This window comes from Bradyrhizobium sp. SZCCHNR1017 (assembly GCF_032381375.1).
In the GTDB taxonomy this organism is placed as follows: domain Bacteria; phylum Pseudomonadota; class Alphaproteobacteria; order Rhizobiales; family Xanthobacteraceae; genus Bradyrhizobium.
In genome coordinates this window covers 513,349-623,885 of record NZ_JAUHIR010000002.1, presented here as the reverse complement: position 1 = coordinate 623,885, position 110,537 = coordinate 513,349, and the positions used below count along the sequence as shown (strand labels likewise).

General features: G+C 65.8%; 117 protein-coding genes and 1 tRNA gene (2 of these 118 only partly in view). 34 read left to right on the top strand and 84 right to left on the bottom strand.

What is annotated here, in order from left to right:
- Nucleotides 1–768 carry the end of a multidrug efflux RND transporter permease subunit gene (locus tag QW863_RS08465; protein WP_315714475.1) on the top strand. 2,373 nt of this gene lie to the left of the window's left edge, so the window shows 768 of its 3,141 coding nt (coding positions 2,374–3,141); its start codon lies off the left edge, out of view; the stop codon is at nucleotides 766–768.
- Nucleotides 769–786: 18 nt separating this feature from the next.
- Here QW863_RS08465 and QW863_RS08460 read toward each other — a convergent pair whose 3' ends face one another.
- Nucleotides 787–3,066 (bottom strand): arylsulfatase, encoded by a 2,280-nt coding sequence (locus QW863_RS08460; RefSeq protein WP_315714477.1) that lies wholly within the window; start codon nucleotides 3,064–3,066, stop codon nucleotides 787–789.
- A 167-nt stretch (nucleotides 3,067–3,233) separates the two neighbouring features.
- Between QW863_RS08460 and QW863_RS08455 the strand changes: the two genes are divergently transcribed.
- The 3 genes from QW863_RS08455 (at nucleotide 3,234) to QW863_RS08445 (ending at nucleotide 6,654) form a co-directional block, all read left to right on the top strand.
- Nucleotides 3,234–3,941 (top strand): TetR/AcrR family transcriptional regulator, encoded by a 708-nt coding sequence (locus tag QW863_RS08455; RefSeq protein ID WP_315714478.1) that lies wholly within the window; start codon nucleotides 3,234–3,236, stop codon nucleotides 3,939–3,941.
- A 181-nt stretch (nucleotides 3,942–4,122) separates the two neighbouring features.
- Nucleotides 4,123–4,196, top strand: a tRNA-Gln gene (locus QW863_RS08450).
- A gap of 229 nt (nucleotides 4,197–4,425) precedes the next feature.
- On the top strand, nucleotides 4,426–6,654 hold the full coding sequence (locus QW863_RS08445) for a tetratricopeptide repeat protein (RefSeq protein ID WP_315714479.1): 2,229 nt from the start codon (nucleotides 4,426–4,428) through the stop codon (nucleotides 6,652–6,654).
- Here QW863_RS08445 and QW863_RS08440 read toward each other — a convergent pair.
- A complete protein-coding gene (locus QW863_RS08440; RefSeq protein ID WP_315714480.1) occupies nucleotides 6,559–6,999 on the bottom strand; it encodes a hypothetical protein in 441 nt (146 codons plus the stop codon). The genes QW863_RS08445 and QW863_RS08440 overlap by 96 nt on opposite strands.
- 112 nt (nucleotides 7,000–7,111) lie before the next feature.
- On the opposite strand from QW863_RS08440, the gene QW863_RS08435 reads away from it, so the two are divergent.
- Nucleotides 7,112–7,270, top strand: coding sequence for a hypothetical protein (locus tag QW863_RS08435; RefSeq protein WP_315714481.1), 159 nt, complete (start codon nucleotides 7,112–7,114; stop codon nucleotides 7,268–7,270).
- A 72-nt stretch (nucleotides 7,271–7,342) separates the two neighbouring features.
- Here the strand turns inward: QW863_RS08435 and QW863_RS08430 are convergent, their stop codons facing one another.
- The 3 genes from QW863_RS08430 to QW863_RS08420 form a co-directional block, all read right to left on the bottom strand.
- On the bottom strand, nucleotides 7,343–7,861 hold the full coding sequence (locus tag QW863_RS08430) for a hypothetical protein (RefSeq protein ID WP_315714482.1): 519 nt from the start codon (nucleotides 7,859–7,861) through the stop codon (nucleotides 7,343–7,345).
- A gap of 182 nt (nucleotides 7,862–8,043) precedes the next feature.
- A complete protein-coding gene (hpaD, locus tag QW863_RS08425; RefSeq protein ID WP_315714484.1) occupies nucleotides 8,044–8,961 on the bottom strand; it encodes a 3,4-dihydroxyphenylacetate 2,3-dioxygenase in 918 nt (305 codons plus the stop codon).
- 169 nt (nucleotides 8,962–9,130) lie between these two features.
- Nucleotides 9,131–9,652, bottom strand: a complete 522-nt coding sequence (locus tag QW863_RS08420; RefSeq protein ID WP_315714485.1) for an Hsp20/alpha crystallin family protein — start codon at nucleotides 9,650–9,652, stop codon at nucleotides 9,131–9,133.
- Nucleotides 9,653–10,131: 479 nt separating this feature from the next.
- On the opposite strand from QW863_RS08420, the gene QW863_RS08415 reads away from it, so the two are divergent.
- Entirely contained in the window at nucleotides 10,132–11,886 is a 1,755-nt protein-coding gene (locus tag QW863_RS08415; protein WP_315767553.1) for an ATP-binding protein, read from the top strand.
- 159 nt (nucleotides 11,887–12,045) lie between these two features.
- Nucleotides 12,046–12,630, top strand: a complete 585-nt coding sequence (locus tag QW863_RS08410; protein ID WP_315714487.1) for a peroxidase-related enzyme — start codon at nucleotides 12,046–12,048, stop codon at nucleotides 12,628–12,630.
- A gap of 5 nt (nucleotides 12,631–12,635) precedes the next feature.
- Here the strand turns inward: QW863_RS08410 and QW863_RS08405 are convergent, their stop codons facing one another.
- Nucleotides 12,636–13,262 (bottom strand): ParB-like protein, encoded by a 627-nt coding sequence (locus QW863_RS08405; protein WP_315714488.1) that lies wholly within the window; start codon nucleotides 13,260–13,262, stop codon nucleotides 12,636–12,638.
- A 237-nt stretch (nucleotides 13,263–13,499) separates the two neighbouring features.
- Between QW863_RS08405 and QW863_RS08400 the strand changes: the two genes are divergently transcribed.
- From QW863_RS08400 to QW863_RS08370, 7 genes are all read left to right on the top strand, one after another.
- Nucleotides 13,500–13,850, top strand: a complete 351-nt coding sequence (locus QW863_RS08400) for a hypothetical protein (RefSeq protein WP_315714489.1) — start codon at nucleotides 13,500–13,502, stop codon at nucleotides 13,848–13,850.
- A gap of 217 nt (nucleotides 13,851–14,067) precedes the next feature.
- Nucleotides 14,068–14,349, top strand: coding sequence for an acyl carrier protein (locus QW863_RS08395; RefSeq protein WP_006609130.1), 282 nt, complete (start codon nucleotides 14,068–14,070; stop codon nucleotides 14,347–14,349).
- 9 nt (nucleotides 14,350–14,358) lie between these two features.
- Nucleotides 14,359–14,829, top strand: a complete 471-nt coding sequence (locus QW863_RS08390; RefSeq protein WP_315714490.1) for a 3-hydroxyacyl-ACP dehydratase FabZ family protein — start codon at nucleotides 14,359–14,361, stop codon at nucleotides 14,827–14,829.
- On the top strand, nucleotides 14,826–16,031 hold the full coding sequence (locus tag QW863_RS08385; RefSeq protein ID WP_315714491.1) for a beta-ketoacyl-ACP synthase: 1,206 nt from the start codon (nucleotides 14,826–14,828) through the stop codon (nucleotides 16,029–16,031). The genes QW863_RS08390 and QW863_RS08385 overlap by 4 nt, the downstream gene beginning before the upstream one ends.
- 38 nt (nucleotides 16,032–16,069) lie before the next feature.
- The gene (locus QW863_RS08380; protein ID WP_409977896.1) at nucleotides 16,070–17,344 is read left to right on the top strand and encodes a beta-ketoacyl-ACP synthase; all 1,275 of its coding nucleotides are present in this window, start codon (nucleotides 16,070–16,072) and stop codon (nucleotides 17,342–17,344) included.
- A 16-nt stretch (nucleotides 17,345–17,360) separates the two neighbouring features.
- Nucleotides 17,361–18,293 carry a lipid A biosynthesis lauroyl acyltransferase gene (locus QW863_RS08375; RefSeq protein WP_315714492.1) on the top strand — a complete coding sequence of 311 codons (933 nt, stop codon included), beginning with the start codon at nucleotides 17,361–17,363 and terminating at the stop codon, nucleotides 18,291–18,293.
- 159 nt (nucleotides 18,294–18,452) lie between these two features.
- Nucleotides 18,453–18,830, top strand: a complete 378-nt coding sequence (locus tag QW863_RS08370; RefSeq protein ID WP_315714493.1) for a VOC family protein — start codon at nucleotides 18,453–18,455, stop codon at nucleotides 18,828–18,830.
- Between the two features lie 134 nt (nucleotides 18,831–18,964).
- On the opposite strand, the gene QW863_RS08365 is transcribed toward QW863_RS08370, so the two are convergent.
- The 13 genes from QW863_RS08365 to QW863_RS08305 all read right to left on the bottom strand — a co-directional run bounded on the left by QW863_RS08365 (nucleotide 18,965) and on the right by QW863_RS08305 (nucleotide 35,195).
- On the bottom strand, nucleotides 18,965–20,071 hold the full coding sequence (locus QW863_RS08365; protein ID WP_315714494.1) for a polyamine ABC transporter substrate-binding protein: 1,107 nt from the start codon (nucleotides 20,069–20,071) through the stop codon (nucleotides 18,965–18,967).
- 10 nt (nucleotides 20,072–20,081) lie between these two features.
- Nucleotides 20,082–21,245, bottom strand: a complete 1,164-nt coding sequence (locus QW863_RS08360) for an aminotransferase (protein ID WP_315714495.1) — start codon at nucleotides 21,243–21,245, stop codon at nucleotides 20,082–20,084.
- A gap of 9 nt (nucleotides 21,246–21,254) precedes the next feature.
- Nucleotides 21,255–21,584 (bottom strand): rhodanese-like domain-containing protein, encoded by a 330-nt coding sequence (locus tag QW863_RS08355; protein ID WP_315714496.1) that lies wholly within the window; start codon nucleotides 21,582–21,584, stop codon nucleotides 21,255–21,257.
- Between the two features lie 108 nt (nucleotides 21,585–21,692).
- Complete coding sequence (locus tag QW863_RS08350; protein WP_315714497.1) at nucleotides 21,693–23,615, bottom strand: potassium transporter Kup; 1,923 nt, start codon at nucleotides 23,613–23,615, stop codon at nucleotides 21,693–21,695.
- 151 nt (nucleotides 23,616–23,766) lie between these two features.
- A complete protein-coding gene (locus QW863_RS08345; protein ID WP_315714964.1) occupies nucleotides 23,767–25,665 on the bottom strand; it encodes a potassium transporter Kup in 1,899 nt (632 codons plus the stop codon).
- A 279-nt stretch (nucleotides 25,666–25,944) separates the two neighbouring features.
- A complete protein-coding gene (locus QW863_RS08340) occupies nucleotides 25,945–26,775 on the bottom strand; it encodes a flagellar motor protein MotB (RefSeq protein ID WP_315714498.1) in 831 nt (276 codons plus the stop codon).
- Nucleotides 26,776–26,811: 36 nt separating this feature from the next.
- Nucleotides 26,812–27,585 (bottom strand): motility protein A, encoded by a 774-nt coding sequence (locus QW863_RS08335; RefSeq protein WP_315714499.1) that lies wholly within the window; start codon nucleotides 27,583–27,585, stop codon nucleotides 26,812–26,814.
- Nucleotides 27,586–27,750: 165 nt separating this feature from the next.
- Nucleotides 27,751–28,113 carry an Hpt domain-containing protein gene (locus QW863_RS08330; RefSeq protein WP_315714500.1) on the bottom strand — a complete coding sequence of 121 codons (363 nt, stop codon included), beginning with the start codon at nucleotides 28,111–28,113 and terminating at the stop codon, nucleotides 27,751–27,753.
- Nucleotides 28,110–30,299, bottom strand: coding sequence for a hybrid sensor histidine kinase/response regulator (locus tag QW863_RS08325; protein WP_315714501.1), 2,190 nt, complete (start codon nucleotides 30,297–30,299; stop codon nucleotides 28,110–28,112). The genes QW863_RS08330 and QW863_RS08325 overlap by 4 nt, the downstream gene beginning before the upstream one ends.
- Nucleotides 30,300–30,588: 289 nt before the next feature.
- Nucleotides 30,589–31,308, bottom strand: coding sequence for an RraA family protein (locus QW863_RS08320; protein ID WP_315714502.1), 720 nt, complete (start codon nucleotides 31,306–31,308; stop codon nucleotides 30,589–30,591).
- 109 nt (nucleotides 31,309–31,417) lie between these two features.
- Nucleotides 31,418–32,308 carry a phosphatidylcholine/phosphatidylserine synthase gene (locus tag QW863_RS08315; protein ID WP_315714503.1) on the bottom strand — a complete coding sequence of 297 codons (891 nt, stop codon included), beginning with the start codon at nucleotides 32,306–32,308 and terminating at the stop codon, nucleotides 31,418–31,420.
- Nucleotides 32,309–32,396: 88 nt separating this feature from the next.
- Nucleotides 32,397–33,131, bottom strand: a complete 735-nt coding sequence (locus tag QW863_RS08310) for a phosphatidylserine decarboxylase (RefSeq protein ID WP_315714965.1) — start codon at nucleotides 33,129–33,131, stop codon at nucleotides 32,397–32,399.
- 93 nt (nucleotides 33,132–33,224) lie between these two features.
- On the bottom strand, nucleotides 33,225–35,195 hold the full coding sequence (locus tag QW863_RS08305) for an ABC transporter ATP-binding protein/permease (RefSeq protein ID WP_315714504.1): 1,971 nt from the start codon (nucleotides 35,193–35,195) through the stop codon (nucleotides 33,225–33,227).
- Nucleotides 35,196–35,439: 244 nt separating this feature from the next.
- On the opposite strand from QW863_RS08305, the gene QW863_RS08300 reads away from it, so the two are divergent.
- Nucleotides 35,440–36,042, top strand: a complete 603-nt coding sequence (locus QW863_RS08300; RefSeq protein WP_315714505.1) for a TIGR00730 family Rossman fold protein — start codon at nucleotides 35,440–35,442, stop codon at nucleotides 36,040–36,042.
- 4 nt (nucleotides 36,043–36,046) lie between these two features.
- Here QW863_RS08300 and QW863_RS08295 read toward each other — a convergent pair whose 3' ends face one another.
- From QW863_RS08295 to QW863_RS08275, 5 genes are all read right to left on the bottom strand, one after another.
- A complete protein-coding gene (locus QW863_RS08295; protein ID WP_315714506.1) occupies nucleotides 36,047–36,424 on the bottom strand; it encodes a VOC family protein in 378 nt (125 codons plus the stop codon).
- Between the two features lie 115 nt (nucleotides 36,425–36,539).
- The gene (cimA, locus tag QW863_RS08290; RefSeq protein ID WP_315714507.1) at nucleotides 36,540–38,153 is read right to left on the bottom strand and encodes a citramalate synthase; all 1,614 of its coding nucleotides are present in this window, start codon (nucleotides 38,151–38,153) and stop codon (nucleotides 36,540–36,542) included.
- Nucleotides 38,150–38,653 (bottom strand): GNAT family N-acetyltransferase, encoded by a 504-nt coding sequence (locus QW863_RS08285; protein ID WP_315714508.1) that lies wholly within the window; start codon nucleotides 38,651–38,653, stop codon nucleotides 38,150–38,152. Before QW863_RS08285 ends, cimA begins: the two co-directional genes overlap by 4 nt.
- Before the next feature lie 113 nt (nucleotides 38,654–38,766).
- The gene (gene cysS / locus QW863_RS08280; protein ID WP_315714509.1) at nucleotides 38,767–40,176 is read right to left on the bottom strand and encodes a cysteine--tRNA ligase; all 1,410 of its coding nucleotides are present in this window, start codon (nucleotides 40,174–40,176) and stop codon (nucleotides 38,767–38,769) included.
- A gap of 72 nt (nucleotides 40,177–40,248) precedes the next feature.
- Nucleotides 40,249–40,536: a hypothetical protein gene (locus tag QW863_RS08275; RefSeq protein ID WP_315714510.1), complete on the bottom strand. Its 288-nt coding sequence runs from the start codon at nucleotides 40,534–40,536 to the stop codon at nucleotides 40,249–40,251.
- A 29-nt stretch (nucleotides 40,537–40,565) separates the two neighbouring features.
- Between QW863_RS08275 and QW863_RS08270 the strand changes: the two genes are divergently transcribed.
- Nucleotides 40,566–40,874 carry a hypothetical protein gene (locus tag QW863_RS08270; RefSeq protein ID WP_315714511.1) on the top strand — a complete coding sequence of 103 codons (309 nt, stop codon included), beginning with the start codon at nucleotides 40,566–40,568 and terminating at the stop codon, nucleotides 40,872–40,874.
- Nucleotides 40,875–41,027: 153 nt separating this feature from the next.
- Entirely contained in the window at nucleotides 41,028–42,191 is a 1,164-nt protein-coding gene (locus QW863_RS08265; protein WP_315714512.1) for a DUF2865 domain-containing protein, read from the top strand.
- Between the two features lie 22 nt (nucleotides 42,192–42,213).
- Here QW863_RS08265 and QW863_RS08260 read toward each other — a convergent pair whose 3' ends face one another.
- The 3 genes from QW863_RS08260 to QW863_RS08250 are packed head-to-tail and all read right to left on the bottom strand — an operon-like array spanning nucleotide 42,214 to nucleotide 45,356.
- Entirely contained in the window at nucleotides 42,214–43,602 is a 1,389-nt protein-coding gene (locus tag QW863_RS08260) for a nitrilase-related carbon-nitrogen hydrolase (protein WP_315714513.1), read from the bottom strand.
- Between the two features lie 12 nt (nucleotides 43,603–43,614).
- The gene (locus QW863_RS08255) at nucleotides 43,615–43,968 is read right to left on the bottom strand and encodes a diacylglycerol kinase (RefSeq protein WP_315714514.1); all 354 of its coding nucleotides are present in this window, start codon (nucleotides 43,966–43,968) and stop codon (nucleotides 43,615–43,617) included.
- Nucleotides 43,968–45,356, bottom strand: coding sequence for a class II 3-deoxy-7-phosphoheptulonate synthase (locus QW863_RS08250; RefSeq protein WP_315714515.1), 1,389 nt, complete (start codon nucleotides 45,354–45,356; stop codon nucleotides 43,968–43,970). The genes QW863_RS08255 and QW863_RS08250 overlap by 1 nt, the downstream gene beginning before the upstream one ends.
- Nucleotides 45,357–45,530: 174 nt before the next feature.
- Between QW863_RS08250 and QW863_RS08245 the strand changes: the two genes are divergently transcribed.
- The 3 genes from QW863_RS08245 to QW863_RS08235 all read left to right on the top strand — a co-directional run bounded on the left by QW863_RS08245 (nucleotide 45,531) and on the right by QW863_RS08235 (nucleotide 49,263).
- Nucleotides 45,531–46,403, top strand: a complete 873-nt coding sequence (locus QW863_RS08245; protein WP_315714516.1) for an alpha/beta fold hydrolase — start codon at nucleotides 45,531–45,533, stop codon at nucleotides 46,401–46,403.
- Nucleotides 46,404–47,130: 727 nt separating this feature from the next.
- Nucleotides 47,131–48,183 (top strand): alpha/beta hydrolase, encoded by a 1,053-nt coding sequence (locus QW863_RS08240; protein WP_315714966.1) that lies wholly within the window; start codon nucleotides 47,131–47,133, stop codon nucleotides 48,181–48,183.
- Nucleotides 48,184–48,285: 102 nt separating this feature from the next.
- On the top strand, nucleotides 48,286–49,263 hold the full coding sequence (locus tag QW863_RS08235) for a sensor histidine kinase (RefSeq protein WP_315714517.1): 978 nt from the start codon (nucleotides 48,286–48,288) through the stop codon (nucleotides 49,261–49,263).
- Nucleotides 49,264–49,340: 77 nt separating this feature from the next.
- Here the strand turns inward: QW863_RS08235 and QW863_RS08230 are convergent, their stop codons facing one another.
- The 3 genes from QW863_RS08230 to QW863_RS08220 form a co-directional block, all read right to left on the bottom strand.
- The gene (locus tag QW863_RS08230) at nucleotides 49,341–49,844 is read right to left on the bottom strand and encodes a DUF4262 domain-containing protein (RefSeq protein ID WP_315714518.1); all 504 of its coding nucleotides are present in this window, start codon (nucleotides 49,842–49,844) and stop codon (nucleotides 49,341–49,343) included.
- 152 nt (nucleotides 49,845–49,996) lie between these two features.
- Nucleotides 49,997–53,488 carry an indolepyruvate ferredoxin oxidoreductase family protein gene (locus QW863_RS08225; protein ID WP_315714519.1) on the bottom strand — a complete coding sequence of 1,164 codons (3,492 nt, stop codon included), beginning with the start codon at nucleotides 53,486–53,488 and terminating at the stop codon, nucleotides 49,997–49,999.
- A 315-nt stretch (nucleotides 53,489–53,803) separates the two neighbouring features.
- Nucleotides 53,804–54,448, bottom strand: coding sequence for a trimeric intracellular cation channel family protein (locus QW863_RS08220; protein ID WP_315714520.1), 645 nt, complete (start codon nucleotides 54,446–54,448; stop codon nucleotides 53,804–53,806).
- Nucleotides 54,449–54,598: 150 nt separating this feature from the next.
- Here QW863_RS08220 and QW863_RS08215 point away from each other — a divergent pair, with 150 nt between their 5' ends.
- Nucleotides 54,599–55,003, top strand: a complete 405-nt coding sequence (locus QW863_RS08215) for a hypothetical protein (protein WP_315714521.1) — start codon at nucleotides 54,599–54,601, stop codon at nucleotides 55,001–55,003.
- Between the two features lie 170 nt (nucleotides 55,004–55,173).
- On the top strand, nucleotides 55,174–55,491 hold the full coding sequence (locus QW863_RS08210) for a hypothetical protein (protein WP_315714522.1): 318 nt from the start codon (nucleotides 55,174–55,176) through the stop codon (nucleotides 55,489–55,491).
- A gap of 102 nt (nucleotides 55,492–55,593) precedes the next feature.
- Here the strand turns inward: QW863_RS08210 and QW863_RS08205 are convergent, their stop codons facing one another.
- Both QW863_RS08205 and QW863_RS08200 read right to left on the bottom strand, forming a co-directional pair.
- The gene (locus tag QW863_RS08205; protein WP_315714523.1) at nucleotides 55,594–56,412 is read right to left on the bottom strand and encodes an isocitrate lyase/phosphoenolpyruvate mutase family protein; all 819 of its coding nucleotides are present in this window, start codon (nucleotides 56,410–56,412) and stop codon (nucleotides 55,594–55,596) included.
- A gap of 46 nt (nucleotides 56,413–56,458) precedes the next feature.
- Entirely contained in the window at nucleotides 56,459–56,773 is a 315-nt protein-coding gene (locus tag QW863_RS08200) for an NIPSNAP family protein (protein WP_315714524.1), read from the bottom strand.
- A 75-nt stretch (nucleotides 56,774–56,848) separates the two neighbouring features.
- Between QW863_RS08200 and QW863_RS08195 the strand changes: the two genes are divergently transcribed.
- Nucleotides 56,849–57,547, top strand: a complete 699-nt coding sequence (locus QW863_RS08195; RefSeq protein ID WP_315714525.1) for a winged helix-turn-helix domain-containing protein — start codon at nucleotides 56,849–56,851, stop codon at nucleotides 57,545–57,547.
- Nucleotides 57,548–57,658: 111 nt separating this feature from the next.
- On the top strand, nucleotides 57,659–58,663 hold the full coding sequence (locus QW863_RS08190; RefSeq protein ID WP_315714526.1) for an alpha/beta hydrolase: 1,005 nt from the start codon (nucleotides 57,659–57,661) through the stop codon (nucleotides 58,661–58,663).
- 98 nt (nucleotides 58,664–58,761) lie between these two features.
- Here the strand turns inward: QW863_RS08190 and QW863_RS08185 are convergent, their stop codons facing one another.
- The 5 genes from QW863_RS08185 to QW863_RS08165 form a co-directional block, all read right to left on the bottom strand.
- Nucleotides 58,762–59,121, bottom strand: a complete 360-nt coding sequence (locus QW863_RS08185; protein WP_315714527.1) for a twin-arginine translocation signal domain-containing protein — start codon at nucleotides 59,119–59,121, stop codon at nucleotides 58,762–58,764.
- Between the two features lie 140 nt (nucleotides 59,122–59,261).
- Nucleotides 59,262–59,576 carry a hypothetical protein gene (locus tag QW863_RS08180; RefSeq protein WP_315714528.1) on the bottom strand — a complete coding sequence of 105 codons (315 nt, stop codon included), beginning with the start codon at nucleotides 59,574–59,576 and terminating at the stop codon, nucleotides 59,262–59,264.
- A 56-nt stretch (nucleotides 59,577–59,632) separates the two neighbouring features.
- Nucleotides 59,633–60,352 carry an alpha/beta hydrolase gene (locus tag QW863_RS08175; protein ID WP_315714529.1) on the bottom strand — a complete coding sequence of 240 codons (720 nt, stop codon included), beginning with the start codon at nucleotides 60,350–60,352 and terminating at the stop codon, nucleotides 59,633–59,635.
- A gap of 176 nt (nucleotides 60,353–60,528) precedes the next feature.
- Nucleotides 60,529–60,996: a hypothetical protein gene (locus QW863_RS08170; protein WP_315714530.1), complete on the bottom strand. Its 468-nt coding sequence runs from the start codon at nucleotides 60,994–60,996 to the stop codon at nucleotides 60,529–60,531.
- 230 nt (nucleotides 60,997–61,226) lie between these two features.
- Entirely contained in the window at nucleotides 61,227–62,759 is a 1,533-nt protein-coding gene (locus QW863_RS08165; RefSeq protein ID WP_009027335.1) for an acyl-CoA carboxylase subunit beta, read from the bottom strand.
- 125 nt (nucleotides 62,760–62,884) lie between these two features.
- Between QW863_RS08165 and QW863_RS08160 the strand changes: the two genes are divergently transcribed.
- Nucleotides 62,885–63,388, top strand: a complete 504-nt coding sequence (locus QW863_RS08160) for a DUF4260 domain-containing protein (RefSeq protein WP_315714531.1) — start codon at nucleotides 62,885–62,887, stop codon at nucleotides 63,386–63,388.
- On the opposite strand, the gene QW863_RS08155 is transcribed toward QW863_RS08160, so the two are convergent.
- Together QW863_RS08155 and QW863_RS08150 are read right to left on the bottom strand one after the other, a co-directional pair.
- Complete coding sequence (locus QW863_RS08155; protein WP_315714532.1) at nucleotides 63,327–66,467, bottom strand: efflux RND transporter permease subunit; 3,141 nt, start codon at nucleotides 66,465–66,467, stop codon at nucleotides 63,327–63,329. The two genes, QW863_RS08160 and QW863_RS08155, sit on opposite strands and share 62 nt — an antisense overlap.
- A 24-nt stretch (nucleotides 66,468–66,491) precedes the next feature.
- Entirely contained in the window at nucleotides 66,492–67,673 is a 1,182-nt protein-coding gene (locus QW863_RS08150) for an efflux RND transporter periplasmic adaptor subunit (RefSeq protein WP_315714533.1), read from the bottom strand.
- Nucleotides 67,674–68,411: 738 nt separating this feature from the next.
- Here QW863_RS08150 and QW863_RS08145 point away from each other — a divergent pair.
- Complete coding sequence (locus QW863_RS08145) at nucleotides 68,412–69,383, top strand: dienelactone hydrolase family protein (protein ID WP_315714967.1); 972 nt, start codon at nucleotides 68,412–68,414, stop codon at nucleotides 69,381–69,383.
- Nucleotides 69,384–69,483: 100 nt separating this feature from the next.
- Nucleotides 69,484–69,969: a hypothetical protein gene (locus tag QW863_RS08140; protein WP_315714534.1), complete on the top strand. Its 486-nt coding sequence runs from the start codon at nucleotides 69,484–69,486 to the stop codon at nucleotides 69,967–69,969.
- Nucleotides 69,970–70,166: 197 nt separating this feature from the next.
- On the opposite strand, the gene blaOXA is transcribed toward QW863_RS08140, so the two are convergent.
- The 4 genes from blaOXA to QW863_RS08120 form a co-directional block, all read right to left on the bottom strand.
- Nucleotides 70,167–70,985 (bottom strand): OXA-1091 family oxacillin-hydrolyzing class D beta-lactamase, encoded by an 819-nt coding sequence (gene blaOXA, locus QW863_RS08135; RefSeq protein ID WP_315714535.1) that lies wholly within the window; start codon nucleotides 70,983–70,985, stop codon nucleotides 70,167–70,169.
- An 85-nt stretch (nucleotides 70,986–71,070) separates the two neighbouring features.
- Nucleotides 71,071–71,352: an EscU/YscU/HrcU family type III secretion system export apparatus switch protein gene (locus QW863_RS08130; protein WP_315714536.1), complete on the bottom strand. Its 282-nt coding sequence runs from the start codon at nucleotides 71,350–71,352 to the stop codon at nucleotides 71,071–71,073.
- Nucleotides 71,349–72,998, bottom strand: a complete 1,650-nt coding sequence (locus QW863_RS08125) for a flagellar hook-length control protein FliK (RefSeq protein WP_315714537.1) — start codon at nucleotides 72,996–72,998, stop codon at nucleotides 71,349–71,351. Before QW863_RS08125 ends, QW863_RS08130 begins: the two co-directional genes overlap by 4 nt.
- 61 nt (nucleotides 72,999–73,059) lie before the next feature.
- Nucleotides 73,060–73,842, bottom strand: a complete 783-nt coding sequence (locus QW863_RS08120; RefSeq protein ID WP_315714538.1) for an ATP12 family chaperone protein — start codon at nucleotides 73,840–73,842, stop codon at nucleotides 73,060–73,062.
- A gap of 89 nt (nucleotides 73,843–73,931) precedes the next feature.
- Here QW863_RS08120 and QW863_RS08115 point away from each other — a divergent pair, with 89 nt between their 5' ends.
- Complete coding sequence (locus QW863_RS08115) at nucleotides 73,932–74,372, top strand: hypothetical protein (RefSeq protein WP_315714539.1); 441 nt, start codon at nucleotides 73,932–73,934, stop codon at nucleotides 74,370–74,372.
- A gap of 59 nt (nucleotides 74,373–74,431) precedes the next feature.
- Complete coding sequence (locus QW863_RS08110; RefSeq protein WP_315714540.1) at nucleotides 74,432–74,605, top strand: RNA polymerase sigma factor region1.1 domain-containing protein; 174 nt, start codon at nucleotides 74,432–74,434, stop codon at nucleotides 74,603–74,605.
- Nucleotides 74,606–74,620: 15 nt separating this feature from the next.
- On the opposite strand, the gene QW863_RS08105 is transcribed toward QW863_RS08110, so the two are convergent.
- The gene (locus tag QW863_RS08105; protein ID WP_315714541.1) at nucleotides 74,621–76,003 is read right to left on the bottom strand and encodes an RluA family pseudouridine synthase; all 1,383 of its coding nucleotides are present in this window, start codon (nucleotides 76,001–76,003) and stop codon (nucleotides 74,621–74,623) included.
- 105 nt (nucleotides 76,004–76,108) lie between these two features.
- On the opposite strand from QW863_RS08105, the gene QW863_RS08100 reads away from it, so the two are divergent.
- Complete coding sequence (locus QW863_RS08100) at nucleotides 76,109–77,056, top strand: alpha/beta hydrolase (protein WP_315714542.1); 948 nt, start codon at nucleotides 76,109–76,111, stop codon at nucleotides 77,054–77,056.
- Nucleotides 77,057–77,165: 109 nt separating this feature from the next.
- Here QW863_RS08100 and QW863_RS08095 read toward each other — a convergent pair whose 3' ends face one another.
- The 3 genes from QW863_RS08095 to QW863_RS08085 are packed head-to-tail and all read right to left on the bottom strand — an operon-like array spanning nucleotide 77,166 to nucleotide 80,328.
- Nucleotides 77,166–78,500, bottom strand: a complete 1,335-nt coding sequence (locus QW863_RS08095) for a replication-associated recombination protein A (protein ID WP_315714543.1) — start codon at nucleotides 78,498–78,500, stop codon at nucleotides 77,166–77,168.
- Nucleotides 78,497–79,891, bottom strand: coding sequence for a DegQ family serine endoprotease (locus QW863_RS08090; RefSeq protein WP_315714544.1), 1,395 nt, complete (start codon nucleotides 79,889–79,891; stop codon nucleotides 78,497–78,499). The genes QW863_RS08095 and QW863_RS08090 overlap by 4 nt, the downstream gene beginning before the upstream one ends.
- 59 nt (nucleotides 79,892–79,950) lie before the next feature.
- Nucleotides 79,951–80,328, bottom strand: coding sequence for a helix-turn-helix domain-containing protein (locus tag QW863_RS08085; protein ID WP_315714545.1), 378 nt, complete (start codon nucleotides 80,326–80,328; stop codon nucleotides 79,951–79,953).
- Between the two features lie 117 nt (nucleotides 80,329–80,445).
- Between QW863_RS08085 and QW863_RS08080 the strand changes: the two genes are divergently transcribed.
- A complete protein-coding gene (locus QW863_RS08080; RefSeq protein WP_315714546.1) occupies nucleotides 80,446–81,462 on the top strand; it encodes a zinc-binding alcohol dehydrogenase family protein in 1,017 nt (338 codons plus the stop codon).
- Between the two features lie 217 nt (nucleotides 81,463–81,679).
- Nucleotides 81,680–82,909, top strand: coding sequence for a chromate efflux transporter (gene chrA / locus QW863_RS08075; protein WP_315714547.1), 1,230 nt, complete (start codon nucleotides 81,680–81,682; stop codon nucleotides 82,907–82,909).
- A gap of 78 nt (nucleotides 82,910–82,987) precedes the next feature.
- Here chrA and QW863_RS08070 read toward each other — a convergent pair whose 3' ends face one another.
- A complete protein-coding gene (locus QW863_RS08070) occupies nucleotides 82,988–83,284 on the bottom strand; it encodes a hypothetical protein (protein ID WP_315714548.1) in 297 nt (98 codons plus the stop codon).
- Nucleotides 83,285–83,634: 350 nt separating this feature from the next.
- Here QW863_RS08070 and QW863_RS08065 point away from each other — a divergent pair, with 350 nt between their 5' ends.
- Nucleotides 83,635–85,098, top strand: a complete 1,464-nt coding sequence (locus QW863_RS08065) for a hypothetical protein (RefSeq protein ID WP_315714549.1) — start codon at nucleotides 83,635–83,637, stop codon at nucleotides 85,096–85,098.
- Nucleotides 85,099–85,241: 143 nt separating this feature from the next.
- On the opposite strand, the gene QW863_RS08060 is transcribed toward QW863_RS08065, so the two are convergent.
- From QW863_RS08060 to rpsL, 35 genes are all read right to left on the bottom strand, one after another.
- Nucleotides 85,242–86,579: a chloride channel protein gene (locus QW863_RS08060; RefSeq protein WP_315714550.1), complete on the bottom strand. Its 1,338-nt coding sequence runs from the start codon at nucleotides 86,577–86,579 to the stop codon at nucleotides 85,242–85,244.
- A 21-nt stretch (nucleotides 86,580–86,600) separates the two neighbouring features.
- Complete coding sequence (locus tag QW863_RS08055) at nucleotides 86,601–86,897, bottom strand: DUF1330 domain-containing protein (RefSeq protein WP_315714551.1); 297 nt, start codon at nucleotides 86,895–86,897, stop codon at nucleotides 86,601–86,603.
- A gap of 8 nt (nucleotides 86,898–86,905) precedes the next feature.
- Nucleotides 86,906–87,700 (bottom strand): SDR family oxidoreductase, encoded by a 795-nt coding sequence (locus QW863_RS08050; RefSeq protein ID WP_315714552.1) that lies wholly within the window; start codon nucleotides 87,698–87,700, stop codon nucleotides 86,906–86,908.
- Between the two features lie 116 nt (nucleotides 87,701–87,816).
- Nucleotides 87,817–88,263 carry a hypothetical protein gene (locus QW863_RS08045; protein ID WP_315714553.1) on the bottom strand — a complete coding sequence of 149 codons (447 nt, stop codon included), beginning with the start codon at nucleotides 88,261–88,263 and terminating at the stop codon, nucleotides 87,817–87,819.
- A 143-nt stretch (nucleotides 88,264–88,406) separates the two neighbouring features.
- Entirely contained in the window at nucleotides 88,407–88,820 is a 414-nt protein-coding gene (gene rplQ, locus QW863_RS08040; RefSeq protein ID WP_006611863.1) for a 50S ribosomal protein L17, read from the bottom strand.
- Nucleotides 88,821–88,993: 173 nt separating this feature from the next.
- Nucleotides 88,994–90,025: a DNA-directed RNA polymerase subunit alpha gene (locus QW863_RS08035; RefSeq protein ID WP_315714554.1), complete on the bottom strand. Its 1,032-nt coding sequence runs from the start codon at nucleotides 90,023–90,025 to the stop codon at nucleotides 88,994–88,996.
- Between the two features lie 112 nt (nucleotides 90,026–90,137).
- Entirely contained in the window at nucleotides 90,138–90,527 is a 390-nt protein-coding gene (gene rpsK / locus QW863_RS08030; protein WP_006611861.1) for a 30S ribosomal protein S11, read from the bottom strand.
- 129 nt (nucleotides 90,528–90,656) lie between these two features.
- Complete coding sequence (gene rpsM, locus QW863_RS08025) at nucleotides 90,657–91,025, bottom strand: 30S ribosomal protein S13 (protein WP_315714555.1); 369 nt, start codon at nucleotides 91,023–91,025, stop codon at nucleotides 90,657–90,659.
- A gap of 195 nt (nucleotides 91,026–91,220) precedes the next feature.
- Complete coding sequence (locus QW863_RS08020) at nucleotides 91,221–92,099, bottom strand: adenylate kinase (protein WP_315714556.1); 879 nt, start codon at nucleotides 92,097–92,099, stop codon at nucleotides 91,221–91,223.
- A gap of 84 nt (nucleotides 92,100–92,183) precedes the next feature.
- Nucleotides 92,184–93,518 carry a preprotein translocase subunit SecY gene (gene secY, locus QW863_RS08015; protein ID WP_315714557.1) on the bottom strand — a complete coding sequence of 445 codons (1,335 nt, stop codon included), beginning with the start codon at nucleotides 93,516–93,518 and terminating at the stop codon, nucleotides 92,184–92,186.
- Nucleotides 93,519–93,674: 156 nt separating this feature from the next.
- Nucleotides 93,675–94,160, bottom strand: a complete 486-nt coding sequence (rplO, locus tag QW863_RS08010) for a 50S ribosomal protein L15 (RefSeq protein WP_009031841.1) — start codon at nucleotides 94,158–94,160, stop codon at nucleotides 93,675–93,677.
- 11 nt (nucleotides 94,161–94,171) lie between these two features.
- Nucleotides 94,172–94,363 (bottom strand): 50S ribosomal protein L30, encoded by a 192-nt coding sequence (gene rpmD / locus QW863_RS08005; protein ID WP_006611856.1) that lies wholly within the window; start codon nucleotides 94,361–94,363, stop codon nucleotides 94,172–94,174.
- A 60-nt stretch (nucleotides 94,364–94,423) separates the two neighbouring features.
- Complete coding sequence (rpsE, locus tag QW863_RS08000) at nucleotides 94,424–94,996, bottom strand: 30S ribosomal protein S5 (protein WP_006611855.1); 573 nt, start codon at nucleotides 94,994–94,996, stop codon at nucleotides 94,424–94,426.
- 48 nt (nucleotides 94,997–95,044) lie between these two features.
- Nucleotides 95,045–95,407: a 50S ribosomal protein L18 gene (gene rplR / locus QW863_RS07995; protein WP_006611854.1), complete on the bottom strand. Its 363-nt coding sequence runs from the start codon at nucleotides 95,405–95,407 to the stop codon at nucleotides 95,045–95,047.
- Between the two features lie 11 nt (nucleotides 95,408–95,418).
- Nucleotides 95,419–95,952 (bottom strand): 50S ribosomal protein L6, encoded by a 534-nt coding sequence (gene rplF / locus QW863_RS07990; protein WP_315714558.1) that lies wholly within the window; start codon nucleotides 95,950–95,952, stop codon nucleotides 95,419–95,421.
- 13 nt (nucleotides 95,953–95,965) lie between these two features.
- On the bottom strand, nucleotides 95,966–96,364 hold the full coding sequence (gene rpsH / locus QW863_RS07985; RefSeq protein ID WP_315714559.1) for a 30S ribosomal protein S8: 399 nt from the start codon (nucleotides 96,362–96,364) through the stop codon (nucleotides 95,966–95,968).
- Nucleotides 96,365–96,377: 13 nt separating this feature from the next.
- Complete coding sequence (gene rpsN / locus QW863_RS07980) at nucleotides 96,378–96,683, bottom strand: 30S ribosomal protein S14 (RefSeq protein ID WP_315714560.1); 306 nt, start codon at nucleotides 96,681–96,683, stop codon at nucleotides 96,378–96,380.
- 46 nt (nucleotides 96,684–96,729) lie between these two features.
- The gene (gene rplE / locus QW863_RS07975) at nucleotides 96,730–97,287 is read right to left on the bottom strand and encodes a 50S ribosomal protein L5 (protein WP_172108070.1); all 558 of its coding nucleotides are present in this window, start codon (nucleotides 97,285–97,287) and stop codon (nucleotides 96,730–96,732) included.
- Entirely contained in the window at nucleotides 97,280–97,594 is a 315-nt protein-coding gene (rplX, locus tag QW863_RS07970) for a 50S ribosomal protein L24 (protein WP_315714561.1), read from the bottom strand. The genes rplE and rplX overlap by 8 nt, the downstream gene beginning before the upstream one ends.
- Complete coding sequence (gene rplN, locus QW863_RS07965; RefSeq protein ID WP_006611848.1) at nucleotides 97,594–97,962, bottom strand: 50S ribosomal protein L14; 369 nt, start codon at nucleotides 97,960–97,962, stop codon at nucleotides 97,594–97,596. The genes rplX and rplN overlap by 1 nt, the downstream gene beginning before the upstream one ends.
- A 101-nt stretch (nucleotides 97,963–98,063) precedes the next feature.
- Complete coding sequence (gene rpsQ, locus QW863_RS07960; RefSeq protein ID WP_212358258.1) at nucleotides 98,064–98,312, bottom strand: 30S ribosomal protein S17; 249 nt, start codon at nucleotides 98,310–98,312, stop codon at nucleotides 98,064–98,066.
- A 10-nt stretch (nucleotides 98,313–98,322) separates the two neighbouring features.
- Complete coding sequence (rpmC, locus tag QW863_RS07955) at nucleotides 98,323–98,529, bottom strand: 50S ribosomal protein L29 (RefSeq protein WP_006611846.1); 207 nt, start codon at nucleotides 98,527–98,529, stop codon at nucleotides 98,323–98,325.
- A 5-nt stretch (nucleotides 98,530–98,534) separates the two neighbouring features.
- Complete coding sequence (rplP, locus tag QW863_RS07950; protein WP_008963467.1) at nucleotides 98,535–98,948, bottom strand: 50S ribosomal protein L16; 414 nt, start codon at nucleotides 98,946–98,948, stop codon at nucleotides 98,535–98,537.
- Nucleotides 98,949–98,988: 40 nt separating this feature from the next.
- Nucleotides 98,989–99,699 carry a 30S ribosomal protein S3 gene (rpsC, locus tag QW863_RS07945; RefSeq protein WP_012045041.1) on the bottom strand — a complete coding sequence of 237 codons (711 nt, stop codon included), beginning with the start codon at nucleotides 99,697–99,699 and terminating at the stop codon, nucleotides 98,989–98,991.
- A 21-nt stretch (nucleotides 99,700–99,720) separates the two neighbouring features.
- The gene (gene rplV / locus QW863_RS07940) at nucleotides 99,721–100,101 is read right to left on the bottom strand and encodes a 50S ribosomal protein L22 (protein ID WP_315714562.1); all 381 of its coding nucleotides are present in this window, start codon (nucleotides 100,099–100,101) and stop codon (nucleotides 99,721–99,723) included.
- A gap of 10 nt (nucleotides 100,102–100,111) precedes the next feature.
- Nucleotides 100,112–100,390 (bottom strand): 30S ribosomal protein S19, encoded by a 279-nt coding sequence (rpsS, locus tag QW863_RS07935; RefSeq protein ID WP_006611842.1) that lies wholly within the window; start codon nucleotides 100,388–100,390, stop codon nucleotides 100,112–100,114.
- Nucleotides 100,391–100,402: 12 nt separating this feature from the next.
- The gene (gene rplB / locus QW863_RS07930; RefSeq protein ID WP_006611841.1) at nucleotides 100,403–101,236 is read right to left on the bottom strand and encodes a 50S ribosomal protein L2; all 834 of its coding nucleotides are present in this window, start codon (nucleotides 101,234–101,236) and stop codon (nucleotides 100,403–100,405) included.
- A gap of 12 nt (nucleotides 101,237–101,248) precedes the next feature.
- Complete coding sequence (locus tag QW863_RS07925) at nucleotides 101,249–101,548, bottom strand: 50S ribosomal protein L23 (RefSeq protein ID WP_172108066.1); 300 nt, start codon at nucleotides 101,546–101,548, stop codon at nucleotides 101,249–101,251.
- Entirely contained in the window at nucleotides 101,545–102,165 is a 621-nt protein-coding gene (rplD, locus tag QW863_RS07920; RefSeq protein WP_315714563.1) for a 50S ribosomal protein L4, read from the bottom strand. The genes QW863_RS07925 and rplD overlap by 4 nt, the downstream gene beginning before the upstream one ends.
- Nucleotides 102,166–102,885 carry a 50S ribosomal protein L3 gene (gene rplC, locus QW863_RS07915; RefSeq protein ID WP_006611838.1) on the bottom strand — a complete coding sequence of 240 codons (720 nt, stop codon included), beginning with the start codon at nucleotides 102,883–102,885 and terminating at the stop codon, nucleotides 102,166–102,168.
- A gap of 58 nt (nucleotides 102,886–102,943) precedes the next feature.
- Nucleotides 102,944–103,252 carry a 30S ribosomal protein S10 gene (rpsJ, locus tag QW863_RS07910; protein WP_002712302.1) on the bottom strand — a complete coding sequence of 103 codons (309 nt, stop codon included), beginning with the start codon at nucleotides 103,250–103,252 and terminating at the stop codon, nucleotides 102,944–102,946.
- Between the two features lie 91 nt (nucleotides 103,253–103,343).
- Nucleotides 103,344–104,534: an elongation factor Tu gene (tuf, locus tag QW863_RS07905; protein WP_006611837.1), complete on the bottom strand. Its 1,191-nt coding sequence runs from the start codon at nucleotides 104,532–104,534 to the stop codon at nucleotides 103,344–103,346.
- Between the two features lie 39 nt (nucleotides 104,535–104,573).
- Entirely contained in the window at nucleotides 104,574–106,646 is a 2,073-nt protein-coding gene (fusA, locus tag QW863_RS07900; protein ID WP_315714564.1) for an elongation factor G, read from the bottom strand.
- 33 nt (nucleotides 106,647–106,679) lie between these two features.
- Complete coding sequence (rpsG, locus tag QW863_RS07895) at nucleotides 106,680–107,150, bottom strand: 30S ribosomal protein S7 (RefSeq protein WP_006611835.1); 471 nt, start codon at nucleotides 107,148–107,150, stop codon at nucleotides 106,680–106,682.
- Nucleotides 107,151–107,180: 30 nt separating this feature from the next.
- Complete coding sequence (gene rpsL, locus QW863_RS07890; RefSeq protein ID WP_006611834.1) at nucleotides 107,181–107,552, bottom strand: 30S ribosomal protein S12; 372 nt, start codon at nucleotides 107,550–107,552, stop codon at nucleotides 107,181–107,183.
- A 643-nt stretch (nucleotides 107,553–108,195) separates the two neighbouring features.
- Here rpsL and QW863_RS07885 point away from each other — a divergent pair.
- Nucleotides 108,196–109,419, top strand: coding sequence for an NAD(P)/FAD-dependent oxidoreductase (locus QW863_RS07885; protein ID WP_315714565.1), 1,224 nt, complete (start codon nucleotides 108,196–108,198; stop codon nucleotides 109,417–109,419).
- On the opposite strand, the gene QW863_RS07880 is transcribed toward QW863_RS07885, so the two are convergent.
- On the bottom strand, nucleotides 109,356–110,537 hold the 3' portion of the coding sequence (locus QW863_RS07880) for an ABC transporter ATP-binding protein (RefSeq protein ID WP_315714566.1). 891 nt of this gene lie beyond the right edge of the window; only the last 1,182 of its 2,073 coding nucleotides appear in the window; the start codon falls outside the window, past its right edge; it ends in the stop codon at nucleotides 109,356–109,358. The genes QW863_RS07885 and QW863_RS07880 overlap by 64 nt on opposite strands.

Below are 110,537 nucleotides of genomic sequence, written 5' to 3'. Positions count from 1 at the left end.
GTGCCGGTGCGGCCACTGTCGATCAGCCACCAGGGTCAGTTCCCGTCGATCACGATCAGCTTCAACCTCGCCCAGGGCGTCGCGCTCGGCCAGGCCACCGATGCCGTGCAGCGCGCGATGGTCGAGCTCGGCGCGCCGACGACCTTGAACTCGAGCTTCCAGGGCACCGCGCAGGCGTTCCAGCAGTCGTTGTCGACCGTGCCGCTGCTGATCCTCGCCGCGCTCGTCGTGGTCTATCTGATCCTCGGCATCCTCTACGAGAGCTACATCCACCCGATCACGATCCTGTCGACCCTGCCGTCGGCCGGCGTCGGCGCGCTCGCGATCCTGATGGCGTTCGGCTACGAATTCAGCCTGATCGCGCTGATCGGCGTCATTCTGCTGATCGGCATCGTGAAGAAGAACGGCATCATGATGGTCGACTTCGCCATCGCCGCCGAACGCGACCAGCATCTGCCGCCAGAGCAGTCGATCCGCCAGGCCGCCCTGCTGCGCTTCCGTCCGATCATGATGACGACCATGGCCGCGCTGCTCGGCGGCGTGCCCCTGATGCTCGGCAACGGCACCGGCTCGGAGATCCGCCAGCCGCTCGGCTATGCGATGGTCGGCGGCCTCATCGTCAGCCAGATGCTGACGCTGTTCACGACGCCGGTGATCTATCTCTATCTCGACAAGGTCAACAACGCCTTCGCGCGCTGGGGCCGCACGCATATCGACCACGAGACCGAGGCCGCGGCGGCAGGTCCGGTCAAGGAAGCGGCGGAATAATCCGCCGCTTCTTGTCGCCTACTGCCGCGCCATCTCCGCGTTGGCCACGCCCTCGCCGTCCAGGCTCTGCTCGTCCTGCATCGTCACGGTCACGTGCGAGAGCCGTCCGGTGAACGCAAACGGCGCCGCATAGTCCGACACCGGGCTGCCGCGGTCATGGCCGATGTCGAGCCCCGACCAGGAGATCAGCGTGTGGAAGGCGAACTGCGTCGTCAGCGCGCCGGCCTCCTCGCCGTCGATCAGCAACGTGTACCGGCTCATGCCGGTGCGCGCGCCCTTGGCGGGCTCGGTCTGCCGCCTGAGACGTTCGACGCGGACACCCAGGCGATGCGATCCCGCCGGCACCGGGCGGGTCGAGCTGATGATCTCGTGCCGGCCGCCGATGTTGAGATCGTGCACGAGATGACCGTCCTTGACGTAGAGGCTGTAGCCCGACGTCGCATCGCCATGGGCGATGAGCACGCCGGATGCGCCCTCTGCATCGATCTCGACATGGGCCTCGATCAGATAGTCGCGACTGCGCACGTCGGGCGCGACGTCGGTCGGCACATGGCCCATGCCGGCGTGGAACGTAAAGCGCGTGCGCGCGCCGTGGAAACGCGCCGCGTTCTCGGCAAAGCGCGGGCCGAAGCGATCGTCGAGCGGCAGCACCTGGTGCGCCTCCGCCTGCTCCCACCACAGCTTCACCAGTGCCGCGAGCCGCTCCGGCTCGGCGGCGGCGAGATCATGCGTCTCGGAGAAATCCTGCGTGAGATGAAACAGCTCCCATCTATCGTTGTCGAACGGCGTGCCCGACGGGTGAAAGGCCACCGCCTTCCAGCCGTCGTGCCAGAGGCCGCGATGGCCGAACATCTCGAAATATTGCGCGACCTGCTTCGACGGTGCCGCCGGATCGGTGATCGAGGCGGCGAAGCTCACGCCCTCGAGCGGCATCTGCGGCACACCCGCGATCGTGGCCGGCGCATCGATGCCGATCAGGTCGAGCAGGGTCGGCACGAGGTCGCAGGCATGGACGAACTGGTGGCGGACTTCGCCGCGCGCCGCGATGCGCTGCGGCCAGGAGACGATGAAGGGATCGCGGATGCCGCCGCCATGGGTGTTCTGCTTGTAGCGGCGCAGCGGCGTGTTCGACGCCATCGCCCAGCCATGCGGGAAGTTCGAGTGCGTATCCGGCCCGCCGATGTCGTCGATCCGCGCGAGCTTCTCGGCGATCGGCTCCGGCTTGAAGTTGAACGGTCCCATCGCGTTGACGAAGCCGAGCGGCCCGCCCTCCTGGCTGGCGCCATTGTCGGACATGACGATCACGAGCGTGTTGTCGCGCTGGCCGGTCTTGTCGAGAAAGGCGAGCAGCCGGGCCAGATGCTGGTCGGCATGATCGAGCATACCGGCGAAGGCCGATTGCAGCCGGGTGAAGACGCGCCGCTCATCCTCGGAATGAGCCTCCCAGGGCTTCACGCCATCATTGCGCGGCGGCAGGTCCGTGCTCTCCGGCACCAGCCCCATCGCCTTCTGCCGCGCCAGCCGCTGCGCGCGCTCGGCGTCCCAGCCATGGGCGAAGACCGCGTCGTAGCTCTCGATGATGTCGTGCGGCGCCTGATGCGGCGCGTGGCAGGCGCCGAGCGCGAGCCAGGTCAGCCATGGCAGCTCGGGCCGGTCGGCCGTGTGGTCGGCGATGAAGCGGATCGCCTGATCGATCAGGTCGGCAGTCAGGTGATAGCCGTCGGCGTAGCTGCCGGGCGGGCTGACATGGGTGTTGTCGAGCACCAGCTCCGGCGCATATTGATCGGTCTCGGCGTCGAGGAAGCCGTAGAAGCGGTCGAAGCCCCTGCCGAGCGGCCAGCCGTCGAACGGCCCCGTCGCGCCGCTTTCGGTCAAGGGCGTGACGTGCCACTTGCCGACCATGTAGTTGCGATAGGCATGGGCGCGCAGCATCTCGGCCAGCGTCCCCGCCTCGCGCGCGATCTTGCCGCGATAGCCGGGATAGCCCGAGTCGAAATTGGCAAGGCAGCCGACGCCGACTGAATGATGGTTGCGACCGGTCAGGAGTGCCGCCCGTGTGGTCGAGCACATCGCTGTGGTGTGGAAGCCCGAATAGCGCAGGCCCTGCGCGGCCAGCCCGTCGATCGCGGGGGTGCGGATCCGCGAGCCGTAGCAGCCGAAATCGGAGAAGCCGACATCGTCGAACAGCACCACCAGGATGTTGGGCGCGCCCTTCGGCGGCTGCTGCGGCGCCGGCCACCAGGGTCTGGAGCCTGCGATGGTCCTGCCGATCGTACCGCCGAATGCGGGCTCGCTCATGCCTCGTCCTCCCTCTCGCTCGCGTCCCGGCTGCGCCTCGCAGCCCGTACGAGTTTATCGTTGTGATTGCTCTGGGATCCGCGACGCCCCGGGGCTGGGTGGCACGGCCAGGCTTGCCTCGGATCATAATCATAATTATCATTATTATTCCAGATGGAGCCAGCGACATGCCGCAGCGGATCGCGCCGGACCACCTGCCCGGCGTGACCCCGTCGCGGCAGCAGCGCAGCCGCGAGACGACGCTTGCCCTGCTGATGGCCGGCGAGGAGCTGCTGCGCACGCGCAGCCTCGCGGAGCTGTCGATCAGCGACCTCTGTGCGCATATCGGGGCAACGGTCGGCGCCTTCTACAGCCGGTTCGACAGCAAGGAGGCCTACTTCAACGCCCTGCTCGCGCTCACTTTGGCGGACGGGCGGAAACAGCTCTTGAGACTCCCGCCGCCCGATCCCGTCCGCGCGGGCGACCCGCAATGCCACCTGCTGGTGCGCGGCACCGTGCTGTGGATGCGCCGTCACAAGGGTGTGCTACGCGCAGCGCTCGTGCGCAGCGAGCCCGGACCGAACCACTGGAGCGGCTTCAAGGAGCTGGCACAGGCACTGTCGGAGCGTGCGGCGCTGCTCCTGCTGCCTGCGGGCCGGCGCGCCGGCCCGGCCTCGCGCACGCGGTCGCGAACAGCGGAGGCGCGAAAGACGGTCGCGTTCGGCGTCCAGGTCGTGCTCGGCACCCTGGTGAACGCCGTCCTCAACGATCCCGGCCCGCTGTCGATCGACGATGACGAGATCGCGGAACGGCTCGGCGCCTGCCTGGTCCTGCTGCTGCGCGCCGGCCCGGACGGCGCGCCGCGAAAGCCGCAGGCCGCGAGAGGCAAGCGCTAGACCCTGCCGGCCCGTGGCGCGGCGGGGCGGCAGAGCACGTTGGAAATCCGTCATCCAGCGGCTTGCCAAAGCCTGAGACATGCGGGTAGAAGGACCCATCGTCGCCGCCCTGCTTTGCCGGCCGGCGCGCAAAACGGTGCCAGACAGTCCGGCAATTGCTTGAAACTGCACGGCATTCCGTTGGGGAATGGTGTAACGGTAGCACAACAGACTCTGACTCTGTTTGTCTTGGTTCGAATCCAGGTTCCCCAGCCAGCTTGATCACCGCCGCGACGGCCTGAAGCACGACAGCCTCATCCTCGTGATCTGAGAAGCGTCGGGGTCGTTTTTGCCTCGGGCACGAGATCCATCCCCAAGGTGCGGACACGCTGCGGCGTCCGCCACCCCTTCGGCACGCGTCCCGCGCGTTAACGTCTGCTCATTGCGAATCGGCGAGAATGGAACAACCATTGCGAGCAATGGACCGGTTCTGTGGAGGAAACACTTGCAAAGCAGCGTCGGCTCCCGTGCCTTCCAGAACGCAAGGCTGCAAAAGCGGGCCAAGAAACAGGCGGACGTGCTGTTGCCGGCGGCGGTCAAGGCCTACCGCGAAGGCCGGCATCCGGAGGCTCAGGCCCTGTGCCAGCAGATCCTGCAGGACCTGCCGCAGCATTTCGGCGCCCTGCATCTGCTCGGCGTCTCCGAACGGGACTGCGGCCGCTTCGACCAGGCGGTGCGCGTCCTGACACGGGCGACCGAGATCGACCCGCGCTCGGCCGACGCCCAGTCTGATCTCGGCCTGTCGTTGTCTCGGCTCGGCCGTCACGAGGACGCTCGCGCCCGATTCGAGCGCGCCATCGCGCTCAGGCCGAACTTCCCGACCGCGCTCACTCATCTCGGCAATGCGCTGATGAGCCTCTTCCGTTTCGAGGAGGCAATATCGGCGCATGACCGCGCCATTGCCCTGAAGCCCGACTATGCCGAGGCCTACGCCAATCTCGGCATGGCGCTGCTGTTCACGAGCCGCAACGACGAGGCCGATCAGAACTTCGATCGCGCGCTGGCGCTGCAGCCGCGGTTGCTGACGGCCCTGTTCGGCAAGGGCGTGGCCAGCATGAACCTGCGGGATTTCGATTCCGCGCTGGCGGCGCTGAATGCGGCGCTGGCGATCAATCCGAAGGCTGCCGCCGTGCTCGCCCAGCGTGGCCGGGCGTATCAGGAGTTGGGCAAGTTCGACCAGGCGGAGGCCGATTTTGACGCCGCGCTCGCCCTCGAGCCGCTGCTGGAAGAAGCTCTTTGCGGCAAGGCCACGGTCGCGCTCGTCAATGGCAACATCGCGCTGGCGATCTCCGTCATCAACAAGGTGCTGGCACAGAACCCGGCCTCGGAGATCGCCTGGACTCTGCTCGGCGTCTGCGCTGCGGCGCAGGGCGACACCGCCACGGCAATCGAACACTACGACCGGGCTCTCGCGATCAGGCCAAACCACGAGGACGCGATTACCAAGAAGATCTTCGCGCTGGATTTCCTGCCCGACACCGGAGTGGAACGTCTTCAGGAAGCGCGGAGATATTGGTGGGAGGCGATCGGCTCGCGGTTGGAGCGCCGCTCGCTCGGCGTGCGAAACATCGACCCCGACCGTCGGCTTGTCGTCGGCTACGTCTCGTCCGATTTCCGCGACCATTCAGCGGCCTTTGCCTTCCTGCCCATCCTGCGCCATCACGATCGCGCGAAGTTCGAAATCCTTGCGTATTCCTGTTCGCCTATGAAGGATGCCAAGACCGACCTGTGCCGCTCGCTGGTCGATCGCTTTGTCGACGCCTCGCTGTGGGGCGACGACAAGCTCGCCGATCAGATTCAGGCCGACAAGGTCGACATCCTCGTCGACCTCTCGGGGCATTCCGCCGGCCACCGGCTCACGATGTTTGCGCGCAAGCCCGCCCCGGTTCAGGTCTCGGCCGTCGGCAGCGTCACCGGGACCGGCCTGCCCGTCATGGATTATCTGCTGGCCGATCCGGTAGCGATTCCGACCGCGGTCCGGCATCTGTTTGCCGAAAGGATCTACGATCTGCCATCGCTGATCACGATCGAACCTGCGCCCCCCATTCCGCCATCGCCGCTGCCAATGCTTCGTAACGGCCACGTCACCTTCGGCGCGTTCAATCGCATCGACAAGATGTCCGAGCCGACCATCGAACTCTGGTCGAAGCTGATGACGGCAACACCCGGCTCCATCATCGTGGTCAAGAACCACTCGATGGGCGATCCCCTGCTGCGCGACCGATTGGTTGCGCGCTTCGTCGCTCACGGCATTGCCGCGAACCGCGTCCGTTGTGCAGGAAAGACGACGCGCCAGGAGCATCTTTCGATGTTCGCCGAGATCGACATCTCGCTCGATCCGTTCCCACAGAATGGGGGCATCTCGACCTGGGAATCGCTGCAGATGGGCGTGCCTGTGGTCACCAAGCTCGGCAGCGGCCCCGCGGCTCGCGCAGGCGGCGCGATCGTGAAGGCGGTGGGCCTCGACGCGTGGGTCGCCGAAGACGACGACGGCTATCTCGCGATCGCGCTGAAATTCTGCTCACGGCCTGCCGAACTTGCGGCGCTCCGCGCCGAACTGCCGGCCATGGTCTCGCATTCAGCGGCCGGCAACGGCGCGCTCTACACGCAGCATGTGGAACAGGGATACCGGACGTTCTGGCGCGATTATTGCCGGCAAGCGCCGATCCGCTAGCGTTTCCTGTTTTGATTGGATCAGGACCGACCGGGCCGGCACAGCCTCGCGCCGGTGCGTTGCTCGACCCATGCCAGATACTATTCCGACCGGTCCAGCACTTGTGCCCGCGACAATCGTCCGGGCCATCGACTGCTCGAACAGCTCGAGCATGCGCTGGCCGAGGTCGAGGGCATCGGGGCGCGGCGTATGGAACCATTGCCAATCGTCCGACGACGGGAGGCCGAGGATCATGTGCTGCCGGCCGTGCCGCATCACGAGCTGGCACTCCTCCGTTGCCGCGAGGGCGAACTCATGGATCTTGTACAGATCCGGCATCACGGCCGACCGGAAATCGGCGTGCATGCGATCCTGAAAGCGTGCGCCCGATCACGGAATTAACCCGTCATTCACCACGATCCTCATCCGGCCGGAACGATGCAATTTGCTTCAAATTGTCTGGCCAGGGAGACGGGACATGACCAAGCTGATGGACCTCGACGATCAGATCGAGCGGGCCGAGCGGCTCGAGCGGAGCATCACCGACGCGCTGACGATCGAGCGGCTGCGCCAATTCGCGGCCGGGTGCCGGCGCGAGCGCGAGCGGCTGTCGCAGCACCAGCAGCGCGCGGCCTGAGCAGGCGCGACGACCTGCAACGCAGCCATGGTCAACGGGCTGCCCGCTACGGAGCTCGGCGAGCGCACGCTGTCACGAGCAGGTCGTCACCATGTTGGTGCAGAGCTGCCGGGTCCAGCCGATGCCCTTCTTGACGCGGATCTTGGCGAAGTCGCCAAAGCAGCCGAGCAGCTCGACCGACTGGTCACCGCTCGCATGCGGGTCGAGCTTCGCGCTCGACGTGGCGTGATCGCGGTAGATCGCCGCGCCGTTCTGCAGGCCGCCGGCGCCGACGATGCTCCGATGCAGGAAGCCCCTGCCCTGAAAGATCACGGTCTCCTTGCCCTGATCGACGTCGTTCAGCATGGCCCGGTCGATCTCGAACCAGTCGCCTTGCTGCGCGACGAGATGCACGACGATCCAGCCATCGCTGGTCGGATTTTTCAGGACCTCGACGATGCTGCCGCCAGGCTCGGCACGGACATTGGCACCATTCGGATCGCGGTCGGTGACGTCGGCCTCGACGTTGCAGGCTTCGCGATGCGGCGCCTGCGCAGTGGCAATGCCCGGCGCGATGAGCATCGCGGTCAGCAGCAGAATTCTCGTCAGCATTGAACGGTCACCGGCCTCCGATCCGTCCCGCATTGGTCGCGCGGCCGACGCGGCGGTTCAACACCGAGCATTCAACACCGAGCAAATGGCGGCGACCAGCCGAGCTCACGGCGACCGCCGATCAGATCTATCCCGAGGACATCATCGAGGTGCTCCGGCATCCGGAGGTCTGGTGAGAGGCGCTACAGCCGACCGCCCGCGAGTGCGGCGGCGCGCGGCCGGCCGACGTCGTCGAGCACATGCGGCATCGGCGAGACCGGAAACACCGCGTTGATCTGGCCCGTCCCCGATGACGGGAAGAACGGCGTCACCACCTCGACGCCGCGGTCGTAGTGGTTCCAGCCGAGCGCGCCGAGCAGCATGGCCGTATCGTGCATGAAGCCCTCGCCATGGCCCTTGCTGGCATATTCCGGCAACATGTCGCAGAAATCCGGCCACTCGCCGTGCTCCCACATCTGGATCACCTCGTGGTCGAGCCGCTCCAGGAACGGGCTGAACATCCGGTCGCGATACTCGTCGGCGGTGCCGTTCTGGGCAAAGCGATGGCTCAGCGAGCCCGAGGCGAAGAAGGCCACCGTGCCGTCGTAATGATCCTCGACCGCGCGGCGGAAGGCCCAGCCGAGCTTGGCGCTGTCGGCGAGATAATGCGAGGTGCACAGCGCCGAGACGGAGACGACCTTGAAGTGGCGGTCGGGGTTCATGTAGCGCATCGGCACCAAGGTGCCGTATTCCAGCGCCAGCGACGTCGCATCGTGGGCCATGGTGGCAACGCCATGGGCGTTGGCGCCCTCGGCGAGGATGTGGCCCAGCTCCGGGTTGCCGTCGTATTCATAGGTCATGTTGGCGATGAAGTGCGGCAGCTCGTTCGAGGTGTAGAGCCCCTCGAAATGCGGCGCGCAATTGATGTGGTAGCCGGCATTGACCAGCCAATGGGTGTCGAACACGACGATGGTGTCGACGCCGGCCTCGCGGCAGCGCCGGCCGATCTCGATATGACCGTCGATCGCCGACTGTCGCTTGCCCTTGGCCGGACCATCCAGCTCGCTGAGATACATCGACGGCACGTGCGTGATCTTGGCCGCCAGTGCGAGCTTGCCCATCCTCTCGTCTCCCTTCCGGTCGTTCCCCGGCCGGCATCGCCGACCGTTTGCTTGGAAGGCAGATTACCCCTGCAGCTCCGCGAAAAAAAGGGCCGCACGCGCGGCCCTTCCTTGGTGTCCGATCCATCGTCTGTCCCATGATCATGGGACGGACAGCCACGAGATGCGGTCACGCCGCCTTGATGTCGATGGTCTTGGCGGCCTTCTGTACCTCGGGCTTCTTCGGCAGGGTGACCTTGAGCACGCCCTGCTTGAACACGGCCTCGATCTTGTCGGTGTCGACGCCGTCGGGGATCTGGAAGGAGCGTTCGAACGAGCCGAAGCTGCGCTCACGGACGTAATAGTCCTTCTTCTTCTCCTCCTTGTCCTCCTGCTTCTCGCCCTTGATCGAGAGCACGCCGCTCGCAACCTTCACCTCGACGTTCTTCTCGTCGAGGCCGGGCAGCTCAGCGGTGACCTCGTAGGCATTGTCGTGCTCGGCGACGTCGACCGCCGGCGCCACGGCAAAGGACCGTGCGCGGGCCAGGCCCGGCAGTTGGTCGAACAGCGACGGCGTGCGCCAGATCCCGCCGTGGAAGTCCTCGAACACGCGATCGATCTCGCGGCGCAGGTTCTCGAACGGCCGCCATCCCTGCATGGATGGCGCACCTGCCTTCTCGGTGTTGACGGGCAGCTTGGTAGGTTCAGCCATAACATCATCCTCCTGCTTCACGCGAGGATCGGGTCCGCAACGGCATGGGCGCGACCGATTTCGTTGATCGGCCGGCATCCGCTCCCTCGCGCTTGACGGGAAAAATATAGCCGGCACGCCCGGGTTCCAGATTGATTGCGATCAAATCGCTGAGCGGCTGGAGGTTCGGATCGGCGCGGCAGCCCCTCCAGGTTTCTTTCGGCGCCGGGGCCTCCACAGCCGAAGAGCCGTTCAGGAAGAGCCTTGGAGATGGTGAACCGGACGTTAACCCGAACGGTTCGCGCGACGCTTGAGGAAAGAATTGAGAAAGCCTTACAGTGCAAGGCCTTAGGTCCCATTGAGGAGGTGCGATCGCAACGCCCCGCGCGACCCTCCGACCACCGGGCTGGGCGGGCGGCGCAGTCACAAACGTTGCCCGCTTAACAAATTTTCCAGTCCCAGCAGAGAAGGTGTCAATTCAACAATTCACCACAGGTTTCATGACCGTGACATCCTTCGGACGCGTGATCTCGGTGCGGGGCTCCCAGGCCCGCGTCGGCATTCTGTCGACACAGCAGATGAACGCCTCCGATATCCGCGCGACAGTCGGCCGTTTCATCAGCATTCGCTGCCCGAGCGCCACGATCATTGCGATCATCACCGAGGTGACCAGCGAGGACCTCTCGCGTGCCAACGAATACGTCGCGACGGCTTCGGTAGACCTGCTCGGCGAGATTCTCGGACCGGCCGAGCGGCCCAAGTTCCAGCGCGGCGTCACCCACTACCCGACCATCGGCGACGCCGTCGACATGATCACGAGCGAGGAGCTGCGCACGATCTACACGCCGACCGCCGGCGACCACATCGACATCGGCGCGCTGCAGCAGGACACCTCCGTGCGCGCCTGTGTCAATGTCGAGGAAATGCTGTCGAAGCACTTCGCCGTGCTCGGTTCGACCGGCGTCGGCAAATCGACCGGCGTGTCGCTGCTGCTCAACGAGATCCTGAAGGCGCGGCCGAACCTGCGCATCTTCCTCCTCGACGTCCACAACGAATATGGCCGCTGCTTTGGTGAAAAGGCGCTGGTGCTGAACCCGCGCAACCTGAAGCTGCCGTTTTGGCTGTTCAATTTCGAGGAGATCGTCGACGTCCTGTTCGGCGGCCGACCGGGCGTGCCGGAAGAGCTCGACATCCTGGCCGAAGTGATCCCGCTGGCGAAGGGCATCTACACCCAATACCAGAACACGGACCGCATCGGGCTCAAGCGCATCGACCCGAAGACCGTCGGCTACACCGTCGATACGCCGGTGCCCTACCGCCTCGTCGACCTGATCAACCTGATCGACGAGCGCATGGGCAAGCTCGAGAACCGCTCCTCGCGCATCATCTATCACAAGCTGATCTCGCGGATCGAGACGGTACGCAACGACCCGCGCTACGCCTTCATGTTCGACAACGCCAATGTCGGCGGCGACACCATGGCCGAGGTCATCAGCCACCTGTTCCGCCTGCCGGCCAACGGCCGGCCGATGACGGTCATGCAGCTCGCCGGCTTCCCGGCCGAGGTGGTCGATTCCGTGGTCTCGGTCGTGTGCCGCATGGCGTTCGATTTCGGCCTGTGGAGCGACGGCGTCTCGCCGCTGCTGTTCGTCTGCGAGGAAGCGCACCGCTACGCCTCGGCCGACCGCTCGATCGGCTTCGGCCCGACCCGCAAGGCGATCTCGCGCATCGCCAAGGAAGGCCGGAAATACGGCGTCTATCTCGGCCTGATCACCCAGCGGCCGGCCGAGCTCGACGCCACCATCATCTCCCAGTGCAACACGCTGTTCACGATGCGGCTCGCCAACGAGCGCGACCAGTCGCTGCTGCGTTCGGCGGTGTCGGATGCCGCCGCCAACCTGCTCTCCTTCGTTCCCTCGCTCGGCACCCGCGAGGTGCTGGCGTTCGGCGAAGGCGTCGCGCTGCCGACCCGGCTGCGCTTCAAGGAGGTGCCGCTGCATCAATTGCCGCGCAGCGAGGCGACGATCGCCACCGTCCGCTCGGTGAATGCCGGACATGACATGCATTTCGTCAGTGCCGTGCTGGAGCGCTGGCGCGGAGCGACCTCGAGCCGGGACGCGTCGAGCGGCGACAGCGGCGCCGGCAACCTCGGAGATCGCGGCAGCCTGTCCGCCTCGCTGGACGCGCCAATGCTGCAGCCGTCGATGGGCCTCGACCCGGACCGCTTCTCGCTGCTGAAGAAGCCGCTGCGCTAAAGCCGGCGGCGGCCCTCCTCAAATCCCGATCGACGACGGCTGCCGAGGAGGCGTTGCGGGCGCTCCACCACTGGCGGGTGATGGACCGAGCTGGACCGTTGCGCCTGCGCCGCGATCGACTAAGGTTCGCCCCCTGCCACGCATGCCGGACCCGTTGCCATGACCCAGCCCGCCATCAGCCGCTTCCCCGTCCCCGCAATCGATGCGCTGCCGGACGACATCCGCACCCGCCTGCTCGGCGTGCAGGAGAAGAGCGGCTTCGTGCCCAACGTGTTCCTGACACTTGCGCACCGGCCGGACGAGTTCCGCGCGTTCTTTGCGTATCACGACGCGCTGATGGAGAAGGACGGCGGGCTGACCAAGGCCGAGCGCGAGATGATCGTGGTCGCGACCTCGAGCGCCAACCAGTGCCAGTATTGCGTGATCGCGCACGGCGCGATCCTGCGCATCCGCGCCAAGAATCCCCTGATCGCCGACCAGATCGCGATCAACTACCGCAAGGCCGACATCACGCCACGGCAGCGGGCGATGCTCGATTTCGCGATGAAGGTGGCGCTCGAGGCGCAAACGGTCGGGGATGCCGATTTCAAGGCGCTGGCCGGCCACGGCTTCGGCGACGACGATATCTGGGACATCGCCGCGATCGCGGCGTTCTTCGCGCTGTCGAACCGGATCGCGAATGTCACGGGCATGCGGCCCAACGACGAGTTCTACCTGATGGGGCGGCTGCCGAAGACCAAGTGAGACGATCAGTCGTCCGACGCCGGCCCGCACCAGCCGGGCAGATAGACCGCGTCGTGGCTCTTTGCGGCCGCCAGCGCGTGCTCCATGGCGGCGGCGAAATGAGTCTCGACCGTCTTGCGCTTGACCTTGCGGCGCAGGAAGTCGGCCCATAGGAATTCGCTGAACGGCGTCGTGTCCTTGGCAAAGCCGCCGGCGCGGCGCAGCTCGCCGGCCAGGCTGCGGAACGGATCGTCCTTCAGATTCGCGACGGACTTCGGCAGGTCCTTGAAATGCCGCCGCTCGCCCTTGGCGTCGTAAGGATAGACCCAGCGCTTGTTGTCCATCACGCCCCAGAACGCCTCGCGATCGACCATCGAGAGGTCGCCGATCACCGTGACCAGCACGTCCTTGACGCCCTCGTCATGGAGCGCGCGGGCGAGGTGATGGTGGTCGACGACGTAGTGCCGCTCATCGGGACCAAGCACCACCGGGATCATGTGCTTGCCGAGCAGCTCGGCCTGCTTCTTCTTCGACTTGTGCTCGCGCCAGCGCTCGCGTTTCTCCTTCACCTCGCGCATGCCCACGGTCATCTGCGTCGGGCGCAGCGACAGGATCGGCACGGGATGAAGCAGCGGCTCGCGGGTATTGGCCATGGCTGGGCTCCGGGGGATGATCAGCATTATGCCACGCCTGCCGAGCCGTTCCAGCGCATCTGCCCGTAGCTGCGACGCCGTTCGGACCGGCCGCGGCAGGTTCCAATCACCCGCGGAGCGGGCGCCGATTGGATGCATTCGAGGAGCGAGATGCTTTGCTGATGCAGCTCAATTATGGCAAAGTTTCTTTGTGAGAGGTCGGGCCTGCGTGCTAGAAAGGACCATCGGAGTCGAGGCATGAAGTCCCAGCGCCCCATTGCAGCGGAGGAAGAGCATCGCGTGGTGCCGTTCCGGCCGCGCAGCAGTCCGGTGCGGCGCGTCACCGAGGGCGGCAGTCCGCCGATTCAGCTGCATCGGGGCGAGCGACCGACACTCGATCTCTCCCGGTATGAGCAGCCCCGCGAGGAGCCCGATGACTTCCGTCACCGCATCCTGGCCAACATCGCCGCCATCGCCTTCACGGTCGCGTTGACCGCGATCGGCATCTGGCTGGCGATGAGCATTGCCGACCTGCGCAAGACCCAGGACTGCCTGCTGACCGGACGGCGCGACTGCGCCCGCATCATCACCGAGACCTACACGCCCTGATCCCCCTGCTGGACGCGGCTGCCGCGGCCGACGAGGCATCACAATCCCGCCACAACCGCCGTGTCCGGCTCCATTGAACTCACCGCGTCGCTCCGATATACGGGCACACGACTCCCGGGCGACGGGGGTAGAAGGGCTCGCATCAGACGGCCCCGGGGGCGCGGTGTCCTCCCGTCGCCACCTACCGGATTAGCTCCAAAATATCAAAGGCTTAGTGATGTCCTCAACATTCGATCAGGTCGCCACGATCATCGCTGAAACCTGCGACATCCCGCGCGACACGATCACGCCGGATAGCCATGCCATCGACGATCTGGGCATCGACAGCCTCGATTTCCTCGACATCGCATTTGCGATCGACAAGGCCTTCGGGATCAAGCTGCCGCTCGAGAAGTGGACGCAGGAAGTCAACGACGGCAAAGCCAGCACCGAGCAGTATTTCGTGCTGAAGAACCTGTGCGCCCGCATCGACGAGCTGGTCGCCGCCAAGGGCGCGTGAGCGCCCGCCATGCAGATCGAATACTTCCTGCTCATCGACCGCATTCTCGATCTCCGGCTGGACGAGAAGACCATCACCGTCGAAGCCAAGGTCCCCACCGAAAGCACGATCTTCGAAGGACATTTCCCGGGCTATCCGATCATGCCCGGCGTTCTCCTGATCGAATCGATGGCGCAGACATCGGGCTGGCTGCTGCTCGCGCTGATGAAGTTCGAGCGGATGCCGTTCCTTGCCGCAGTCAAGGAGGCCAAGATGCGCGGCTTCGTATCGCCGGGCGAGGTGCTGACCGTCGAGGCCAACGTGCTGCACGAGGGCTCCGGTTACGCCATGACCGAAGCGCGCGTGAAGGTCGGCGGCAAACTGCGTTCGAATGCGACCATCACTTTCAGTCACGTCCCCTTCCCCAATCCGGAGCTGCGCGGACACATGGACGCCGTCGCCGAGCGCGTCGGCTTTCCGCAACAGGTCCTGCAGCGATGAGTGAGACGACAGCCGTGACCTCCGAACCCGTCGAAGTCTGGATCACCGGTATCGGTCTTGCGACCTCGCTTGGCGAGGGACTCGATGCGAACTGGGACGCCCTCAACTCCGGCCAGATCAACGTCGATGAGCAGGGTTTCGCGCCCTACATCGTGCATCCCTGGGCCAAGGTGAATCTGGAAGCGCAGATCCCGAAGAAGGAGCAGCGCCAGATGGAGGCGTGGCAGCGCATCGGCACCTATGCCGCCGGGCTTGCGCTGGATTCCGCTGGCCTCAAGGGCAACAAGGACATCCTGTCGCGGATGGACATGATCGTCGCCGCGGGCGGCGGTGAGCGCGACATCTCCGTCGACACCGCGATCCTCAACGCGGAAGCCCAGGGCAATTGCACACCCGGCTTCCTGAACGATCGGCTGATGAGCGACCTGCGCCCGACCCTGTTCCTGGCGCAGTTGTCCAACCTGCTCGCCGGCAACATCGCGATCTCGCACGGCGTCTGCGGCACCTCGCGCACCTTCATGGGCGAGGAGGTTGCGGGCGTCGACGCGTTCAAGATCGCTTTGGCCCGCATCGCCGGCGGCCAGAGCGACATCGCGCTGGTCGGCGGCTCGCACAATGGCGAGCGCAAGGATCTGCTCGTGCTGTACGAGTTCGGCGACTACAATCTGAAGAACGAATTCAAGCCGGTCTGGTCCCGCAAGGACCATCCGGGCTTCGCGCTCGGATCGGCCGGCGCGTTCCTGGTGCTGGAATCCAGGCCGCATGCCGAGGCCCGCGGCGCCAAGCCGCTGGCCCGGCTCAGCAAGGTCGTCGCCGACCGCGCCCGCCGCAAGGAGGCAGGCGCGGTGACGGGAACGCTGGACCGTCTGTGGTCGGCGCTCGACGTCCACGAGGCCCCCGGCGCCATCATCACCGGCGCGACCGGCGCCGAGCCGGTGACGTCGGAGGAGCGCGCATTCCTCGACCATCACAAGGCGTTCGCGGTGCGCTCGAGCGGGACCCGCTTCGGCCATTCGATGGAGGCGCAGTTCGCGCTCGGTCTCGCGCTCGCTGCGCTCTCGATCTCGCGCGGCGCCCTGTTCGCGCCGGGTGACGCCTCGGGCGTGGAGACCGACATGAAGGATGCTCCGGCCCAGATCGTGGTGGTCGGCGCGGGCCACTACCGCGGCGAAGGCATGGCCTTGGTCGAAGCAGTCAAGTGAACGCGGCACGGCCTTAAGAAGACACGACGGGGGACATCATGAGTGTACGCGACAAGTTTGGACGCCCCATCGTGGTCGTGACCGGGATGGGCATCGTCACCTCCCTTGGGGCCGGCAAGTCCGATAATTGGAACAAGCTCGTGGCCGGCGAGTCCGGAATCCGCACCATCACGCGGTTTCCGATCGACGGCTTGAAGACGACCATGGCCGGCACGGTCGATTTCGTCCCCGTGGCGCCGTTCACGTCGACGGGACTGTCCGAGCGGCTCGGTCACATGGCCGTCGAGGAAGCCATCGCGCAGGCTGGAATCGGCAGCAAGGGCGATTTTCCGGGCCCGCTGTTTCTCGCCGTGGCGCCGGTCGAGATCGAGTGGCCCCAGCGTCTGGAGCTCGCGCACGAGGTTGGCGGCACTCAGTTCACCTATGACGACCTGCTGAAGGTCTGCGGCGGCGGCAAGTTCGTCAACTATCACCACCGCTTCCTGTTCGGCTCGGTCGCCGATTCGCTGTCCGACACCTTCGGCACCAAGGGCTCGCCGATCTCGCTGTCGACCGCCTGCGCCTCCGGCGCGACCGCGATCCAGCTCGGCGTCGAAGCCATCCGACGCGGTGAGACTGACGTCGCGCTATGCGCCGCCACCGAAGGCTCGGTCAATCCGGAAGGGCTCGTGCGCTTCTCGCTGCTGTCGGCGCTGTCGACCCAGAACGACCCGCCGCAGGCCGCCTCCAAGCCGTTCTCCAAGAACCGCGATGGCTTCGTGATGGCCGAGGGCGCCGGCGCGCTGGTGCTGGAAAGCTACGACGCGGCCGTGGCGCGCGGCGCCAAGATCCTCGGCGTCGTCGCTGGCTGCGGCGAGCTGACCGACTCCTTCCACCGCACCCGTTCCTCGCCGGACGGCAAGCCGATCATCGGCTGCATCCGCAAGGCGCTCGCCGATGCCGGCATGGCCCCTGAGCAGATCGACCATATCAATGCCCACGGCACCGCCACGCCCGAGAACGACAAGATGGAATATGTCGGCGTCTCCGCCGTGTTCGGCGAGCACACCAGCAAGATTCCAGTGTCGTCGAACAAGTCGATGGTCGGCCACACCATCTCGGCAGCCGGCGCGGTCGAGGCGATCTTCTCGCTGCAGACGCTCGAGCATCAGCGCATTCCGCCGACCATTAACTACGACATTCCGGATCCCGCGATCCTGTTCGACGTCGTCGGCAACAAGGCCCGCGATGCGCGCGTCACCACCGTGATGTCGAATTCGTTCGGCTTCGGCGGCCAGAACGCCTCGCTGATCCTGACGCGCGAACCGGCCTGATCCGCCGCTGCCATCGATGAGTCTCCTGCCCCTCCGGACCAAGCTCGTGATCCGCCGAGCCGTGAAGTCGGCCGGGGCTTCCGCCGTCGGCGCGCTGACGGTCGGCATGCTCAGGACCACGCGCTATTTCGACCCGCAGAAGACGGCCGACCGCTTCGCGCGCATTGCGCAGATGATCGGGCCACGCCTGCGCGAGCAGCGCATTGGTCGCGACAATCTCACCGCGGCCTTCCCGGAGAAATCGCCCGAGGAGATCGAGAGCATCCTCGCCGGCGTGTGGGACAATCTCGGCCGCGTCGGCGCCGAGTTCGCCCATCTCGACAAGATCTGGGATTACGACGAGGCGCATCCCGAGCGCAGCCGGATCGAGCTGTCGCCGCGCACCCATGAGCTGTTTCATCAGCTCCGTCTCGACGGCAAGCCAGCCCTGATCTTTGCCAGCCATCTCGCCAATTGGGAGATGCCGGCGCTGGCGGCGGTCGCCCATAAGCTCGATACGGCGATCCTTTATCGTCGACCCAACATCGCCGCCGCCGACCGCATCATCCAGGAGATACGGCAGGTCAAGATGGGCACACTGGTCCCGGCCGGCCGCGACGCCCCGCTGCGGCTGGCCCAGGCGCTCAAGAACGGCCAGCACGTTGCCATGCTGGTCGATCAGTACCTGACCGGCGGCGTCGAGGTGACGTTCTTCGGCCGCAAGACCCGCGCCAATCCGATGCTGGCCCGCCTCTTACGCCAGGTCGAATGCCCGGTGCATGGCGTGCGCATCATCCGCCTCCCCGGCAATCGCTTCCGCGCCGAAGTCTCGGAGGAAGTGACGCCGGTGCGGACGGCCGACGGACAGATCGACATCCAGGGCACGACGCAGGCGATCACCGACGTCGTCGAGAGTTGGGTCCGCGAATATCCCGAGCAATGGCTCTGGCTGCACCGGCGCTGGCGGTAGCTCGCGCCGTACCAAATTCCACCCCAAGGAAGCCGGTTGGCAGCATCCGATGCCGTCGACAGGCCCATCCGAAGAAAACTCTTACCTCCTACACGAACGCTCGCTACCTTGGCCGCCGATCCGACAGATGTTCGGAAGCTCCAGGGAGGACAAGCGCGAATGTTTTCGCATGTGATGATCGGCACCAACGACCTCGACAAGGCCAAGGCCTTCTACGACAAGCTGCTGGGGACGCTGGGCGTGCGCCCCGCCAGGGTCGACGGCCACCGCATTTTCTACATCACACCGACCGGCATCTTCTCGGTGTCGAAGCCGATCAACGGCCAGCCCGCGACCCCTGCCAATGGCGGCACCATCGGCTTTGCCTGCAGCTCGCCCGAACAGGCCGACGCCTGGCATGCGGCGGGGCTCGAAGCCGGCGGCACCACCTGCGAAAACCCGCCTGGTGTTCGTGAAGGTTCGGCCGGCAAGCTGTATCTCGCCTACCTGCGCGACCTCGACGGCAACAAGCTCTGCGCGATGCACCGGATGACGTGATCGATCTCAACCGATTTGTCAGATCAAACCAAGCGATCAAGTCTCGTCATTCCGGGGCGATGCGCAGCATCGAACCCGGAATCTCGAGATTCCGGGTCTGGTGCTTGCTCACCATCCCGGAATGACGGGAGTCATCACCTGCCCGTCTTCACCTTGGTCCAGAGCCGGTTGATGATCCGCTGCGTCGCCGGCTCACGGGCGGTGATGACGAACAGCTTCTTCAAGGTCGCGTCGTCCGGATAGATGTTCTTGTCGCCAAGGATCTTCGGGTCGATCAGCTTCTGGCTGGCCAGGTTGCCGTTGGCATAGGACAGGAAGTCCGAGTTCTTGGCGGCGACCTCCGGGCGGTAGAGGTAGTTGATCAGCGCATACGCCTCAGCCACGTGCGGGGCGTCGGCGGGAATCGCAAAATTGTCGAAGAACATCTGCGCCCCCTCTTTCGGGATCGCATAGCCGATCTCGACGCCGTTCTTCGCTTCCTGGGCACGGCTCCTCGCCTGCATGATATCGCCGGACCAACCGACGACGAGGCAGATCTCGCCGGTGGCGAGCGCGCTCAGATATTCCGACGAATGAAACTTGCGCACCGATGGCGCGACCTTGCCGACCACCTCGGCCGCCTTCTCCAGGTCGGCCTGCCTGGTCGAGTTCGGGTCGATGCCGAGATAGCTCAGCGCCGCCGGAAAGATGTCGTCGGCGGAATCCAGCATGTGGACTCCGCAATCCTTGAACTTGGCGAGGTTCTCCGGCTTGAACACCATGTCCCAGCTGTCGATCCGCGCGCCGGGACCCAGGATCTTCTCGACCGCCTTGACGTTGTAGCCGATCCCGGTCGTGCCCCACATGTAGTTGACGGCGAACTGATTGCCGGGATCGTAGGTGGCGAGACGCTCGGTCACGACAGGCCAGGCATTGGCGAGATTCGGCAGCTTCGACTTGTCGAGCGGCTGGAAGATTTTTGCCTTGATCTGGCGCTGTAGGAAGTACGCGGTCGGCACCACGACGTCGTAGCCGGATTTGCCGGCGAGCAGCCGCGTCTCCAGGGTCTCGTTGGCGTCGAACGTGTCGTAGACCACCTTGATGCCGGTCTCCTTGGTGAAGTCGTCAAGGACACCGGGCGCCATGTAGTTCGACCAGTTGTAGAAGTTGACGACGCGCTCCTCGGCGCGCCCCGCCGGTACGGAAAGCGTCAACGCCGCGACGGCCAGCGCCAGAGCCGAACCCATGCAGCCGCGCGTCATCACTTGTCTCCTAGCGCCGGTGGATGGCGTCCGACAGACGCTCCAGCGCCGTATCCAGGGTTGCGTCCTTCTTGGCAAAGCAGAACCGCACCACGGAGGTCACGGCATCCGTCTCGTAGAACGCCGACACCGGGATGGCGGCCACCTTGTAGTCGTGGACGATGCGGCGGCAGAACTGCTCGTCGGTCTCGTTGAGGCCGAGCGGCGAAAGGTCGACGGTCAGGAAGTAGGTTCCCTGCGCCTTCAGCACGGGAAAGCCCAGGCTTTCGAGACCGGCCGTGAGCCGGTCGCGGCTGCGCGCGAGCTCGCTGCGCATGTTGACGAAATAGTCGTCCGACTTGCCGAGGCCGTAGGCGACTGCGACCTGCAGGTTCGGCGCGGTCGTGAACGTCAGGAATTGATGCACCTTGGCGGCCACGCGCAACAAATGCGGCGCGGCGCAGACGAAGCCGATCTTCCAGCCCGTCAACGAGAAGATCTTGCCTGCCGAGCCGACCTTGATGGTGCGGTCGCGCATCCCGGGAATCGCGATCAGCGGAATGTGCGCGCGGCCGTCGAACACGACGTGCTCCCACACCTCGTCGCAGATCGCGACCGCGTCGAACTCCTGGCAGAAGCGTGCCAACAGCTCGAGGTCCTCGCGCGGGTAGACCACCGCGGCCGGGTTGAGCGGGTTGTTGAACAGTACCGCCTTGGTCTTTGGCGAGAACGCCTGCCGCAGCATCTCCTCCGAGAGCCGCCAATGCGGCGGCTCGAGGCGGACGAGGCGCGGAATGCCGCCGGCCTGGCGGATGATCGGCAGATAGGAATCATAGACCGGCTGAAAGCAGATCACCTCGTCGCCCGGCTCGACCACCGACAGGATCGCCGACGTCAGCGCTTCGGTGCCGCCGGAGGTGACCATGACCTCGCTCATCGGATCGAGATCGAGCTTGTGCCAGTGCTTGTAGTGCGCGGCGATGGCCTGGCGCAGCTCCGGCAGGCCCATCATCGACGGATACTGATTGTAGCCGTTGAGGACCGCGTCGGCTGCGGCGCGGCGGATATCCTCCGGGCCCGGATCGTCGGGAAAGCCCTGCCCCAGATTGATGGCGTCGTTGTCGCGCGCGAGCTGCGACATCTGCTCGAAAATGGTGACGGGCAGGTCGGCGAAGACCTTGTTCTGCGAGATCATGATCGCCTGTCAGCCGCCGGTCCTGGTCGGCAGGCCGGCCGCCTTCCAGCCGAGCATACCGCCCTGGAGATGCTTGTCGTAGGGCAGCCCGGCGGCCTGCGCGGCGAGCGATGCCGTCACCGAGCGCTTGCCAGAGCGGCAGGCGAACACGACGTCCTTGCCTTGGGGATCCGGGATCAGCTTCGGGTCGAAGCCCGACAGCGGAACGACGACGCCGTCGGGATAGGCTTCCGCGGAAACTTCATTCGGCTCGCGCACGTCAACCAGAAGAATTCGCCCTTCCGCGATCCCCTGGGCCACGTCCTGCGGGGTCAAATCGTGCACAACAGCCACGCCCATCCTCCAAGCCTTCAGCGGGGCCGTATCGGCCCTGATCCGGCCGCCAAACTCACCCCAGACGCTGCGAAAATCAAGCGCTTCGGCACGCTGACGGGATGGGTCTCGAGCTCAGATCGTGACCTGGGTGCCGACCTCCACCACCCGCCCGCTCGGGATCTGGAAATAGTCGGTCGCATCGTTGGCGGAGCGGCTCATCGAGATGAACAGGTGATCCTGCCAACGCGGCATGCCCGAGTGCGCAGCCGGCTTCAGCGCGCGGCGCGACAGGAAGAACGAGGTCGACATGATGTCGAACTGCCAGCCGAGCTTGCGCGCGATCGCCAGGGCGCGCGGCACGTTGGGCGATTCCATGAAGCCGAAGCGCAACGTCACCTTGGAAAACGTCGGACTGATCTGCTCGAGGCGAACGCGTTCGGACGGCTCGATGCGCGGCGTCGGCGCGGTCTCGATCGTCAGGATCACGTTCTTTTCGTGCAGCACCTTGTAGTGCTTGAGGCTGTGCATCAGCGCGGTCGGCGCGCTCAAGGGATCGCTGGTCAGGAACACGGCCGTACCGGCCACCCGCTGCGGCGGACGCTTCTCAAGCATGGTCACGAGATCGGCGAGCGGGAATTCGAGCTTGCGCGACTTGTCGAACAAGAGCCGGCTGCCGCGCCGCCACGTGTACATCAGCGTCATCACGAAGCCGCCCAGCGCCAGCGGCACCCAGCCGCCTTCGAACACCTTCAGGAGGTTCGCCGCCAGGAAGGTCAGGTCCAGGAACAGGAACGGCGCAATCAGCGCGGCGGCCGCGAACGGCGACCACCGCCAGACCTTCCAGATCACGACGAAGCCCATCATGGCCGTCACGACCATGGTGCCGGTGACCGAGATGCCGTAGGCCGAGGCCAGCGCGCTGGACGACTTGAACATCAGCACGAGCAGCATGACCGAGATCAGCAGCAGCTTGTTGATGCGCGGAATGTAGATCTGGCCAGAATGCGCCTCGGAGGTGTGACGGATCTCGAAGCGCGGCAGCAGGCCGAGCTGGATCGCCTGCCGGGTCAGCGAATAGGCACCGGTGATGACGGCCTGGCTCGCGATGACGGTCGCCATGGTGGCGAGCGCGACCATCGGGATCAGCGCCCAATCCGGGAACATCAGGAAGAACGGGTTCTCGATCGCCTTCGCGTCGGCGATCACCAGCGCCCCCTGCCCCAGATAGTTCAGCGCCAGCGACGGCAGCACGATGAACAGCCAGGCGGTCTGGATCGGCCGCTTGCCGAAATGGCCGAGGTCGGCATACAGCGCCTCGGCGCCGGTGACGGCAAGGAACACCGCGCCGAGCGTGATGAAGCCGATGATCCCGTGATGCAGCATGAAGGTCACGGCATGCAGCGGGTTGATCGCCCACAGCACCTCCGGATGGTGCAGGATCGGCGGCAACGCCGCGATCCCGATCACCAGGAACCAGATCAGCATGATCGGGCCGAAGAACGCCGCCACCTTGGCCGTGCCGCGCACCTGGACCGCGAACAGCATGACCAGGATGATGACCGTGAGCGGCACGACGTAGGGATCGAACGCCGCCGTCACCAGCTTGATGCCCTCGATCGCCGACAGGACGGACAGGGCCGGCGTGATCACCGCGTCGCCATAGAACAGCGCGCCGCTGACGATACCGAGCAGAACGATGACGCTGGCGCCGCGCGTGACCGCACGCTGGGCGAGCGCCATCAGCGCCAGGGTGCCGCCCTCGCCGTGGTTGTCGGCGCGCAGCAGGATCACGACGTATTTGAGGGTCACGACGACGATGAGAGCCCACAGGATGAGCGAGATCACCCCCATCACGGCGTGAGGCGCAGCTTCGCCGCTGCTGCTCGCAGCCATGACCGCTTCACGCAACGCGTACAGCGGGCTGGTGCCGATGTCGCCATAGACGACACCGATGCTTCCCAGTGTCAGCGCCGCGAAGCTCGCCGTGGAATGGGCGTTGCCATGCCCGTTGGTCGCCGGCGCTTCCGCGGGCGTAGCTGCGACGTCGACTGTCATGGGGTAGCCCCCTCGAGGACTCGTTAATGCTTCACTGCACAACGCGGCAGAGCGCGCGGCTTATAGCGGCAGCGCGTTGCGACGGACCTGTCGGGAATGCGCCTCAGCCATGCATTTAGGCATACACGAGACATCAGGGAAGACCAACCGATCAAATCGTTACCTGGGTACCGACCTCGACGACCCGGCCCGTGGGAATCTGGAAATAGTCCGTGGCGTCGTTGGCCGACCGGCTCAGACCAATGAAGAGATGGTCCTGCCAGGTCGGCATGCCCGACTGGGACGATGGCTTCAACGAGCGGCGCGAGACGAAGAACGACGTCGACATGATGTCGAACTGCCAGCCGAGCTTGCGCGCCACCGCGAGCGCGCGCGGCACGTTCGGGGATTCCATGAATCCGAAGCGCAGCCGCACCTTGGAAAACTTCTCGCTGATCTTCTCCATGCGCACGCGCTCCGAGACATCGACCCGCGGCGTCTGCGCGGTCTCGATGGTCAGGATCACGTTGTGCTCGTGCAGCACCTTATTGTGCTTGAGATTGTGCAGCAATGCGGTCGGCACCGAGGTCGGATCGCTCGTGAGAAACACCGCCGTGCCCTTGACGATGTGAGGAGGCCTCTTCTCCAGGCTGGTGATCAGGTCATCCAGCGGAACCTCGATCTTGCGCGTCTTGAGCACCAAGATCGCCGAACCACGCCGCCAGGTCCAGATCGTCACGACCATCGCGGCACCGAACAGCAGCGGAACCCAGGCTCCTTCGAGGAGCTTCAGCAGGTTGGCGCTGAAGAAGGTCATATCGACGATGACGAAGGGAGCGATCACGGCAGCCGCCACGGCCGCACGCAAGTTCCACAGCTTCCAGATCACCACGAAGCCCATGATGCCGTCGGCGACCATGGTGGTGGACACTGCGATGCCGTAGGCGGAGGCGAGATTGCTCGAGGTCCGGAACAGCAGGACCAGCAGCAGCACGCCGATCAGCAGCAGCCGGTTGACCCGCGGCAGATAGATCTGGCCGGCATGGCTCTCCGACGTGTAGCGTACCTCGAAACGCGGCAGCAGGCCGAGCTGGACCGCCTGGCTGACCAGCGAATAGGCGCCCGTGATCACGGCCTGGCTCGCGATGACAGTCGCGGCGGTGGCCAGCACCACCAGCGGCAGCAGCAACAGTTCGGGCACCATCCGGTAGAACGAATTCTCGATCGCGGCGGGATCGGACAGCACCAGGGCGCCCTGCCCGAAATAGTTGATCAGCAGCGCCGGAAGCACGAAGAACAGCCAGGCCGACTGGATCGGCTTGCGGCCGAAATGACCGAGATCTGCATAGAGCGCCTCGCCGCCGGTGACCGCGAGGAACACCGCGCCCAGGGTGACCAGGCCGATCGTGCCGTGCGAGAGCAGGAACTGCACCGCATAATAGGGATTGATCGCCGCGAGCACGGAGGGGTCGTCGCGGATGTGGACCAGTCCCATCACGGCGAGGGCGGTGAACCACGTGACCATGACCGGGCCGAAGGCGGAGGCGACGCGCGCCGTCCCCTTGCTCTGGACCGCGAACAGCACGACCAGGATGAACACGGTCAGCGGCACGACATAATGCTCGAGCGCAGGCGCGGCGAGCTTGAGGCCTTCGACCGCCGACAACACCGAGATCGCCGGCGTGATCATCGAGTCTCCGATGAACATCGAAGCGCCGATCACGCCCAGCGACATCAGGAGCAGGCTGCGCCGACCCAAAGCCCGCTGTCCGAGCGCCATCAGCGACAGCGTTCCGCCCTCGCCGTTATTGTCGGCGCGGAGCAGCAGCAGGACGTATTTGGCTGTCACCACGATGAACAGCGACCAGAGGATCAGCGAGAGCACGCCGAGCACGATGATCCGCGACACCGGCTGCCCCTGAGCAGCGCCGTGCGCGGCCTCGCGAAAGGCGTAGAGGGGCGAGGTGCCGATGTCTCCGAACACCACGCCGATGCTGCCTAGCGTCAGCCCCCAGAACCCCGACGTGCTCGCGGTGTCCTGTCCTTCGGTCGATGTCGCGCTGGCCGTCATGTGCTCGGAACGCATCTTCCCTGTTTGGCCCGGCGCGTGTGAACGTAGACCGTTCGCAGGTCAAGTCTCTACCGTAAGCAGACCTATGTTCCCAGCCCGCAACCAAACGGCACGGCTGACACAGATGTCGCATGCCGCATCGCGGCAAGTGCCTTTAGCCCAAGCACCCTGAGGCAGATGTCGGATCTGCCTCAGGCGAATCAAGTGCCTGCTGATGCTCCTCGTTGCCGTTCGCAGTCGCCCGTGCGGCAATATGATGCGGGAAGGGAAGCGTCCCGGCTACGGCTTCAGATCGGGCGGCAATGGCGGGTCTTCCCGCATCAAGGTGATCGTCACGCGGCGGTTGGCGGCCAGCGAGGGATCGTCCGGGAACAGTGGCTGGCTATCCGCCTTGCCGGAGACCGCGTAGATGTGGCTCGCCGGCAACCCTTCCCGCTCCAGGATCTGGCGTACTGCGTTGGCGCGGTCCGCCGACAGGTCGAAACCATCATAATCGCTCCGGGCGGGAACGAAGCCGGCGGCCGTGTGCCCGGTGATCTGGACCCGAAGCGGTGTCGCCTTGAGCGGTGCGGCCAGCTTCTCGATCAGGCGTCGCGTGCGGTCGAAGGGCACCTTCGAGCCATCCGCGAACATCGACCGCCCGTCCTGGTCGACGATCTCCAGGTTGAGCCCCTGCTTGGTCTCTTCGAACATGATGTGCTTGGAGATCTCGGTCATCTCCGGCATGTCCTGCAGCGCCTGACGCAGCGAGGCGGACGCCAGCGCGAACTGGCGATCGATCTTCAGCTTGGCGCCATTGGTATGCTGGCGCTCCTCCTGCTCGGGGCTGGGCTCGCGCGCGGTCTCCTCCGGCGAGATGTGGGCGGCGTTCTTGAGCTTCGGCCGGGTCGGCAGGCCGTCGGATTCCACGATGCCCGAATAGCGCGACTCGGACTGCACGCCGAAGGCGTCGCGCATCGAGCCTGCGACGACTTTCAGCTTGTTGTTGTCCATGGTCGAGAACGCGACCAGCATCACGAAGAAGCTGACCAGAAGTCCCATCAGGTCGGCAAAGGTCACGAACCAGCCGTGACCGCCGCCATGCGCATCGCCCCTCTTCTTCTTGGCCATTGCCTACCCCACCCCGGATCGCCCCGCCGCAGCCGATCAGGCCGGCACGGGCTCGCCTTCGGCGTGGCGATGCTTCTCGGGCAGATAGGCCAGGAGCATTTCGCGGACCAGGGCGGGACTCTTGGAGTCGCGGATCATCAGGATTCCGTCGATGATCAGCGTCCGGTTGGTTTCTTCGTCCAGCAGCTTGCCATGCAGCTTGTCGGCGATCGGCAGACAGATCAGGTTCGACACCAACGCGCCGTACAGAGTCGCGAGCAGCGCGGTCGCCATGAACGGGCCGAGCTTCGAGGGGTCGGTCATGTTGGCGAACATCTGCACCATGCCGATCAGCGTGCCGACCATGCCGAACGCCGGGGCGCAGTCGCCGATGGCGCGATAGATCTTGCTGCCTTCGTCCAGGTGCATCAGGAAATTGTCGCGGTCGCGCTCGAGATTGTCGCGGATGAATTCGAGATCGTAGCCGTCGGCCACGTAGCGGATTCCCTTGGCGAGGAACGGCTCGTCGGTCTCGACCTTTTCCAGGCCGACCGGGCCCTGCTTGCGCGCGATCTCGGCAATGCGGGCGAGCTCGTCGACGAGCTCGCGGGCCGACAGGCGGCTCATGGTGAAAGCGTACTTCATTCCAAGCGGAACGCCGTGCAGCATGACGCCCAGCGGGAAGCGAATCATGGTGGCTGCGATCGAACCGCCGAAGATGATGATTGCGGCGTGCTCGCTGACGAACATCTCGAGATCGCCGCCCAGCAGCATCATCGTCGCGATGACGATCACGCCAGCCACGAGCCCCGCACTCGTCATAATATCCATGAGTCAACTCCACCCGCGTACGCAAACCACGGACCCTGCCGGACCGACGCGGTGCTTCTGGACCGCGTGTCACGACCCTAAATGTCCGCCATTAAGGACGAGTTACTGAATTCGGTAGGCATAATGAAAGGTAAACAGCAGCGCCGCAGACCACGCCGACCTCGCTCAAGCGGCTGACGCTCCGGACTTGAGCAGGTTAGCCGCGGCGAAGACGGCTGACTGATCGAATGATCGCTGCATCTTGTGGATCATCTCCAGCATCTGCGCCGGCTCCATCGTCGACGATCCGACCTCGAGTTCGCGCGACAGGCGCGACAGCGCCGAAAAACCGAACGTCGCCGACGAACTCTTGATCGAATGCGCCTCGCGCCTCAGTTCGAGGCGATCCTCGAACTTGGCGGCAAGCGTGCCGAACTTTCCCGAGGTATCGTCGAGGAACGTGCGCAGGACCTCCAGCGCATCCTCTTCGCCGAGCTCGGAGACCAGGATCTGATAGACGGATTCGTCGAATTGCACCCAGTCGGTCATGCGACAAGCCTTTCCTTGTGTGTGGCAGCGGCCGCGCGAAGCAGAGCGGCATTCAGTCGATCGCGCGTGACCGGCTTGGTCACGAAGTCGTTCATGCCGGCGTCCGTGCAAGCCAGATGATCCTGGCTGGTGGCGTTGGCCGTCAGGGCAACAATGTAGATGTCCTGGGCGGGCGGCGGCAGCGAGCGGATCATCCGCGTCGCCGTCAGCCCGTCCATCTCGGGCATCATCATGTCCATCAGCACGAGATCGTAGCCCTGCCTCTGCACGGCCGCGATCGCCTGGGTTCCGTTCTCGACGATGTCGTAGCGGTGACCGAGCTTGTCCAGGAGCTTCTTGATGACGAACTGATTGGTCAGATTGTCCTCGGCAACGAGGATCTTCAGCGGCTCGAGGCTGCCCGGACGTTCCTCGGCGATCGTCTCGCCGGCCGGCACGATGGTCGCCTCGGGCGCGCTCACCTGCTCGACGTCCGGCTGCGTCTGGACCTGGATCGAGAAGGTGAAGGTGCTACCCTCCCCCACCTTGCTCTGCACCGTGATGTCGCCGCCCATACAGGTGACGAGGCGCTTGCAGATCGCGAGCCCCAGGCCGGTGCCCCCGAAGCGGCGCGAGATGGAATTGTCGACCTGCGAGAACTGCTTGAACAGCCGGCTGACGGCGTCTGCGGGAATGCCGACGCCGGTATCGGCGACCGAGAACACCAGCGTCAGGTGCGACCCGGCAAGGTTCTCGGCGCGGACATCGATATGGACGCCGCCCGATTCGGTGAATTTGAGCGCATTGCCGACCAGGTTGAACAGCACCTGGCGCAATCGCGCGGGATCGCCGACCACGTAGTTCGGCACTTCCGGCGCGATCGAGGTGGTCAGCTGCAGACCCTTTTCCTTGGCGCGGGACACCAGCAGCTCGGCGGTCGCCGTCACCGACCGGTGCAGGTCGAACTCGATGTGCTCGATCTCCAGACGATCGGCATCGAGCTTGGAGAAATCGAGGACGTCGTTGAGCAGCTGCAACAGGTAGTCGGCCGACTCGCGCAAGGTGGTCGCGATCTTGCGCTGCTCCGGCGCGAGGTCCGCCGACAGCAAGAGATCGGCAAGGCCGATGACGCCGTTCATCGGCGTGCGTATCTCATGGCTCATCATCGCCAGGAATTCGGAGCGCGCCCGCGTACCTGCCTCGGCGGCATCACGCGAGGCGGCAAGCCCCGCCTGATAGCGCGCAATCAGGATCGTGATGATGCCGATGACCACCGTCAGCAACGCTCCGACCAGCAGATCACGATCGCGGTTGAGCTTGAAGGCGCTGAAGATCTCCTCGGAGGCCTGACCGACGATGACCACCAGCGGCAGATCCTTGATGCGCTGGAACGAGTAGATGCGCGTGACGCCGTCGATCAGACTTTTGAAGGTGTAGAAGCCGCTGCTTCCGTGCTGAATGGCGCTCATCACCGGGCTGCCGGCGAGCGAGGATCCGACGCCCCCCGGACCGGCCGAGGCCCGTGCGCGCACGATGCCGTCGAGACCGAGCAGTGTGACATTGCCCTTCTTGCCGAGATCGACCGAATTGTAGAAGCTCGACAGATATTCAGGGTCGAGCGAGACCACCACGACGCCGCCGAACGAACCGTCCGGCATGATGATGCGGCGGGTCAACTGGATCGACCATTTGTTGGAGACACGGCCGAAGATCGGCTTGCTGATGAAGAGAAAATCATCCTTGCCGTCGGCATGAACGCGGAAGTGCTCGCGGTCGCGCAGGTCGAGGCCCCGCATCTTCGGATCGATGTTGCTGGACAGCATGATGCCGTCCTTGCCGATCACGACGACCTGAAACGAGAAGTCGGACAGGAACTGGCTGTTCTTCGACCATAGCGACATGTCGAAGTTGTGCGGGTCCCTGGCATAGGAGTCGCGGACGTAGAGCAAGGTCTGATCTGCCGCGCGGATCGAGCGGATGATCTGCTCCTCGAACGCGCGGGCCAGATTGGCGCCGTTCTTAAGCGCCGACTGCTCGGTGCGCGTATACTCTTCAGAGATGGTGTAGAAGATGCCGGCCCACACCAGGGCGATCGCCGAGAGGCCGATCGCGGCGCTGCCGAAATGTCCGATCAGCCGAACCATCTTGTCGACGGTCCGGTCGAGCCGCCCGAACAACGGCCCGGATTTCGATATCAGCCTGCGCATGTCCTTCGCCCTCGGGCGACATGCCTATCGGGACAGGCTAGCCATCAGGTAAAGCTTGATGGATAAAATCTTCTCAACGAGCGACGGCCGCTTAACCTTCGGCGAATTCCGGCCTGTTTGCGGGTAATTCGTCACCGTGTGCGATATTTTCGGCGGAGGGTCAGCCGCCACCCCGTAGTCATCCGGATGCGGTTGCAGCGTCGCAGTTCGGCGAGCGCCCAGCGCAAGGCCGGCGGGCCGCACCGCCGCGCGGTACGGCTCGCCCATTGGGACCGGAGTGAAGCGACGCTCAATGAATCTCCGCCGACCGCTTCAAGGCGGCCTTGAGCTTCTCGAGCGAGAAATCCGCAGACCGCGCGATCTCCAGGATCGGCGTTTCACGGCGCGCGCACAACTCGGCCGCCTCGGGAAGCCTCGCCGCGATGTCGGCGGGGATGACGATCGCACCATGGCGATCGGAGTGGATCAGGTCGTCCGAGCGCACGGTCATCCCGGCGACGCGGACCTCGCCGCCGAAGCTCTCGGCATGCACCCACGCATGCGACGGACCGATCGAGCCCGCCAGTGCCTGGAAGCCGGCAGCCCATTGCGGGATGTCGCGGATCGATCCATCGGTGATCACGCCGAGGCAGCCGAGCGCCTTGTGGACGTTGCTCTGTACCTCGCCCCAGAATGCGCCGTAGCCGATGTCGGGGCCGTCGATATCCTGGATCACGACGACGCGGGGACCATGACCGGTGCCGACATATTCGTAGTAGTCGGTGCGTCGCCTCGCCTGCTCCTCCGCCGGCAATCCCGATTTGACGACGGACCGGATCGTCGCCGTCCGCGCGTAGCCGACCATGGGCGGCAGATCGGGGAACGGACACACCAGCGGCTTGGTCGTGTAGCCGATCAGGCGCCGCTCGGGCGCCACGATCTCCATCGCGTTGCAGATAGTCGGCGTATCGTAGCGCGCGAGCGCCTCGAGGACGGAAGCAGCGAGGGGCGCGGCGGCAGTGCTTGTCACGGGCGTTTTCTCCGGATGATGCGGACGGCATTCGCGGCCGTCCTTGGCCATCCGGTATAACTGAGGCGCCCAAGCCGGCAAAGCGCGCGCCGGGTCTTGGGCCCTGCGCTCAGTGCAGCCGTTCCGGCGGCCGCTGCCCCTGCTCCACCGCTGGCGCGCCGGTCGGCGCAAAAGCCGTCGTGGATGAAGACGAGGCGTGCGACGCTGCAGCCGCGGCACCAAGGACCGCGGCGTGCCGCGCCGCCTGGTGCCGATACAGCCGCCAGCCGAACGGAAGGCTCAAGATGTAGAGGATCGATCCGGCCGACAGGATGTGCCAGGGATAGACCACCAGCAGCGCCACGAAGAACACCACCGAGGCGAACACCGGCAGCACGAGTTCGGGCGAGACACGCATCCGCGTGGTCTTGCCGGAGAACACCGGCAGCCGCGACACCATCAGGAAGGCGATCAGCAGGGTGTAGAACGCCGTCACCAGCGCCGGCGGCCTCGGCAGGTCCAGGAACGCCAGATAGACGGGCAGCAGCACGGTGATGGCGCCGAGCGGTGCCGGCACGCCGGTGAAGAAATTGGCGGCGAAGGGCGGCTTGTTGGGATCGTCGATGCTGGCATTGAAGCGCGCCAGCCGCAGGCCGCCGCTGATGGCGTACATCATGGCGGCGATCCAGCCGCCGTCGCGCAGCTCATGGAGCTGCCAGAAATACAGGATCAGGCCCGGCGCCACGCCGAAATTGACGAAATCGGCCAGGCTGTCGAGCTCGGCGCCGAACTTCGACTGGCCCTTGATCATGCGGGCGATGCGGCCATCGATGCCGTCCAGGAAGGCGGCAAAGACGATGGCGCCGACCGCGAGCTCCATCCGTCCCTCGGTCGACAGCCGGATCGCGGTCAGGCCGGCGCAGATCGCCAGCAGGGTGATCATGTTCGGCACCAGCAGCCGCACCGGGATCGGGCGGAAACGGCGGCGGCGCAGTTCGGGAGAGTTCACGTCGAAGCTCATGATCACACCACGTGTGGTTTGGGCCGGAACCTTGTGCCTGAACACAGCTCAAGGTCCCCTTAATGGGTCACCAGCGGGCAGCGACGGTTCACTGGCTCCGGAACGTCAGGCCGGGCACGGGGACGTCGAAATCGGCCAGGATCGTCTCGCCGGCAATGGCCGTCTGCCCCTCCGAGACCAGAACCTCCGTGCCGTCGGGGAGATAGACGTCGAGCCGCGAGCCGAAGCGGATCAGGCCGAAGCGCTCGCCAGCCCCAATGGTCTGCCCCTCGCGCACGAACGACACGATCCGGCGCGCCACGAGGCCTGCGATCTGGACCACGCCGATGCGGCCATGCGGCGTCGAGATCGCGAGCGAGTTGCGCTCGTTGTCCTCGCTCGCCTTGTCGAGCTCGGCATTGATGAAGGCGCCCGGACGGTAGGCGATCTTCTCGATCCGGCCGGCCACCGGGCTGCGGTTCACATGCACGTTGAACACGCTCATGAAGATCGAGACCCGCAGCAGCGGTCGGTCGCCGAGGCCGAGCTCGGCCGGCGGCAGGGCGCGCGTGATCATGGAGATGCGCCCGTCGGCCGGCGCCACCACCAGCCCTTCCCGCTGCGGCGTGACCCGGATCGGGTCGCGGAAGAACAGCGCGCACCAGACGGTGAGCAGCGTGCCGATCCAGCCGAGCGGGGTGAATATCCAGAACAGGATCAGGCTGACGAGGGCAAATCCCCCGATGAAAGGATAACCTTCCGGGTGGATCGGCGGGATCTGAGCGCGGATGGAATTGCTGATCGACATGGCCTGCTTCGTTGAGTGTTGTCGCTCTGACCTCAGAGCGGACCGCCGCCTTGACTAGGTCGATGGCCGGCGAAGGTCAAAATGAATCCTTAATGCATTCTTGAGTTCAGATCAGGGCGGTTCGCGGCATCATTCGGCGGCACTCGCCACCTGTCCGGTCCGATCGGGCCCGGCCGCGTCCGGCTCGCTCCGATCCGGCGGATTGCGGTTCGGCGCCCCCGCATCGTCGCCGATCTGCGCCAGTTTTTCGCGCGCCTCCTCAGCCTCGCGCTGCCGGTTCCACATGCCGGCATACAGCCCGCCTTTGGCCAGCAGCTCGGCATGAGTGCCGCGCTCGGCAATTCGCCCCCGGTCGAGCACGATGATCTCGTCGGCCGCCACGATGGTCGAAAGCCGGTGCGCGATCACGAGCGAGGTACGATTGCGCGACACACCATCGAGCGCCTCCTGGATCTCGTGCTCGGTATGGCTGTCCAGCGCCGAGGTCGCCTCGTCCAGCACGAGGATCGGCGGCCCCTTCAGGATGGTGCGGGCAATCGCAACGCGCTGCTTCTCGCCACCGGAGAGCTTGAGGCCGCGCTCGCCCACCTGGGTCTCGTAGCCCTTCGGCGCCATCCGGATCAGACCGTCGATCTGGGCCAGCCTCGCTGCCTCCTCGACGGCGGCGTCGTCCGCATCCCAGCGTCCGTAGCGGATGTTGTAGCGGATGGTGTCATTGAACAGCACGGTATCCTGCGGGACCATCCCGATCTGGGCGCGCAGCGACACCTGGGTAACGTCGCGGATGTCCTGGCCGTCGATCAAGATGCGGCCGCCGGAGACGTCGTAGAGCCGAAACAGCAGCCGCGAGATGGTCGACTTGCCAGCACCGGACGGCCCCACGATCGCGACCGTCTTGCCCGCCGGCACCTCGAAGCTCAGCCCCTGCAGGATCGGCCGCTCCGGCTCATAGGCGAAGCGGACGTCGTCGAAGCGGACATTGCCAGAGGTGACCACCAAAGGCGTCGCTCCGGCCGCGTCTTTCACCTCGGCATCGCGCGTGAGCACGCCGAACATCTTCTCGATGTCGATGATCGCCTGCTTGATCTCGCGATAGACCATGCCCATGAAGTTCAGCGGCTGGTAGAGCTGGATCATCATGCTGTTGATCATGACGAAGTCGCCGACCGTGTTGCGTCCCTGACGCACGCCCTGGGCGCACATCAGCATAGCCACCGTCAGCCCGATCGTGAAGATCACGGCCTGCCCGGCGTTGAGCACCGCGAGCGAGGTATAGGTCTTCACGCTGGCCCGCTCGTAGCGCTCCATGGAACGGTCATAACGCTCGGCCTCGCGCGCCTCGGCGCCGAAATACTTCACTGTCTCGTAGTTGAGCAGCGAGTCGATGGCCTTGGTATTGGCATCCGTATCCGAGTCGTTCATGCGGCGCCGGATCTCGATGCGCCACTCGGTCGCAATGTAGGTGTAATAGAGATAGGCCGCGACCATGGTGAGCGTGACCAGAACGTAGCGCCAGTCGAACTGCCACAGGAGCACCGCCGTCAGCAGCGAGACCTCGACGATGGTCGGGATCAGCTGCAGGATCACCATGCGCACGATGGTCTCGATCGCGTTGCGGCCGCGCTCGAGCACGCGGGTCAGGCCGCCGGTCTTGCGCTCGAGGTGAAAGCGCAGCGATAATTCATGCATGTGGACGAAGGTGATGGTCGCGAGCTTGCGCACGGCATGCATGGCGACGCGGGCAAAAATACCGTCGCGCCACTGCGTCAGCACCGCCATCAGCACCCGAATCCCGCCGTAGCTTGCCGTCATGACGATCGGCGAGGCCACCAGCCAGAACGCCCAGTTATCGGGCGCGATCGGCGCGGTGTTGGCGCCGGTCAACGCGTCGATCGCCCATTTGAAGGTGAAGGGCAGGACCAGCGTCGCGACCTTGGCCACGATCAGCAGCACCACCGACCATAGCACGCGCATCTTCAGGTCGGCGCGATCGCTCGGCCAGATGAAGGGCCACAAGTGGCGCAGCGTGCCGGCCAGCGTTCCCTGCTCGAGGGACGAAGGCTGGTTGGCGGCTGGTTCGGAGGAGGAATCGGGCGGCATCAAACGTTCTGGAGCAGCGAGTGTTTTGGCATGTTGTGATGCCGGGCGTTGCCTGCGTCATATAGAGTGTCCGGGCGCCGGATGCACCGGTACGTCGACGGAATCCGTTGCCGCGGCGCAGTATTTGCATACTTGTTTTCGGACAAATGGACCCATTCAGCCTGCATCATTCCGTGAAAGCCCGCGAATCCACGTCCTCCGCCCTCGTCTTGACGCCTTTCAACTGCAGTGTCACACCGCTCCAATGACTGAAATCCGCACCGTTTGCGTCTATTGCGGCTCCGGCCCGGGGACGAATCCCAGCTTCATCGAATCGGCGAAAGCACTCGGCAAGGCGCTTGCCGAGAACGGCGTCAGGCTCGTCTATGGCGGCGGCTCCATCGGCATGATGGGCGCGGTTGCCAAGGCCGTGCTCGACCATGGCGGCGACGTCACCGGCATCATTCCGGACTTCCTGGTGAAGAAGGAAGTCATGATGCCGCTCAAGGATCTCATCATCACGCCCGACATGCACGAGCGCAAACGGCTGATGTTCGAGCACTCCGACGCGTTCGTGGCGCTGCCCGGCGGCATCGGCACGCTCGAGGAGCTCGTCGAGCAGCTGACCTGGAAGCAGCTCGGACGCCACGCCAAGCCCGTGCTGATGGCCAATATCGACGGCTTCTGGGAGCCGCTGTTCGGGCTGCTCGCGCACATGCGCGAGACCGAGTTCATCCGCCCCGGTTTCCAGATCGAGCTGCTCAAGGCCGAACGCGTTGAGGACATCCTGCCGCGCCTGCGCGAGGCCGCCGCCCGCGTCGCCAAGGAAGATACCGAGATGGCGCCTGAGATCGCCAAACGGCTCTGAGCCCCTACTCGCTCGGGAATGTGACCGCCTCGATCCGGTTGCCATCGGGATCAAGCACAAAGGCCGCATAATAGCGCACGCGATCATGCGGTCGCAGTCCTGGCGCACCGTCGGAAACTCCGCCCGCCTCCAACGCTGCCGCGTGAAACGCATCGACCTCCGCCATGCTCCTGGCTCGCAGGCCCACATGAGAGCCGGTGTCGGCCGGCACGCGCGCCATGGCGGGGCGTAGATTGATCCAGAATTCCGGATAGGCCTTGCCGAAGCCGATGGTCGTGGGGCGCTCGATCAGCCGCGTCAGCCCGAGCGGCGCCAGCGCACGCTCATAGAACCGCGCGCTGCGGACGAGATCGCTGACACCGACGGAGACGTGGTCGATCATGCGTTTGCTCCTGGCCTCTCCAGGTCAATGCGAGGAGCGAAGCGACGAAGCAATCCAGAATCGCGCATTCAGCCCCGGATTGCTTCGCTTCGCTCGCAATGACGGATGCATCATCTCACCCTTTCGCGCCGGACTTCACCAGCTTGTAGAATACCGAGTCCATCAGCGCCTGGAACGAGGCGTCGATGATGTTGGGTGACACGCCGACCGTGGTCCAGCGCTCCCCCTTTTCGTCCTCGCTCTCGATCAGCACGCGCGTGACCGCCTCGGTGCCGCCATTGAGGATACGGACGCGGTAGTCGATCAGCTTGAGGCCGTCGATGAAGCCCTGGTACTTGCCGAGATCCTTGCGCAAGGCGACGTCGAGCGCATTGACCGGGCCGTTGCCTTCCGCCGCCGAGATCAGCCGCTCGCCAGCGACGTCCACCTTGACCACGGCCAGCGCCACCGTGACGCGTTCACCGAGCGCGTTGTAGCGCTGCTCGACATTGACGTCGAACTGCTCGACCCGGAAATACTCCGGCACCGAGCCCAGCGTACGCCGCGCCAGCAACTCGAACGAGGCGTCGGCGGACTCGTAGGCGTAGCCCGCGGCCTCGCGCTCCTTCAGTTCCTCGACGAGGCGCGTCAGCTTAGGATCGCTCTTGCTGAAGGGAATGCCGCCACGCTCCAGCGCCGCAATGACGTTGGATCGTCCGGCCTGGTCGGAGACCAGCACCTTGCGATGATTGCCGACGCGCTCGGGCAGGACGTGCTCATAGGTCTGCGGATCCTTCAGCACGGCCGACGCATGAATACCGGTCTTGGTGACGAAGGCGCTCTCGCCGACATAAGGCGCGTGCCGGTTCGGCGCACGGTTCAGCATGTCGTCGAGCGTGCGCGAGACCTTCATCAGGCCGGCGAGCTGCCGGTCCGATACGGCGATCTCGAACCGATCCGAGAACTCCGTCTTCAGCTTCAAGGTCGGGATCAGTGAGCACAGATTGGCATTGCCGCAGCGCTCGCCGAGTCCGTTCAAGGTGCCCTGGATCTGCCGCACGCCAGCGCGGACCGCGGCAAGCGAGTTCGCCACCGCCTGCTCGGTATCGTTATGGGCGTGGATGCCGAGATGATCGCCCGGCACATGCTTGGCGACCTCGCCGACGATCACCTCGATCTCGTGCGGCATGGTGCCGCCATTGGTGTCGCACAGCACGACCCAGCGCGCGCCGGCCTCATAGGCCGCGCGGGTGCAGGCCAGCGCGAACTCCGCATTCTCCTTGTAGCCGTCGAAGAAATGCTCGCAGTCGAGCATCACCTCGCGCCCCGCAGCCTTCGCGGCGGTCACGCTGTCGCGGATCGAGGCGAGATTCTCCTCGTTGGTGGTCTCCAGCGCGACGCGGACCTGGTAGGCGGATGACTTCGCGACGAAGCAGATCGCGTCCGCCTCGGCCTCCAGCAGCGCCGCCACGCCCGGATCGTTGGACACCGAGCGTCCCGCCCGGCGCGTCATCCCGAAGGCGGTGAAGCGGGCATGGCCGAGCTTGGGCTTGGCGGCGAAGAACTCGGTGTCGAGCGGGTTGGCGCCGGGATAGCCGCCCTCGACATAGTCGATGCCGAGATCGTCGAGCATGCGCGCGATCGCCTGCTTGTCGGCCAGCGTGAAATCGACACCGTTGGTCTGCGCGCCATCGCGCAGGGTGGTGTCGAACAGATAAAGCCGTTCCCTGCTTGTGCCTGCCCTGCTCATGCCTGCGCTCCCCCGGAGCCGAGCGTCTTCTTCATCGTAGTGTTGGCGAGCCACTCGCCATTGATGGAGACGCTATTGCGCTGCTGCGCGACGTAGCCGCGCTTGCGGAAGAATTCGACCGCCGTGTCGCTGGCGTCGACCGACAGACCGGTCGTGCCGCGCGCGCCCGCCAGCTTTTCCAGCGCGTCGCACAGCAGGGCGCCGACGCCCTGCCCGGCCGCATTCGGATGGACATAGAGCATGTCGATGTGATCGTTGCCCTTCAGCGCGGCGAAGCCGACCGGCGAGCCCTGCAGGGTCGCAATCAAGGTGAGCTCGGATGCCAGCCTCTTGCCAAAACCCGTCTCATCCTCAGCAGCGGACGCCCAGGCCTCCTGCTGCTCCTCGCTGTAGTCATCACCGGTCAATTGCTGGATGCTGGCGACGAAGATCGCGGCCAGCACCGGCGCATCAGCGGGAAGAAACGGCCGCAGCGCGGGCCTCGGGAGAGCCTGTCCCATGCGTCACCACATGCCGTAGAGTTTCGTGACCAGCGCCACTGCGCCCGCGATCAGCACCAGCTTGAGCAGGATGTAGTACAGCCAGTGCCGCGGAAACGGCGTGTCGGGCTTGCTCATCGCGCAATCTCCCAGGTCGTGACCGGCTTGCCGTCGGCGCCCTTGCCGTCCTTCAATACGATACCCATCGCGGCGAGTGCGTCGCGGAGGCGATCGGACTCCTTGAAGTCCTTGCGCGCCCGGGCCGCGGTACGCTCGGCGATCAGGCTCTCGACCTTGGCGGCGTCGACGCCTTTGGCCTGCTGCTTTCGCGCTTCCCATTGCGCGACAGTGTCCGACAGGAAGCCCGCAAAGCGGAGCGAGCCGGCAAAGGCCGCGCGGTCCGTCTCGCCGCCGGACGCCGCACGGCTCCGCAACGCGTGCAGCTCTGCGATCATCAGCGGCGTGTTGAGGTCGTCGACGAGGGCGGCGATGATCTCGGGCCCCGGCTGCTCACCCGGCGCATCGGCCGCGACGCGATACCAGTCGTCGAGCGTCTTCGCGCTCTCCTCCAGGCCCTTGACGGTCCAATCGGCCGGCGAGCGATAATGCATCTTGAGCATGTTGAGGCGCAGCACCTCGCCAGGCCAGTCCGCCAGCAGGTCGCGGATGGTGACGAAATTGCCGAGGCTCTTCGACATCTTCGCGCCCTCGACCTGGACGAACTCATTGTGCAGCCAGTAGTTCGCCATCACCGACGTGCCGTGCGCGCAGCGCGACTGCGCGATCTCGTTCTCATGATGCGGGAAGATCAGATCGAGTCCGCCGCCATGGATGTCGAAGACCTCGCCGAGATAGGCCGCGCTCATCGCCGAGCACTCGATGTGCCAGCCCGGCCGGCCGCGGCCCCACGGGCTGTCCCAGCCCGGCTCGTCCTCCGACGACTGCTTCCACAGCACGAAGTCGGCAGGATTCTTCTTGTGCGCATCGACGGCCACGCGCGCGCCGGCGAGTTGCTCGTCGAGCCTGCGGCCCGACAGCGCGCCGTAGTCCGGCATCGACCGTGTGTCGAACAACACCTCGCCGCCCGCCTCATAGGCGTGGCCACGCGCGATCAGTTGCTTGATCAGGCTCACCATATCCGCCTTGCCATCAGGGCGCGGCAGCACGAACTCGGTGGCGCGTGGCTCGAAGGTCGGCGGCAGGCTGCCGAGCGCAGCCGCGTCGCTGCGGAACTGATTGGCCGTCACCTCCGTCACATTCCGGATCGCCTCGTTCAGCGGCAGCCCTGGAAAGTCGCGCGCGGCGCGGGCGTTGATCTTGTCGTCGACATCCGTGATGTTGCGGACGTAGGTGACGTGATCGGCGCCATAGAGATGCCTCAGCAGCCGGAACAGCACATCGAAGACGATGACCGGGCGCGCATTGCCGATATGGGCGAAGTCGTAGACCGTCGGTCCGCAGACATACATGCGGACATTGTTCGGATCGAGCGGCACGAAGGGGCGCTTCTCCCGCGACGCGGTGTCGTACAAACGCAAGTCCATGGTCCGTCCCCGAATGCCCTGTGCTCACCGCCCCGCCGGACCGACAGTCCATGACGAAGCGAAACGGGTGTCCTACGCCGCACGACCGCCCGCGAGCGGGCCGCCACGGCACGAATCACGCTTCCGACCTGCCGGCCGGGCGTCCTGATCATCTCTGTTGAGAAAAGACGGCCTCAGCCAGCGAATCGCTAGCGCGTAATCTCGCGGCAAATGCAGCAGATGGCGAGGAAACCGTTCATGAAACTCACCATGCTGCAGCAGACTGTCTCCGTCAAGAGCCGCAAAACGGCCGTTTTCACTGCCCAAATGCTCGCGCCCCGCCTCATGGTTAATCATTTTTAAGCTTTTGGGCCTAACCATGAGTTGTCTCCTACACCCACCGGTGCACCATGCGAATCTCCCCGGCGCTGCTCGCCTGCTGTGTTCTCCTCGCCGCCGCGACCACCGCCACGGCGGAGAGTCGCATCTTCATCATCGCCAACGAAGCCGACGGCTACGGCGTCGACCAGTGCCTCGCCAAGGGCGACCGATGCGGCGCCTCGGCCGCGCGGTCGTACTGCCAATCACGGGATTTTGCACAGGCCTCCTCCTATCGCCGCGTCGACCCCGATGAAATCACCGGATCGGTGCCGAAAGCCGGCGCAAACTGCGCTCGTGGCGGCTGCAGCGACTTCGTCGCGATCACCTGCCAGCGCTGAGACGGCCGGGAACGGCGGTTCCCGCCACCCCGGCGCCCTGGAAACGACGTGACGATGCCCGACAAAGCGGCTATGGGATGCCCGCCGCTGCCGCGATTTTTCCGAATTCTGTGCTAGTCCCGCGGCTGCACCCATGGACCGGAATACCGCATCTTGATCGCATCCCTGTCTCCGCGCCTGCTGGCCGTGTCTGCGCTGCTCGGACTGACCCTGACCGGCTCGCTCGCCCTCGCGCAATCCAGCTCCGATTCCTATGCGCAGATGCCGCCGGGCCCGCCCGGACCGCAGGCCGGCGTCAATCCGATCTGTCCGCGCCTGGAGGCGCAGCTCGCCACGATCGATCGCGGTGGCGGCGATCCCGCGCGTGAGGACCAGATCCGGCGCTATCAGGATGCTGCCGCCAAGCAGCAAGGCGAGCTCGACCGCGTCAGCATGCAGGCCAAGCGCATGGGCTGCGACAGCCCGGGCTTCTTCTCGATCTTCAACGGCCGCTCGGCCGAATGCGCCCCGGTGAACAACCAGATCCAGCAGATGCGGTCCAACCTGGACCAGATCATGAGCAGCCTGGAGCGGCTCCGTGGCGGCGGGTTCGGCGGCGAGCGCGACAACCAGCGCCGCTCGGTGCTGGCAGCCCTCGGCCAGAACAATTGCGGCCCGCAATATCAGCAATACGCTAACGCCAATCGCGGCGGCGGCGGCGGCGGCGGCAACTTCCTGACCAGCCTGTTCGGCGGCGGTGCCGACAGCAATCCCGCCGCATCGCTGCCGCCGCCGAGCGCCGATCTCGCGGCGCCGCAGGGCACCTACCGGACCGTGTGCGTGCGTAGCTGCGACGGCGCCTATTTCCCGATCTCGTTTGCCACCGTTCCCGGCCGCTTCGCCGACGACGAGCGCGCCTGCAAGGCGCAATGCCCCGCCGCCGACGCGACGCTGTTCACCTATCGCAATCCCGGCGAGGACATGAACCAGGCGGTCTCGGTCAACGGCCAGCCCTACACCGCGCTGCCGAACGCCTTCAAGTATCGCACCGAGTTCAACCCGAGCTGTTCCTGCAAGGCGCCCGGCCAGACCTGGGCCGATGCGCTGAAATCGATCGACGACCGGGCCACGGCCGCCGAGCAGGGCGACATCATCGTCACCGAGGAGAGCGCCAAGCGGATGCAGCAGCGCCAGACCGGCAAGCCGCCGGCGAACGCCGCCCGCAAAGGCGCTGCGCCGGCCGATGCGGCAGCGCCCGCGACCGCGGACGCCACGACGGGCGCCGGTGGCGACAAGCAGATCCGCACGGTCGGACCGACCTTCATTCCGGCGCGTTGAGCGAGATCGCCGGGCCATCGGGTCATCCTTCGAACGCATCTGAGGACGCGCGGCCAGCGAGATCGGGCGACATGAATTCGCCCGACGGTCCCAGCGCGTTCGCAGGCTTCCAACGATTGCGCAGCGCTGCGAGACGAACGATCTCGGCCTGGGACACGCCGTCGACGAGAGTGGCACCGCCAGTCGCGTCACCGATCTCGCAGCCATGCCGGTCTGACGTCTTGCGAGGCACGACCGCGAGCGCACCGGAGAGGCTCGCCAAGGCCAGCAGCAGCGAGCCGCGCACGCGCGCCAGGAGAGCGTGACGGGCGTCGCCCGCCAGCGGCTCGGGGAGAACCGTTTCGAAGCCTGCCACTGCCGGTGCGATCGGCAACGTCTCGGCGGTGACGCCGAACCGCGCGGCGACTGCAATAGCCGGCGATTCCTGCGGCATGTCCGGCCCGGACAGCACCACACCGCGCACCCTCGCAGCTCCGAGCGCATCGACGGCCATCGCCAATGACAGCGCGGATTCGATGCCTCCGGTCAGAGCCAGCACGATCCCGCTGAAGCCATGCTTCTCGACGTGGTCGCGCAGGCCGAGCACGCGGGCCGCGTAGTCCGCCTCGTCGCCCTCGCTCGGCGTGGTGACCGGTCCCCGACACTGCCAGCCGTCGTCTCCCCTGCTCCATGCCAAGGTCGTGACCTCAGCGGCGAAGCCCGGAAGCTGCGCGGCCACCGAGAGATCGGCGTTCAGCGCGAACGACGCGCCGTCGAACACCTTGCCGCCCTGACCGCCGACCTGGTTGAGCCAGACGAGCGGCAGATCGCTTTCGGTGACGCGGGCGACCGCGGCCGACAGGCGCCGGTCGCCGCCGCTGCGCAGGTAGCATGAGCGGCTCGGCACGACGATGAGTTCGGCCCCGGTTTCCGCCAGCGTCTCGATGACGTTTTCGTCGTTCGAGGATTCTTCGGGCGAGACGTCTTCGCCGATCGCGACGCCGATGCGGACGCCCCGCACGCTGAGCGGGCCGGCCGCCGGGCCGCGCATGAACACGCGCTTCTGATCACCATCGGCCAGGTTGGCCTTGAAGCGCGTCGCGACGATGCGGCCGGTGTCGAGCAGCACGCAGGCATTGTAGAGCTTGCCGTCGTCGATCCAGGGCGTGCCGATCAGCACCGCCGGCCCGCCATCGGCGGTCTCGCGCGCGAGAGCCTCGATCGCGGCCCGGCACGCGGCCTGAAATGCCGGCTTCAGCACCAGATCCTGGCATGGATGCCCCGCCAGGAATAGCTCCGGCAGCACCACGAGATCGGCGCCGTCGGCCGCCGCCCTCGCCCGTGCCTCGCGCGCCTTCGCGGCATTTCCTGCGATGTCGCCGACCGTCGGGTTGAGCTGGGCCAGCGTGATCCTGAAGATATCGGCGGCCATCGCTCAACTCATTCAAAGCAGCCCGAGCCGCTCGGCGATCGCGAACAGCCAGAAGCTGCCGGACATCAGCAGCGCGACGCCGACGGCGGCCGAGCCGAGATCCTTGACCCGGCCGATCTGCAGATCGTGCTCGGTGGTGAGGCGGTCGGCGAGCTTCTCGATCGCGGTGTTGAGCAACTCGACCACCAGCACCAGCACCACCGCGCAGACCAGCTCGACGCTGCGCATCGGCGTCGCGCCGACGACATAGGCCAGCGGCAGCGCCAGCAGGAACGCAACCACCTCCTCGCGCACCGCCTGCTCGGAGCGGAGCGCGAAGGCCAGGCCGTTGCGCGAGTTGACCGTCGCGCGCCACAGACGCAGCATCAGAAGCCCGCGACGGCCGGCATCGGTGCGGTCTTGCCGCCGCGCTGCTGCTTCAACAGCTCTGCGATCAGGAACGCCATGTCGATCGACTGCTCGGCGTTCAGCCGGGGATCGCACACCGTGTGATAGCGGTCGTTGAGATCCTCGTCGGTGATCGCGCGCGCGCCGCCGATGCATTCGGTGACGTCCTTGCCGGTCATCTCGAGATGGATGCCCCCGGCATGGGTGCCCTCCGCGGCATGCACCGCGAAGAACGCCCGCACCTCGGATACGATGCGATCGAACGGCCGCGTCTTGTAGCCCGAGGTCGAGGTGATGGTGTTGCCGTGCATCGGATCGCACGACCACACCACCTTGCGCCCTTCCCGCTGCACCGCGCGGATCAGTCCCGGCAGATGATCGCCGACCTTGTCGGCGCCGAAGCGGTTGATCAGGGTCAGCCGGCCCGGCTCGTTGTCGGGATTGAGGATGTCGATCAGCTTCAGCAGCTCGTCCGGCTTCAGCGACGGGCCGCATTTCAGGCCGATCGGGTTCTTGATGCCGCGGAAATATTCGACATGGCCGTGGTCGAGCTGGCGGGTGCGGTCGCCGATCCAGATGAAATGGCCCGAGGTCGCGTACCAGTCGCCGGTGGTGGAATCGACCCGGGTGAAGGCCTGCTCGTAGCCGAGCAGCAGCGCCTCGTGGCTGGTGTAGAAGTCGGTGGCGCGCAGCTCCGGATGGCTCTCGAGGTCGAGGCCGCAGGCGCGCATGAAGTTGAGCGCGTCCGAGATGCGGTCGGCCAGCTCCTTGTAGCGCCGCGACTGCGGGGAATCCTTGACGAAGCCGAGCATCCACTGATGCACGCTGCCGAGATTGGCGAAGCCGCCGGTGGCGAACGCGCGCAGCAGGTTCAAGGTCGCCGCCGACTGCCGGTAGGCGTCGAGCTGGCGCTGCGGATTGGGGATGCGCGCCTCGGGCGTGAAGGCGGTGTCGTTGACGATGTCGCCGCGATAGCTCGGCAGCTCGACGCCATTGATCTTCTCCGTCGGCGACGAGCGTGGCTTGGCGAACTGGCCGGCGATGCGGCCGACCTTCACCACCGGCACCGCGCCGGCATAGGTCATGACCACGGCCATCTGCAGCAGCACGCGGAAGAAGTCGCGGATGTTGTTGGCGCCGTGCTCGGCGAAGCTCTCGGCGCAGTCGCCGCCCTGCAACAGGAATGCCTCGCCCGCCGCCACCCGCGCCAGCGCCTTCTTCAGGTTGCGCGCCTCGCCGGCGAACACCAGCGGCGGGAAGGTCGCAAGCTGCGCCTCGACCTCGGCGAGCGCCTTCTGGTCGGGATAGTCAGGCACCTGCTGCACCGGCTTGGACCGCCAGCTCTCCGGGCTCCAGCGCTCGGTCATGGCTCTCTACTCCCTCTCGGCAACTGCACGCCAAATTCCCCGCGCGGCGGCGCGCGCCTTATACACAGCCTGCCCCCGTGCCGCCACTTGGAATTTAGGGCGCGGACACAAGGGCTTGCACCGCCACCCGAATTTGACTTTGCTGCGGAAGGGCAAGTGTTGGGAGGGCGAGGCGTGGCTGAGACGGGATCCGACGGTGTTTCGAGCGAGGATCTGACCCTTCCGGCCGTCGATGGCTTTGCGCTCGCGGGCACCCTGTTCATGCCGCGCGGCACGCCGGCGCATGCCGTGCTGATCAATTCCGGGGCAGCGATCCCGCGCCGGATCTATCGCGGCTTCGCTGCTCATCTTGCCCAGCAGGGTTGCGCGGTTCTGACCTACGACTATCGCGGGATCGGCGGCAGCCGTCCCCGCTCCCTGAAGGGCTTTGCGGCCTCGATGACCGACTGGGCCGCACTCGACATCACCGGCGCGGTCGGTTGGATGCGTGCGCGCTACGGTGCGCTGCCGCTGCGCTATGTCGGCCACTCCTTCGGCGGCCAGACGCTCGGCCTGCTCGCCAACAACACCGAGGTGTCGCGCGCCCTCTTCATCGCCTCGCAGGCCGGCTATTGGAAGCTGATGGCCCCGGGCGAACGCTGGCGCGTGGCGACGATGCTCAACGGCGTTGGCGTCCCGCTGACTCATGCGCTGGGTTACACGCCGGGCTGGAGTGGCGTCGGCGAGGACCTGCCGAAGGGTGTCTTCCTGCAATGGGTGCGCTGGATCATGAGCCCGCGCTATCTGTTCGATGACGCATCGCTGCCGCTTGCCAACTACGCCAACTTCAAGAGTCCCGTCCGGGCGCTGTGCCTCGCCGACGATCCCTGGGCCACGCGGCCCGCGGTTGAGCTGCTGTGCGCTGGTTATACGGGCACGACGCCGGAGCTGCTCGACATCGCGCCGCAGGACGTCGGGGCGTCCGCGATCGGCCATATGGGCTTCTTCCGCGCGGCGCATCGCGACACGCTGTGGCGCAGCGCGACGGAGTGGCTGCTCGAAAGCTGACGCGATCGGTTCGTCATAGCCCATGAGCGAGCGCTCCCGCGGCAGATGCTGCCCGAGCTGTGCTGATGTCGTTCACCCTCATCAAGTCGGAGGGCGCAGGGAAGGCCAGGCGTCGGCTGACGCCTGCGGCCCGCCTGCGAAAAAAATGCAGGCGGCAGGTACCACAGGTGCAGCCGAGAACGCCCGGCCTTCCCTGCGCGACGGTCTTAACGCTTATACGCAGTCTGCCTGGTGCGCCGGGCTTGTTGGCCACCATTCGCGACAATGCTTGCGCATTGCGCGGGACACCAGCATCGGGGTGTCAGCACGCTGCGACTTCACGTCCGCACCATGCCGTTCGTCGGCGCGTCCGAAGACAAGCTGCGGCATAAGTGCGGCCATCGCTCCCCGCCTCGCGTGTCGTGACGATCGCGCGCAACGCCCCTCCGGCCGAGGCGGGATGCGCGCATCAAAGCACAATTTCTGAATTTCGTAAAGTAGATTCTGCCCGACGGGCCGTTTGCGCAAGGCAAATCTGTGGGGAGTCCTGCCTCGATCCGCCGGGTGCAGAAGCCGGACCGATTGCGCTGGTCGAGCTCGGCCGGAACGCTCGGAGGTCGACCTACACCCCGACCATGCGCGCCAGGACGGCACAACGGAACGAACCGCGTGACCGGCCGTTGCCCCTGCGCTGCATCATTTCTCGGATCCTCCGGATGTCGTGCACGCCTTTCCATGAGGGCAGATGATGACCGCAGCCCGGACCACAGCGCGCGCGCTCGCGGCGTCGACGCCCAGCCGCCTGACCAACTCGACACCATCCCTCCAGCCGCTGGCGCATCGCAGCCGGTCGCTGGCGAAGACTCATCCATTTCTTCTGGCGGCAGCGGCGGCCACGACCGTTCTGGCCGTCACAGCACTGATCAATCGCCGCCTCGCCAAGTCTGCCGAGCGGGCCAATCCTCCCGCCGGCCAGTTCATGGACGTCGACGGCGTCCGGCTGCACTATGTCGAGCGCGGCACCGGCGTGCCGCTGGTGCTGCTGCACGGCAACGGCAGCATGATCCAGGACTTCGCCTCTAGCGGCCTGATCGATCTGGCGGCGCAGAACTACCGTGTCATTGCGTTCGACCGGCCGGGCTTCGGCCACAGCGACCGGCCGCGCAACGTCGTGTGGACGCCGACGGCGCAGGCCGGGCTAATCAAGAGCGCGCTCGATCGCCTGGGCGTCTCGGAGGCCTTCGTCCTGGGTCATTCCTGGGGCGCATCCGTCGCCGTCGCGCTCGCCCTCGAACATCCGACCATGGTCAAGGGCATGGTGCTCGCCTCCGGCTATTACTACCCGACCTTCCGGTCCGACGTGGTGGCCGGATCGGCTCCGGCCATTCCCTTGCTGGGCGATATCCTGCGCTACACCATCTCCCCTCTGATCAGCCGGATGATGTGGCCGCTGCTGATGGCCAAGCTGTTCGGCCCGCGATCGGTTCCGGCGAAGTTTGCCGGCTTCCCCAAGGAAATGGCGGTTCGCCCGTCGCAGATCCGCGCCTCCGCCGCGGAGGCCGCGCTGATGATTCCCGATGCTTTCCGCTTCAGGAGAGCGTACGGTGAGCTGAAGATGCCGGTCGTGATCGTTGCCGGTGATCAGGATCGCCTGATCGACATCGACGCGCAGTCCAGACGGCTTCATCACGACGTCAGCCAGAGCACCTTTCGCCGCGTGCGCGGCGCCGGCCACATGGTGCATCAGACGGCGACCGAGGCCGTCATGTCCTCGATCGACGAAGTCGCAGCGGCGGCGTAGTCGGAGGGCGAACATGGCTGCGGCTGCCGGATTGCGGAATCCGTAGCTTGCAGAGCGGCGAAGAAAGCGGGGATCGAACTCATGGCGGCCGAGGACGCGTGCATGCCGATCTGGCACGAAAAGCATCTGCGCGCTGCCACCAAAGCTGCCGGCGTGGCCCTGTGGTCGTGGAACGTCGACACCGACGCGATCACGATGGACGAGCGCGCCTATGAGCTGTGGGAGGTGCCCAAGACCAAGAGCAGGATCACGTTCGAGGTGCTCTCCCAGAACATTCACCCCGCCGATCTCGAACGGGTGAGATCGGCGTTTTCGGCGACACGGGCGATCGTCGGCGCTTATGAGATCGATTTTCGCATTCTCGCGGATGGCGAAATCCGCTGGATCTCCGCCCGCGGCCAAGGTGACGATGCCGACATCGCCGAGCGGCTGATGTTCGGCGTCTTCCTCGACGTGACCCAGCGCAAGCAGGCCGAAGAAGCCAACGAGCTGCTGGCGGGCGAGATGAGCCATCGGGTCAAGAACCTGCTGACGATCGCCACCGCGCTGACGCAGATGACGTCGCGCACGGCGGCGACAAAGGAGGACATGGCCCACGAGCTCGCCAGCCGGTTGATCGCGCTGGGCCGTGCCCAGGATCTGATACGTCCGCGGCCGGGCGGGACGAACCAAGCAGCCCTGCTCGGCGATCTCGTCTCGGTGCTGCTTGCCCCCTATGACGAGAAAGGCGCCAGCGTCCGCATCCGTGTGTCGGTGCCCAAGATGAATGTCGGAGAACGCTCGAGCACGACATTGGCACTGGTGATCCACGAGCTCGCGACCAACTCGGCGAAATACGGCTCGCTGTCGGTTTCGAGCGGCACGCTGGACGTGTCGTGCAACGCGCATGACGACGAAGTGGTGATCATGTGGACCGAGCGCGGCGGGCCGCCGAAGTCGGCCGACACCACCGAAGGCTTCGGCAGCAAACTGATCCATCGCAGCATGAACGCCCAGCTCGGCGGCACCATCGCCTTCGACTGGTCCGCCGAAGGCCTGGTCGTGACGCTGCGCATGAGCCGGGAGCGGATGGCGAATTGACTCGCGGGAGGCGGAAGCTGGCACCGATCGCATGATGGTGGGCACGGCGCTTGCGTGCCTTTGCGATGGCCGCCGGACTAGCGTGCGCAGAGGCCGGACCAATTGCCTTCCGTGAGATCGGGCTGGGCTGCCCGGATGTCGACCGGCGCGTCCGACGACCATGGAAAGTGTCCGTCGCGATCGGGATAGACCAATTGCAGACATTCGAAACCGTTACCGCCGTAGAACCAGCGGCTCCAGCCGAGATGATTGCGATAGTGCTGTTGCGCGACGGGTAGCAACACGGCGGGGATGTTCTTGAACACATCGCCGGACTCACTGCCGATGGGGATACGCCGTCCCGCTTCGAGTTCATGATACAGATGCCAGAAGACATCCTGAGCGATTTGTCCCCGCAGCGAGAAGACAATCAACTCGGGATGGCCAAACTTCAACCAGAAGCCGGTTGTGTAGGCGAAGCCAGGCCCTTCAGCGTCGGCTCCGACATGAACCGCGAACCAGCCGTGCTCACGAATGTTGGCGACGAACTTCCGCTCATGCTCGTCAAGCTTCTCCGGATCAGCATCGAGCGCAGTGTGCATCGGTTGTGCCTCTTACGTTCGTCCAGACGATTCCATCCTGCGAGCTGTCCGTGAGCTCCGGCATTGCGAGCGAAGCGAAGCAATCCAAGGCATCACGCGGACTCTGGATTGCTTCGTCGCTCCGCTCCTCGCAATGACGGAGAGGCCAAGCCTTACTCCGCCGCCATCTGCCTTGGCGCGGGCGGTGGATTGGCGAGGTCGGCGGCGAGCTGGGCGTAGCGCGCCTTGGCGTCCTGCACCGCCTTCTCCTTGACCGGGCCGTAGCCGCGGATCTTGTCCGGCAGCGACAGGAATTCGACGGCGATGTCGACGTTGGCAGGCGACAGCAGGTTCAGCACGGTGGCGACGTCCTTCTCGTAGCCGGCGATCAGGTCGCGCTCCATCTTGCGTTCGGCCGCGTAGCCGAAGACGTCCAGTGGTGTGCCGCGCAGGCCCTTCAGCTTTGCCAGCAGCCGGAACATCTTCATCATGCCCGGCCCGAAGCTGCGCTTCTTCGGCCTCCCTTGCGGATCGAGGCCGGAATTGAGGATGGGCGGCGCGAGGTTGAACGAGATCTTGTAGTCGCCCTCGAACGCGTCATGGAGCTGCTTCTCGAAGCTGCCGTCGGAGAACAACCGCGCCACCTCGTACTCGTCCTTGTAGGCGAGCAGCTTGGCATAGTTGATCGCCACTGCGCGCGGCAGCGCCTCGCCGTAGCCGCCCTTGTCGGCGGCTTCGCGCACCTGATCGACCAGCTTGCGGTAGCGCTTGGCGAGCCGCGCATTCTGATAGCCGGTGAGATGCGCCATGCGGTGGGCGATGATCTCGTCGAGCGTCATCGCCTCAAGCGATTTCGGCGGCACCGCCTCGTCCTTGCCGGTCATCATGTCGGCGAGCCGCTCCGGGTTGACCACCGCGAGGCGGCCGAGCCGGAACGCCTCGGTGTTCATCTTGACCGCGACGCCGTTGATCGCGATCGCCTTCTCGATCGCCTCGGCCGACAGCGGCAGCAGGCCCTTCTGGTAGGCGTAGCCCATCATCATCATGTTGGTGGCGATGCTGTCACCGAGCAGCGCCTCGGCCGGCTTGGTGAAATCGAGGAAGGTCGAGTCCTTGTGCAGCGCCGTTTCCAGCAGGCTCGTCACCTTGCGGTTCTGGAAATTGAAGTCGCGGTTGAGCACGAAATCGGCGGTCGGGATCAGATGGCTGTTGATGACGCCATGGGTGCGCTCGGCATCGCACAGCGTGATCGTCTCCTTGGCACCCGCCACCACTTCGTCGGCGGCGATGACGAGGTCGGCGGTCCCGGTGACGATGCGCGAGCAGGTCACGTCAGCCGTATTCTCGGAGAGGCGGACATGGCTGAGCACCGCGCCACCCTTCTGCGCGAGGCCCGACATGTCGAGGATCATCGAGGCCTTGCCCTCGATGTGCGCGGCCATGCCGAGCAGCGCGCCGATCGTCAGCACGCCGGTGCCGCCGACGCCGCCGACCGCGACGTTGTAGGGCCGCTCCAGTGACGGCTTGGTCAGCGGTTCCGGCATCTCGCCGATGACGCCGAGCTCAGCGGGCGCGCGGCTGCGCGGCTTGCCGCCGTCGATGGTGACGAAGGACGGGCAGAAGCCCTTCACGCAGGAATAGTCCTTGTTGCAGGAGGACTGGTTGATGACGCGCTTGCGGCCGAGCTCGGTCTCCAGCGGCTCGACCGAGATGCAGTTCGACTGCACCGAGCAGTCGCCGCAGCCCTCGCAGACGGCCGGATTGATGAAGACGCGGCGCTGCGGATCCTCCATCGTGCCGCGCTTGCGGCGGCGGCGCTTCTCGGCGGCGCAGGTCTGCACGAACACGATGGCCGAGGCGCCCTTGGTCTCGCGCAGCGTCTTCATGACGTTTTCGAGCTCGTCGCGGTGCGCAAGCTTGACGCCGGGCGCGATACTGTCGGCCGGATAGGCGTCTGGATTCTCCGAGACCAGATAGATCTCGCGGATGCCCTCGGCATGGAGCTGGAAGGTGATCTGCTGCGGCGACAAATCGCCGTCATGGCGCTGGCCGCCGGTCATCGCGACCGCGTCGTTGTAGAGGATCTTGTAGGTGATGTTGGCCTTGGAGGCGATCGACTGGCGGATCGCGAGGCTGCCGGAATGGAAATAGGTGCCGTCGCCGAGATTGGCGAAGATGTGCTTCTCGTCGGTGAACGGCGCGATGCCGACCCACGGCACGCCCTCGCCGCCCATATGGGTGAAGGTCTCGGTGTTGCGGTTCATCCACAGCGACATGAAGTGGCAGCCGATGCCGGCCAGCGCGCGGCTGCCCTCGGGCACCTTGGTCGAGGTGTTGTGCGGGCAGCCCGAGCAGAAATACGGCGTGCGCGCCACCGGCGAGACCAGTTGCATCTGCGAGGCGTCGCGGCCGTTGAACCAGTCGGCCTTGGCGCGCAGCATCGCCTTGATCTCGGGGTTGAGGTCGAGGCGGAGAAGACGCTCGGTGAGCGATGTCGCGAGCGAGGCGACGGAGAGCTCGGTGGCAAACGGCAGGAAGCGCTTGTCGTGGTCGTCCATCTTGCCGACGATGCGCGGGCGGACGTCGTCGCGCCAGTTGAACAGCTCCTGCTTGACCTGGTTCTCGACGATCTCGCGACGCTCCTCGATGATGAAGATCTCCTCGAGGCCGACCGCGAACTGCCGCACGCCTTCCGGCTCCAGTGGCCAGGGCATGCCGATCTTGTAGAGGCGAAGCCCGATCCTGGCGGCGACCTCCTCGGTGATCCCGAGCTCGCGCAGCGCCTGGCGGATGTCCTCGTAGCTCTTGCCCGACGCCATGATGCCGTAGCGGGCGTTCGGTGAGTCCATCGTGATGCGGTTGACCTTGTTGGCGCGGGCAAAGGCGATCGCGGCAAAGCCCTTGTAGTCCTGCAGCCGCCGGTCCTGCTCGAAGCGGTCATCCGGCCAGCGCAGATTGAGGCCGCCCGGCGGCATCTCGAAATCGGCGGGGATGACGAACGGCGTCATCTCGTCGTTGAGGTTGATCTCGGCGGTCGTCTCCACCGTCTCGGTGATCACCTTCATTCCGACCCAGCAGCCGGAATAGCGCGACATCGCGATGCCGAGCAGGCCCATCTCGATCATCTCGTGAATCGAGGACGGATAGAGATAGGGCATCAGCGCCGAGATGAAGGCATGGTCGGACTGATGCGGCACGGTCGAGGATTTGGCGCCGTGGTCGTCGCCGGCGAGACAGAGCACGCCGCCGTTCTTGGCGGAGCCGGCCGCATTGCCGTGGCGAAACACGTCGCCGCAGCGGTCGACGCCGGGGCCCTTGCCGTACCAGATGCCGACGACGCCGTCATACCTGCCGCCGGGCGACAGTGCGAGTTGCTGCGAGCCCCAGATCGCGGTCGCCGCGAGGTCCTCGTTCACGCCGGGCTGGAACTTGATGTTGTACTGCTCGAGATGCTTGCGGGCCGAGAACAGCTGCTGGTCGTAGCCGCCGAGCGGCGAGCCGCGATAGCCGGAGATGAAGCCGGCGGTATGGAGACCGGCGGCGCGGTCGCGCCGGATCTGGGCCATCGGCAGCCGCACCAGCGCCTGGATGCCGGTCAGGAAGATGTGGCCGGAGCTTGCGGTGTATTTCTGGTCGAGATTGATCTCGCTCTCGTTGAGTCCCATTCCGCCCTCTTGCCGTGCCTTGTCGGGGTGCGCGGCTGCCGCCGGCCGGCGGAAGCGCGCGTTCTGCCAATCATTTATGTCTGCTTTTGAAGAATGCGCATCACAAATCTCGTCTGCGCAGGGCAGCCAACCGAAATCGCAATTTCGTGGCGGGAGCCGGCTGCGGCTTTTGCGGTTTGTGTCGAAAACGGCCACTGCCGCGAAATGGGATGATGCGCACCATGGCTTTGGCGGCTCGGCGGACGGTGACTGAACCGTAGTGGCCGGCACGATTCCGGCCCGAACGAATTGTGCGATGCGATAAGATCGCCTTCTTCAGCCCCGATCGTCGCCCGCAAATACGAAGCGCGGCATGTTCCATTTGTAGCGGATCGCGAGCAGCCGGAACGACAGTCCGAGCGCGAAGGTCAGCGCCGTCCACCATCCGCTGGCGATGCCGAGCGACAAGCCGGTCGCATAGACCAGGCCCGTGACGAGGGACACGCTGGCGTAGAGCTCGGCGCGAAACAGCAATGGCACGTCATTGCACAGGATGTCGCGCAGCACGCCGCCGGCGCAACCCGTGATCATCCCGGCGACGATGACGATGCCGATCGGCACGTTCATCTGCCAGGCGATGTCGCAGCCCGTCATCGTGAACACGACGAGGCCGACCGCATCGAGAACGAGGAACGCCATGGTCAGCCTGTGAACCAGGCGCGCCATGGCGATCGTCACGAACGGCGCCAGCACGGTCAGCAACAGCAAGGACGGCTGCTCGACCCAGACAAGCGGATAGTGGCCGAGCAGCACGTCGCGCAAGGTGCCGCCGCCGAGCGCGGTGATCGCCCCCAACAAGCAGACGCCCATCCAGTCCATGCTGCGGCGTCCCGCCGCCAGCGCGGCCGTCATCGCCTGCGCCGCCAGCGCCACCCAGGTCAACAGATGCAACACGCTGTCACCGGGCGGCAGGTTCCACATCGAAGGCTCCAACAAACAGGACGGAGAATCGCAGTGCACGTGAGGCACCTTAGCGCGCGGTGCAACGGATCGACTGGGGATTTCGTAAGGTTTCGCGGAACAGAGCCGGGGCCCGACTGGTTGTCGGGTGACAATCGCAAGGAGGACATCATGGCCAACGAACGGCTCCCGAACGAACGCTATCCCGACGGCATGAACCGGCCGGACATGACGACGCGGCCCGGCATGCCCGGTGCCGACATGACCGGCGCCGACTACGAGCGCGCGGCGCGGACGGACAGCCAGCTGCAGCCCGATCCCGAGTTGAGGGAAGGCTCCGCCTCGACCGGCCGGATCGCAGCGTACGCCCTTGGCATCGCGATTTTGCTCGGCGCCGTGTTCTACGGGCTGAACAACATGTCGATGCGCAACGATCAGGCGAGCACCACGCCGGCCTCGCAATCCGCCTCGACCACCAAAGATAACACCTCGCCCGGCGTGACGACCGGCGCCGCGGGAGATCGCACCGCACCGCCGCCGGCGGCCCCGAGCGACAAGCCCAACGCCGTCAAATAATCTCGCGGACGGCAATCAGCGGTCCCACTCCTGGGCGGCGGGTGAGCAATCACCCGCCGCCGTTTTTTGGCGAGTCCTCCAACAAATTACGCGAAGCGTGCGAGGCCGCCATGGAACCATAGCAGCGCGAACCGATTGGCTCATTGACACTCTCACCCAGGAGATACGTAATGAAAGCTCTCTCCATAGCTATCGCAGCCGCGGCAAGCACGCTGGCCGTGACCGCCGCTTCGGCGGCACCGATCTCTCCCGCAGCCTCGGCGGTCCCGCAACGAGACATCCAGAACGTCCGGATGGTCTGTAACGAGGAAGGCCGCTGTTGGCGCGAGCGCAGTGAACGCCGCGTCATCATTCAAGGCGAAGATCGCGATTCCTACGCGTACGCTCCGCGTGAGCGCTACATCGAGCGGCGCGGCTACGAAGACCGCGGCGGCATCGGCTTCCGCGCCCCGGGCGTCAGCGTCGGCATCGGAACGGATCGCTACTAAGCGATTTCAGCAAATCAGACTGAAAAGCCGCGGCAGAGTCCGCGGCTTTTCTACAGGCAGATGAGATCAGTATCTGCGGGAGGACGGGCGCGCAGCCTGATCTCAACCGAAGAGCTTGTTCAGCTCGCCCCCGGGATAGCCGTTGGCCAGTTCGGTGAAGGTGCCCTGCTCGGCCATCTCCTTGGCCGCCCGGACGAAGCCGGCCCAGGCCACCCGCGCCAGCGAACCGCCGACGCTGATGCGGCGCACGCCGAGCTCGGCGGCCTGGCTCAATGACAGACCCGACGCGCCGATCAGCAGGTTCACAGGCTTGGGCGCCACCGCGTTGACGACAGCCGTGATCTCCTCGACCGTCTTGATCCCCGGAGCGTACAGACAATCCGCGCCGGCCTCGGCATAGGCCGCGAGGCGATCGGTCACGAGCTTGAGATCGGGCTTGCCCCAGAGAAACGCCTCGCAGCGGCCGGTCAGCAGCACGTCCCCACCGCTTGCATCGATCGCCTGACGTGCGGCGCGGATGCGCGCAACCGCCAGTTCGCACGCGTAGAGCGGATCATCCTTGTCACCCGTGGAGTCCTCGATCGACAGACCGGCGACGCCGGTGGCAACCGCGCGCGTGACGTTGGCGGCCACGCCCTCGGGGGCATCGGCGAAGCCGCCCTCGAAATCGGCGTTGACGGGAATGTCGACCGCCGCGGACAGCGCCGCCAGATGCGCGAGCATCTCGTCGAGCGTCGTGCCGGTGTCCGCCTTGCCGATCGACCACGCGAAGCCGGCGCTGGTCGAGGCGACCGCGTTGAAGCCGAGATGTTGCAGCATTTTGGCCGTGCCGGCGTCGAACGGGTTCGGCAGCACGAAGCAGCCGGCCTCGTGCAGCTTGCGAAAGGCCGCGCGCTTGTCCGCCGTGTTGATCAACTCCATGTCATCCTCCCATGCATCCTCGCGTTGCGGCAGCATAGAGCCGCGATCATTGCGCCGCCACGACGTTGCGCAAGAATGTTCGCTCTTCGCCCCGAATGAGCTTGTGCTCCTCGGCCAGCGCAAAGTTCGCCCGGCCCTCGGCATCGCCGCGCAAGGCTGCGCGATAGCGCTCGTAAGCTGCGAGACTGTCGAATGAAATCAGGCCGTAGGCGATGTCGTTGGTGCCTTCATGAGGCATGAAATAGCCGATCAGGTCGCCGCCGCAACGGGGGATGATCGACAGCCAGCGCCTGGCATAGGCCTCGAACACGTCGCGCTTGAACGGATCGATGCGATAGCGGATGAAGACGGTGATGGTCATGACAACCTCCGGTGAGTTCTGTATCGTCGACACTATCCGCTTGCCGGGCGAGAATGCTTCGGCTAGCATCGAAGTATGAAATCAGGTCCGGACATTGCGATGGTGGCGGCGCTGGTCGGCGATCCCGCCCGCGCCAACATGCTGACTGCGCTGCTCTCGGGCCGTGCGCTGACCGCGACCGAGCTCGCCCAGGAAGCGGGCGTGACGCCGCAGACGGCGAGCTCGCATCTTGCCAAGCTCGAAGGCGGCGGCCTGGTCGAGCCGGAGAAGCAGGGCCGCCACCGCTACTACCGGCTCGCCGATCCCGATGTCGCCGACGTGCTGGAGAAGCTCGCCGGCCTTGCCGCGCGCGCCGGCCACATGCGGGTGCGCACCGGGCCGAAGGAGCCGGAGCTGCGGCGAGCACGCATCTGCTACGACCACCTCGCCGGCGATCTCGGCGTGCAGATGCTCGACAGCATGACGAGGCAGAAGCTGGTCCGCCGGCGCAAGCAGGAGATCGTGCTGACCGAGGACGGCAAACATTTCCTGGCACAGCATTTGCGGATCTCGCCGGAAATGCTGGCGCATCCGCGCCGGCCCGTGTGCAAGGCCTGCCTCGACTGGAGCGCGCGGCGGCATCATCTCGCCGGCACGCTCGGCGCAGCGTTGATGAAGCGCTTCACCGAGCTGAAATGGGCGGCGCGCGATGCCACCCCAGGCAGTCGCGTGGTCAATTTCAGCCGCGCCGGCGAAAAGCATTTCGCGGCGCTGTTCGGTCCGGCCGAAGACTGACGATCACGCGCTCTTTATCGCAGCGCGGCCCTCGTGCCTTGCGGCCAAGGCGAACGCGGGGCACGGCGTGACGGTTGACGACCATCTCGTCACGTCCGTCGTGGAGTCTTCATGTCCCGTTTCGCTGTCGCCTTCTGTGCCGCCCTGCTCGCCCTCGCCCCGACTGTCGCCCCGGCGGTGGGGGCGCCGCGCGAGCCCTATGGCATCAATCTCGAAGGTTTCCCCTATCCGTATCCGGTCAGCCTGCTGCCCCTGGTCAATGACGGCGAGCAGCTGCGCATGGCCTATATGGATGTGGCGCCGGCGCAGCCGAACGGCCGCGTTGCCCTGCTGCTGCACGGCCGCAACTTCCCCTCGAGCTACTGGGCGCCCGTGATCAAGACACTGACCGACGCCGGCTTCCGCGTCGTGGTGCCCGACCAGGTCGGCTTCGGCAAATCATCCAAGCCTGCAGGCGAGCTGCATTTCGACACGCTGGCGCGCAACACCATGACGCTGCTCGATCACCTCGGCATCGCCAAGGCGGATATCGTCGCGCATTCGATGGGCGGCATGCTGGCCGTGCGCATCGCCCGCGCCTATCCCGACCGCGTCGCGCATCTCGTGCTGACCGCGCCGATCGGGCTCGAGGACTATCGCGTCTACGTGCCGCCGATCCCGTCGGAAAAGATCATCGAGAGTGAGGACCGGCTGACGGCGGACGGCTATCGCAAGCAGCTGGAGACCAACTACGCGCTGAAGCTGCCGCCGGAGCAGGTCACGCCGTTCATCGATGCACGCTTCAACCTGAAGCAAAGCGCCGACTATTCGCGCTGGCTGAAGAGCTTCGTCAGCTCCTATCAGATGATCTACCGCGAGCCGGTGGTGCACGAGATCCCGCTGCTGACGCAGCCGACGCTGTTCATCATGGGCGCGGACGATCACAACGCGCCGGGACGGCCCAACGCGCCCGAGGCCTTGAAAGCGAAGATGGGCCAGAACGCCGAGCTGGCAAAGGGCCTGGCCAGCCGGATGGGCGATGCGCGCGCCGAGGTGGTCGCCAATGCCGGCCACCTCGTCTTCCTCGATGCGCCGGACAAATACGACGCACTGCTGCTGGGCTTCCTCGGCAGGTGAAAGCAAACAATGAGCGACAGGGATCGCGCCACGCCGACCCCTGCCGTGTTGCGGTCACACGTCTGAAACTGCGCTTTCTCGCAATGCGGCTGCGCCGATCACCAGTGGTGGCGGCGATGCCAATGGCGGTGCCAGTGCCGATGATGGTGGCGCCAGCCCCAATGACGGCGCCGCCAACCCCAATGCCGCCGGCGCCAGCCCCAATGGTGTCCGTGACCATGGTGTCCGTGATGATGACCGTGATGCCCCCAGCGAACCTGCTCCGGCGCGAGCCGGTCGGCCTCGTCCCGCGAACCGACCGCGGGTTCGACGTGCTGATCCCTGGCTGAAGGCGCCACCTCGTTCAGCGGCAATGGCGCGAGCGGCGCAGCGACCGCATCGGTGGTGCGGAGCACGGCGCCGGCCGCCGCCGCGCAGCCGAACCCCAATGCCAGCTTGAGGAAGTTCCGTCGTTCCATCGCACGCCTCCATGATGCACGAGCCAGGGCATGAAGGGAGTATTCGACCCATCACCTGAACGTGAGCTGAACTGGCGCGTGCCTGCGGCACAACCATGGCTCTGCCACCTTCGCCGATCTTGGTACGCGCCGCCGGCCGATCACTCCTCGACCGCCTGCGCCAGTACGAAGATTTCGCGCGTCCGCGTCACGTCGGGCCAGTCGCGATTGAAGTCGGCGATCAGGCGCTTCATCTCGTCGCCGCCGACGGCGCGCTCCATCGCATCGATGGCATCGAACTGATACATCGCCTGATGCACCGCCGGGTCAGCGAGGCTCCAGACCCGCCACGCCTTGCGCACGCCAAAACTCCTGATCGCGTCGGGCAGATGAACGTCGCGATACCAGCGATCGAACTCATCGCGCCGGGCGGGATCAGGCAGGGTCGCGCGAACGACGAAAATGGCTGACGGCATCGAGTTTCCTCCGGACCATGTTGGTGTTGCCGCGGAGTCTACCTGCAATCGGCCGCTCAGCGAAACCCTGCGGCCAGGCCGACCACCTGCCCGTCGAGCCCGTTGAAGCCGTGATGGCCGCGCGCCTGACAGGGATCCCCCGCCTCCGCGCCGCCCGACAGCCACTTCACCCGCGCGCGGCCGCCCGACCATCTGATGAATGGATCGACGCCCGCCGGCAGCGTGAACTTGCAGCCGTCACTGGTGTGATGAATGACCAGCGTCCGCGGCAAGGCGGAGGGCGAGCCCAGGATCGACATCACGTTCGAGGAGCTGCCGGACTCCGAGCTGAGGAAGCCCGAAGTCAGCACCAGCGCATCCGGCCGGGCACCGCGGGCAATGCCTTCCGCGGCGCGCAACGTGCCTCGGCTGGTCCCGATCACCGTCACCGGCCGCTTGATCGCGGCCATGTAGTCCACCGCGGCCTTCAAATCGGTGCTGGCGTCCGCGACCATGACGGCGAGCCCGCGGGCGGCATAGGCGTTGCGCGTGCGCACCAGCTGGTTGCCGAGCAGGCCGTGAATGTCGCCGCGATCGCCGACATTGATGGCGCCGTCGCCGCCGGGCAGCAGGATCACGCTGGCGCGCACCAAGGCCGGCCTGATCAGGGCGACGCGGGAGCCGCCGATCGTCACGGTCTCATCGGCGCCGGCGGCTTGAGCGGCGGCGGCCGATATCATCAGCGCCATGCAGATGCGCACGATGAAAAAACGCGACCTCGCCGTCGTCTCGATCATTGGAGCCTCCCCCGCGCCGACTCGCGCGATGACGGGAGACTATCAGAATCAACGAGGCCCGGAGTGCCTAGGAGTCCGGGCCTCGTCACCTCGCGACCTCGCGCGAGCGAGGCCGGTCGGTATTTGATGAAATCTAGCGCCGGTTCACACGGGTCGCATTGAGCTGGCTCAAAACGTCAGTAGCAGCGGGTGATCGTGACGGAGTGATCGCCGCCGCGGCGTCCCGGCACCGTCACGGTCTGCATCGGGCAGCTCGACACATAGGGGCGATCCGACGGCACGACGTTCGGCGGAAAGCGGTGGACCCAGTCCCACGGGACGTCGTAGGTATAGGTGTAGCGCACATCGGCCGATGTGTGCTCGGGGATCTGCTGCGGCACGGGCTCGCCATAGCCGCCATAGGCGAACGCGCCGGCAGCCGGCAGATAGGAACGATAGCCGCGGTGGTGGTGACGGACGAAGGGCCGCACGCCAGGCGCCGGCGGGACGACTTGGCTTGCCCCCGCCTGACCGGCGGCCACGGGCGCAGCCACGGCAACGCCAGACCGGGCCGACGCGGCCTCGGAGGAGAACACCAGCGCGGCGGCGGCCGCGCAGACGACCAGAACTCTGGAATTCCGATATGCCGATGTTCTAACAGCCATGATACGCGACCCTACTCTTCTGACCCATCAGCGATCGACAAAGGCTAGGCCAGCGGCCCAGTTCCCGCAAACCCTTCGTTAAAGGTTAGTTAAGCCGTAAGCTTAACGCCAGGGGCGAAAACGGCGCAGATTGCCGCGCCGATCCGGCGGCAGCGCGCGGCGGCCGCCAGACTTCGTCAAATACGACGGCGACCCGCCGTGCGCCGCCCTCCCTGCTCTTCAACCGCCGCTCACAGCGGCAGATTGTCGTGCTTCTTGGCCGGCATCTCCATCTTCTTGTCACGCAGCATGGCGAGCGCACGGGCGATGCGGCGGCGGGTGGAGTGGGGCATGATGACGTCGTCGATGTAGCCACGCTCGGCAGCGATGAACGGCGACAGGAAGCGGTCCTCGTATTCCTTGGTGCGCGCGGCGATCTTCTCCGGATCCGCCATGTCGGCGCGGAAGATGATCTCGACGGCGCCCTTGGCGCCCATCACCGCAATCTGCGCCGTCGGCCAGGCGTAGTTCATGTCGGCGCCGATCTCCTTGGACGCCATGACGTCGAAGGCGCCGCCATAGGCCTTGCGGGTGATCACGGTGACGAGCGGCACCGTGCATTGCGAGTACGCGAACAACAGCTTGGCGCCATGCTTGATCAGGCCGCCATATTCCTGCGCGGTACCCGGCAGGAAGCCCGGCACGTCGACGAAGGTGACGATCGGGATGTTGAAGGCGTCGCAGAAGCGGACGAAGCGCGCGGCCTTGCGCGAGGCGTCGCTGTCGAGCACGCCGGCCAGCACCATCGGCTGGTTGGCGACGAAGCCCACGGTGCGGCCGGCAATGCGGCCGAAGCCGGTCACGATGTTCTTGGCGAAGCCTTCCGCGATCTCGAAGAAGTCGCCCTCGTCGACGACCTTCAGGATCAGCTCCTTCATGTCGTAGGGCTTGTTCGGATTGTCCGGGATCAGCGTGTCGAGCGACATGTCGACGCGCTCGATGTCGTCGAAGCTCGGCCATTCCGGCACGCCGTCGGAGTTGTTCGACGGCAGGAAGTCGATGAGGCGCCGCATTTGCAGCAGGGTCTCGACGTCGTTGTCGAAGGCGCCGTCGGCGATCGAGGAGCGCGTCGCATGCACCGAGGCGCCGCCGAGCTCCTCCGCGGTCACGACCTCGTTGGTGACGGTCTTCACGACATCCGGGCCGGTCACGAACATGTAGCTGGTGTTCTTCACCATGAAGATGAAGTCGGTCATCGCCGGCGAATACACGTCGCCCCCGGCGCACGGGCCCATGATCACCGAGATCTGCGGGATCACGCCGGACGCCAGCACGTTGCGGCGGAACACGTAGGAATAGCCCGCGAGCGCCGCGACGCCCTCCTGGATGCGGGCGCCGCCGGCGTCATAGAGGCCGATGATCGGCGCCCTCGCCTTCATCGCCATGTCCTGCAGCTTGGTGATCTTCAGCGCGTGGGTCTCGGACAAAGAGCCGCCGAACACCGTGAAGTCCTTGGCGAACACAAAAGTCTTGCGGCCGTTGACGGTGCCCCAGCCGGTGACGACGCCATCGCCCGGGACCTTGGTCTTCTCCATCCCGAACTCGGTCGAACGGTGCTCGACGAACATGTCGAACTCCTCGAACGAGCCCTTGTCGAGCAGCAGCTCGATGCGCTCCCGCGCCGTCAGCTTGCCGCGTGCGTGCTGCGCCTCGATGCGCTTCTCGCCGCCGCCGAGCTTGGCGCCTTTGCGCCGCTCCTCGAGGGTGTCCAGGATGTCCTTCATGCGCTTCCCGCCCGTTCCCGATGTCGTGACTGTTGGCGGCCTTCTATCACGGCTATTTCGGAGCCGGAAAGCCGCTTTCGGCCGTGCCGCCCCTCCTCCCACAGTTCGGAATTGGAAGCAGAATCATGGATATGGCCGCTCAACCGGATCTGGTCACTGAGCCTTCCGGCACATCCCATGGCGCCGTCCATGGCGGCCCGCGCCTGCTGCTGCGGCTCGAAGGGCTGGCGCTGGCCGCCGGCGCAGCCGCCTTCTATGCCCACCAGGGCGGGTCGTGGTGGCTGTTCGCGGCGCTGTTTCTGGCCCCGGACACCAGCTTCGCGGCCTATCTCGGCGGACCGCGCGTCGGCGCGGTCGTCTACAATGCCGTCCACAGCACGCTGGCGCCCGCCGCCCTGCTCGCCCTCGGACTCCTGGCCGGACAACCGCTGGTCACGGCGATCGCGACCGTCTGGCTTGCCCATGTCGGCGTCGACCGCCTCGCCGGCTACGGTTTGAAATACGCCGACGGCTTCGGCTTCACCCATCTCGGCCGGATCGGACGGCGCGTCCCCTGCACGCCCCGGATCAGGGCGCGGCCGACGGCAGCTCCCGGTTCGGCGTCGCCGCGGCCGGCTTGTCGCGGGTGAAGAACCGGATCACCACGACGAAGAACACCGGTACCCAGAGCACCGCGAGGAAGGTCGCCGTGATCATGCCGCCGAGCACGCCCGTGCCCAGCGCCTGCTGGCTCGCGCCACTCGCCCCCGTGGCGATCACCAGCGGCACGACACCGAGGATGAAGGCCAGCGACGTCATGATGATCGGCCGGAAACGCAGCTCGCAGGCGGTGACGGTGGCCTCGATCAGCGGCATCCCGCGCGCCCGCAGGTCCTTGGCGAACTCGATGATCAGGATCGCGTTCTTCGCCGACAGGCCGATGATGGTGATGACGCCGACGGTGAAATAGACGTCGTTCGGCAGGCCGCGCAGCCAGGCCGCGGCGACCGAGCCGATCAGGCCGAGCGGCACGGCGAGCATGACCGCGAACGGGATCGCCCAGCTCTCGTACAGCGCGGCGAGGCAGAGGAAGACGAACAGGATCGACAGCCCGAGCAGGAACGCGGCCTGCGATCCCGCAAGCTTCTCCTGCAGCGACTGGCCGGTCCAGGCGTAGCCGAAGCCCTTCGGCAAGGTGCCCATCAGCCGCTCCATCTCGGCGATCGCGTCGCCGGAGGTGTAGCCCGGCTTGGGATTGCCGGTGATGCGGACCGACGGGTAGCCGTCGAAGCCGACGACCTGGGTCGGCCCGACCACCCATGACAGGCGGGCGAAGGAGGAGAACGGCACCATCTCGCCGGCCGTGTTGCGCACGCTGTAGGTCAGCAGGTCCTCCGGCTTGAGGCGCTTGTCCTCATTGGCTTGCACGATCACGCGCTGCATGCGGCCGAGATTGAGGAAGTCGTTGATGTAGCTCGAGCCGAGGCTCGTCGACAGCGCGCCGTTGATGGCCGCGAAGGTGACGCCGAGCGCGGCCGCCTTGGCACGGTCGATCTCGAGACGGACCGAGGGCGCCGGCGGCAGCCCCTCGACGCTCAGCTTGCCGAGCACGGGCGAGTTCGCCGCGGCCGCAAACAGCGTATCCTTGGCCGCCATCAGCGCATCGTAGCCGCGCTGCGAGCGATCCTGCAGGCGGAAACTGAAGCCGGAGGTGTTGCCGAGATTGTCGATCGGCGGCGGCGCCAGCACCGACACCTCGGCATCACGGATTTTCGCGAACTCCGGATTGAGCTTGGCGATCAGGGCGTCCGCGCTCTGGGCCTTGTTGCGCTCCGACCAGTCCTTCAGCGTCACGAAGGCCTGCGCGGTGTTGGCGCCCTGGCCGTAGAAGCTGAAGCCGGCGACGAACGACACCGTGTCGATGCCGGGCGTCGCGACCAGCTTCTCGTTGACCTCCTGCAAGATGTCGAGGGTCCGGTTGGCGCTGGCATCGGCGGGCGCCAGCACGTCGACCATGACGAAGCCCTGGTCGTCCACCGGCAGGAAGCCGCCGGGCATGCGCCAGAACGAATAGCCGAGCCCCGCCAGGATCAGTGCATAAACGATCATGAAGCGTCCGGCGCGCGCCACGATCCAGCGCGTCGCCTGGCTGTAGCGGTTGGTCGCCGCGGCAAAGCGGCGGTTGAACCAGCCGAAGAAGCCGCGTGCGGCGTGGCCGTGCCCCTTCTCGATCGGCTTCAGCAGGGTCGCGCACAGCGCGGGCGTCAGCGACAGCGCGAGGAACGCCGAAAAGCCGATCGACACCACCATGGCGGCGGAGAACTGCTGATACATGATGCCGACCGAGCCCGGGAAGAAGGCCATCGGCACGAACACGGCCATCAGCACCAGCGTGATGCCGATCACCGCGCCGGTGATCTGATCCATCGCCTTGTCGGTCGCCTCGCGCGGCGGCAGCCCCTCTTCCGCCATGATGCGTTCGACGTTCTCGACCACGACGATGGCGTCGTCCACGAGGATGCCGATCGCGAGCACCATGCCGAACATCGTCAGCACGTTGATGGAGAACCCGAGCGCGAGCAGCACGCCGCAGGTTCCGAGCAGTGCGATCGGCACCACGATGGTCGGGATCAACGTGTAGCGGATGTTCTGCAGGAACAGGAACATCACCAGGAAAACCAGCACGACGGCCTCGCCCAGCGTCATCAGCACCTTCTTGACGGAGGCCGCGATCACCGGGGTCACGTCGTAGGAGACTTCGTACTTCACGCCCGGGGGAAAGAACGCGGCAAGCTCCTCCATCCGCGCCTTGACTGCCTTGGAGGTGGCGAGCGCATTGCCGGCCGGCGCCAGTTGCACCGCGACCGAGGCGGCGGGCTTCCCGTTGAGCCAGGACGAGAACGCATAAGAGAGACCGCCGACCTCGATGCGCGCGACGTCCGCAAGCCGCACGGCCGAGCCATTCAGGTTGGCGCGCAGCACAATGTTGCCGAACTCCTCCGGCGACTCGAGCTGGCCCTTCACCAGCACGGTGTTCTGCACCCGCTGGCGGGTCGGCGACGGCTGCACGCCGAGCTGGCCGGAGGCGACCTGCGCGTTCTGCGCCGCGATCGCCTGATCGACGTCCTGCGGCGTGAGGCCGAGGCCGAGCAGCTTGTCGGGATCGAGCCAGATGCGCATCGCGCGCTCGGTGGCGAACAGCCGCGCACGGCCGACGCCGGGCAGCCGGCGCAGCTCGGGCAGCACGTAGCGCGTCGCGACGTCGCCGAGCCCGATCTCGTCGAGACTGCCGTCGGTCGAGGTCAAGGTGACGAATTGCAGGATGGCGCTGCTCGCCTCGAGAATGACGATGCCCTGCTGCCGCACCGCCTCGGGCAGGCGCGGCTCGATGCGCTTGATGCGGTTCTGGACGTCGACGGAGGCGAGGTCGATGTCGGTCCCCGGCTTGAACGAAGCGAGGATCTCGACCTCGCCGGTGGTGTCGCTGGTCGATTCGTAGTTCAGGATGCCGGCGGCGCCGTTCAGCTCCTCCTCGATCAGGCGCGTGACACTGTAATACAGGTTCTCGGTCGACGCGCCGGGATAGGCGGTCGAAATCGAGATCGAGGGCGGCGCGATGATCGGATACTGCGCGACGGGCAGGAACGGAATCGACAGCACGCCGGCCAGGCAGATGAAGATCGCCACGACCCAGGCAAAGATCGGACGTGCGATGAAGAAGCGCGACATGACAACCTCCGGGCCGTGACTGCGTCAGTTCGAGGCGGACGGCTTGTCGGAGCCGGAAACCTTCCAGGGCACGGCTGTGACGGCACTGCCGGGCGCCACCTTCTGGACGCCGTCAACGACGACGCGCCAGCCGGACTTGAGGCCATCCTCGATCAGGACGCCGGAGGCGAGCGTGCGCCCGGAACGTACCGGCTGAAGGGTGGCGCGGCCTTCGTCATTGACGACATAGACGGCGCTGCTGCCCGACGTCGTGCGCTGCACAGCCTGCGCCGGGACCACGATGCCGTTGGTATCGATCGCCTCCTCGATCTGCACCCGGACATACATACCGGGCAGCAGCTCGCCTTCGGGATTCGGAAACTCGCCGCGCAACGTTACCTTTGCGGTGCCCGGATCGACGCTGACGTCGGAGAACAGCAGGCGCCCTGCATGCTTGTAGATTGAGCCGTCGTCCAACACGAGGCGGACGCGCGCCGCGTCGGGCGCAACGCTCTTCAGCCGCCCTTCCGCGAGATCGCGCCGCAGTTCGTTCAGCTCGGCAACCGACTGGGTGAAGTCGGCATAGACCGGATCGAGCTGCTGGATGGTGGCGAGATGAGTCGTCTCGTTGGGATTGACCAGCGCGCCTTCGGTGACCAGCGCACGGCCGATGCGGCCGCTGATCGGCGCGCGCACCGTCGCCCAATCAAGATTGAGCTGCGCCTGCGCGACCGCGGCCTTCTGGGCCGCAACGTCGGCCTCGGCCTGGCGCTCGGAGGCAACCGCGAGCTCGTACTGCGCCTGGGACGTGGCCTGGCCGGTCAACAAGGTCTTGAGGCGGTCTTCCTGGCGATCGGCCTGATAGAGCACGGCCTCCGCCTTGGCGAGCGCAGCGCGAGCCTTGTCGAGCTCGACCTGGAACGGCGCCGGATCGATCCGGTATAGCACGGCGCCTGCCTCGACGAGCGCGCCCTGCTGGAAGCTGCGCTCGACCACGATGCCGCTGACGCGCGGCCGCACCTCGGCGATCCGCATCGACGTGATCCGCCCCGGCAGGTTCTTGGTCAACGTCACCGGCGCCGCTTCGACCGTGATCACGCCGACCTCGGGCGGGCTCGACGCTTGGGAGGCACCGGAGCCGTCACGGTCGCTGCACGCTGCAAGCGTGAGAAACGAGACCGCACAGATCGTCGCACCGGCCGAACGGATCAATTGCTCTCTCAGCATGAAGTCCATCTTGTTACGTCGCCGGCGCGCATGGATGCTGGACGATTATCGAGGACATCGGATCGCCGAGGATCCGCCGCCCGTCTTCCAGATCGTCGCTCACCAACTCGGCGCGTCGTATGCCACCGTCGCGAGCCGGCGAACGTTCGTGCGCTCCTCATAGGCGAACTGATAGCTGCAATCCAGAATTTTTCCGCAACATGCGGCGACTGCGACAACTGCGCACCATGTATCATCGCAGAAGTCTGCAAGGATGCTGGGCGATATGTCGCGCTTTGCTTCCCGGGCGTTGATGCGGAGTCCGAAAGGCACGAAGAATCCGCAACGACACCGAAAGGATAATGGATCACCCACAAGTCGGATCACGCGACGCTGACGGTCGATGATCGCCTCGTCCTGATCACGTTACCGGGCGCAGAGGCCGCGATCGCCAAACGGTCGCACGAGCGCCGCGTGATCAGCATACCGCTCTCCGCCGGGCTGCCCGCCCGAGCAACGCACATGCCCCCTCGATCCGTTGTCCACCATGCATCTCACGGGATGGTTTGACAGCGCCATGATCGCTCGTTCTACTTGGTTGCAAAGCCGCGCCACAAGCGGCGAGCCAGGAGGACGGTCATGGAGCGACACCATGGTAGCGCGCCGTTGGCGCTTGCCGCGCGCGCCTGTTTCGGTCTCAGACGCGTATCGCGCACCACCACTGGACCAGCGCGGCGTTCGGCAGCAACGGCGGTGGTCATGATGCTGCTCGCTGCACTCGGTCCTGGGCTCGGCGGCAGCGCGAGCGCGCAAGGCATCACCAAGGACGTGCCCGCCCGGGTCGAGATGTATCCGATCCCCTCGCTCACGCTATCTGACCGGCAGTTCCTCTCCGGCGACGACGGCGGCAAGCCGGTCACCGTCGTCGGCGAAATGCGCGTGGCGCAGGGCAGCGGCAGGCTGCCGGTGGTGGTGCTGATGCACGGCTCGGGCGGCGTCGGCGCCAACATCGCAGCCTGGAGCCGCACCTTCAATGCAATGGGGATCTCGACCTTCGCGATCGACGGCTTCACCGGGCGCGGCATCACCGCGACCAGCACCAACCAGGCCCAGCTCGGCCGGCTGAACCTGATCATGGACATCTATCGTGCGCTGGACGTGCTGGCGAAGCATCCGCGCGTCGATCCCGAGCGCATCGTGCTGATGGGCTTTTCACGCGGCGGACAGGCGGCGCTGTATGCGAGCCTCCAGCGCTTCCACAAGCGCTGGAACAATTCCGGGCTGCAATTTGCCGCCTACATCCCGTTCTATCCGGACTGCTCGACGACCTATCTCGGTGAGACCGAGGTCGTGGCGCGGCCGATCCGGATCTTTCACGGCGGACCGGACGACTACAATCCGGTGCGGACCTGCAAGGCCTATGTCGAGCGGCTGAAGGCAGCGGGCCGCGACGTCGCGCTGACCGAATATCCGGACTCGCCGCACGGCTTCGATCTCGGCCTGCTCGGCGCCAACATGCTCGCCGTCGCGCCGAAGGCGCAGACCGTGCGCAACTGCCGCATCAAGGAGAGCGATGGCGGGATGCTGATCAATGCCGACACGCAGCAGCCCTTCACCTATCAGGACGCCTGCGTCGAGTTCGATCCGCATGTCGGTGGCAACCCCGCCACCGCGGAGGCCGCCCGCCAGGCGGTGACGGATTTCCTGCGCGCACTGTTCAAACTGTCGTGAGCAAAAATAGAACGATTTGGATCAATTCTTGAGGTGACAGGTCGAACGCATCGGGTCTTGCTGCGTTGTCGCTCACTTTTCGACGATGAAACGGAGCCCGATGATGCGCGCCTCTCGCCTTGCGATCCCAACTTTGCTGACCGCCCTCGCCTTGGGCGGCGCGGCCCATGCAGCGCCTGCCGCGCCGTTCCGGGGGCTGGAGGGCTCCTGGACCGGCGGCGGCGTGATCAGCATGTCCGACGGCAACCAGGAGCGGCTGCGCTGCCGCGCGGCCTATGACGTCGGCGGCGCCGGCGAGCAGCTCCGGCTCAACATCCGCTGCGCGAGCGACAGCTACAACATCGACCTCTCCAGCGACGTCGCCTATCGCGGCGGCGAGATCTCGGGGCAATGGAGCGAATCGAGCCACAACGCATCCGGCACGATCGAGGGCCGCGCGGTCGGCAACCGCATCGAAGCCCAGGCGCGCGGGCAGACGTTTTCCGCCGGGCTGTCGCTGACGACGCAGGGACGCCGGCAGACCGTGTCGATCCGCCCGGCGGGCACGGAGATCAGGGGCGTCGACCTGGAGCTGGCGCGGAGATAGGCCACCAACATTTCCGCGTCATTGCGCGCGAAGCGGCGAAGCGAAGCGATCCAGAGTCCCTCGATGACTCTGGATTGCTTCGTCGCTTCGCTCCTCGCAATGACGACAGTGTCCTGGTCTTCGAGGAACTCACGTTCGCTGATCCCGGATATCGCTGCGCTCATCCGGGCTACGCCACGACATCACGGCAGTTCGATTCACACCGCGCCGATGTCTTTCAGGCAAGCCTGCGTCAGCGTCATCCGAGCCTCGACGTGGCGCGGCTCAGGGCAGTCCATGTTGAGCGCGAACACGGTCGGCTGATCGCCCTTGTCGACCCAGCCGACCATCCAGCCAAGCGCCCCCTGCTCCTTGCCGAGCAGTCCGGACTTGAAGTGAATGACGGCATCGCCGACCTTGGTCACGGGGATGATGTCGCGGGTCAGATCCTGGCTGCGCTTGGAGACCTGAAGCGCGCCACGCCTGAGGCGATCGATGAAATCGACCTGCTCGACGGGATCGATGCGAAGCGCGCCTGTCAGCCAGAACTGGTCGATGCCGCCGCCGATGTCGTGATTGCCGTAGTCGAGCTCCTCGAGATATTTCTGCATCCGCTCAGCGCCGATGCGGCGCGCGATCTCCTGATAGACCGGCACGGCGGAGACCGCGATCGCGCTGCGCAAGGTGTGATCCTTGTTCCAGGCCTCGATCGATCTCGTGACGCCATCCCATTTGAACACATCCTTGTCGGGATCCTCGACAACGCCCGTCTCCAGCGCGATCAGCGAGTTCGCGATCTTGAAGGTCGAGGCCGGCAGCCTTGCCTCGCCGGAGCGATCGGTGTCGCTGGCGATGACGAGATATTCCTCGACCTTGTAGGCCAGGAAAGTCCCCTTGGTGCCTTCGTCGGTGAAGCGCTTGGCGAGATCGCCGCGGATCTCGTTGCGCGGCGGCGCGACATGCGCGAATGAACGTGTGGGCAGCAGGCTGGCGCCGGTCATCAGGGCGAGCACGTGGCGGCGACTCATCATGGGCATCGCGAATTTCTCCGTCGTCGTCGGCTCCTCCCTATCACAGGGCGGTGACGACCGACGCATGACGGAGTTCACAAATGCGACGCGCTCAGCGCATCGGCCGCGACAGGTTGAGCACGAACACCAGCACCTCGGCGACGGCCTTGTAGAGCTCCTCCGGGATCTCGTCGCCGAGTTCGACGTTGGAGAGCGCGCCGGCCAGCACCTCGTTCTCCTCGATCGGGATGTCGTGCGCCTTCGCGACCTCGATGATCTTGGCGCCGATCGTGCCCTTGCCCTTGGCGACGACGCGCGGCGCGCCCTGGCCCTTGTCATAGTGCAAGGCGACGGCGAGCTGGGTCTTGTTGGCGGCCTTCACCTCGATGCTCATAGCGCGCGATCCAGGAAATGGCCGGCCCTGGGCGGCATCGCCGCCGGCGGCGCGCCGTCCTGCACCACGAGATCGCCCGGCGAGAGCTCGGCACGGCTGAGGGCCTGGCTCAGTTCGGAGAGACCGGCGCGCAAGCGCGCGGCGGTGACCGGACGCTCGGCCCACATCCGCACGGAGGTGCGCTCGGCGCTGAAGCTGATCATCGCATGCACCGGGCCGGCCGGCTCGACGTCGAGCGAGAAGCGCGCCCGCCAGACGCGCTTGGCGGCGTCCGGCGATTGCGTGCCGCCGTCGCGCGAGATCTCGAACTGCGCCATGGCCGTGCCCTGCGGGGTAGCGAAGGGAATCTCGAAGTTCCAGCGCGGCGGCGCGGGATCGGTGCGCGCGGTCGAGGCGTCCGGACGATCCGGCAGCGAGGCGACCTGCAGCAGGGTCTGGCGCGACAGCGCCTGGTCGGTCTCGTCGAGCAGGCGGTGCGCGATCGCCGGCAGCGGCGTGTCCGGGCCGAGCGTCGGCGCCGCCACGGCCTGCGGCATCGGTGCAGCCCCGCGGAACGGCGGCGGCGGCGTGTTGGTGCGCACGACCATATCGGCGCGGCCGTTGGCGTTGCGTCCGGGAACGAGGCCGGCGGCGCGCGGAATCTGCTGCTGCGCTTCCTGCAGCACGGCCAGCACCGTGCCGGGCGTGAGCGACTGCGCCTTGGCGCCCGTCAGGGCCTCGATCAGCGCCGCGCCGGTGAAGCCGGCAGACGCGGCGTCGGGCCGCCCCATTCCCGTGGCCCAGGGCTGTGGCGGCAGCTCGATCTCGATGTCGGGCACCAGCGAGGGTGCGCCGCTCTGTTGCTGCGCGGCGGCGGCGCGGCCGGCCTCGGACAGCACCGAGGCGTAGGAGCCACCGGGCGATGGCTGCGTCGACGCCGCCATGCCGGGCTCGGCGGTCTGCAGCACCGTCGCCAGCGTCTGGCGCAGCACGATCAGCGCCGCCTTCAGGTCGGGCGTGCCGGCACCGGCGGCGCCATTGGCGAGCGAGGATTCCAGGAACAGGCCGGATTGCTGTACGGCGTTCTGCACATCCTCCGCGGTCAGCGCCGGCGATAGCTGGGTCTGCTGCGCCAGCACCTGGGCCACGGCGGCGCGCAAGGCCGGTGGAAGGTTCGGCGAGTCGGCGACGGCCTGGAGATCGGCGAACAATTGGCCCTGGCTGCCCTGGCGGGTCGCCGCCTCCTCGCTGGCAATCGACAATGCGAGCCGCTCCAGCCCGGTCAGCGGATCCGGCGGCGGAGGCAACGCCGGCGCCAGCCGGCCGGTGACGTCGACGACGGTGGCGGCCGGCGTCGGGGTGCCGGTGGTGCCAGCGGCAGCGCTGCCGCCTTGCCCGACGATGGCGAGCTGCAGCCCTTGCGCGGTCTGCGACACGGCGACCTGCACCGTCTGGCCGGCCTGCAGCGGCAGCTCGCTCGCGAGCTCCATCGACAGGTTTCCGATCGCGACTTGGACCAGATTCTCGGCGAGCACCTGCTGCACCCTGGCGCTGACCAGTGCGCCGGCCTGCAGCGTGGTTGCTGCCGCCACCGTGGATCCGGCCGGCGAGCTGCCGACGCCGCGGACGGCGCTCACGGAAGGCGACGGGGTGACACTCTGGACCATGCGCGTACTCGGGTTACGCGCACAGCCTAGCGGTTGCCCCTAAACCCGGCGTTAACCGGCCTCAGAGCGCGGCGTCGACCGCCTGGAGGATGCGGACGGCGGCCTCGTAGTCGATCTGCTTGGCGACGCGGCGGCTCATCGCCTCCTCGTCGGCCCCCCATTGCGCGACGTTCCAGTCCTCGTCGACATGGGCTGCCGCCCAGACCTGGTCGGGGTCGCGCACCCCATGAACCAGCGCCAGCGCCAGCAGCGCCGAGCCGGTCAGTGTGGTGACGACATGCGCCGCCGCCACCGTCCACGGGCCGGTCGGCAGCGCACCGCGCGCCGCCTGAACCGCAGCCTCCGGCTGGGTCACATGCATGATGCCTTCGGACAGGATGAAATGCGCGCCGAGACTATCGCGGGCCCAGTCCAGCACCGGGTCCCAATGCTCGGCCTCGCGCGCGACCAGCCCCTCAGGATGGCCGGCCCGGTAGAGCAACAGGTCGGATTGGAGATATTTGGCAATGTCCTCGCGCACGTCATCGGTGCGGTCGACCACCGACTGCACGACGCTGTTGGCGAACCGCGTCAGCGGCATCGTGGCGGGATCGATGTTCTCACCCTGGGCCTGCCACTCGGCGGCCACGGCCGCCGCCAGCTCCCCGGCGGGAACGATGACGACGCGCCCCGACGGCGTGCGGATCGGCCGGCCGTCGAGGGTCACGTTGAAGCCGCCCTCGGCGGCGGCGGTCCCGGCCTCCTTGTAGAAGCGCTTGCGCAGCGGCGTCCGCATCGCCTGGCGCGCCGATTCCTGCGGATCGAGCGGCGACCGGCCGACGACGTCGTCAAACAGTTCACGCATCAGAATTCCAGCCCTCTCGCGGGATGATCACACGGGATCCGTTGTTTTCGCGGTAGATAAGCCCTGTCCGCCCGAAATGCGAGCTGCCGATGCGTCCCCTGCTCTCCGCTCTCGTCCTGCTCGGCAGCACCGTCCCAGCCGCGGCCGGCTTCCGCACGCCGGAATCGCTGGTGCGCAACGTCTATGCGCATTACGGCCGGGGCGCGCCGGAGCTCTCCGCCGGGCTGCCGCGGACGGCCGAGGTCGCACGGCAGTTCTTCGATCCGAGCCTCGCCAGGGCCTGGACGGCGCCGCGGCGTGAGCCCTACGATTTCCTGGTGCAGAGCCCGCGCTGGAAGCTCGGCCCGGTCGCGATCTCGATTGTGCGCAGGCAGTTCGACAAGACCTATGTCGCCGCCAGCTTCGACAACCAGGGCCACCGCGTGACGATGAACTTCATCGTGGTCAAGGGGCCGGACGGCTGGGTCATCCTCGATGTCGAAACCCCGCACGATTCGCTCACACTGTTCCTGGAGCAGTTCCGGAACTGAAGGCCGCAGCGGAAACCAATTCTCCTCCCCTTAAGCAGGCTGCAAAGAGGAGGACGACCATGAACATGCCGGAGATCGTTCGCCGGCTGATCGCGATGAGCGAGCAGGATGGCGAGATCACCTTCGACGAGTTGAACGCGCTGTGCGGATGGGACATGCCGCCCGAGAATATCGAAAACATCTTCTGCGCGCTGCGGGACGCGGGCATTCAACTCGTCGAACAGAGAGGCTGAGCGCTCCGGAGCCGCTCACTCCTCCGGCGCGTTCTCGATCGGGTCGAAGCGGTCATGCTCGAGGCCGAGCAGGTTCCAAGACTGCAGCATGTGCGGCGGCAGCGGCGCGGTGGCGTCGATGAACCCGCCGCGCGGATGCGGGATGACGATGCGGCGGGCGAGCAGATGCAGCCGGTTCTGCAGGCCGCCGGGCAGCGCCCAGTTCTCGATGTTGAAATATTTGGGATCGCCGACGATGGGGTGGCCGATATGGGCCATATGGGCACGCAACTGATGGGTGCGCCCCGTCACCGGCTTCAAGGACACCCAGGCGAGCTTGCTGGCGGAGGCCTCGACCACGGCGTAGTAGGTCACGGCGTGGCTGGCGCCCTCGTCGCCATGGGCGGCGACGCGCATGATGGTGTCGTCCTCGCTCTCCTCCTTGGCAAGATACGTGGAGATGCGGCCCTGCTTGGGCTTGGGCACGCCCGCCACCAGCGCCCAGTAGATCTTGCGCGCGGAACGGCTGCGAAAGGCGCCGGTCAGATGCGTGGCGGCGAAGCGGGTCTTGGCGATCAGGAGGCAGCCGGAGGTCTCGCGGTCGATGCGGTGCACGAGCCGCGGCTTCTGGCCCTTGGCGTCGCGCATCACCTCCAGCATCTGGTCGATGTGGCGGGTCATGCCGGAGCCGCCCTGCACCGCGAGTCCCGCGGGCTTGTTGAGGACGAGCACGTCGTCATCCTCATACAGCGTCATCGCCTTGAGGCTCTCCAGCGTCTTTCGCTCGCCCTCGGAGAGGCCGGCGCGCTCCTTCGGCGCATCGAGCTTGAGCGGCGGAATGCGGACGCTCTGGCCTTCCTTCAGGCGGTCCTTGGAGTCGGCGCGCTTGCCATCGACGCGTAGCTCGCCTTTGCGGACGATGCGCTGGATGTGGGAGAACGACAGACCGGGGAAGCGCGCCTCGAGGAAGCGGTCGACGCGCATGTTGTTCTCGTCGGCCGTGACCACCACGGTCTGCACCTTCGTCGGCAGCAGCGGCGTCTCCGGCTCGACCTTCTTCGGCGGCGGCGCCGCAGGCCTGCGCTCGGCATGCTCCGAGCTGAACCGCGCCGGCTTGCCGGCGCCGGCGCGCTTGGCCGGCGGCTGTTTGCGCGGCGCGAAGCTGTCGCGGCGATCCTCTCCCTCGGCGCGCGGCGCACGGCTGCGCTCGGCTTTGCCGCGCCCGAAATCGCCGCGCGGTGCCGCCTCGCGGTCACCGGCAAAACGGTCGCGCCGCGGCCGCTCGGCATCGGGACGCTTCGCAGACTCACGCTTGGCCGCGGCGCCTTGGCTGCGGGCTGCCTCGGCCTTCGGCCGCTCGTTGCGGCGATCGGTCGGGCGATCGGATCGGGTCTGGGTTCGCTTGATACGGCGGCTCATGGCAGGTTGCGTATCTCAAAAGCCACTGCCAGTCACGGCGAAATCGCGATAAATCCGCTTGTGAGTCGGCCCCTTGGGCCATCGATACTGATCGGAGCGAATCGAATGACGCTCACGCGACTGGGCCTGGCGATCCTGGCAGCCACGCTGGCGACGACCGCCACGCAGGCGCAGCAGAGCCCGATGCCCGACGACATCGCCTGGAAGCTGATCGAGATCGGCCGGGTCATCGCCCCGCCGAAGACCGCCGCGATCTACGCGCCGCTGCAGGCCAAGGAACCCTACACCGGCGTCAAGGTGCAGCGCGATGTGAGATACGGCACGGCCGAACGCAATCTGCTCGACGTCTTCACACCGGATGCCGCGGCCCCGCCCCGGCCCGTGCTGATCTTCGTGCATGGCGGCGCCTTCATCGGCGGCAACAAGCGCACCACGCCGGACGGCCCGTTCTACGACAACATCATGCTATGGGCGGTGAAGAGCGGCTTCGTCGGCGTCGACATCACCTACCGCCTCGCGCCGAAATTCCCCTGGCCTGCCGGCGTCGAGGACGTCGCCAGCGCGGTGCAATGGGTGGTCGCCCACGCCGCCGAGAACGGCGGCGATCCCGCGCGCATCTATCTGATGGGCCATTCGGCCGGCGCGGTGCACGTCGCGACCTATGTGGCACATCCCGAATTCCACAAGGTCGCCGGCGGCGGCCTTGCGGGCGCGATCATGGCCTCTGGCGTCTACGACCTCACCGCGACGCCGCTCGGCGACCAGGAGATGGCCTATTTCGGCACCGATCCCTCGCGCTTCAAGGAGCGCTCGTCGCTATCAGGCCTGCAAGCCTCGAGTCTGCCGCTGATGATCGTCTCCGCCGAGCTCGACCCGCCGCGCTTCGTCGAGCAGTTCGACCTGTTGAAGCAGGCCGCCTGCAAACGGCCATCCGGCTGCGCCCGCGCGGTGATGCTGCCGCAGCACAGCCACATGTCCGAGGTGTATGCGATCAATACCGAGGACGACCGGCTGACGCGGGAGATCGCGGAGTTCGTACAGACGGGCAAATAGTTGATGGTCACTTGGCATAGCGGTCTCCGAGTCAGGCGTCCGCAGGAGAGCTCGGTGTTTCCCGGCAAGCGGGCCGAGGTGAACCGAGCAAGCCGCAAGGTCAGCGATGCTACCCGCCCCTCTCCTTCCTCAGCTTCGCCCAGTAGTCCAGCCGCTTCCGGATCTCGCGCTCGAAGCCGCGCTCGGGGGGATCGTAGAAGTGCTGGCGACCGAGGGCCTCGGGAAAGTAGTCCTGCCCCGAAAACGCGTCGGGCGTGTCGTGGTCGTACTGATAGCCGGTGCCGTAGCCTTCGCTCTGCATCAGCTTGGTCGGGGCATTCAAGATGTGCTTGGGCGGCAGCAGCGAGCCGCCCTCCTTCGCCACGCGCTTGGCGGCGCCGAACGCCTTGTAGGCGGCGTTGGATTTCGGCGCGGTCGCCACATAGATCACGGCCTGCGCGATCGCGAGCTCGCCTTCGGGCGAGCCCAGGAAATCATAAGCGTCCTTGGCGGCGTTGGCGATGACCAGCGCCTGAGGATCGGCGAGGCCGATGTCCTCCACGGCCATGCGCACGATGCGGCGGGCGAGGAACAGCGGATCCTCGCCGGCGTCGAGCATGCGGGCGAAGTAGTACAGCGCCGCATCCGGGTCCGAGCCTCGCACCGATTTGTGCATGGCCGAGATCAGGTTGTAGTGGCCGTCGGCGGACTTGTCGTAGATCGGCGCGCGGCGCTGCAGGATGTCCTGCAGCTGCACCGCGTTGAATATCTCGTCCTTGCGCGCCGAGCGCCAGACCTCCTCGGCGAGCGTCAGCGCGGCGCGGCCGTCGCCGTCGGCCATGCGGATCAGCACGGCGCGCGCCTCGTCATCGAGCGGCAGCTTGCGGCCCTCGACCGCCTCTGCGTTGCTGTAGAGCTTCTCGATCGCGGCGGCGTCGAGCGAGTGGAACACCAGCACGCGCGACCGCGACAGCAGAGCGGCGTTGAGCTCGAAGGACGGGTTCTCCGTGGTCGCGCCGACCAGCACGACGGTGCCGTCCTCCATCACCGGCAGGAAGGAATCCTGCTGGGCGCGGTTGAAGCGATGCACCTCGTCGACGAACAGCAGCGTGCCCTGCCCGGTCTCGCGCCGCGCGCGCGCCGCGTCGAACACCTTCTTCAAATCGGCGACGCCGGAGAACACCGCCGAGATCTGCTCGAAATGCAACTCCGTGGCGTCTGCCAACAGCCGCGCCACCGTGGTCTTGCCGGTGCCGGGCGGGCCCCAGAAGATCAGCGAGCCCAGCGTGCGCGTCTCCAGCATGCGCGTCAGCGCGCCGTCGGGCCCGAGGATGTGATCCTGCCCGACGACGTCGGACAGCTTGTGCGGGCGCAGCCGCTCCGGCAGCGGCCGTGGCGCATCCTGCTCCATCCCCGCCGCAGCGAAGAGGCTCGGGCCTCCCTGCTGGGGACGCTTCGGGCTCATCCGCCGAGCGTGACGTTGATCTGCTGGCCGCCGCGCAGCACGGTGATGCGCCAGATGCGGGCGGCCTCGCGCGAGGCCTTGTCGAGATCGGCGGTCTTGGCGATCTTCTGGTTGTTCACGGCCATGATGACGTCGCCCTTCTGGAAGCCGACATTGGCGGCGGTGGTGCCGTCGCCCGGCTCGAGCACCACCACGCCCTCGGTGTCGGCATCGAGGTGCAGCTCGTCGGCGACCGCCGGCGAGATGTTGGCGACCTTCGCGCCCTGGAATGGCGAGCGGCCGTTGATGACCATCTCGTTGCGCCCGGTGTCCGGTGCGGTCTCCAGCGCGACCGCGACCTTCACCGGCTTGCCGCCGCGTTGCACCTCGATCTGCGCAGTGCCGCCGAGCGGACGGGTCGCAAAACGGTAGTCGAACGCGTTGGGATCATCGACGGTCTGGCCGTCGATCGACACGATCAGGTCCGACGACTTGATGCCCGCCTTCGCCGCCGGGCTGTTCGCGACCACCGAGGCGACTAGCGCGCCGGTCGGCGAGCGCAGGCCGAGGCTCTCGGCGATCTCGGGCGTCACCGCCTGCAGCCGCGCGCCGAGCCAGGGGCGCTTCACCGCCTTGCCGCCGCTCTTGGCCGAGGCCACGACGACGCGCACCATGTTCGCAGGAATGGCAAAGCCGATGCCCTGCGAGCCGCCGGATTTGGAATAGATCGCGGTGTTGATGCCGACCAGACGGCCGTTGATATCGACCAACGCACCGCCCGAATTACCGGGATTGATCGCGGCATCGGTCTGGATGAAGAACTGATAGTCGGTGATGCCGACCTGTGTGCGCGCCAGCGCCGAGACGATGCCGTGCGTCACGGTCTGGCCGACGCCGAACGGATTGCCGATCGCCAGCACGATGTCGCCGACCAGCAGATCGTCGGAATTGGCGAGGTCGAGCGTCGGAAACTGCTCCTTGGTGCCCTTCAGCTTGAGCACGGCGAGATCGGTACGGCTGTCCTTCAGCACGATCTCGGCCTCGAACTCGCGCTTGTCGGCGAGCGAAACCTTCACCTCGTCGGCGCCCTCGATCACATGCACGTTGGTGACGACGAGACCCGACGCATCGATCATCACGCCCGAGCCGAGCGAGCGCTGCATCTGCTCCTGCGGCCCGCCCTGCAGACCGAAGAAGCGGCGGAAGATCGGATCGTCGAGAAAGGGATTGCGGTTCTGCACCACCTTGGCGGCGTAGACGTTGACGACCGCCGGCTGCACGCGCTGCACGATCGGCGCATACGACAGCCGCAGCTCGGCCTGGGACTGCGGCACGCGCCGGTCCTGCGCCGCGAGCGGAGACGCGGCCAGCAGGGACAGCAGCAGGACCAGTGTGGAGCGAATCAACGACATGCGAACAATCCTGGAAAATGACGGTTTCGATATAGGCGGAACGGCCGGTGCGGCCAAGCTCAGGCGGCCTGATGCGGCGATTTGATGGTCTCTGCAACGGGCGCGCAGGACAGCCGTTCCTGGTGCCGCTCGCCCCAGCTTCTGAGAACCTCGATCACCGGCCGCAGGCTCTCGCCGACCTCGGACAGGCTGTATTCGACGCGCGGCGGCACCTCGGCATAGACCTTGCGGACGACCAGCCCGTCCTCCTCCAGCGCACGCAGCTGCTTGGTCAACATGCGCTGGGTGATGCCGGGCATCAGCCGGCGCAGCTCGCCGAAGCGCTGGCTGCCACCCTGCAGGTGGTAGAGGATCACGCCCTTCCACTTGCCGTCGATCAGATCGAGCGTGGCTTCGACCGCGCAGCCGGGACGGCGGGTGAAATTCTTCCGTTTCATCGCGTGCTGGCCCAACAGTATCCAAACGGGGACTAGTTCCCCATTTTTACAGTACTTGCTGAACTGGCGCCAGCAGGACAAACAGATCCTATCGCCAAGCCAACCAGGAGGCTGTTCATGAAGGCCGTCGGATACCAGCAGTCGCTGCCCATCACCGAGGACCGCGCGCTGTTCGATTTCGAGACCGCCAAACCCGAGCCGAAGGGACGCGACATCCGCGTCGCCGTGAAAGCGGTCTCGGTCAATCCAGTCGACACCAAGGTGCGCAAGCGCGCCGCACCGCCCGCCGGCGAAACCAAGATCCTGGGCTATGACGCCGCTGGCGTGGTCGAGGCTATCGGCCCGGACGTGAGCCTGTTCAAGCCCGGTGACGAGGTGTTCTACGCCGGCTCGATCCTGCGCCAGGGCACCAATGCCGAATTCCATCTGGTCGACGAGCGCATCGTCGGCCGCAAACCGAAGAGCCTGTCGTTCGCCGAAGCCGCCGCCCTGCCCCTGACCTCGATCACGGCCTGGGAGCTCTTGTTCGACAGGCTCGGCGCAATCCCCGGCAGGAGCCTCGACGACCGCACTTTGCTGATCACCGGCGCGGCCGGCGGCGTCGGCTCGATCCTGATTCAGCTCGCGCGCCGGCTCACCGGGCTGACCGTGCTCGCCACCGCGACGCGACCGGAGTCGCGCGACTGGTGCCTGAAGCTCGGCGCCCATGCCGTGATCGATCATGGCAAGCCGATGAAAGAGCAGATCGACGCGCTGAAGCTGCCGCCGGTCAGCCTCATCGCCAGCCTCACCCACACCGAGCAGCACTACAAGGCGATCGCCGACTTCATGACGCCGCAGGGCAAGTTCGGCCTGATCGACGATCCCGCCGAGTTCTCGCTCGCCGCCTTCAAGGGCAAGGCGATCTCGATCCACTGGGAGTCGATGTTCACGCGCTCATCTTTCACGACACCCGACATGATCGCGCAGCACCATCTGCTCAACGACGTGTCCGACCTGATCGACAAGGGCGTGATCCGCACCACCCTCGGCGACAATTACGGCACCATCAACGCGGCCAACCTCAAGCGCGCGCACGCGTTGATAGAGAGCAACACCTCCCGCGGCAAGATCGTGCTGGAGGGATGGAGCTAACTAACAGGCAACAATGGGCAAAGGCGCACCCGCAGTCTCCCCGCGCGCGAGATCGCGGTGGCGCCGTGCCCCACCATCCCGCCGATCGAAGGCATAAGATGGCCGGCAGCCGACGCGCGGTCCGATCAGCGGCCATGAGCGATCGAGACTGGCCGACGGTCCCGTTTCCCCTTAACGAAAGCCGATAAGAACCTCCTCGCGACTGGAACGAACGTCCGTGAGCAGCCTGAAGTCCGCGACCAACCCGCCCGCCGATCACGGCCGGCGCTCCGGATCACCGCTCGAGGTTCTGCGGATCTTCCTCACGCTCGGCCTGACCTGCTTCGGCGGTCCGATCGCCCATATCGGCTACTTCCGCGACGAGTTCGTCGTCAGACGGAAATGGATCGACGAGCATGCCTATGCCGATCTGGTCGGGCTGTGCCAGTTCCTGCCCGGCCCCGCCAGCAGCCAGGTCGGCTTCTCCATCGGGCTGATGCGGGCCGGCTATCTCGGCGCGCTCGCCGCCTGGACCGGCTTCACCCTGCCGTCGGCCGCCGCGCTCGTCCTGTTCGCCTATGGTGCGGGCCGATTGAGCGGACCGATCGGCAGCGGCCTGCTGCACGGGCTGAAGCTGACCGCGGTCGCCATCGTCGCGCAGGCGGTCTGGGGCATGGCGCGCTCGCTGTGTCCGGATCGTGCGCGCGCCTCGATCGCGGTCGCCGCAACGCTCATCATCCTGTCGAGTACGGCCTCGGTCGTGCAGATCGGAGCGATCGTCCTCGGCGGGCTCGCCGGCCTCTGGCTCTGCCGCGGCGAGGCGGCGCCGTCGGGACACGTCGCGATCCCCGTCTCGCGGAGCGTGGGGCTGATCGCGCTCGCGCTGTTCGTTGTCCTGTTGGCGGGACTTCCGCTGCTGCGCGGCGTCACGGGATCGACCGGCGTCGCCTTGTTCGATGCCTTCTATCGCTCCGGCGCGCTGGTGTTCGGCGGTGGACATGTCGTGCTGCCGCTGCTGCGCGAGGCCTTCGTCGGACCTGGCTGGCTGAGCGACGACGCCTTTCTCGCCGGCTACGGTGCGGCGCAGGCCGTCCCGGGCCCGCTCTTCACCTTCGCCGCCTATCTCGGCGCCGTCGTCGGTCCGGAGCCGCATGGGATCGTCGGGGCCGCGCTCGGTCTCCTCGGCATCTTCCTGCCGGGCATGCTGGTCCTGCTCGCCGCGCTGCCGTTCTGGGACTCGTTCCGCAAACGCGCCGGCGCCCAGGCGATGATGCGGGGTGTCAACGCTGCGGTGGTCGGTGTGCTGGGAGCGGCCCTGTACGACCCGGTCTGGACGACCACCGTCCACAACGCCGCGGATTTTGGCATCGCGCTGGTCGGTTTTGTCCTCTTGGTCGCCTGGCGCGCGCCGCCGCTCGTCGTGGTCACGTTCAGCGCCCTAGCCGGCGTCGCAGCCGCGCTGGTGTGAGCGGCGGCGCCGCCGCATCACGTGGTGGCAAAGCACCGCCGAAGCGGCGCTTTGCCACCAGCGAGCTGCCGTGCGCGGCTAATTGTGCTTCTTCCAGAAGATGCGCGCGCCCTGCACGGATTGCGCGACGTTGATGCGGGCACGCTCGAACGGCGTCACCACGCCGTCCGCCTTGGCCTTGTTTTCCAGCTTCTGGACGTGGATCTGACCGCGGACGAGCTGCTGCGCCTCCGGATAGGTCAGCCGTCCGCTCGCGATGCCGTTGTAGATGCGATGTGACTGGTTGTGCTGCCGCGCATCGATCAGCGGCGTGCCCGCAAGGCTTGCGCCCGACATCAACGCGAGCAGCAACGCAGCGGCCATGATGGACTTCATTTCACTCTCCTGTGGTTGCTGTCCACTGGCGTGAAGACCTCATTGTCCGCACTTCTCCAGCGAACGGCCGCCAGGATGCACGCGATCCGTGGTGTCAACCGTGCCTGCGCTCACACTGCAGCCCGTGTCGGCCGGTGAAGACGAATGCTGCCGCGAGCCGCATTCCACTGCCGCGAGGGGCGTCCGAAAAAAATTGCGGACTGAGTGAGCTGCCGGTCTTGCAAATCTCACCTTTGGGTGCATGTTCGCCGCGCACTACTTTTGAATGAATCATTTTTAACAATCATTTGCGACGCATGGCGGCGAGATTCATCGGCCCATCCCAGCGCGCACATCAATGGAGACCGGCCATGAAGACGATTCAGTGGCTCATGCTCACTTTCGCGACGACCGTCACCGCGAGCGGCCTTGCCGGCGCTCTCAACCCCGCCAGCGCTGCGCCGCCGCCGCCGGCGAAGAACTGCCCGGCCTTCGGCTGGTCGGAAGGACTGGGCAATTATCTCAAGCCGGACGCCGCCTTCCCCACCTCCGACACCAAGACCATCCCGACGCCGGACTGCAATTTCCATCAATGGTCGTGGGAAGCGTTCGTCTGGGCGACAGCGCTGGTGAAGGACTCGGGCTCCGGCGCCGCCGTGCCGCGGTTCATGACCTTGGCGACGCCCGACGAGCTGCTCGGCAACGCCGAGAATGCCGGCGCACCACGGCCGCGCCCGCTGACGCTGGCGGCCCGCGCCCAGGTCTTCCACGGCACGGCCGGCTTCACCGAAGGCGCCGGCGCCATCGTCGAAGCCGACGGCAACATGCTGGTCGCACAGAACGGCTATCCCGTCTACGCCTCGGTCCACATGAACCAGGGCTATTTCAACACGGCGCGCAAGAACCTGATCGCGACCGGCGGCTACCAGAGCCAGCCGGCGGATTCATCCTTCGCCGTGGGCGATGCGGTGTTCAAGGCGACGTGGCTGCGGCTCGACCCCGGGCAGGCACCGCCTGCGGGCGCTTATACGACCCAGGCACAGGTGCCGGTGCTGGAGAACAACGTCACCCCCGGCCTGATCACGATTCGCCCGACGCCCGGCAAGTTCGTCACGGTGACCGTGGCGCTGATCGGCTTGCACGTGGTCGGCTACACCGAGAACCACCCCGAATTCCTGTGGGGCACGTTCGAGCTGAAGAACAACTCGCCGCAGACGCCGGACAACACCTTTGCGCCATCGGCAAGCCGCTCCGATCCGAAGAGCTACACGCTCTACAAGGGCCGCACGCCGTTCTCGCAGGTCAACATCGCGGCGCTGCCCGGCGCCAACCGGCCGCAACTGCGGCTCGATCCGGCGACCCAGAAGCTGACGCCGGTGACCAACGTCGTGCTCGAGAACCAGACCGGCGGCGAGAACCAGCCCAACGGCGTCGGCAACATCTTCGCGATCACGGCGCAAGCCCAGGGCTTTCTCTCCGGCCTGAAGGGCCCGCAATCGACCTTCGCGAGCTACAGCCTCGACGGCACCGTCTGGATGCTCCCCAACTCGTACAATCTGAACAGCAACCAGACCAGCGCAGTCGGATCGGTCAATCTCGCCAATGCTACCGCCGAGACCTTCGTGCAGAACGCCGACAACACGCCGATCAAGAACGTGCTGAACTGCTTCCTGTGCCACAACCCGACGTCCTATTCGTTCCAGACACCGCCGCCGGCCAAGCTGCCGAACCGGCTGATCGCGCTAAGCCACGTGCTGTCGATCGGCTCGCCCTACGAGGTGCCGAACTCGATCTCCGGCCGGCTCTTGATGCGGCCGGATCCGTTCAGGAAGTAGGCCGACGAGCCTTGCGCGGCGGCGCCGGCAACGGGGCCGCCGGCAGCCCTTTCGAGCCGATGGCAGATCTCAGGATCTGCCATCAAGCGATTGAACCGACAGCCGTTATCGGCGCGCTCCGAACATGGTGGATGAGCGCTTGGTCAGGACGGCGCTGTGGCCTGCTTCGACTCCTGCGCGGCCTCAGCCTTGGTCTCAGCTCGGGCGACGAAGCCCTTGGCGAGAGCGTGATAGAGCCCCTCCTCGCAGATCAGACGCGAGGTGCCGTAGGCGATCAGCGAGGCCATCATCAGCGGCACCACCATGGCGTGGTTGTCGGTCATCTCGGTGACGATGACGAAGGCGGTGATCGGCGCCTGCACGACGCCGGCGAAATAGGCGACCATGCCGAGCAGCATGATCGGCGCCAGTAGCGACTGCTGGAACAGGCTGGCGACGTTGGCGCCGATCCCCGCCCCGACGGCGAGCGACGGCGCGAAGATGCCGCCAGGAATGCCGCTGATCGCAGCAAAGGTGGTGGCGAGGAATTTCAGCACGCCGAAATCGCCCGGCAGCGGCGTGCCGGTCTCCAGCGCCCCTTTCACCTGGGCATACCCGGTGCCGTAGATGGTATCGCCTGACGCCAGCCCGCACAGCGCGACGGCAAAGCCGCAGGCGAGCGCGAACGGCAGGGGGTGGCGCTTGATGAGCCGGCCGGATGCCCCGGGCAGCCCGCGCGCCATCGTGATCAGGATGCGGCTGAACAGGCCGCCGGCGGCGCCGCCCAAGACCCCGCAGACGGGCACCGCCAGCCAGTCGATGCCCTTGCCGAGCGCGATCGGCGTCGTGCCGAAATAGGCGTAGTTGCCCATCAGGGCCAGCGAGGTCAGGCCAGCGGCGATCACGGTGGCGATGACGAGGCTCGAGGTCCGTGTCTCGAAGGCACGGCTCATCTCCTCGATGCCGAACACGATGCCGGCCAGCGGCGTGTTGAAGGCGGCCGCGACCCCGGCGGCGGCGCCGGCCAGGATCAAGCCCGGCTGCCGCCGCGGCGACAGCCGGCCGAGCGCGAACATGATGGAGGCGCCGACCTGCACGGTCGGCCCCTCGCGGCCGACCGAGCCGCCGCACAGCAGCCCGAGCAGGGTCAGCAGCACCTTGCCGATGGCGATGCGGATCGACACCAGCGGGCTGCGCGCGCTCGTGTCCGTCAGGTGGCGCGCGGCGATGGCCTGCGGGATGCCGCTGCCTTGCGCGTTCGGGAAGAAGCGCTGGGTCAGATAGACCGACAGCGCGAAGCCGGCGGGCGTCACGATCAGTGAGGCGTAGCGTGATTTCGACAGCAGCCAGTTGAAGGCGAGCTGGGCCAGGTCGGCGAGCTCCGCCAGCGCCACCGCCGCCGCGCCCACCACCAGGCCGCCGGCCACGAACAGCACCCGCCGCTGCCACCGCGCCGAGGTCAGCTTGAGCCAACGCCTGCGGCGGGGGGTGATGGTCAGCATGGGCGCAACAGAGTCCGTTCTCTACGCAGGTGCAGCACCCTCGACGAAAATCAGCCGGCGGTCCAGCGCCTTCCAGCGCTCGCCCAGGGCGTCGGCGTATTCGGCCGACGCATACCATTCTCGCAGCCGGGCCATCGACGGGAACTCGACGATAATGAGGGTCTTGGCCGGCGGGCCGCCTTCGACCGTCTCGGAGGTCCCGCCGCGGACCAGATAGCGCCCGCCATATTGCGCGATCGAGTGCGCCGCGCGGGTGCGATAGCGTTCCATCGCCTCGATGTCGCGCACCTCGACCTCGGAGATGACGTAAGCCGCCATGGCCGGCCTCAGGCGATGGTGTCGAGGATGCCGCCCTCGGCGCGCAGCGCGGCGCCGTTCGTGGCGGAGGCCTGCTTGGAGGCGGCGTAGACGACCATGTTGGCGATCTCGTCGACACCGGCGAAGCGCTGCAGCAGCGAGGCCGGCCGGTGCTGCTTGACGAAAGACGAGGCCGCCTCCTCCTCCGACTGGCCGTTCTGACGGGCGAGATCCTTGACGAAGGTCTCGACGCCTTCCGACATCGTCGGTCCCGGCAGCACTGCATTGACGGTCACGCCGGTGCCGCAGGTCAGTTTGGCGAGGCCGCGGGAGACCGCGAGCTGCGCGGTCTTGGTCATGCCGTAATGGATCATCTCGGTCGGGATGTTCACCGCCGACTCCGAGGAGATGAAGATGATGCGCCCCCAGTTGCGCTTCAGCATGCCCTGCATGTAGGCGCGCGCCATGCGCACGCCGGACATGACGTTGACCTCGAAGAAGCGGCTCCAGTCCTCGTCGGGAATGTCGAAGAACTCCTTCGGCTCGAAGATGCCTGCATTGTTGACGAGAATGTCGACCTCGGGCAGCGCGGTGACGATGGCGTTGCAGCCGCCGATCTGAGCGACATCGCCGGCGACGCCGCGCAGCTTCGCCGCCGGAACCGCCTGCTTCAGCTTCGCGACGGCCGCATCGACACGGTCGGTGGTCCGGCCGTTCAGGACGACCTCGGCGCCCGAGGCGGCCAATCCCTTGGCAATGGCGAAGCCGATGCCGGCGGTGGACCCGGTGACGAGCGCAGTTTTTCCTGAAAGGTCGATGTACATGAGCAGCTCTCCGTTGTGCTGAAGGAACGGATGTGGGGCGTCGCGCGCCGACACTCAACGCGCCGCGCGCAGAGCTGATCCTCGAAATAAGACGGCGCCCGAAGGCGCCGTGGTTGTCAGCTCGTGGTCCCTATCAGGATAGCCGCTTCGCGCTTGCCGTTCAGGACCTGCGCCAGCTCGGTCGCGAAACGTTCGACGAGTGCATATTCGGTCAGGAAGCGGATCGAAGCGCTGTTCTGCACGTCGGCATCCGCTGTGCTCTGAACGAGCGTAGCCAGATCCGCATGCACCAGCAAATGTCCACGGAAGTCGTATGGCCTGATGACGATCCGGACGAGGCATTGCGCGAGGCCGCCTTGTCCATCGAAGTAACCGCCTTCGATCATCGGCGGCTTGTCCCACGATAGCGGATAGGAGCGCAGACCCTTCACGAAGGCATTCAGGTCGCAGCCGAACCACGCCTCGCCGCGCGCGGCAAACACTCCGGCCCTGGCCGTCGCTATGATCTTGCCGGTGCGGTCCTCATCCGCCTCGTAGACGATGTGCAGTTCTGCGGCGCTCATGCGCGGCGCTCCGGTCTATGCTGTTAAAGTCACACGAGCTGTGCAGGCGACCCCACATGTCGCTTCGCTCATCCGGGCTACAGAACCTCAAAATGAAAACGGCGCCCGAAGGCGCCGTTTTGAACGTCGGGTCGGAGCTGCGCTTACGCCGCTTCCGAGGTCTCCTGCACCGGGCCGGAATCCTGGCCCTTGGCATCGACGTCGCGATCGACGAACTCGATCACGGCCATCGCGGCGTTGTCGCCGTAGCGGAAGCCGGCCTTGATGATGCGGGTGTAGCCGCCGTTGCGGTCCTTGTAGCGGGGTGCCAGGACGTCGAACAGCTTCTTGACCTGGTCGACATCGCGCATCTCGGCGATCGCCTGGCGACGCAAAGCGAGACCGCCCTTCTTGCCGAGGGTGACGAGCTTCTCGACGATCGGCCGCAGCTCCTTGGCCTTCGGCAGCGTGGTGACGATCTGCTCGTGCTTGATCAGCGCGGCGCACATGTTGGCGAACATCGCCTTGCGATGCTCGGCGGTGCGGTTGAGCTTCCGATGAACCTTGCCGTGACGCATTGTCTTAGTCCTTCATTTCTATCTGCCGCGACGGTTCGTCGGACATGTTGCTCAGGTGGGCTGCCTGCGTTCGCCCGAGTGGTGGACGTCATTCCGGGGCGATGCGCAGCATCGAACCCGGAATCTCGAGATTCCGGGTTCGCCTCTTCGAGGCGCCCCGGAATGACGAATGCTCAGTAATGATCCTCGAAGCGCTTGGCCAGCTCGTCGATGTTCTCCGGCGGCCAGCCCGGCACTTCCATGCCGAGATGCAGACCCATCTGGGCCAGCACTTCCTTGATCTCGTTCAGCGACTTGCGGCCGAAGTTCGGGGTGCGCAGCATTTCCGCTTCCGACTTCTGCACGAGGTCGCCGATGTAGACGATGTTGTCGTTCTTCAGGCAGTTCGCCGAACGTACCGACAGCTCGAGCTCGTCCACCTTCTTGAGGAAGGCTGGGTTGAAGGCGAGGTCCGGGATGATCTCCTGGGCGACTTCCTTGCGCGGCTCTTCGAAGTTGACGAAGACGTTGAGCTGGTCCTGCAGGATGCGGGCGGCATAGGCCACCGCGTCCTCCGGCGTGATCGCGCCGTTGGTCTCGATCGTCATGGTCAGCTTGTCGTAGTCGAGTATCTGGCCCTCGCGGGTGTTCTCGACCTTGTAGGAGACCTTGCGGACCGGAGAGAACAGGCTGTCGACCGGGATCAGGCCGATCGGGGCGTCCTCGGGGCGGTTGCGATCGGCGGCGACGTAGCCCTTGCCGGTGGCGACCGTGAACTCCATGCGGATCTCTGCGCCCTCGTCCAGCGTGCAGAGCTGCAGGTCAGGGTTGAGCACCACGATGTCGCCGACGGTCTGGATATCGCCGGCGGTGACGGCGCCCGGGCCCTGCTTCTTCACGACCATCCGCTTCGGGCCTTCGCCCTGCATCTTGATCGCGATGTCCTTGATGTTCAGCACGATGTCGGTGACGTCCTCGCGGACACCAGCGATCGAGGAGAACTCGTGCAGCACGCCGTCGATATGCACCGACTGCACGGCGGCGCCCTGCAGCGACGACAGCAGGATGCGGCGCAGCGCATTGCCGAGCGTCTGCCCGAAACCGCGCTCCAGCGGCTCGGCAACCACGGTGGCGAAACGGGTCGCGTCGGAGCCCGGCGTGACCTGGAGCTTGTTCGGCCGAATCAATTCTTGCCAATTCTTCTGGATCGTCACTGTTTCACCCATGGGCCAGTCATGGGATCTGACTGACTGGCGTTGGAGAACCGCGCTTCAGATCGCGGCAGTCGAAATGTCTCAAAAGCACGACGAGGCGGACATGCTGTCCGCCTCTTTCAGATTAGACGCGCCGACGCTTGCGTGGGCGGCAACCATTGTGCGGGATCGTCGTCACGTCGCGGATCGAGGTGACGGTGAAACCCGCAGCCTGCAGCGCACGGAGCGCCGATTCACGGCCGGAACCCGGGCCGGCAACCTCGACCTCGAGGGTGCGCATGCCGTGTTCCTGAGCCTTCTTGGACACGTCCTCCGCCGCGACCTGCGCGGCATACGGGGTCGACTTGCGCGATCCCTTGAACCCCATCGTGCCCGCCGACGACCAGGCAATGGTGTTGCCCTGCGCGTCGGTGATGGTGATGGTGGTGTTGTTGAACGACGAATTCACGTGGGCGACGCCGGAGGCGATGTTCTTGCGCTCACGACGGCGGACACGTGCGGCTTCCTTGGCCATATAAGTACCTTTCTCGAGATCTCAACGCCGCCGTAGTGCCAGCGGCTACACCAGAAAGGCGAATGGTGAATAGCGAGTAGCGAATAGGGATTGCCCCTACTCGCCACCCGCTATCAGCAATTCGCCAAATTACTTCTTCTTGCCGGCGATCGCCTTGGCCGGCCCCTTGCGCGTGCGCGCATTGGTGTGGGTGCGCTGGCCGCGCACCGGCAGGCCACGACGATGGCGCAGGCCGCGATAGCAGCCGAGGTCCATCAGACGCTTGATGTTGATGCCGGTCTCGCGCCGCAGGTCGCCCTCGACAACGTAGTCGCGGTCGATGATTTCGCGGATCTGCAGGACTTCCTGGTCGCTCAGCTGGTTGACGCGGCGATCCTCGGCGATCTTGACCTTGTCAATGATCTCGCCCGCGATCTTCGGGCCGATGCCATGGATATACTGGAGCGCGATCAGGACACGCTTGTTGGTCGGGATGTTGACACCGGCAATACGGGCCACGGACTTCTCTCCTGTCACCGATCCCAGGATGGACCGGCCTTCGTTCTCGCTATCTCGGGCAGGTGTCCGCAAACGCGAACAAGACGCCCACCCCTCGATTCGTGGGGCCCGGCATCTTTGGAAAACCATCCGACTTGGATGCGGGCTTATTAATGGATTCACACGGCGGTCGTCAACCGCCCCTACAAGATTCGGTCACCTCTTGGCGCGCTTTTTTGCAGCCTTTGCAGAGGTTTTCCGGGTTCCCCGGGTCGCCTTGGCAGCGGGCTTGGGGGCCTTCTTCGCAGCCTTGGAGGCTTTCTTGGGGGCCGCTTTTGCTCCCTTTTTCGCAGTCTTTGCAGCCTTTTTTGCTGTCTTTGCGGCCTTTTTCGCCGGTGCAGGCGCCCTCGGAGCCTTTTTGGCCGATTTTGCCGGCGCGGTCTTGCCCCGAGCCTTGGCACTGCGCTTGGCCGGGTTCGCCTTTTTGGCCGCCCGGCTCCCGCTGGACTTGCCAACGGCGGCCAGGATCCGTCCGATCTCCTCGGTGACCTGCTCGATCGGCATCATGCCGTCGACGGTCGCCAGCATCCGATGGTCCGAATAATAGTGGATCAGGGGCTCGGTCTGGTCGCGGTAGCTGGCTAGGCGCTTGGTCAGGACCTCCGGCGTATCATCGGCCCGCACAGCCTCGCCGCGCGCGCGGGTCTCGGCGGCCCGGCGCTCGACGCGCTCAAGCAGCACGCCTTCATTGACCCGGAGTTCGATCACCGCGTCGAGCTTCATCTGCTTCTGCTTCAGCAGCGCATCCAGCGCCTCCGCCTGCGGCACCGTGCGCGGGAAGCCATCGAGGATGAAACCATTGGCGGCGTCCGGCTGCTCGATCCGGTCGGCAATGATGCCGACCACGACCTCGTCCGGGACAAGGCCACCCGCCGCCATGATGTCCTTGGCCTTCAGCCCGATCGGCGTCTGCGCCGCCACCGCGGCACGCAGCATGTCGCCGGTCGACAGCTGAACGATGCCATATTGCTGCACCAGGCGCTGCGCCTGCGTTCCCTTGCCCGAACCGGGCGGCCCCAGAAGAATGAGTCTCATCGAATTTCGCCCCCCGGCACACGGTGAGCGACCCTCCCGCACACCTTGTTCTTGGCTTGGTGGTTCCCGGGCCGCGATCCGCCGCTATCCGCGGCGGCGCCCCCGCAGCTTCGACTTCCTGATCAGCCCCTCATACTGATGGGCGAGCAGATAACCCTGAACCTGCGCCACGGTATCCATCGTAACGCTGACCACGATCAGAAGCGAAGTGCCACCAAAGTAGAACGGGACGGAAGCGTAGGAAATCAGAATTTCCGGGATCAGACACACGATCGCCAGATAGATGGCGCCGAGCACGGTGATCCGCGACAGCACGTAATCGATATATTCCGCGGTGCGCTCGCCCGGCCTGATGCCGGGGATGAATCCGCCATGCTTCTTCAGGTTGTCGGCGGTCTCGGTCGGGTTGAACACGATCGCGGTGTAGAAGAAGGCAAAGAACAGAATCAGCGCCAGATACAGCACCAGGAACAGCGGCCGGCCATGACCGAGCTGCGTCGTGATCCACTGGAACCACTCGGGTCCCTTGCCGGCGTTGAAATTGGCGACCGTGGTCGGCAGCAGCAGCAGCGACGAGGCAAAGATCGGCGGGATCACGCCCGAGGTGTTCAGCTTCAGCGGCAGATGCGAGGACTGGCCCTCGAACATCTTGTTGCCGACCTGGCGCTTCGGATACTGGATCAGGAGCCGGCGCTGGGCGCGCTCCACGAACACGATGAAGGCGATCACGGCGACGGCCATCACGATGACGATCAGGATCAGGCCGGTCGACAGCGCGCCCTGACGGCCGAGCTCGAGCATGTTGGCAAGCGCCGAGGGCAGCTCGGCCACGATGCCGGACAGGATGATCAGCGAGATGCCGTTGCCGATGCCGCGCGAGGTGATCTGCTCACCGAGCCACATCAGGAACATGGTGCCGCCGGTCAGCGTGATCGCGGTGGAGAGGCGGAAGAACAGGCCGGGATCGGCGACGACGTTGCCCGCGCCTTCGAGGCCGACGGCGATGCCGTAGGACTGCACGGCAGCAAGAATCACCGTCAGATAGCGGGTGTATTGATTCAACATCTTGCGGCCAGCCTCACCCTCTTTCTTGAGGGCTTCGAGCTGGGGCGAGACGGTGGTGAGCAGCTGAATGATGATCGATGCCGAGATGTACGGCATGATATTCAGCGCGAAGATCGCCATGCGGTGGATGCCGCCGCCGGCGAACATGTTGAACATGCCGAGAATGCCGCCGGCCTGCGTGCGGAACACCGAGTCCCAGATGTTCGGGTCGATGCCCGGCAGCGGAATGTAGGTGCCGAGGCGGTAGACCAGCAGCGCGCCGAGGGTGAACCAGATGCGCTTCTTCAGCTCATCGGCCTTCGCAAGCGCGCCGAAATTGAGGTTTGCCGCCAGTTGTTCCGCTGCTGAGGCCATATCTAGCTTTCTCCCGCCGCCCTTCTTCACCGCACTGGGCCCCGCGAGGGCTCGCAGGGCTGGGCAGACGCCGGATATTATCTGGTGCGCGGGCGCGTTCTGTCCATTGCCCTGCCCTCTCCGGCATGCGCCGGCGGCAGGGCAATGACGCAGATGTTACGCCGCCTCGCCTTCGTCCTTGGCTGGCGCCAGGAGCTTGACGGTGCCGCCGGCCTTCTCGACCGCCGCAATCGCCGACTTCGAGGCGCCATGCACCTCGATGTTGATCTTGGCCTTGAGCTCGCCGCGGCCGAGCAGGCGCACGCCGTCCTTGGCGCGGCGCAGCGCACCGGACTTCACGAGGGACTCGGCGTTGATCACGCTGCCGGCGTCCAGCTTCTTGGCATCGATCGCCTGCTGGATCCGGTCGAGATTGATCTCGACGAAATCGAGCGCGAAGATGTTGTTGAAGCCGCGCTTCGGCAGGCGGCGATGCATCGGCATCTGACCGCCCTCGAAGCCCTTGATGCGCACGCCGGAGCGCGCGGTCTGGCCCTTGCCGCCACGGCCCGAGGTCTTGCCCTTGCCGGAGCCGATGCCGCGGCCGACGCGCATGCGCTTCTTGCGCGCGCCGGCGTTGTCGGCGATATCGCTGAGCTTCATCGCCCTTCTCCTTACTTCTCGTCGACGATGCGGACGAGATGATGAACCTTGGTGATCATGCCGCGGACCGCCGGCGTATCCGGCAGCTCGGTCACGCGGCCGATCTTGTTGAGCTTCAACCCGATCAGCGTCTCGCGCTGCGAGTGATGCCGGCGGATCGGGCTGCCGATCTGCTCGATCTTGATCGTCTTGGCGCTAGCCATCGTGTTCACTCCGAGTTGCGCCATCCAGCGGACGGCGCGCGTTCGTTAGTCGGCCCAACCTTAGTCGGCGGCGGCTTCGGCATCGCCACCGACGCGGCGGGCCTGCAGGGTCGACACCTTGATGTTGCGGCGCGCGGCGACCGAGCGCGGGCTATCCTGGTGTTTCAGCGCGTTGAAGGTCGCGCGCACCATGTTGTACGGGTTGGACGAGCCGATCGACTTCGCCACCACGTCCTGGATGCCCAGCGTCTCGAACACGGCGCGCATCGGGCCGCCGGCGATGATGCCGGTACCGGCCGGAGCCGCACGCAGATAGACGCGACCTGCGCCGTGACGACCGAAGATGTCGTGGTGCAGGGTGCGGCCCTCGCGCAGCGCGACCCGGGTCAGGTTGCGCTTGGCGGAGTCGGTCGCCTTGCGGATCGCCTCCGGAACCTCACGTGCCTTGCCGTGGCCGAACCCGACCCGGCCCTTCTGATCGCCGATCACGACGAGCGCCGCAAAGCCAAAGCGCTTACCGCCCTTCACGACCTTCGCGACTCGGTTGATGTGGACGAGCTTGTCAACGAACTCGCTGTCGCGCTCCTCGCGCTCCTTGCGATCGCGACCGCCTCGTTCCCGTTCACCTGCCATGGTGCTATCCAATCTTCTGAGGGGCTCTGACGCCCATATCCATTGATGTTAGAAGCTCAGCCCGCTCTCGCGCGCCGCGTCGGCCAGCGCCTTGACGCGCCCGTGATAGAGATAGCCGCCGCGATCGAACACGACTTCCTTGATCCCCGCCTTCACCGCGCGCTCGGCGAGCAGCTTGCCCACCGCCTTCGCCGCGTCGATGTCGGCACCGGTGTTGCCGGCCGAGCGCATCTCCTTCTCCATCGACGACGCGGAGGCGAGCGTCTCGCCCTTCTGATCGTCGATGACCTGAGCGTAGATGTGCTTCGACGAGCGGAACACCGACAGACGCGGACGGCCGCCGGCGGAGCGGCGCAGCGACAGCCTCACGCGCTGCTTGCGCCGGGCATTCGTAACCTTGGCTCTCGACATGTCCGGCTCCGTTACTTCTTCTTGCCTTCCTTGCGGAAGATGAATTCACCCGCGTACTTCACGCCCTTGCCCTTATAGGGCTCCGGCGGCCGGTAGGCGCGGATTTCAGCGGCCACTTGGCCGACGCGCTGCGGGTCGATGCCCGTGACCGTGATCTCGGTCGGCTTCGGCACCGCGATGGTGATGCCCTCCGGGATCTGGTAGACGACATCGTGGCTGTAGCCGAGCGCTAGCTGCAGGTTCTTGCCCTGCATCGCGGCGCGGTAGCCGACGCCGGTGATCTCGAGCTTCTTCTCGAAGCCCTTGGTCACGCCTTCGACCAGGTTGGCGATCTGGGCGCGCGCGGTGCCGTACAGCGACCGGGCGCGCTTGGTCTCGGAACGCGGGGCAACCTTGACCTGGCCGTTCTCGAACTTCACGTCCACGTCGTCATGAACGATGAACTGAAGCTGGCCCTTCGGCCCCTTCATCTTGACGGTCTGTCCGTCGACGGAGGCCGTCACTCCGGACGGCACCGCCACAGGCTTCTTGCCAATACGTGACATGGCTCAATCCTTCTCAGAACACCGTGAAGAGAACTTCACCGCCGACATTCGCGTCACGCGCGCTGTGGTCGGCCATGATTCCCTTCGGCGTCGACAAAACAGAAATTCCGAGCCCGTTGTTCACACGCGGCAGATTCTTCACCGAGGTGTAGACGCGGCGGCCGGGCTTGGAGACGCGCTCGATCTCGCGGATCACGGGCTCGCCGTCGAAATATTTCAGCTCGATCTCGATCTCGCTCCGGCCCGACGGATGCTCCAGCGTGGCATAGCCACGGATGTAGCCTTCGGACTTCAGCACCTCGAGCACGCTGGCGCGCATCTTCGAGCCAGGCGTCGAGACCTTCGACTTCGAGCGCATCTGCGCGTTGCGGATGCGGGTGATCAGATCGCTGATGGGATCGTGCGTTGACATGGTGCGACCCTCCTTACCAGCTCGACTTCACGAGGCCCGGAACCAGGCCCTTGGACCCGAGCTCGCGCAGCGCGATGCGGCTCAGCTTGTTCTTGCGGTAGTTCGACCGCGGCCGGCCCGTCAGCTCGCACCGGTTGCGGATGCGAGTCGCCGACGAATTGCGCGGCATCTCGGCCAGCTTCAGGGTCGCGGCAAAGCGCTCCTCCATCGGCTTGGACTTGTCGGCGATGATCGCCTTCAACCGGGCGCGCTTCGGGGCGGCGTTCTTCGCCATCCGCTTGCGCCGGTTGTTCTTCTCGATTGAACTCTTCTTTGCCATGCTTGGCTCCTGGGTATCCGCGTTTGAGAAGCTTGAAGTCAGCTGCTCACTGCCGGAACGGGAAATTGAATGCGGTCAGAAGGGCACGGGCCTCGTCGTCGGTCGTCGCGGTGGTGCACACCGTGATGTCCATGCCCCAGCTCTCCCCGGCCTTGTCGAAGTCGATCTCGGGGAAAATGATGTGCTCCTTGATGCCGAGCGAATAGTTGCCGCGGCCGTCGAAGCTCTTCGGGTTCAGGCCGCGGAAGTCGCGGACGCGCGGCAGCGCGACGTTGATCAGGCGGTCGATGAACTCGTACATCTTCGTCTTGCGCAAGGTGACCTTGCAGCCGATCGGCTGGTTCTCGCGCAGCTTGAAGGTCGCGATGGCGACGCGCGAGTAGGTCACGACCGCCTTCTGGCCGGCGATCAGCGACAGGTCGGCCGCGGCGGTTTCCGCCTTCTTACGGTCGTTCACGGCCTCGCCGATGCCCATGTTGAGCACGACCTTGTCGAGCCGCGGCACCTGCATGACGTTGGCGTAGCCGAACTTCTCGGTCAGCTGGCTCTTGATCGTGCGGTCGTATTCCGTGCGGAGGCGCGGGGTGTAAGCAGTCTCAGCCATCGATCTCAACTCCCGAGCTCTTGGCAACGCGGACCTTCTTGCCGTCCGCCTGAATCTTGAATCCGATGCGCGTCGGCTTGCCGTCCTTGCCGACATAAGCGACGTTCGACAGCTGGATCGGCGACTCCTTGCTGATGATGCCGCCCTCCTGGTTCTGGGTCTGCTTCTGGTGACGCTTCACCAGGTTGATGCCCCGCACCAGCGCCGTCCCCTCGTCGGGACGCACCTCGAACACCTCGCCGGTGCGACCCTTGTCGCGACCGGTCAGGACGATCACCTTGTCGCCCTTGCGGATCTTGGCAGCCATCACAGCACCTCCGGCGCAAGCGAAATGATCTTCATGTGGTTCTTGGCGCGCAGCTCGCGCGGCACCGGCCCGAAGATACGGGTGCCGACCGGCTCCGACTGGTTGTTGATCAGGACGGCCGCATTGCGGTCGAAGCGGATCACCGAGCCGTCGGCGCGGCGGATGTCCTTGCGGACGCGCACCACGACGGCTTTCATGACGTCGCCCTTCTTCACCTTGCCACGCGGAATGGCTTCCTTGATCGACACCACGATGATGTCGCCGACGGTGGCATAGCGGCGCTTCGAGCCGCCCAGCACCTTGATACACATGACACGGCGTGCGCCGGAATTATCGGCCACGTCGAGGTTGGTCTGCATCTGAATCATTGATGCACCTCGTCCTCTTCATCTGCTGCGCAGGAAAGCTGCGCCTTGTTTGATCCCGAAAGCGAAACGGGCCCTCTTCGACGAGGGCCGCGGTCCGCGCCTCAGGCGGTTTTCTTGTGCTCGCCCCGGACCACGGTCCAGCGCTTGAGCTTCGAGATCGGCTTGCTCTCCTCGATCCACACCATGTCGCCCGGCTTGAACTCGTTGTTCTCGTCGTGGGCGTGGTAGTTCTTCGAGCGGCGGATGGTCTTCTTGTAGATCGGGTGGGTGAAGCGCCGGTCGACGCGCACAACGATCGTCTTGGCCTGCTTGTCGCTGACGACGACGCCCTGAAGGGTCCGTTTCGGCATGTCGAGCCTCTTACTTCGTCTTGGCGCGCTGCTGCGCGGCGATGGTCTTGATACGGGCGATGTCGCGGCGCGCCTCACGCAGCCGCGCGGTGTTCTCCAGCTGCCCGGTGGCACGCTGGAAGCGCAGGTTGAAGCGCTCCTTCTTCAGGTTGACGATCGCATCGTCCATCTGATCGGGGCTCATCGCGCGAATGTCGGCAATCTTCATCTCGGCCATGACCATTACTCCGCAATGCGCTCGACGAAGCGCGTCTTGATCGGCAGCTTGGCGGCCGCCAGCAGCAGCGCCTCGCGCGCGATCTGGTTGCTCACGCCGTCGATCTCGAACATCACCCGGCCCGGCTTGACGCGGGCCACCCACAATTCAGGCGAGCCCTTGCCGGAGCCCATGCGGACTTCAGCCGGCTTCTTCGACACCGGGAGATCCGGGAACACGCGGATCCAGACGCGGCCGGCGCGCTTCATGTGACGGGTCAAGGCACGACGGGCGGCCTCGATCTGGCGCGCGGTGACGCGATCCGGCTCCATCGCCTTCAGCCCGAACTGGCCGAAGGCCAGCGTCGCGCCCGAGGACGCAACGCCGTGAATACGGCCCTTATGCGCCTTTCGGAACTTGGTCTTCTTTGGTTGCATCATGGCTTTGAGCCCTCAAACCTGTCTTGTCGCGGCTGATCGATCAGGCCGCGTCGCGGCGCGACCGGGGCTGCGAGCTCTCGCCGCCGCCTTCGTTCATCCGCTTGTCCTGTGCCATCGGATCGTGCTCGAGGATCTCGCCCTTGAAGATCCAGACCTTCACGCCGCAAGTGCCGAAGGTGGTGAACGCGGTGGCCACACCGTAGTCGATGTCGGCGCGCAGCGTGTGCAGCGGCACCCGGCCCTCGCGATACCACTCCATGCGGGCGATTTCCGCGCCGCCCAGACGACCCGAGCAGTTGATGCGGATGCCCTCGGCACCGAGACGCATCGCCGACTGCACGGCGCGCTTCATGGCGCGGCGGAACGCGACGCGGCGCTCGAGCTGCTGGGCGATCGACTCGGCGACCAGGGTCGCATCGAGCTCCGGCTTGCGGATCTCGACGATGTTGATGACGACGTCCGACGAGGTGATGTCGGCGACGCGCTTGCGCAGCTTGTCGATGTCGGCGCCCTTCTTGCCGATCACCACACCCGGACGCGCCGAGTGGATCGTGACACGGCACTTCTTGTGCGGACGCTCGATCACGATGCGGGCGACGGCCGCCTGCTTGAGCTCCTTGTGCAGGATCTCGCGGATCTTGACGTCTTCATGCAGCAGCTTGCCGTACTCGGCCTTGCCAGCGAACCAGCGCGAATCCCAGGTCCGGTTGATGCCGAGACGCAGACCGATCGGATTGATCTTTTGACCCATCGTATTCTCCCAGCGCCTGCTTTAAGCGCTCGCCTCGACCTGACGCACAATGATCGTCAGCTGCGAAAACGGTTTGAAAACTCGGCCCGAACGGCCACGACCGCGCGGCGAGAAACGCTTCATCACGATTCCCTTGCCGACGAAAGCCTGCGAGACGACGAGATCGTCGACCTCGAGCTCGTGATTGTTCTCGGCATTGGCGATCGCCGATTCCAGGCACTTCTTGACGTCGACCGCAATCCGCTTGCGCGAGAACTGCAGGTCGGCGAGGGCGGCCGACGCCTTGCGGCCGCGGATCATCTGCGCCACCAGGTTCAGCTTCTGCGGGCTCACCCGAAGCATCCGGGCCACAGCCTTGGCCTCGTTTTCGGGGAGGCTCCGTTCGCGCTTTGGTTTGCTCATCGCTTAATCCTCAAGCCTTCTTGGCTTTCTTATCGCCCGAATGGCCGTGGAAGGTGCGGGTCGGCGAGAACTCGCCGAACTTGTGGCCGACCATCTCTTCGTTGATCGCCACCGGCACGTGCTTCTGGCCGTTGTAGACGCCGAACGTCAGGCCGACGAACTGCGGCAGGATGGTCGAGCGGCGGCTCCAGATCTTGATGACGTCGTGACGGCCGGACGCGCGCGCCGCATCTGCCTTCTTGAGCAGCGACGCCTCGACGAACGGGCCTTTCCAGACTGAACGAACCATGTCCGTCGTTCCTTACTTCTTCCGCTTGTGGCGGCTCAAGAGAATGAATTTATCGGTCGACTTGTTGGTGCGGGTCTTCTTGCCCTTGGTAGGCTTGCCCCACGGAGTGACCGGGTGACGACCGCCCGAGGTACGGCCTTCGCCGCCGCCGTGCGGATGGTCGATCGGGTTCATCGCGACACCGCGGTTGTGAGGCCTGCGGCCCATCCAACGCTTGCGGCCGGCCTTGCCGATCGAGGTGTTCATGTGGTCCGGGTTCGACACCGCACCGATGGTGCCGCGGCAGCGGCCGTGCACCAGGCGCTGCTCGCCCGAGTTCAGGCGGACGATCACGTAGTCCTGGTCGCGGCCGACGATCTGGGCGTAGGTGCCTGCCGAACGCGCGAGCTGGCCGCCCTTCCCGATCTTGACCTCGATGTTGTGCACGATCGTGCCGACCGGCATGTTGCCCAGCGGCATGACGTTGCCCGGCTTCACGTCGACATAGTTGCCGGCGACGATGGTGTCGCCGACCGCCAGGCGCTGCGGCGCCAGGATGTAGGCGAGCTCGCCGTCCTGATACTTGACGAGCGCGATGAAGGCGGTCCGGTTCGGATCATACTCCAGGCGCTCGACGGTCGCGGGAACGTCGACCTTGTCGCGCTTGAAGTCGACCGTGCGGTACGACTGCTTGTGACCGCCGCCGAGGAAGCGAACGGTGATGCGGCCGGTGTTGTTGCGACCGCCGCTCGACTGCTTGCCTTCGGTCAGCGCCTTGACCGGCTTGCCCTTGTAGAGGGCCGAACGATCGACCATCACCAGCTGGCGCTGGCCGGGCGTCGTGGGATTGAATGTCTTCAGTGCCATGGCAGCTCAGCCTTACAGTCCGGTGGTCACGTCGATACGGTGGCCCTCTTCGAGGGTCACGATCGCGCGCTTGCTGTCCGATTGCGAACCGAAATTGCCGCGGAACACCTTGGTCTTGCCCTTGCGGACGAGCGTGTTGACGCTCTTGACCTTGACGTCGAACAGCTTCTCGATCGCTTCCTTGATCTGCGGCTTGGTCGCCTTGGCGGCCACCTTGAACAGAACCTTGTTGTGCTCCGAGGCGAAGGTCGCCTTCTCGGTCACGACCGGCGCGATGATGATGTCGTAGTGGCGCGGATCGATGGTCTTCATTTGAAGCGCGCCTCCAGCGCATCGATCGCCGCCTTGGTCAGCACGAGCTTCTGACGGCGCAGGATGTCGTAGACGTTGATGCCCTGGATCGGCAGCACGTCCATGTTCGGAATGTTGCGGGCGGCATTGGTGAAGCCGGTATGCAGCTCGGCGCCGTCGATGATCAGGGCGTTGGTCAGGCCGAGACCGGAGAAGTGACCGATCAGCGCCTTGGTCTTCGCCGCCTCCAGGGTGGCGTTCTCCAGCACGACCAGATCACCGTCCTTGGCCTTGGCCGACAGCGCATGCTTCAGCGCCAGCGCACGGACCTTCTTCGGCAGGTCGGTCGCATGCGAGCGCACGACCGGACCGAAGGCGCGGCCGCCGCCACGGAACTGCGGCACACGAGCCGAGCCATGACGAGCACCGCCGGTGCCCTTCTGCTTGTACATCTTCTTGCCGGTGCGCCAGATCTCGGCGCGGCCCTTGGCCTTGTGGGTGCCGGCCTGACGCTTGTTGAGCTGCCACTGGACGCAGCGCGCGATGATGTCGGCACGCGGCTCCAGACCGAAGATGGCGTCGGACAGCTGGACGGAGCCGGCTTCCTTGCCCTCGAGCGTGGTGACTTTCAGTTCCATTTATGCGCCCTCCTGCACGGCCGGCGCTTCGGCAGCCTGCTCACCCGCGACCTTGAACTTGCCGGGCTTCGGCGCTTCCTTCGGCAGCGGCTTCTTGACGGCGTCGCGCACCGAGATCCAGCCACCCTTGGAGCCGGGCACCGCGCCTTCCACCAGGATCAGGCCGCGCTCGACGTCCGTCTGCACCACACGCAGGTTCAGCGTGGTGATGCGATCGACGCCCATGTGACCGGGCATCTTCTTGTTCTTCCAGGTCTTGCCGGGGTCCTGACGGCCACCGGTCGAACCGATCGAACGATGCGAGATCGACACACCGTGCGTGGCGCGCAGACCGCCGAAGTTCCAGCGCTTCATGCCGCCGGCGAAGCCCTTGCCGACCGAGGTGCCGGTGACGTCGACGAACTGGCCGACGACGAAATGGTCGGCCTGGATCTCGGCGCCGACCGGGATCAGCGAATCCTCGCTGACACGGAACTCGGCGAGCTTGCGCTTCGGCTCGACCTTGGCGACCGCGAACTGGCCGCGCTCCGCCTTCGGCATGTAGACCGTCTTGCGGCTGCCGCTGCCGAGCTGCAGCGCGACGTAGCCGTTCTTCTCGGTGGTGCGGTGACCGACCACCTGGCAATTGCCGAGCTTCAGCACGGTCACGGGGATATGTTCGCCGGTCTCCGTGAAGACCCGCGTCATCCCGACCTTTTGTGCGATCACTCCGGAGCGCATCGGCGTGCTTCCTGTTCTTCTCTATGTCCGCGTGAGGTGCGAACGTGAATCCAAAAACTTAGAGCTTGATCTCGACGTCGACGCCGGCGGCCAGATCGAGCTTCATGAGAGCATCGACGGTCTGCGGGGTCGGATCGACGATGTCGAGCAGGCGCTTGTGAGTGCGCATCTCGAACTGCTCGCGGCTCTTCTTGTCGACGTGCGGCGAACGGTTCACGGTGAACTTCTCGATGCGGGTCGGCAGCGGAATGGGTCCGCGAACCTGCGCGCCGGTCCGTTTCGCCGTGTTGACGATCTCGCGCGTCGACGTATCGAGGATACGATGGTCAAACGCCTTGAGACGGATGCGGATATTTTGGCCGTTCATTGCCGTATCTTTCTGTGAGTAGTGAGTGGCGAGTAGCGAACGGCGAATGGATAATCTCCATTCGCCACCCGCCATTCCCTATTCGCTGTTGTTACTCGATGATCGAGGCGACGACGCCGGCGCCGACGGTGCGGCCGCCCTCGCGGATGGCGAAGCGCAGCTTCTCCTCCATCGCGATCGGCACGATCAGGTGCACTTCCATCGCAATGTTGTCGCCCGGCATCACCATCTCGGTGCCTTCCGGCAGGTGAACGACGCCGGTCACGTCGGTCGTGCGGAAGTAGAACTGCGGCCGATAGTTGGTGAAGAACGGCGTGTGACGGCCACCCTCTTCCTTCGTGAGGATGTAGGCCTCAGCCTTGAACTTGGTGTGCGGCTTGACCGAACCCGGCTTGCACAGCACCTGGCCGCGCTCGACGTCCTCGCGCTTGGTGCCGCGGAGCAGCGCGCCGATGTTGTCACCGGCCTGGCCCTGATCGAGCAGCTTGCGGAACATTTCAACGCCGGTGACGGTGGTCTTCTGGGTCGGACGGATGCCGACGATCTCGATTTCCTCACCGACCTTGATGATGCCGCGCTCGACACGGCCGGTCACCACGGTGCCGCGGCCCGAGATCGAGAACACGTCTTCGACCGGCATCAGGAAGGGCTGGTCGATCGGACGCTCCGGCTGCGGAATGTACTCGTCGACATTGCGCATCAGCTCGAGGATGGCGTCGTGGCCGAGCTTCTTGTCCGAATCTTCCAGAGCGGCCAGCGCCGAGCCCTTGATGATCGGGATCTTGTCGCCCGGGAATTCGTACTTCGAGAGCAGCTCGCGGACCTCGAGCTCGACGAGCTCCAGCAGCTCGGGATCGTCGACCATGTCGCACTTGTTGAGGAACACGACCAGCGCCGGCACGCCGACCTGGCGGGCGAGCAGGATGTGCTCACGGGTCTGCGGCATCGGGCCGTCAGCGGCCGACACGACCAGGATCGCGCCGTCCATCTGGGCAGCGCCGGTGATCATGTTCTTCACGTAGTCGGCGTGGCCGGGGCAATCGACGTGGGCGTAGTGGCGGTTCTTGGTCTCGTACTCGACGTGCGCGGTCGAGATGGTGATGCCGCGCGCCTTCTCTTCCGGGGCCTTGTCGATCTGGTCGTAGGCAGTGAACGTCGCACCGCCCGTCTCGGCCAGGATCTTGGTGATTGCAGCCGTCAGCGAGGTCTTGCCGTGGTCGACGTGACCGATGGTGCCGATGTTGCAGTGGGGCTTGTTACGTTCAAACTTAGCTTTGGCCATTTGACTCTCCGTTCAGTCGCTAACTTGAGCTAACGACAATCAGGCAAACTTCTTCTGGACTTCGGCCGACACGTTGGCCGGCGCTTCAGCGTAGTGCGAGAACTGCATCGTGAAGGTCGCGCGCCCCTGGCTCATGGAGCGCAGGTTGTTCACGTAACCGAACATGTTCATGAGCGGCACCATCGCGTTGATGACGTTGGCATTGCCGCGCATGTCCTGGCCCTGGATCTGGCCACGACGCGAGTTCAGGTCGCCGATGACCGAGCCGGTGTAGTCTTCCGGGGTCACCACCTCGACCTTCATGATCGGCTCGAGCAGAACCGACTTGCCCTTCTGCAGCGCCTCGCGGAAAGCCGCACGAGAGGCGATTTCGAAGGCCAGCGCCGACGAGTCGACATCGTGATACTTGCCGTCGACCAGCGCCACCTTGACGTCGACCACCGGGAAGCCGGCGACGACGCCCGCGCCGAGCACGCTCTCGATGCCCTTCTCGACGCCCGGGATGTATTCCTTCGGAACCGCACCGCCGACGATCTTGGACTCGAACACGTAGCCGCCACCGGGCTCGTTCGGCTCGACCACGAGGCTCACGGCCGCGAACTGGCCGGTACCACCGGTCTGCTTCTTGTGGGTGTAGTCCACGTTGGCCGGCTTGGTGATACGCTCACGGAACGCCACCTGCGGCGCGCCGATGTTCGCATCGACCTTGTAGGTGCGCTTGAGGATGTCGACCTTGATGTCGAGATGGAGCTCGCCCATCCCCTTGAGGATGGTCTGGCCCGACTCGTGATCGGTCGACACGCGGAAGGACGGATCCTCAGCGGCCAGCTTCGCCAGCGCGACGCCGAGCTTCTCCTGGTCGGCCTTCGACTTCGGCTCGATCGCAATCTCGATGACCGGCTCCGGGAATTCCATCTTTTCCAGGATCACCTGGTTGGACGGATCGCACAGCGTGTCACCGGTGCGGGCTTCCTTGAGGCCTGCGAGGGCGACGATGTCGCCGGCATAGGCTTCCTTGATGTCCTCGCGGTTGTTCGCATGCATCAGCAGCATGCGGCCGATGCGCTCCTTCTTCTCGCGGGTCGAGTTCACCACGCCGGTGCCCGAGGTCAGGATGCCCGAATAGATGCGGCAGAACGTGATCGTGCCGACGAAGGGGTCGTCCATGATCTTGAACGCGAGCAGCGCCAGCGGCTCCTTGTCGTCCGCCTTGCGCACGACCTCGTTGCCCTTGTCGTCGGTGCCCTTGATCGCAGGCACGTCGAGCGGCGACGGCAGATAGTCGACGACGGCGTCGAGCAACGGCTGCACGCCCTTGTTCTTGAAGGCCGAGCCGCACAGCACCGGATAGAACGCGCCGGTCAGCACGGCCTTGCGGATCAGGCGCTTCAGAGTCGCCTCGTCCGGCTCCTTGCCGTCCAGGAACGCGGTGAGCGCGTCGTCGTCGAGCTCGACGGCGGCCTCCACCAGCTTCTCGCGATATTCCTTGGCCTGGTCGGCGAGATCAGCCGGGATCTCGACGTAGTCGAACTTCGCGCCGAGCGCCTCGTCGTTCCAGACGATCGCCTTCATCGTCACGAGATCGATGCAGCCCTTGAAATTGTTCTCGGCGCCGATCGGCAGCTGGATCGCAACAGGCTTCGCGCCCAGGCGATCGACGATGTCGGCCAGGCACTTGAAGAAGTCGGCACCGGTCTTGTCCATCTTGTTGGCGAAGACGATGCGCGGAACCTTGTACTTGTCGCCCTGGCGCCAGACGGTCTCGGTCTGCGGCTCGACGCCCTGGTTGGAGTCGAGAACGCACACGGCGCCGTCGAGCACCCGCAAGCTGCGCTCGACCTCGATGGTGAAGTCGACGTGGCCGGGGGTGTCGATGATGTTCAGGCGCTTGCCGTTCCAGAACGCAGTGGTCGCAGCCGAGGTGATCGTGATGCCACGCTCCTGCTCCTGCTCCATCCAGTCCATCGTCGCGGCACCTTCGTGCACTTCGCCGATCTTGTGGCTCTTGCCGGTATAATAGAGGATGCGCTCGGTCGTCGTGGTCTTGCCGGCGTCGATATGCGCCATGATGCCGAAGTTGCGATAGTCTTCGATGGCGTGTTGGCGGGGCATGGGTGTGTTCCCTGATTTCCGTTCGGGTCGCCGTTACCAGCGATAGTGCGAGAAGGCGCGGTTGGCTTCCGCCATCCGGTGCACGTCTTCACGCTTCTTCACGGCGTTACCCCGATTGTTCGAGGCGTCGAGCAGCTCCGCCGAAAGCCGCTCGGTCATCGTCTTCTCGTTGCGGTCGCGCGCGGCCGAGATCAGCCAGCGGATGCCCAGCGCCTGCCGGCGGGTCGAACGAACTTCGACCGGCACCTGGTAGGTCGCACCGCCGACGCGACGGGAGCGAACCTCGATGGTCGGCATGACGTTTTCGAGGGCCTGCTCGAACACCGTCAGCGGGCTCTGCTTGGTCTTGGCCTCGATGATGCCGAACGCGCCGTAGACGATACCTTCGGCGACCGACTTCTTGCCGGCGTACATCACCGAGTTCATGAACTTGGTGACAATGATGTTCCCGAACTTCGGATCCGGAAGCACTTCACGCTTTTCGGCTGAATGGCGACGCGACATGTGATCTTGTTCCCGCTTCTCTCGAACGTCTTACTTCGGACGCTTCGCGCCATACTTCGAACGGCGCTGCTTACGGTTCTTGACGCCCTGGGTATCCAGCACGCCGCGGAGGATGTGATAGCGCACGCCCGGCAAGTCCTTGACGCGGCCGCCGCGGATCATGACCACCGAGTGCTCCTGCAGGTTATGGCCTTCACCCGGAATGTAGCCGATCACCTCGAAGCCGTTGGTCAGGCGCACCTTGGCGACCTTACGAAGCGCCGAGTTCGGCTTCTTCGGGGTCGTGGTGTAGACGCGCGTGCAAACGCCACGCTTCTGCGGCGACTGCTGCAGCGCCGGCACCTTCTTGCGCGACTTCTGCACTTCGCGCGGATTTGCGATCAGCTGGTTGATCGTCGGCATCTTGGCCTTCACCCTTCTCAACGTTCGCACGGAGACCGCGACCGGCTTCCGCAAATTCTGTTCGAGGTTCCCCGCCTCACCGGGCCGTTTCGCGCGATCAAAACCCACGCAAAACGAAATCGCGCCAACCGTCCATCGCTGAACGGAAAGCGCTTGACGCCACAGAGGACCGCGATCACCACCAGTCAGCTTGCGCTGGCGGGCGGCCTACCGAGGTCATGCATCCGAAATTGGTCTCAGGAGAACGAGCTCGAGAGATCTAATATCGTTTTGGCATTGCCTAGCTATGATCGACAGCGTTTGAGCGGCATTCGTCGAGGGTGGTGCCCGTCCCGCCCGGTTTCGGGTGGTCTGGGTGATCCGTACCGACGCTGGCGAAGCTCACCGCCTGTCGTTGAGTGCCGGCCTTTTATAAGCGGTAAATATCCAAGTCAAGCAAAACGACGCCGCAGGACGCGCAAAGAAGCGCTTCTGGCCGCTGCGGTTTCCGGTCCCGACAGGGCCCCCGCCGTCCGAGGTATCTGCAGACCGCACAGCCCTGCGAGTGCAGGCGCCTCTCCAGCCCGGGACATGTCCAGAAACATCGAAGATAAGGCTTTTTTCGGCTTTGGCCGACAAGGATGGCGCCGCGACGAGGCGCCTGGTGACAGAATATACCGACATTGCGATCATTGGCGGCGGCCTGAGCGGCTCGATCACGGCCGCCATGCTCGGAATGGCCGGCATCCCCGCGATTCTCGTCGATCCCCACGCGGTCTCCCCGCCCGACTTTCGAATCGAGAAGATCTCCGGTGCCGAGCAGATCGGCCGATTCCGTCGCACCGGGATCGCCGACAAGGCGTTGACCCAAGCCACCCTGGCCCCGGAGAACTGGATCGCCCGATTCGGCTACGTGCTCGAACGGGCTCAGGTCCAGCAATACGGCATTCCGTATGATGCGCTCGTGACGGCGGTGCGCGACCAGATCCCAGGCGCTGTGACGCGAATCGTCGCCAAGGCCGTAGCGATCACGCCAACCGAGGATCGCCAGTCGGTCGTGCTGTCCAACGGGCAGACGATCTCCGCCCGCCTCGTCGTGCTCGCCAACGGGCTGAACGTCGGGCTGCGGCACATGCTGGGAATCACCCGCACGATCACCAGCCCCGCCCATTCGATCTCGATCGGGTTCGACCTGACGCCGGTCGGCCGTTCCGCCTTCCCATTCCCGGCCATGACCTATTTCCAGGAACGAGCCAAGGCGCGGGTGCCCTACATCACCCTGTTCCCGATCGGCGAGCGCATGCGGGCGAACCTGTTCGCCTACCGCGAGGTCGATGATCCCTGGCTTCGGGCGATCCGCCGCAACCCGGTCGAAACGCTGGCCGCCGCCCTGCCCGGCCTGCGGCGGATCACGGGCGAGTACGCCGTGAGCGGCGAGGTGCGGGTCCGGCCCGCCGATCTCACCATCAACAGCGGGTACCGCATGCCGGGTGTCGTGCTCGTCGGCGACGCCTTCTGCACCACCTGCCCCGTCACCGGCACCGGTTCCGACAAGGTGTTCACCGATGTCGAGCGCCTCTGCAACGTCCACATTCCGCGCTGGCTGGCGACTGACGGCATGGGCGAGGCCAAGATCGCGGCCTTCTATGCGGACCCGGTCAAGACGGCCTGCGATGCGTGGTCGCTCGAGAAGGCATGGAATTTCCGATCGGTCTCGATCGGGGCCAGCCCCTATTGGCAGGCGCAACGCTGGGCGCGCTTTGCCGTCTCGCTCGGCCGCGGGGTTCGGCAGCGGCTGACGAAGACCAATGCGCCGCTCAACGTCTATTCCTCGTCATCATCCTCCTCGTCGTCGTCCTCCTCGTCATCGCTGTCGTCGTCGGCCTGATCCTGCCGGCTCGGCTGATGGCCCTGGTCATCCCAGAGCTTGCGATAGGTCCCATTCTTCGCCAAGAGCTCCGCGTGGCTGCCGCGCTCGATCGCCCGGCCGCCGGAGATGACGATGATCTCGTCCATCTCGACCACCGAGGTCAGGCGGTGGGTCGACCAGATCATGGTGCGGCCCTTGGCGACCTTGAGCAGGGTGCGGTTGATCGCGGCTTCCGTGGTCTGGTCCAGCGCCGAAGTGGCCTCGTCGAGCAGCAGCACGGACGGGTTGCGGATGATGGCGCGGGCGATCGCGATGCGCTGGCGCTGTCCACCGGACAGCGTGTCGCCGCGCTCGCCGACGATGGTATCGTATTTCTGCGGCAGGCTCATGATGTAGCGGTGGATCTCGGCCTTCTTGGCCGCCTCCTCCACCTCCGCGTCGGTGGCGCCCTCCTTGCCGAGCCGGATGTTCTCCCGCAGCGACATGTTGAACAGCATGTTGTCCTGGAACACCACGGCCATGCTGCCGCGCAGCGAATCGCGCGTCACCTTGCGGATGTCGACGCCGTCGATGGTGACGCGGCCTTCATCGGGTACGTAGAGCCGCAGGATCAGGTTGAGCAGCGTGCTCTTGCCCGAGCCCGACGGACCGACGATCGCGATCCGCTTGCCGACGTCGAGCTTGAGGCTCAGATTGTCGAGCACCGGCGTCTCGCTGCCCTCGTACTGGAAGGTCACGCGCTCGAAGGTGATGTCGTGGCTGATGCGGGGCAGATCCGGCGCGCCCGGCCGGTCGGCGCCGCGGGTCGGCTCGTCCAACAGCTCCTGCATGTGCCGGATCGCGGCCGCCGAGGAGATCGACACCGGCACGAAATGCATGACATGGGCGATGTTGTAGGACACCTCCCAGAATGCGCTCTCGAAGGTGACGAAGGTGCCGATCGTGATCTGGCCCTTGGTGGCGAGATAGGCGCCGAGAGCGAGCACGACGAGATGCAGCAGCAGCACGGAGATCGTGACGGTGCGCTCGACCATGGTCGACAGGAACATCGCATCGGCCATCTTGCGCCGCGCCGCGTCGTTGCGGAAGCTGAACCAGCCGAATACCTTGCGGTGGAGGCTGAAGGCCTTGATGAC

Coding starts and splice junctions, on each gene's coding strand:
- QW863_RS08190 (WP_315714526.1), top strand. CDS start 57,659: ATGTCCCGTTTCGCTGTCGCCTTCTGTGCCGCCCTGCTCGCCCTCGCC.
- rpsH (WP_315714559.1), bottom strand. CDS start 96,364: ATGTCAACGCACGATCCCATCAGCGATCTGATCACCCGCATCCGCAAC.
- QW863_RS08105 (WP_315714541.1), bottom strand. CDS start 76,003: ATGAGCCGCCGTATCAAGCGAACCCAGACCCGATCCGATCGCCCGACC.
- QW863_RS07925 (WP_172108066.1), bottom strand. CDS start 101,548: ATGAAGACCATCGATCCGCGCCACTACGACATCATCATCGCGCCGGTC.
- rplF (WP_315714558.1), bottom strand. CDS start 95,952: ATGTCACGTATTGGCAAGAAGCCTGTGGCGGTGCCGTCCGGAGTGACG.
- rplO (WP_009031841.1), bottom strand. CDS start 94,160: ATGAAGCTCAGCGATATCGCCGACAACGCCGGCGCGCGCAAGAAGCGC.
- QW863_RS08250 (WP_315714515.1), bottom strand. CDS start 45,356: ATGACCGAGCGCTGGAGCCCGGAGAGCTGGCGGTCCAAGCCGGTGCAG.
- cimA (WP_315714507.1), bottom strand. CDS start 38,153: ATGAGCAGGGCAGGCACAAGCAGGGAACGGCTTTATCTGTTCGACACC.
- rpsC (WP_012045041.1), bottom strand. CDS start 99,699: ATGGGTCAAAAGATCAATCCGATCGGTCTGCGTCTCGGCATCAACCGG.
- QW863_RS08160 (WP_315714531.1), top strand. CDS start 62,885: ATGGATATGGCCGCTCAACCGGATCTGGTCACTGAGCCTTCCGGCACA.
- QW863_RS08050 (WP_315714552.1), bottom strand. CDS start 87,700: ATGTACATCGACCTTTCAGGAAAAACTGCGCTCGTCACCGGGTCCACC.
- QW863_RS08285 (WP_315714508.1), bottom strand. CDS start 38,653: ATGGGACAGGCTCTCCCGAGGCCCGCGCTGCGGCCGTTTCTTCCCGCT.
- QW863_RS08460 (WP_315714477.1), bottom strand. CDS start 3,066: ATGAGCGAGCCCGCATTCGGCGGTACGATCGGCAGGACCATCGCAGGC.
- rpmC (WP_006611846.1), bottom strand. CDS start 98,529: ATGGCCGAGATGAAGATTGCCGACATTCGCGCGATGAGCCCCGATCAG.
- QW863_RS08125 (WP_315714537.1), bottom strand. CDS start 72,998: ATGGTCCAGAGTGTCACCCCGTCGCCTTCCGTGAGCGCCGTCCGCGGC.
- rplD (WP_315714563.1), bottom strand. CDS start 102,165: ATGGAACTGAAAGTCACCACGCTCGAGGGCAAGGAAGCCGGCTCCGTC.
- QW863_RS08415 (WP_315767553.1), top strand. CDS start 10,132: ATGACCGTGACATCCTTCGGACGCGTGATCTCGGTGCGGGGCTCCCAG.
- QW863_RS08185 (WP_315714527.1), bottom strand. CDS start 59,121: ATGGAACGACGGAACTTCCTCAAGCTGGCATTGGGGTTCGGCTGCGCG.
- QW863_RS08100 (WP_315714542.1), top strand. CDS start 76,109: ATGACGCTCACGCGACTGGGCCTGGCGATCCTGGCAGCCACGCTGGCG.
- rpsS (WP_006611842.1), bottom strand. CDS start 100,390: ATGGTTCGTTCAGTCTGGAAAGGCCCGTTCGTCGAGGCGTCGCTGCTC.
- QW863_RS08175 (WP_315714529.1), bottom strand. CDS start 60,352: ATGATCGAGACGACGGCGAGGTCGCGTTTTTTCATCGTGCGCATCTGC.
- QW863_RS08055 (WP_315714551.1), bottom strand. CDS start 86,897: ATGGCGGCTTACGTCATCTCCGAGGTCGAGGTGCGCGACATCGAGGCG.
- QW863_RS08060 (WP_315714550.1), bottom strand. CDS start 86,579: ATGCTGACCATCACCCCCCGCCGCAGGCGTTGGCTCAAGCTGACCTCG.
- rpsQ (WP_212358258.1), bottom strand. CDS start 98,312: ATGCCGAAACGGACCCTTCAGGGCGTCGTCGTCAGCGACAAGCAGGCC.
- QW863_RS08080 (WP_315714546.1), top strand. CDS start 80,446: ATGAAGGCCGTCGGATACCAGCAGTCGCTGCCCATCACCGAGGACCGC.
- QW863_RS08085 (WP_315714545.1), bottom strand. CDS start 80,328: ATGAAACGGAAGAATTTCACCCGCCGTCCCGGCTGCGCGGTCGAAGCC.
- QW863_RS08165 (WP_009027335.1), bottom strand. CDS start 62,759: ATGAAGGACATCCTGGACACCCTCGAGGAGCGGCGCAAAGGCGCCAAG.
- QW863_RS08090 (WP_315714544.1), bottom strand. CDS start 79,891: ATGTCGTTGATTCGCTCCACACTGGTCCTGCTGCTGTCCCTGCTGGCC.
- QW863_RS08270 (WP_315714511.1), top strand. CDS start 40,566: ATGCGAATCTCCCCGGCGCTGCTCGCCTGCTGTGTTCTCCTCGCCGCC.
- QW863_RS08240 (WP_315714966.1), top strand. CDS start 47,131: ATGACCGCAGCCCGGACCACAGCGCGCGCGCTCGCGGCGTCGACGCCC.
- QW863_RS08235 (WP_315714517.1), top strand. CDS start 48,286: ATGCCGATCTGGCACGAAAAGCATCTGCGCGCTGCCACCAAAGCTGCC.
- QW863_RS08405 (WP_315714488.1), bottom strand. CDS start 13,262: ATGGCCAATACCCGCGAGCCGCTGCTTCATCCCGTGCCGATCCTGTCG.
- QW863_RS08140 (WP_315714534.1), top strand. CDS start 69,484: ATGATGCGCGCCTCTCGCCTTGCGATCCCAACTTTGCTGACCGCCCTC.
- QW863_RS08120 (WP_315714538.1), bottom strand. CDS start 73,842: ATGCGTGAACTGTTTGACGACGTCGTCGGCCGGTCGCCGCTCGATCCG.
- QW863_RS08325 (WP_315714501.1), bottom strand. CDS start 30,299: ATGCGCAGGCTGATATCGAAATCCGGGCCGTTGTTCGGGCGGCTCGAC.
- QW863_RS08225 (WP_315714519.1), bottom strand. CDS start 53,488: ATGGGACTCAACGAGAGCGAGATCAATCTCGACCAGAAATACACCGCA.
- QW863_RS08150 (WP_315714533.1), bottom strand. CDS start 67,673: ATGCTGAGAGAGCAATTGATCCGTTCGGCCGGTGCGACGATCTGTGCG.
- rpmD (WP_006611856.1), bottom strand. CDS start 94,363: ATGGCTAGCGCCAAGACGATCAAGATCGAGCAGATCGGCAGCCCGATC.
- QW863_RS08170 (WP_315714530.1), bottom strand. CDS start 60,996: ATGGCTGTTAGAACATCGGCATATCGGAATTCCAGAGTTCTGGTCGTC.
- rplQ (WP_006611863.1), bottom strand. CDS start 88,820: ATGCGTCACGGCAAGGTTCATCGGAAGCTCAACCGCACCGCCGAGCAT.
- QW863_RS08440 (WP_315714480.1), bottom strand. CDS start 6,999: ATGCACGCCGATTTCCGGTCGGCCGTGATGCCGGATCTGTACAAGATC.
- QW863_RS08020 (WP_315714556.1), bottom strand. CDS start 92,099: ATGAGACTCATTCTTCTGGGGCCGCCCGGTTCGGGCAAGGGAACGCAG.
- rplV (WP_315714562.1), bottom strand. CDS start 100,101: ATGAGCAAACCAAAGCGCGAACGGAGCCTCCCCGAAAACGAGGCCAAG.
- QW863_RS08335 (WP_315714499.1), bottom strand. CDS start 27,585: ATGGATATTATGACGAGTGCGGGGCTCGTGGCTGGCGTGATCGTCATC.
- QW863_RS08395 (WP_006609130.1), top strand. CDS start 14,068: ATGTCCTCAACATTCGATCAGGTCGCCACGATCATCGCTGAAACCTGC.
- QW863_RS08360 (WP_315714495.1), bottom strand. CDS start 21,245: ATGATCTCGCAGAACAAGGTCTTCGCCGACCTGCCCGTCACCATTTTC.
- QW863_RS08345 (WP_315714964.1), bottom strand. CDS start 25,665: ATGACGGCCAGCGCGACATCGACCGAAGGACAGGACACCGCGAGCACG.
- rplR (WP_006611854.1), bottom strand. CDS start 95,407: ATGTCGAGAGCCAAGGTTACGAATGCCCGGCGCAAGCAGCGCGTGAGG.
- QW863_RS08300 (WP_315714505.1), top strand. CDS start 35,440: ATGACTGAAATCCGCACCGTTTGCGTCTATTGCGGCTCCGGCCCGGGG.
- QW863_RS08410 (WP_315714487.1), top strand. CDS start 12,046: ATGACCCAGCCCGCCATCAGCCGCTTCCCCGTCCCCGCAATCGATGCG.
- QW863_RS08400 (WP_315714489.1), top strand. CDS start 13,500: ATGAAGTCCCAGCGCCCCATTGCAGCGGAGGAAGAGCATCGCGTGGTG.
- QW863_RS08220 (WP_315714520.1), bottom strand. CDS start 54,448: ATGTGGAACCTGCCGCCCGGTGACAGCGTGTTGCATCTGTTGACCTGG.
- QW863_RS08355 (WP_315714496.1), bottom strand. CDS start 21,584: ATGGGCGTGGCTGTTGTGCACGATTTGACCCCGCAGGACGTGGCCCAG.
- QW863_RS08200 (WP_315714524.1), bottom strand. CDS start 56,773: ATGACCATCACCGTCTTCATCCGCTATCGCATCGATCCGTTCAAGCGC.
- QW863_RS08275 (WP_315714510.1), bottom strand. CDS start 40,536: ATGGTTAGGCCCAAAAGCTTAAAAATGATTAACCATGAGGCGGGGCGC.
- QW863_RS08380 (WP_409977896.1), top strand. CDS start 16,070: ATGAGTGTACGCGACAAGTTTGGACGCCCCATCGTGGTCGTGACCGGG.
- fusA (WP_315714564.1), bottom strand. CDS start 106,646: ATGCCCCGCCAACACGCCATCGAAGACTATCGCAACTTCGGCATCATG.
- QW863_RS08045 (WP_315714553.1), bottom strand. CDS start 88,263: ATGAGCGCCGCAGAACTGCACATCGTCTACGAGGCGGATGAGGACCGC.
- QW863_RS08155 (WP_315714532.1), bottom strand. CDS start 66,467: ATGTCGCGCTTCTTCATCGCACGTCCGATCTTTGCCTGGGTCGTGGCG.
- QW863_RS08130 (WP_315714536.1), bottom strand. CDS start 71,352: ATGAGCATCGAGGTGAAGGCCGCCAACAAGACCCAGCTCGCCGTCGCC.
- tuf (WP_006611837.1), bottom strand. CDS start 104,534: ATGGCCAAAGCTAAGTTTGAACGTAACAAGCCCCACTGCAACATCGGC.
- rpsN (WP_315714560.1), bottom strand. CDS start 96,683: ATGGCAAAGAAGAGTTCAATCGAGAAGAACAACCGGCGCAAGCGGATG.
- QW863_RS08180 (WP_315714528.1), bottom strand. CDS start 59,576: ATGCCGTCAGCCATTTTCGTCGTTCGCGCGACCCTGCCTGATCCCGCC.
- QW863_RS08260 (WP_315714513.1), bottom strand. CDS start 43,602: ATGGCCGCCGATATCTTCAGGATCACGCTGGCCCAGCTCAACCCGACG.
- QW863_RS08095 (WP_315714543.1), bottom strand. CDS start 78,500: ATGAGCCCGAAGCGTCCCCAGCAGGGAGGCCCGAGCCTCTTCGCTGCG.
- QW863_RS08065 (WP_315714549.1), top strand. CDS start 83,635: ATGAAGACGATTCAGTGGCTCATGCTCACTTTCGCGACGACCGTCACC.
- QW863_RS08420 (WP_315714485.1), bottom strand. CDS start 9,652: ATGGCTGAACCTACCAAGCTGCCCGTCAACACCGAGAAGGCAGGTGCG.
- QW863_RS08295 (WP_315714506.1), bottom strand. CDS start 36,424: ATGATCGACCACGTCTCCGTCGGTGTCAGCGATCTCGTCCGCAGCGCG.
- QW863_RS08390 (WP_315714490.1), top strand. CDS start 14,359: ATGCAGATCGAATACTTCCTGCTCATCGACCGCATTCTCGATCTCCGG.
- QW863_RS08255 (WP_315714514.1), bottom strand. CDS start 43,968: ATGCTGCGTCTGTGGCGCGCGACGGTCAACTCGCGCAACGGCCTGGCC.
- QW863_RS08365 (WP_315714494.1), bottom strand. CDS start 20,071: ATGACGCGCGGCTGCATGGGTTCGGCTCTGGCGCTGGCCGTCGCGGCG.
- rplN (WP_006611848.1), bottom strand. CDS start 97,962: ATGATTCAGATGCAGACCAACCTCGACGTGGCCGATAATTCCGGCGCA.
- cysS (WP_315714509.1), bottom strand. CDS start 40,176: ATGGACTTGCGTTTGTACGACACCGCGTCGCGGGAGAAGCGCCCCTTC.
- QW863_RS08205 (WP_315714523.1), bottom strand. CDS start 56,412: ATGGAGTTGATCAACACGGCGGACAAGCGCGCGGCCTTTCGCAAGCTG.
- QW863_RS08330 (WP_315714500.1), bottom strand. CDS start 28,113: ATGACCGACTGGGTGCAATTCGACGAATCCGTCTATCAGATCCTGGTC.
- QW863_RS08195 (WP_315714525.1), top strand. CDS start 56,849: ATGAAATCAGGTCCGGACATTGCGATGGTGGCGGCGCTGGTCGGCGAT.
- QW863_RS08315 (WP_315714503.1), bottom strand. CDS start 32,308: ATGAGCTTCGACGTGAACTCTCCCGAACTGCGCCGCCGCCGTTTCCGC.
- blaOXA (WP_315714535.1), bottom strand. CDS start 70,985: ATGCCCATGATGAGTCGCCGCCACGTGCTCGCCCTGATGACCGGCGCC.
- rpsJ (WP_002712302.1), bottom strand. CDS start 103,252: ATGAACGGCCAAAATATCCGCATCCGTCTCAAGGCGTTTGACCATCGT.
- QW863_RS08115 (WP_315714539.1), top strand. CDS start 73,932: ATGCGTCCCCTGCTCTCCGCTCTCGTCCTGCTCGGCAGCACCGTCCCA.
- QW863_RS08350 (WP_315714497.1), bottom strand. CDS start 23,615: ATGACAGTCGACGTCGCAGCTACGCCCGCGGAAGCGCCGGCGACCAAC.
- QW863_RS08430 (WP_315714482.1), bottom strand. CDS start 7,861: ATGCTGACGAGAATTCTGCTGCTGACCGCGATGCTCATCGCGCCGGGC.
- QW863_RS08210 (WP_315714522.1), top strand. CDS start 55,174: ATGAAAGCTCTCTCCATAGCTATCGCAGCCGCGGCAAGCACGCTGGCC.
- QW863_RS08070 (WP_315714548.1), bottom strand. CDS start 83,284: ATGAAGTCCATCATGGCCGCTGCGTTGCTGCTCGCGTTGATGTCGGGC.
- rpsG (WP_006611835.1), bottom strand. CDS start 107,150: ATGTCGCGTCGCCATTCAGCCGAAAAGCGTGAAGTGCTTCCGGATCCG.
- QW863_RS08035 (WP_315714554.1), bottom strand. CDS start 90,025: ATGGGTGAAACAGTGACGATCCAGAAGAATTGGCAAGAATTGATTCGG.
- rplB (WP_006611841.1), bottom strand. CDS start 101,236: ATGGCACTGAAGACATTCAATCCCACGACGCCCGGCCAGCGCCAGCTG.
- hpaD (WP_315714484.1), bottom strand. CDS start 8,961: ATGGGCAAGCTCGCACTGGCGGCCAAGATCACGCACGTGCCGTCGATG.
- rpsK (WP_006611861.1), bottom strand. CDS start 90,527: ATGGCCAAGGAAGCCGCACGTGTCCGCCGTCGTGAGCGCAAGAACATC.
- QW863_RS08370 (WP_315714493.1), top strand. CDS start 18,453: ATGTTTTCGCATGTGATGATCGGCACCAACGACCTCGACAAGGCCAAG.
- QW863_RS08110 (WP_315714540.1), top strand. CDS start 74,432: ATGAACATGCCGGAGATCGTTCGCCGGCTGATCGCGATGAGCGAGCAG.
- rpsE (WP_006611855.1), bottom strand. CDS start 94,996: ATGGCAGGTGAACGGGAACGAGGCGGTCGCGATCGCAAGGAGCGCGAG.
- QW863_RS08375 (WP_315714492.1), top strand. CDS start 17,361: ATGAGTCTCCTGCCCCTCCGGACCAAGCTCGTGATCCGCCGAGCCGTG.
- QW863_RS08435 (WP_315714481.1), top strand. CDS start 7,112: ATGACCAAGCTGATGGACCTCGACGATCAGATCGAGCGGGCCGAGCGG.
- rplP (WP_008963467.1), bottom strand. CDS start 98,948: ATGATGCAACCAAAGAAGACCAAGTTCCGAAAGGCGCATAAGGGCCGT.
- QW863_RS08145 (WP_315714967.1), top strand. CDS start 68,412: ATGATGCTGCTCGCTGCACTCGGTCCTGGGCTCGGCGGCAGCGCGAGC.
- rplE (WP_172108070.1), bottom strand. CDS start 97,287: ATGGCTGAGACTGCTTACACCCCGCGCCTCCGCACGGAATACGACCGC.
- rplX (WP_315714561.1), bottom strand. CDS start 97,594: ATGGCTGCCAAGATCCGCAAGGGCGACAAGGTGATCGTCCTGACCGGT.
- QW863_RS08385 (WP_315714491.1), top strand. CDS start 14,826: ATGAGTGAGACGACAGCCGTGACCTCCGAACCCGTCGAAGTCTGGATC.
- rplC (WP_006611838.1), bottom strand. CDS start 102,885: ATGCGCTCCGGAGTGATCGCACAAAAGGTCGGGATGACGCGGGTCTTC.
- QW863_RS08305 (WP_315714504.1), bottom strand. CDS start 35,195: ATGCCGCCCGATTCCTCCTCCGAACCAGCCGCCAACCAGCCTTCGTCC.
- secY (WP_315714557.1), bottom strand. CDS start 93,518: ATGGCCTCAGCAGCGGAACAACTGGCGGCAAACCTCAATTTCGGCGCG.
- QW863_RS08340 (WP_315714498.1), bottom strand. CDS start 26,775: ATGGCCAAGAAGAAGAGGGGCGATGCGCATGGCGGCGGTCACGGCTGG.
- QW863_RS08455 (WP_315714478.1), top strand. CDS start 3,234: ATGCCGCAGCGGATCGCGCCGGACCACCTGCCCGGCGTGACCCCGTCG.
- rpsL (WP_006611834.1), bottom strand. CDS start 107,552: ATGCCGACGATCAACCAGCTGATCGCAAATCCGCGCGAAGTGCAGAAG.
- QW863_RS08215 (WP_315714521.1), top strand. CDS start 54,599: ATGGCCAACGAACGGCTCCCGAACGAACGCTATCCCGACGGCATGAAC.
- QW863_RS08230 (WP_315714518.1), bottom strand. CDS start 49,844: ATGCACACTGCGCTCGATGCTGATCCGGAGAAGCTTGACGAGCATGAG.